97 protein-coding genes are annotated in these 114,464 nt (G+C 60.2%); 58 read left to right on the forward strand and 39 right to left on the reverse strand.

The genetic code is table 11. The annotated features are described in order from the left end of the window. Positions 1–255: phosphoribosylglycinamide formyltransferase (locus NZ740_04650; GenBank protein ID MCS6771296.1), on the forward strand; the 255-nt coding region annotated here is incomplete at its 5' end. Positions 256–334: 79 nt separating this feature from the next. On the opposite strand, the gene NZ740_04655 is transcribed toward NZ740_04650, so the two are convergent. The 7 genes from NZ740_04655 to NZ740_04685 all read right to left on the reverse strand — a co-directional run bounded on the left by NZ740_04655 (position 335) and on the right by NZ740_04685 (position 8,741). Then, a complete protein-coding gene (locus tag NZ740_04655; protein MCS6771297.1) occupies positions 335–1,822 on the reverse strand; it encodes a PLP-dependent transferase in 1,488 nt (495 codons plus the stop codon). Continuing rightward, positions 1,819–3,564, reverse strand: a complete 1,746-nt coding sequence (locus NZ740_04660) for a DNA topoisomerase VI subunit B (protein MCS6771298.1) — start codon at positions 3,562–3,564, stop codon at positions 1,819–1,821. Before NZ740_04660 ends, NZ740_04655 begins: the two co-directional genes overlap by 4 nt. Positions 3,565–3,598: 34 nt before the next feature. Further along, entirely contained in the window at positions 3,599–5,149 is a 1,551-nt protein-coding gene (locus NZ740_04665) for a flippase (GenBank protein MCS6771299.1), read from the reverse strand. Beyond that, positions 5,142–6,359, reverse strand: coding sequence for a glycosyltransferase family 4 protein (locus NZ740_04670; GenBank protein ID MCS6771300.1), 1,218 nt, complete (start codon positions 6,357–6,359; stop codon positions 5,142–5,144). The genes NZ740_04665 and NZ740_04670 overlap by 8 nt, the downstream gene beginning before the upstream one ends. 30 nt (positions 6,360–6,389) lie before the next feature. Continuing rightward, positions 6,390–7,097, reverse strand: a complete 708-nt coding sequence (locus NZ740_04675) for a glycosyltransferase family 2 protein (protein MCS6771301.1) — start codon at positions 7,095–7,097, stop codon at positions 6,390–6,392. A 212-nt stretch (positions 7,098–7,309) separates the two neighbouring features. Beyond that, positions 7,310–8,269 carry a PhoH family protein gene (locus NZ740_04680; protein MCS6771302.1) on the reverse strand — a complete coding sequence of 320 codons (960 nt, stop codon included), beginning with the start codon at positions 8,267–8,269 and terminating at the stop codon, positions 7,310–7,312. Continuing rightward, entirely contained in the window at positions 8,262–8,741 is a 480-nt protein-coding gene (locus NZ740_04685) for an HIT domain-containing protein (GenBank protein MCS6771303.1), read from the reverse strand. The genes NZ740_04680 and NZ740_04685 overlap by 8 nt, the downstream gene beginning before the upstream one ends. Positions 8,742–8,803: 62 nt before the next feature. Here NZ740_04685 and NZ740_04690 point away from each other — a divergent pair, with 62 nt between their 5' ends. Genes NZ740_04690 through kdsB form a run of 5 tightly spaced genes read left to right on the forward strand, consistent with a single transcriptional unit; the run spans position 8,804 to position 13,451 of the window. Beyond that, a complete protein-coding gene (locus tag NZ740_04690; protein MCS6771304.1) occupies positions 8,804–9,700 on the forward strand; it encodes a hypothetical protein in 897 nt (298 codons plus the stop codon). Then, positions 9,694–10,839, forward strand: a complete 1,146-nt coding sequence (holA, locus tag NZ740_04695; protein MCS6771305.1) for a DNA polymerase III subunit delta — start codon at positions 9,694–9,696, stop codon at positions 10,837–10,839. The genes NZ740_04690 and holA overlap by 7 nt, the downstream gene beginning before the upstream one ends. Beyond that, positions 10,836–11,699 (forward strand): DUF3108 domain-containing protein, encoded by an 864-nt coding sequence (locus NZ740_04700; protein ID MCS6771306.1) that lies wholly within the window; start codon positions 10,836–10,838, stop codon positions 11,697–11,699. Before holA ends, NZ740_04700 begins: the two co-directional genes overlap by 4 nt. Next, positions 11,689–12,696: a D-glycero-beta-D-manno-heptose-7-phosphate kinase gene (gene rfaE1, locus NZ740_04705; GenBank protein MCS6771307.1), complete on the forward strand. Its 1,008-nt coding sequence runs from the start codon at positions 11,689–11,691 to the stop codon at positions 12,694–12,696. The genes NZ740_04700 and rfaE1 overlap by 11 nt, the downstream gene beginning before the upstream one ends. A 5-nt stretch (positions 12,697–12,701) precedes the next feature. Continuing rightward, on the forward strand, positions 12,702–13,451 hold the full coding sequence (kdsB, locus tag NZ740_04710) for a 3-deoxy-manno-octulosonate cytidylyltransferase (GenBank protein MCS6771308.1): 750 nt from the start codon (positions 12,702–12,704) through the stop codon (positions 13,449–13,451). 65 nt (positions 13,452–13,516) lie between these two features. Here the strand turns inward: kdsB and NZ740_04715 are convergent, their stop codons facing one another. Beyond that, positions 13,517–15,196 (reverse strand): glycosyltransferase family 39 protein, encoded by a 1,680-nt coding sequence (locus tag NZ740_04715; GenBank protein MCS6771309.1) that lies wholly within the window; start codon positions 15,194–15,196, stop codon positions 13,517–13,519. Between the two features lie 100 nt (positions 15,197–15,296). On the opposite strand from NZ740_04715, the gene glpK reads away from it, so the two are divergent. From glpK to NZ740_04730, 3 genes are read left to right on the forward strand one after another with little or no spacing between them, the layout of a single operon-like run. After that, complete coding sequence (gene glpK, locus NZ740_04720; GenBank protein MCS6771310.1) at positions 15,297–16,805, forward strand: glycerol kinase GlpK; 1,509 nt, start codon at positions 15,297–15,299, stop codon at positions 16,803–16,805. Then, positions 16,742–18,367 (forward strand): glycerol-3-phosphate dehydrogenase/oxidase, encoded by a 1,626-nt coding sequence (locus NZ740_04725; protein MCS6771311.1) that lies wholly within the window; start codon positions 16,742–16,744, stop codon positions 18,365–18,367. The genes glpK and NZ740_04725 overlap by 64 nt, the downstream gene beginning before the upstream one ends. Before the next feature lie 35 nt (positions 18,368–18,402). Continuing rightward, complete coding sequence (locus NZ740_04730; protein ID MCS6771312.1) at positions 18,403–19,731, forward strand: phosphomannomutase/phosphoglucomutase; 1,329 nt, start codon at positions 18,403–18,405, stop codon at positions 19,729–19,731. Positions 19,732–19,867: 136 nt separating this feature from the next. Here the strand turns inward: NZ740_04730 and NZ740_04735 are convergent, their stop codons facing one another. Continuing rightward, positions 19,868–20,338 (reverse strand): CYTH domain-containing protein, encoded by a 471-nt coding sequence (locus tag NZ740_04735; GenBank protein MCS6771313.1) that lies wholly within the window; start codon positions 20,336–20,338, stop codon positions 19,868–19,870. Positions 20,339–20,427: 89 nt separating this feature from the next. Between NZ740_04735 and hisB the strand changes: the two genes are divergently transcribed. The 3 genes from hisB to hisA all read left to right on the forward strand — a co-directional run bounded on the left by hisB (position 20,428) and on the right by hisA (position 22,513). Beyond that, positions 20,428–21,018: an imidazoleglycerol-phosphate dehydratase HisB gene (gene hisB / locus NZ740_04740; GenBank protein MCS6771314.1), complete on the forward strand. Its 591-nt coding sequence runs from the start codon at positions 20,428–20,430 to the stop codon at positions 21,016–21,018. Between the two features lie 131 nt (positions 21,019–21,149). Continuing rightward, the gene (hisH, locus tag NZ740_04745; protein ID MCS6771315.1) at positions 21,150–21,779 is read left to right on the forward strand and encodes an imidazole glycerol phosphate synthase subunit HisH; all 630 of its coding nucleotides are present in this window, start codon (positions 21,150–21,152) and stop codon (positions 21,777–21,779) included. Beyond that, positions 21,776–22,513: a 1-(5-phosphoribosyl)-5-[(5-phosphoribosylamino)methylideneamino]imidazole-4-carboxamide isomerase gene (gene hisA, locus NZ740_04750; protein MCS6771316.1), complete on the forward strand. Its 738-nt coding sequence runs from the start codon at positions 21,776–21,778 to the stop codon at positions 22,511–22,513. Before hisH ends, hisA begins: the two co-directional genes overlap by 4 nt. A gap of 4 nt (positions 22,514–22,517) precedes the next feature. On the opposite strand, the gene sppA is transcribed toward hisA, so the two are convergent. Further along, on the reverse strand, positions 22,518–23,570 hold the full coding sequence (sppA, locus tag NZ740_04755) for a signal peptide peptidase SppA (GenBank protein MCS6771317.1): 1,053 nt from the start codon (positions 23,568–23,570) through the stop codon (positions 22,518–22,520). 133 nt (positions 23,571–23,703) lie between these two features. Between sppA and trpS the strand changes: the two genes are divergently transcribed. From trpS to NZ740_04835, 16 genes are all read left to right on the forward strand, one after another. Beyond that, a complete protein-coding gene (trpS, locus tag NZ740_04760) occupies positions 23,704–24,666 on the forward strand; it encodes a tryptophan--tRNA ligase (GenBank protein ID MCS6771318.1) in 963 nt (320 codons plus the stop codon). Between the two features lie 3 nt (positions 24,667–24,669). Beyond that, entirely contained in the window at positions 24,670–25,401 is a 732-nt protein-coding gene (locus tag NZ740_04765) for a segregation/condensation protein A (GenBank protein ID MCS6771319.1), read from the forward strand. A gap of 15 nt (positions 25,402–25,416) precedes the next feature. Continuing rightward, on the forward strand, positions 25,417–26,253 hold the full coding sequence (gene scpB / locus NZ740_04770; protein MCS6771320.1) for an SMC-Scp complex subunit ScpB: 837 nt from the start codon (positions 25,417–25,419) through the stop codon (positions 26,251–26,253). Continuing rightward, the gene (pheA, locus tag NZ740_04775; GenBank protein ID MCS6771321.1) at positions 26,250–26,894 is read left to right on the forward strand and encodes a chorismate mutase; all 645 of its coding nucleotides are present in this window, start codon (positions 26,250–26,252) and stop codon (positions 26,892–26,894) included. The genes scpB and pheA overlap by 4 nt, the downstream gene beginning before the upstream one ends. Further along, positions 26,891–28,000: a histidinol-phosphate transaminase gene (hisC, locus tag NZ740_04780; GenBank protein ID MCS6771322.1), complete on the forward strand. Its 1,110-nt coding sequence runs from the start codon at positions 26,891–26,893 to the stop codon at positions 27,998–28,000. The genes pheA and hisC overlap by 4 nt, the downstream gene beginning before the upstream one ends. Positions 28,001–28,038: 38 nt before the next feature. Continuing rightward, on the forward strand, positions 28,039–29,073 hold the full coding sequence (gene aroF, locus NZ740_04785) for a 3-deoxy-7-phosphoheptulonate synthase (GenBank protein ID MCS6771323.1): 1,035 nt from the start codon (positions 28,039–28,041) through the stop codon (positions 29,071–29,073). A 6-nt stretch (positions 29,074–29,079) separates the two neighbouring features. Continuing rightward, entirely contained in the window at positions 29,080–29,961 is an 882-nt protein-coding gene (locus tag NZ740_04790; GenBank protein ID MCS6771324.1) for a prephenate dehydrogenase/arogenate dehydrogenase family protein, read from the forward strand. Then, positions 29,958–31,283, forward strand: coding sequence for a 3-phosphoshikimate 1-carboxyvinyltransferase (gene aroA, locus NZ740_04795; GenBank protein MCS6771325.1), 1,326 nt, complete (start codon positions 29,958–29,960; stop codon positions 31,281–31,283). The genes NZ740_04790 and aroA overlap by 4 nt, the downstream gene beginning before the upstream one ends. Further along, the gene (gene cmk / locus NZ740_04800) at positions 31,273–31,959 is read left to right on the forward strand and encodes a (d)CMP kinase (GenBank protein ID MCS6771326.1); all 687 of its coding nucleotides are present in this window, start codon (positions 31,273–31,275) and stop codon (positions 31,957–31,959) included. The genes aroA and cmk overlap by 11 nt, the downstream gene beginning before the upstream one ends. Beyond that, positions 31,956–32,600, forward strand: a complete 645-nt coding sequence (locus tag NZ740_04805; protein MCS6771327.1) for a 1-acyl-sn-glycerol-3-phosphate acyltransferase — start codon at positions 31,956–31,958, stop codon at positions 32,598–32,600. The genes cmk and NZ740_04805 overlap by 4 nt, the downstream gene beginning before the upstream one ends. 125 nt (positions 32,601–32,725) lie before the next feature. Next, entirely contained in the window at positions 32,726–33,445 is a 720-nt protein-coding gene (locus tag NZ740_04810; protein MCS6771328.1) for a 2-C-methyl-D-erythritol 4-phosphate cytidylyltransferase, read from the forward strand. 308 nt (positions 33,446–33,753) lie between these two features. Beyond that, complete coding sequence (locus tag NZ740_04815; protein MCS6771329.1) at positions 33,754–34,284, forward strand: DUF2059 domain-containing protein; 531 nt, start codon at positions 33,754–33,756, stop codon at positions 34,282–34,284. 3 nt (positions 34,285–34,287) lie between these two features. After that, on the forward strand, positions 34,288–34,533 hold the full coding sequence (locus NZ740_04820; GenBank protein MCS6771330.1) for a zinc ribbon domain-containing protein: 246 nt from the start codon (positions 34,288–34,290) through the stop codon (positions 34,531–34,533). A gap of 910 nt (positions 34,534–35,443) precedes the next feature. Continuing rightward, a complete protein-coding gene (lipA, locus tag NZ740_04825) occupies positions 35,444–36,322 on the forward strand; it encodes a lipoyl synthase (protein MCS6771331.1) in 879 nt (292 codons plus the stop codon). 10 nt (positions 36,323–36,332) lie between these two features. Next, a complete protein-coding gene (locus NZ740_04830; protein ID MCS6771332.1) occupies positions 36,333–37,220 on the forward strand; it encodes a lysophospholipid acyltransferase family protein in 888 nt (295 codons plus the stop codon). Next, positions 37,217–37,909, forward strand: a complete 693-nt coding sequence (locus tag NZ740_04835; GenBank protein MCS6771333.1) for a glycosyltransferase family 2 protein — start codon at positions 37,217–37,219, stop codon at positions 37,907–37,909. The genes NZ740_04830 and NZ740_04835 overlap by 4 nt, the downstream gene beginning before the upstream one ends. Here the strand turns inward: NZ740_04835 and NZ740_04840 are convergent. From NZ740_04840 to NZ740_04855, 4 genes are all read right to left on the reverse strand, one after another. Then, positions 37,891–38,529, reverse strand: a complete 639-nt coding sequence (locus NZ740_04840; protein MCS6771334.1) for a response regulator transcription factor — start codon at positions 38,527–38,529, stop codon at positions 37,891–37,893. The two genes, NZ740_04835 and NZ740_04840, sit on opposite strands and share 19 nt — an antisense overlap. 423 nt (positions 38,530–38,952) lie before the next feature. Continuing rightward, a complete protein-coding gene (locus NZ740_04845; GenBank protein ID MCS6771335.1) occupies positions 38,953–39,321 on the reverse strand; it encodes a hypothetical protein in 369 nt (122 codons plus the stop codon). 40 nt (positions 39,322–39,361) lie between these two features. Next, complete coding sequence (locus NZ740_04850) at positions 39,362–40,450, reverse strand: LptF/LptG family permease (protein ID MCS6771336.1); 1,089 nt, start codon at positions 40,448–40,450, stop codon at positions 39,362–39,364. Between the two features lie 54 nt (positions 40,451–40,504). Next, positions 40,505–41,785, reverse strand: coding sequence for an OprO/OprP family phosphate-selective porin (locus NZ740_04855; protein MCS6771337.1), 1,281 nt, complete (start codon positions 41,783–41,785; stop codon positions 40,505–40,507). A gap of 150 nt (positions 41,786–41,935) precedes the next feature. Between NZ740_04855 and NZ740_04860 the strand changes: the two genes are divergently transcribed. Both NZ740_04860 and NZ740_04865 read left to right on the forward strand, forming a co-directional pair. Next, positions 41,936–42,988, forward strand: a complete 1,053-nt coding sequence (locus NZ740_04860) for a deoxyhypusine synthase family protein (protein ID MCS6771338.1) — start codon at positions 41,936–41,938, stop codon at positions 42,986–42,988. A gap of 99 nt (positions 42,989–43,087) precedes the next feature. Further along, positions 43,088–44,467, forward strand: coding sequence for an SGNH/GDSL hydrolase family protein (locus tag NZ740_04865; protein MCS6771339.1), 1,380 nt, complete (start codon positions 43,088–43,090; stop codon positions 44,465–44,467). A 108-nt stretch (positions 44,468–44,575) separates the two neighbouring features. On the opposite strand, the gene NZ740_04870 is transcribed toward NZ740_04865, so the two are convergent. Further along, positions 44,576–45,862: a TonB-dependent receptor gene (locus tag NZ740_04870; GenBank protein MCS6771340.1), complete on the reverse strand. Its 1,287-nt coding sequence runs from the start codon at positions 45,860–45,862 to the stop codon at positions 44,576–44,578. A gap of 436 nt (positions 45,863–46,298) precedes the next feature. Continuing rightward, positions 46,299–46,712 carry a transcriptional repressor gene (locus NZ740_04875; protein MCS6771341.1) on the reverse strand — a complete coding sequence of 138 codons (414 nt, stop codon included), beginning with the start codon at positions 46,710–46,712 and terminating at the stop codon, positions 46,299–46,301. Between the two features lie 339 nt (positions 46,713–47,051). On the opposite strand from NZ740_04875, the gene NZ740_04880 reads away from it, so the two are divergent. The 3 genes from NZ740_04880 to NZ740_04890 all read left to right on the forward strand — a co-directional run bounded on the left by NZ740_04880 (position 47,052) and on the right by NZ740_04890 (position 50,202). Continuing rightward, positions 47,052–48,053: a TRAP transporter substrate-binding protein gene (locus NZ740_04880; GenBank protein MCS6771342.1), complete on the forward strand. Its 1,002-nt coding sequence runs from the start codon at positions 47,052–47,054 to the stop codon at positions 48,051–48,053. Positions 48,054–48,316: 263 nt separating this feature from the next. Continuing rightward, positions 48,317–48,880, forward strand: a complete 564-nt coding sequence (locus NZ740_04885) for a TRAP transporter small permease subunit (protein ID MCS6771343.1) — start codon at positions 48,317–48,319, stop codon at positions 48,878–48,880. Beyond that, positions 48,877–50,202, forward strand: coding sequence for a TRAP transporter large permease subunit (locus tag NZ740_04890; protein MCS6771344.1), 1,326 nt, complete (start codon positions 48,877–48,879; stop codon positions 50,200–50,202). Before NZ740_04885 ends, NZ740_04890 begins: the two co-directional genes overlap by 4 nt. Positions 50,203–50,507: 305 nt before the next feature. Here the strand turns inward: NZ740_04890 and NZ740_04895 are convergent, their stop codons facing one another. The 4 genes from NZ740_04895 to NZ740_04910 are packed head-to-tail and all read right to left on the reverse strand — an operon-like array spanning position 50,508 to position 55,164. Continuing rightward, positions 50,508–51,872 carry a glutamine synthetase family protein gene (locus tag NZ740_04895; GenBank protein ID MCS6771345.1) on the reverse strand — a complete coding sequence of 455 codons (1,365 nt, stop codon included), beginning with the start codon at positions 51,870–51,872 and terminating at the stop codon, positions 50,508–50,510. Positions 51,873–51,882: 10 nt separating this feature from the next. After that, positions 51,883–53,319, reverse strand: a complete 1,437-nt coding sequence (locus NZ740_04900) for an aldehyde dehydrogenase family protein (GenBank protein MCS6771346.1) — start codon at positions 53,317–53,319, stop codon at positions 51,883–51,885. Next, positions 53,303–54,415, reverse strand: coding sequence for an iron-containing alcohol dehydrogenase (locus tag NZ740_04905; GenBank protein MCS6771347.1), 1,113 nt, complete (start codon positions 54,413–54,415; stop codon positions 53,303–53,305). The genes NZ740_04900 and NZ740_04905 overlap by 17 nt, the downstream gene beginning before the upstream one ends. Further along, positions 54,412–55,164: a gamma-glutamyl-gamma-aminobutyrate hydrolase family protein gene (locus NZ740_04910; protein ID MCS6771348.1), complete on the reverse strand. Its 753-nt coding sequence runs from the start codon at positions 55,162–55,164 to the stop codon at positions 54,412–54,414. Before NZ740_04910 ends, NZ740_04905 begins: the two co-directional genes overlap by 4 nt. Positions 55,165–55,390: 226 nt before the next feature. On the opposite strand from NZ740_04910, the gene NZ740_04915 reads away from it, so the two are divergent. Further along, positions 55,391–56,686 carry an L-serine ammonia-lyase gene (locus NZ740_04915; protein MCS6771349.1) on the forward strand — a complete coding sequence of 432 codons (1,296 nt, stop codon included), beginning with the start codon at positions 55,391–55,393 and terminating at the stop codon, positions 56,684–56,686. Positions 56,687–56,806: 120 nt separating this feature from the next. Here the strand turns inward: NZ740_04915 and NZ740_04920 are convergent, their stop codons facing one another. From NZ740_04920 to NZ740_04940, 5 genes are read right to left on the reverse strand one after another with little or no spacing between them, the layout of a single operon-like run. Then, entirely contained in the window at positions 56,807–59,353 is a 2,547-nt protein-coding gene (locus NZ740_04920) for a hypothetical protein (protein MCS6771350.1), read from the reverse strand. After that, on the reverse strand, positions 59,350–61,434 hold the full coding sequence (locus NZ740_04925) for a hypothetical protein (GenBank protein ID MCS6771351.1): 2,085 nt from the start codon (positions 61,432–61,434) through the stop codon (positions 59,350–59,352). Before NZ740_04925 ends, NZ740_04920 begins: the two co-directional genes overlap by 4 nt. Before the next feature lie 41 nt (positions 61,435–61,475). Next, the gene (locus NZ740_04930) at positions 61,476–63,434 is read right to left on the reverse strand and encodes an SdiA-regulated domain-containing protein (protein MCS6771352.1); all 1,959 of its coding nucleotides are present in this window, start codon (positions 63,432–63,434) and stop codon (positions 61,476–61,478) included. Positions 63,435–63,460: 26 nt separating this feature from the next. Beyond that, entirely contained in the window at positions 63,461–64,507 is a 1,047-nt protein-coding gene (locus NZ740_04935; protein MCS6771353.1) for an agmatine deiminase family protein, read from the reverse strand. Between the two features lie 4 nt (positions 64,508–64,511). Then, positions 64,512–65,390 (reverse strand): carbon-nitrogen hydrolase, encoded by an 879-nt coding sequence (locus tag NZ740_04940; protein MCS6771354.1) that lies wholly within the window; start codon positions 65,388–65,390, stop codon positions 64,512–64,514. A gap of 113 nt (positions 65,391–65,503) precedes the next feature. Here NZ740_04940 and NZ740_04945 point away from each other — a divergent pair, with 113 nt between their 5' ends. From NZ740_04945 to NZ740_04960, 4 genes are all read left to right on the forward strand, one after another. Next, positions 65,504–66,031, forward strand: a complete 528-nt coding sequence (locus NZ740_04945; GenBank protein MCS6771355.1) for a L,D-transpeptidase — start codon at positions 65,504–65,506, stop codon at positions 66,029–66,031. Between the two features lie 157 nt (positions 66,032–66,188). Then, positions 66,189–67,292 (forward strand): sn-glycerol-3-phosphate ABC transporter ATP-binding protein UgpC, encoded by a 1,104-nt coding sequence (gene ugpC / locus NZ740_04950; protein ID MCS6771356.1) that lies wholly within the window; start codon positions 66,189–66,191, stop codon positions 67,290–67,292. 21 nt (positions 67,293–67,313) lie between these two features. Then, a complete protein-coding gene (locus tag NZ740_04955; GenBank protein MCS6771357.1) occupies positions 67,314–68,501 on the forward strand; it encodes a diguanylate cyclase in 1,188 nt (395 codons plus the stop codon). Positions 68,502–68,535: 34 nt separating this feature from the next. Next, positions 68,536–69,267: a pyridoxine 5'-phosphate synthase gene (locus tag NZ740_04960; protein ID MCS6771358.1), complete on the forward strand. Its 732-nt coding sequence runs from the start codon at positions 68,536–68,538 to the stop codon at positions 69,265–69,267. A gap of 37 nt (positions 69,268–69,304) precedes the next feature. Here the strand turns inward: NZ740_04960 and NZ740_04965 are convergent, their stop codons facing one another. The 7 genes from NZ740_04965 to NZ740_04995 form a co-directional block, all read right to left on the reverse strand. Next, positions 69,305–71,608 (reverse strand): hypothetical protein, encoded by a 2,304-nt coding sequence (locus NZ740_04965; GenBank protein ID MCS6771359.1) that lies wholly within the window; start codon positions 71,606–71,608, stop codon positions 69,305–69,307. Then, entirely contained in the window at positions 71,556–73,430 is a 1,875-nt protein-coding gene (locus tag NZ740_04970; protein ID MCS6771360.1) for a DUF4340 domain-containing protein, read from the reverse strand. Before NZ740_04970 ends, NZ740_04965 begins: the two co-directional genes overlap by 53 nt. 16 nt (positions 73,431–73,446) lie before the next feature. Beyond that, on the reverse strand, positions 73,447–74,931 hold the full coding sequence (locus NZ740_04975) for a GldG family protein (GenBank protein ID MCS6771361.1): 1,485 nt from the start codon (positions 74,929–74,931) through the stop codon (positions 73,447–73,449). Then, positions 74,928–75,674 carry an ABC transporter permease gene (locus NZ740_04980; protein ID MCS6771362.1) on the reverse strand — a complete coding sequence of 249 codons (747 nt, stop codon included), beginning with the start codon at positions 75,672–75,674 and terminating at the stop codon, positions 74,928–74,930. The genes NZ740_04975 and NZ740_04980 overlap by 4 nt, the downstream gene beginning before the upstream one ends. Continuing rightward, positions 75,671–76,618, reverse strand: a complete 948-nt coding sequence (locus NZ740_04985) for an ATP-binding cassette domain-containing protein (protein ID MCS6771363.1) — start codon at positions 76,616–76,618, stop codon at positions 75,671–75,673. Before NZ740_04985 ends, NZ740_04980 begins: the two co-directional genes overlap by 4 nt. A gap of 3 nt (positions 76,619–76,621) precedes the next feature. Next, on the reverse strand, positions 76,622–77,989 hold the full coding sequence (locus NZ740_04990; GenBank protein MCS6771364.1) for a trypsin-like peptidase domain-containing protein: 1,368 nt from the start codon (positions 77,987–77,989) through the stop codon (positions 76,622–76,624). Positions 77,990–78,155: 166 nt separating this feature from the next. After that, the gene (locus NZ740_04995) at positions 78,156–79,202 is read right to left on the reverse strand and encodes a hypothetical protein (protein ID MCS6771365.1); all 1,047 of its coding nucleotides are present in this window, start codon (positions 79,200–79,202) and stop codon (positions 78,156–78,158) included. A gap of 288 nt (positions 79,203–79,490) precedes the next feature. Between NZ740_04995 and NZ740_05000 the strand changes: the two genes are divergently transcribed. Beyond that, positions 79,491–80,975: a DUF2851 family protein gene (locus NZ740_05000; protein ID MCS6771366.1), complete on the forward strand. Its 1,485-nt coding sequence runs from the start codon at positions 79,491–79,493 to the stop codon at positions 80,973–80,975. Between the two features lie 5 nt (positions 80,976–80,980). On the opposite strand, the gene NZ740_05005 is transcribed toward NZ740_05000, so the two are convergent. Then, positions 80,981–81,499, reverse strand: a complete 519-nt coding sequence (locus NZ740_05005) for a lipocalin family protein (GenBank protein MCS6771367.1) — start codon at positions 81,497–81,499, stop codon at positions 80,981–80,983. 111 nt (positions 81,500–81,610) lie between these two features. Here NZ740_05005 and lpxI point away from each other — a divergent pair, with 111 nt between their 5' ends. Genes lpxI through lpxB form a run of 3 tightly spaced genes read left to right on the forward strand, consistent with a single transcriptional unit; the run spans position 81,611 to position 84,551 of the window. After that, positions 81,611–82,447 (forward strand): UDP-2,3-diacylglucosamine diphosphatase LpxI, encoded by an 837-nt coding sequence (gene lpxI, locus NZ740_05010; GenBank protein MCS6771368.1) that lies wholly within the window; start codon positions 81,611–81,613, stop codon positions 82,445–82,447. After that, on the forward strand, positions 82,444–83,397 hold the full coding sequence (locus tag NZ740_05015) for a Gfo/Idh/MocA family oxidoreductase (protein ID MCS6771369.1): 954 nt from the start codon (positions 82,444–82,446) through the stop codon (positions 83,395–83,397). The genes lpxI and NZ740_05015 overlap by 4 nt, the downstream gene beginning before the upstream one ends. Further along, positions 83,394–84,551: a lipid-A-disaccharide synthase gene (gene lpxB, locus NZ740_05020; GenBank protein MCS6771370.1), complete on the forward strand. Its 1,158-nt coding sequence runs from the start codon at positions 83,394–83,396 to the stop codon at positions 84,549–84,551. The genes NZ740_05015 and lpxB overlap by 4 nt, the downstream gene beginning before the upstream one ends. Here the strand turns inward: lpxB and NZ740_05025 are convergent. Both NZ740_05025 and smc read right to left on the reverse strand, forming a co-directional pair. After that, a complete protein-coding gene (locus NZ740_05025; GenBank protein MCS6771371.1) occupies positions 84,545–85,894 on the reverse strand; it encodes an ATP cone domain-containing protein in 1,350 nt (449 codons plus the stop codon). The two genes, lpxB and NZ740_05025, sit on opposite strands and share 7 nt — an antisense overlap. A gap of 119 nt (positions 85,895–86,013) precedes the next feature. Beyond that, positions 86,014–89,580 (reverse strand): chromosome segregation protein SMC, encoded by a 3,567-nt coding sequence (gene smc, locus NZ740_05030; GenBank protein MCS6771372.1) that lies wholly within the window; start codon positions 89,578–89,580, stop codon positions 86,014–86,016. Between the two features lie 211 nt (positions 89,581–89,791). On the opposite strand from smc, the gene NZ740_05035 reads away from it, so the two are divergent. The 6 genes from NZ740_05035 (at position 89,792) to NZ740_05060 (ending at position 98,284) form a co-directional block, all read left to right on the forward strand. Continuing rightward, positions 89,792–90,976: a M20 family metallopeptidase gene (locus NZ740_05035; GenBank protein ID MCS6771373.1), complete on the forward strand. Its 1,185-nt coding sequence runs from the start codon at positions 89,792–89,794 to the stop codon at positions 90,974–90,976. Beyond that, positions 90,970–92,535 carry a hypothetical protein gene (locus NZ740_05040; GenBank protein MCS6771374.1) on the forward strand — a complete coding sequence of 522 codons (1,566 nt, stop codon included), beginning with the start codon at positions 90,970–90,972 and terminating at the stop codon, positions 92,533–92,535. The genes NZ740_05035 and NZ740_05040 overlap by 7 nt, the downstream gene beginning before the upstream one ends. Further along, positions 92,532–93,299 carry a glycosyltransferase family 2 protein gene (locus NZ740_05045; protein ID MCS6771375.1) on the forward strand — a complete coding sequence of 256 codons (768 nt, stop codon included), beginning with the start codon at positions 92,532–92,534 and terminating at the stop codon, positions 93,297–93,299. Before NZ740_05040 ends, NZ740_05045 begins: the two co-directional genes overlap by 4 nt. Positions 93,300–93,301: 2 nt before the next feature. Continuing rightward, positions 93,302–94,591 (forward strand): hypothetical protein, encoded by a 1,290-nt coding sequence (locus tag NZ740_05050; protein MCS6771376.1) that lies wholly within the window; start codon positions 93,302–93,304, stop codon positions 94,589–94,591. Positions 94,592–94,693: 102 nt separating this feature from the next. Beyond that, positions 94,694–96,616, forward strand: coding sequence for a UvrD-helicase domain-containing protein (locus NZ740_05055; protein MCS6771377.1), 1,923 nt, complete (start codon positions 94,694–94,696; stop codon positions 96,614–96,616). 132 nt (positions 96,617–96,748) lie between these two features. Next, positions 96,749–98,284: a YifB family Mg chelatase-like AAA ATPase gene (locus NZ740_05060; GenBank protein ID MCS6771378.1), complete on the forward strand. Its 1,536-nt coding sequence runs from the start codon at positions 96,749–96,751 to the stop codon at positions 98,282–98,284. Positions 98,285–98,432: 148 nt separating this feature from the next. Here the strand turns inward: NZ740_05060 and NZ740_05065 are convergent, their stop codons facing one another. Both NZ740_05065 and NZ740_05070 read right to left on the reverse strand, forming a co-directional pair. Next, a complete protein-coding gene (locus NZ740_05065; protein ID MCS6771379.1) occupies positions 98,433–99,764 on the reverse strand; it encodes a hypothetical protein in 1,332 nt (443 codons plus the stop codon). 192 nt (positions 99,765–99,956) lie between these two features. Beyond that, entirely contained in the window at positions 99,957–101,153 is a 1,197-nt protein-coding gene (locus NZ740_05070; protein ID MCS6771380.1) for a hypothetical protein, read from the reverse strand. Between the two features lie 372 nt (positions 101,154–101,525). Here NZ740_05070 and NZ740_05075 point away from each other — a divergent pair, with 372 nt between their 5' ends. From NZ740_05075 to NZ740_05110, 8 genes are all read left to right on the forward strand, one after another. Then, positions 101,526–101,861 (forward strand): outer membrane protein assembly factor BamE, encoded by a 336-nt coding sequence (locus tag NZ740_05075; protein MCS6771381.1) that lies wholly within the window; start codon positions 101,526–101,528, stop codon positions 101,859–101,861. A gap of 81 nt (positions 101,862–101,942) precedes the next feature. Then, a complete protein-coding gene (locus NZ740_05080) occupies positions 101,943–103,277 on the forward strand; it encodes a hypothetical protein (protein MCS6771382.1) in 1,335 nt (444 codons plus the stop codon). After that, entirely contained in the window at positions 103,261–104,436 is a 1,176-nt protein-coding gene (locus NZ740_05085; protein ID MCS6771383.1) for an SLBB domain-containing protein, read from the forward strand. Before NZ740_05080 ends, NZ740_05085 begins: the two co-directional genes overlap by 17 nt. Positions 104,437–104,439: 3 nt before the next feature. Next, positions 104,440–106,719: a polysaccharide biosynthesis tyrosine autokinase gene (locus NZ740_05090; GenBank protein ID MCS6771384.1), complete on the forward strand. Its 2,280-nt coding sequence runs from the start codon at positions 104,440–104,442 to the stop codon at positions 106,717–106,719. A 15-nt stretch (positions 106,720–106,734) separates the two neighbouring features. Then, entirely contained in the window at positions 106,735–108,210 is a 1,476-nt protein-coding gene (locus NZ740_05095) for a sugar transferase (GenBank protein ID MCS6771385.1), read from the forward strand. Continuing rightward, a complete protein-coding gene (locus NZ740_05100; protein MCS6771386.1) occupies positions 108,207–108,749 on the forward strand; it encodes a hypothetical protein in 543 nt (180 codons plus the stop codon). The genes NZ740_05095 and NZ740_05100 overlap by 4 nt, the downstream gene beginning before the upstream one ends. 4 nt (positions 108,750–108,753) lie before the next feature. After that, positions 108,754–109,518, forward strand: a complete 765-nt coding sequence (locus NZ740_05105; GenBank protein ID MCS6771387.1) for an FkbM family methyltransferase — start codon at positions 108,754–108,756, stop codon at positions 109,516–109,518. After that, positions 109,515–110,231 (forward strand): glycosyltransferase family 2 protein, encoded by a 717-nt coding sequence (locus tag NZ740_05110; GenBank protein MCS6771388.1) that lies wholly within the window; start codon positions 109,515–109,517, stop codon positions 110,229–110,231. Before NZ740_05105 ends, NZ740_05110 begins: the two co-directional genes overlap by 4 nt. On the opposite strand, the gene NZ740_05115 is transcribed toward NZ740_05110, so the two are convergent. Further along, positions 110,206–111,963, reverse strand: coding sequence for a glycosyltransferase family 39 protein (locus tag NZ740_05115; GenBank protein ID MCS6771389.1), 1,758 nt, complete (start codon positions 111,961–111,963; stop codon positions 110,206–110,208). The two genes, NZ740_05110 and NZ740_05115, sit on opposite strands and share 26 nt — an antisense overlap. Next, positions 111,960–113,099, reverse strand: coding sequence for a glycosyltransferase family 2 protein (locus NZ740_05120; protein ID MCS6771390.1), 1,140 nt, complete (start codon positions 113,097–113,099; stop codon positions 111,960–111,962). The genes NZ740_05115 and NZ740_05120 overlap by 4 nt, the downstream gene beginning before the upstream one ends. A 54-nt stretch (positions 113,100–113,153) precedes the next feature. Between NZ740_05120 and NZ740_05125 the strand changes: the two genes are divergently transcribed. Both NZ740_05125 and NZ740_05130 read left to right on the forward strand, forming a co-directional pair. Further along, positions 113,154–113,855 (forward strand): class I SAM-dependent methyltransferase, encoded by a 702-nt coding sequence (locus NZ740_05125; GenBank protein ID MCS6771391.1) that lies wholly within the window; start codon positions 113,154–113,156, stop codon positions 113,853–113,855. Positions 113,856–113,908: 53 nt separating this feature from the next. After that, positions 113,909–114,400 carry a hypothetical protein gene (locus NZ740_05130; protein ID MCS6771392.1) on the forward strand — a complete coding sequence of 164 codons (492 nt, stop codon included), beginning with the start codon at positions 113,909–113,911 and terminating at the stop codon, positions 114,398–114,400. The last annotated feature ends 64 nt before the right edge of the window (positions 114,401–114,464 follow it).

The following is a 114,464-nucleotide window of genomic DNA, read 5'->3' on the forward strand; positions in this document are numbered from 1 at the left end:
TACGGAGTCAGAGTAACTGGCTGCACCGTTCACTTTGTCGATGAAGGCATGGATACCGGCCCCATCATCCTGCAGAAGACGGTTCCAGTGTACGACGATGATACGCCCGAACGGCTACACGCCCGGATCCAGGAGTTGGAACGCGAAGCCTACCCGGAGGCGCTCTCCTGGTTAGCCGATGATCGGCTCCGTATCGAAGGCCGCCGCGTATTTGTTCGCCCGGCTGACGTCCAGAGCGAATCTCCAAATTCCTGAGACAACTTCCGATTTCTGTCGGCAGAAAAATTCTATCTAAGTAGGAAGGCGACTGCCGATGTCTGCTGTCCAATTCAGTTTAGCCGGTTGCCACGGCCAGAGCGCGGTCAAGCCGGTCGATGAGGTCGGCAGGCTCTTCCTGTCCGACGGAGATTCGCAGCAGCCATCGCGATACGCCGCAGGCTTCCGCCCAGTCCAGTTCGTCGTAGTGTGCGAGTAGCGTAAACGGGCAACACAAGGTGAATGTGGTTCCCAAATTCGGCCCTTTGCAGAGTTCGACGGCATTGTAAAAGCGGGCGCTCGTGCGCGCCGGATCGCGCAAAACGAATGAGAAGAGGCCGCCAAATCCTTCGTTCGGCCGGCGGAAGCGGTCAAACCGATCCCGATCTTGGAACGCCGGGTAATAGACCGTCTCGACCGCTGGGTGATTCCTCAGCCAATCGGCGAGGCGGAGAGCGGATTCGCTGGATTTCCGGATTCGCTGGTCGGCATCGCGGGAGAGGTCTTCGGCCACCACCACGGAGCCGCCCCAGATCACATCGTCGGCCTCTTCCTCAAGCAATTCGCGGAGAAGAGGCGCAAAAGCGCTCGCGGGGTTGATCACCAACGAACCGAGCATCACGTCGCCCCGGCCGGTGAACCACTTGGTGAGGCTGGTCACGAGCACATCTGCGGTCCGAAGCAGGTCGACATTCGTCCACATCGCGATGGTGTCATCGATGATGATGGGGAATCGATGTCGATCGGCGATGCGGCGAAGGGCTTCGAGGTCTGTGCTGATCAGGACGGGGTTCGAGGGAAACTCACAAAAGAGGGCCGCTGGCGCCTCGCCTTGACATTCCTCTGCCAGCTGCGCGACGTCAGTCGCGTCGGCTCGTGGGAGGAACAGATGGGGCGACCCAAAATCCTGGATGATTTTAAGCGTGTCGACGTAGGGAAATCCGAATTGCACGATACACCGCCCGGGGGCCATCCGCTGCACAACGCGGAAGAGCGTGTAGATAGCGGACATTCCGCAGGAGAACAGTCGAACATCGCTCTCTCGAACACCAAGGGCGCGGGCGATTCGCTCGCGGATGATTCTTTCCGCCGCATCGCTCGGCGGTTCGGATTCCCCCTCAAGAAGGGCCTGCGCCTGGCGGGATGAAAGGCCCTCTCCTGTATGGCGCCAATATTTGAGCGCCCACGTCGTGGCCTCGAGCGGAAACACCACAGCGAACACCCCGCGCCATGGTTTGACCTTTACTGCAGAACCGCTCCAGCGACCGACCTGATGGGCGCAGCGTAAAGCCGCCTGCTCTGCGCGGTACAGGTGGCAGTCTTCGCCCTCGGCGCAAACTTCCCTCTTCGCCTCGAGAAAAAGGGTACGGCAGGCTGGCGGAATGACGAAACGCGGATAGCCCGCCTTCAGTTTGTCAATCACCCGAGGCCTTTTCTCCTCGTAGTCGATGACATCCTGCCAGGTTGGCAGGCAGACGGAATTGGCGTGCGGCAGGTCGGGCATGGGGGCGCCCAGGTCTTCCGGGCGGCAAAGGGGAAATCGGAGCAAATCGCGTGGCGAATTCATCGCGTTTCGAGATGGGTCCGTTCCAACATTCGCTTCAACTCCGCCTCCACTCGCGCCTTTTCCGCATCAGACATCTTTAGAATTTCCTGAAGACCGAGCGCGAGATGGGGAATGTAGGTTTCGATATAGCTGCGTTTACGCGCGGCTTCGAGGTCCCTCTGGCGGCGCTTCAGAAAAACAGCCAGCCGGCGCCCGCACTCCTGAAGGGCCAAGGTCATTTCTGACAGGATTTCGTCGTAAGAGGCGATTGCGTCTTTGCTTTCGCTGGTGAAGGGGACCCAAACGCTCGCCATGTGGACGATGAGAACGACCGGGCCAAGCGGCAGCGCACCCTTGGGTTGGTTGAGGCCATAGGATTTCCAATTGACCCCGACCACCGCCTTTGTAATGGCACAAGCGCCAGGCTGATAGAGCAGCGGGACCCGGTTGGCAAACCTCAGGAGGCGAATCGGCTCCTCGTGCCCAAACTCGCCATGGGGATCCGATTCCCCGGGCCGCGCATAAGCCAGACCTGCCTCGATCTGGAATGGATTGCCCCGGTAGACGGCCGGTTCCCGTGTCACCGCTGTGTAAAAGTCCGCCTCGATTTCTTTCTGCAAACCGGCGAGGATCTGTGCCTCGCCGATGGGAGACAGGCAATCCGTTGGCGGCCGCATCAGTTTCGTCTCTTGGATCGCCTTGTATAAGGCCTGGACCTCGTGCGGCGGGATCCGCGCAGGGTTCGTCCGGGGATCGAGTCCTGCACGCTGGCAGATTTGCAACGCGGTTTGCTCACTGACGCGCGAGAAATCCGAGGCCAGCGCCGAGCGCAGCGTTCGGGCTTCCGTGTCTTTCAACATCTGCATCAAAAGGCCCAGTTCGACGCCGTGCGGGTGAGGCATGATTTCGCGCGGGATTTTCGGTAGCTCGTCAACCGCGCGCCGATACGTCAGCACGGTGCGCTGCGGGCTGGCGCCAGCGTCCGGCCGGGCGGGATCCGCTTTCGGCTTGAGCGTCAATCGATAGTGCAACGTCAGGTGTGGGTTGACGATCGCGCATTGCTTGAGAAATTCGTCGACCGATTGCTTGCCGCGCTGGTACTGGGCTTCCATTTCGATGGAGACTGACGTGCCATGCTCGTACACGCGCATTTCCCCGGCCGGGTTCCCTTCGGCGTCGACGTCTTGAAAGGCCGGCCTCCATTCGGTGGTCTCGTCGGACAGGATCACCGGCTTGTTGGCCCTTGTATCGATTTGCACCGCCATCCGATGGGCCAGTTTGCCCGACCGAATCTTGGAAAGAATCTGCACGGCGGATCCGGTGGTCAGTTGTCCATACATGCCTGCGGCGCTGATGCCGATACCCTGCTGGCCGCGCGACATGCGCAAGCGATGGAATTTGGACCCGTACAGCAACTTCGCGAAAATTTTCGGAATCTGCTGTTTGACGATGCCCGGACCATTGTCCGTCACTGTCACTCGAAACCGGTTGTCGGCGAGCTGATCGACCTCGACCAATATCTCGGGGAAAATCCCCGCCTCCTCACAAGCGTCCAGTGAGTTATCCACTGCTTCTTTTACGGCCGTCAGCAGAGCCCGGCGGGGAGAGTCAAAGCCGAGCAGATGGCGGTTTTTCAGAAAAAATTCGGAAACGGAAATGTCCCGCTGGCGAGCCGCCATCGATTCGGCCGTCTCGGGGGCCGGAGGATTCGCGGTACGCCTCGTCCGAGACGGCGACGAGCCTGACTGGTCCTCACGTTTCATCGGCTCGGAAACGTAGTGGGAAACGGGCGGGTTTTCACTTCAAAAGCGATCTATCGGCAGGACCTGCTTCCGGGCGATCCGGCTTCGGGCCGGGCCGGAACGGAAGTCGCTTCTGGATCACGCGGCGGTCGCTTTCGGTGAACACCAGGAACCAGAAACACGCGGAGAAGCCGAGCAGCAGGAGAAAGACGACCGCTAGTTTCATCCACAACGAGTCGGGTACGGTCACCAGTGCCAATGCTGCAAGGCACAACGCGGCCGCTGCGCCAATCCGACAGAATTCCCGCCCGCATCCGCGGGCGCGAGCGCCGGCGAGCCAGGCCGTCGCGCCGAATTCCGCGGCGGCTCGCAAAAGCCAGGTCGCAGCGGCCCCCTCGATCCCGAAACCGTGGATCAGCAGGCCGGCCAACGCCAGGTAGATCGGCAGTTCGACCGCGTGCAGCTTGGCTGTAAGGTCCGGGCGCCCGATGCCCTGCAGGAACGAGGCGGGCACAAACGCGAGGGAGTGCAGCAAAATGCCCGCTGCCAACCATCGCATAACCGGCGCGCTCCGCAGCCCATATTCCGGCCCCAGCCACAGCGCCAGTCCTTCGGGGGCGAAGGCAACCAGAATCAACGTGGCTGGAAACATTAGCGCCAGGAGCAGGCGGACGCTTTGAGCCATCAGCCCGCCTGTTCCGGCCGGATCCGAACGATATTCCGCCGCAAATGCCGGAAACAAGACCGAGACCCAAGCGCGGGGAAAAATTAAAAGTTTCACAACGATTTCCGCAGACGTCGCATAAAACGCCACGTCCGACACGGCGCGGATCGCTCCGATCAAAAAGCGATCGATGTGGACCATCAACGGCTGCACGATGTTTGACACCGTCATCCAGCCGCCGAAGGAAAGAAGCCGGGGGGCGCCCTGCCGATCAAACGCCCAGGCGGAACGGACGCCAGGCACGTACCGAAGACAGGCAGCGAAGTACAGGAGCCATTCCACGATTCGGCCGGCGAGGAGCACCCAGACGACGGCGAGCAGGTCCTGCCGGAAAGGCAACACGAGCAACGGCCCTGCAAACGTATATGCGCCCATCGGCATGCGAATCAGGTTGATGAGCGGAAATTTCCGGCAGGCTTCTAGCGCGCCGATCAGGCCGGTGACCGTGACCAACAGCGGAAGCGCCAGGGCCACCGAGCGAAACGATCGCAGCGATTCCGGTTGGAGGGGAGGGTCAATCGTGAGCACGTCCTCCACCAGCCAGGGCGACGCCGCGTAGACCAGCGCGCCTGCCGCCGCCCCGAGCCCCAGCATCATCATCATCGCGGTCCAGAAGGCCGCCGGCACCTCCGCGGGCGCGTGCTCGAGCTTCTCCGCGACAGTACGGGTCAGCGCTCGACCGAGGCCAAGATCGAAGATGCTGAAATAACCCACCACCATCCAAATCAGCGACAGCAGGCCGAATCGCTCGTTGCCAAGCCCCCGAATCAAAAGAGGGATAGCCACCAGGGCGATCAGCATCGGCGCGCACAGGCCGATCAAGTTCCATACGGTGTGTCGGGCCAACTGGCGGCGCCGCACCGATGTCGTCCCGTTATCCACGGTTGATTAGACTCCGAAAGGCCTCCTGATGCTGCCGTGCGATTTCCCGGATGGCGTAGCGGGCGCGAACAGATTCGGCCGCGGCCAGGCCCAGGCGACGCGAGGCTTCTGGCTGCAGGAGGGCGTCGGCCATCGCGGTGCGCCATGCCGCCTCATCATAGGGCGGCAGCAATCTGCCGTCCTTGCCGTCGGTAATGATATCGGGAATGCCGCCCACATTGGAGGCGAAGGCTGGTAGTCCGCAGGCCATGGCTTCAATCAGCGCGAGGGGGTGCGCTTCGCTCTCCGAGGGAAACACGAAGGCGTCGGAGGCTTTGAGGTAGTCCGCTACACGGTCGGTATACCCCGTGAAGGTGACGCGGGGTTCGAGTTTATGCTCTGCGGTGAAGCGGCGCAGTTCCTCCTCACAGGAGAGAAATTGGCTGCCGCCCGCACCGATCAGCAACAAATGAATTTGAGGATACTGCGCGGCCAGTTCGCCAAATACGCGCAGCAGCCGCTCGAGCCCTTTCCCGCGGTTCAGCTTTCCCGAATAGGCGAAGACAAACTTGTTCTCTACGCCAAGGGTTTTTCGGAGCGTCTCGCGCTCTTGCGGCGCAGGTGGCGTGAAATTCCGGAACTCAATTCCGTTCGGGATGCGAAGGATTTTCGCGGGCGGGATTCCCCCCTCGATATATTCCTGCTCGATCACCCTTGAGATGGCGAGAAACCGGTCGGCGCGCAAGTACAGGGCATTTCGCGCGCCGATCGCGAGTCGGGCGGGCCAGGGGAGTTTGCGCGGAACGGCAGCGCCGGCAAAGAGGAAGGCGCCGGACCATTCGCCGCAAGCCTCGGACCTCAGGATGACGCGCTTGCGCAACAGGAGTGCGGCGATCACGCCCGCAAGCCCGAGCACGCGAAGTCCGCAGACGTAAATCACATCGAAGTGGTTGCGTTCGCGAATCAGCGTGGCGATCGCGCCTGGCAGCATCAGGTATTTGCCCCACCTCGGCGCGCCTGAGGGCCCGATCCGCCGCACGCGCACGCCATCCACCTCATCGATTGCCGGCAGCGTCCGTTCGTGCCGCCGCGTCAACACCCAGACGGGCGTTCCCAGCGCGAGCAATTCACGGGCCAGGAGCCGGGCATGGGTTTCTCCCCCGCCGACGCGAGGAAAAAAACTGCCGGTCAAGAGGCAAACCGATGGCTCACGACCCTGCTGTCCATTCATTGTTTGCAGTGCGGCGGCCACTCGCCGCGATTATATTTCACGATCTACCGTCAACGGCGGAAGCCGCCGAGCCCGGTACCACATGAAACCGATCAAATCGAAGGTGGTGCGCGGCAGCCTCGACAAGTTCGTGTATTTCGACCGTCCCGCCGGCCGCGGGCGATGATCCACCGGGATTTCCTCAATTGAGCGGCCGTGAAGCCGGAAGTACGCCCCCATGAAGCGGTGGACGCCATTGACGGGCGGCAGGTCCTCGCGGCACTCGCGCTTGAAGGCTTTCAGGCTGCAGCCCGTATCGCGCAGCCCGTCCCGCGTCACGAGATTGCGGATGGCGTTCCCGATTCGCGAACCCACCCGCCGGGACCAGGTGTCGCGCCGTTTCGCCCGGTAACCGACGACGACGTCGACCGGCCCGACCCGCTCGACCAACCGCGGGATGTCTGCCGGATTGTTCTGGCGGTCCCCGTCGATCGTCACGAGGATTTCGCCTTTTGCGCGGGAAAGCCCCAGTAGCATGGCCGCCGATTGCCCGCGGTTTTGCTCCGAACGAATACCGCGGATGAAAGGATATTTTCGTGCCGCCTCAGTGATCCGGTCCCAGGTTCGATCGCGGCTTCCATCATCCACGAAGAGGACTTCGAATGGACCGGCGCGGTCGGCTAGCGCGGCGCACTCCTCGGCGAGCGGAAGCACATTGTCTTCCTCGTTAAATACGGGAATGACAATCGAGTAGCGCATGACTCGATCAAGGCAGAGTGGCAAGCAGGCGTCAAGGCGCGTCGTTCAGGCCTAAGCGGCCGGAGTCGGATGGTTTGCCGCCCCTAAAAGATGAGAAATCCATTCCGAGAAATTTCCATGGCATGGAAATCGCGGCGAACTTTTTTTCCATTCCATGGAAATTTGGGGCCGGCCGGGGTTGATCTAGGCTTCCGGCTTATCGGGGGTGCAGGTCAGCCTTTCGCTGCGCGGTCGGCCCGGTAGGCCTGGATGATCTTTTGCACAAGGGGATGGCGGACGACGTCCGCTTCGGTCAGTTCGATGATCGCGATGCCGTCGACGTTTCGGAGCGTCCGTTGCGCCTCAAGCAGGCCCGACGATTTGTGGGCGGGGAGGTCGACCTGCGTTAGATCGCCGGTGATCACGCATTTGGAATCGAAGCCGAGCCGGGTGAGGAACATCAGCATCTGCTCCTCCGTGGTGTTTTGCGCCTCGTCGAGAATCACGAACGCGTGGTTTAGCGTGCGGCCGCGCATATAAGCGAGCGGGGCGACCTCGATCACACCGCGTTCCGAATATCGTTCGATCCGATCGGGGCTCATCATGTCGTAGAGCGCATCGTACAGGGGTCTCAGATAAGGGAAGACCTTTTGTTGCAGATCCCCGGGGAGGAACCCGAGGCTTTCGCCGGCCTCGACCGCCGGGCGGGTCAGAATGATGCGGCTGACCTCGCCGCGGGTTAGGTCGGCCACCGCCATCGCCATGGCGAGATAGGTTTTGCCCGTGCCCGCGGGGCCGAGGCCGAACACAAAATCGTAGTTGCGGATTGCTTCGAGATAACGAAGCTGGCCGAAGGTGCGCGGGTAGATTGGCGGTTTGCCATCGGCGACCTCGATGCGCGCGGAGTAGAGCCGCTCGAGTTCAGCCTCGCGGCCATCGAGGAATGCCTGCACGGCATACGCGATGCCGGGCTCCCGCAAGGTGACACCCGACTGGCGCGCCACGCGCAGGATGTCGATCAGCCGGCAGACCCGTTCGACGGCCTCTTCGGGACCTTCGACCTTCAGCCACAGATCGCGCGAGGCAAGCCGCACACCGAATGCGGGCTCGAGTTTCCCAAGAAGTTCGCCACGGCGTCCGAGCAGCTCCTGGACTTCGCGGGCATTGTCGAAATGAAGAACGCGATCAGCCATCGAAATGCGGTTTGAGGCGCCTGTAGAGGTCGTCGAGGGCTTGCGGGATGACGGTGACATCCGCCAGAACCGGCATGATGTTGGTGTCGCCCACCCAGCGAGGGACCACGTGTTGGTGCAGGTGATCGCGGAGGCCGGCGCCGGCTGCCTTCCCAATGTTGAAGCCGATGTTGAAGCCATCCGGCTTCATGACCGCGCGAAGCACCTCAAGGCTCCTGGCCGTCAGGTCCATCAATTCGATACGCTCCTCGCGGGTAAGGTCCCCCAGTTCCGCGACATGCCGGATCGGGCAGATCATCAGGTGGCCGCCGGTGTACGGGTATCGGTTCATCACAATGGAGCACGTTCGACCCCGGAAGAGGAGATGGTTGCGCGCGTCTTCCGTCTCGGCGAATTTGCGGCACAGAAAACATTCCCCGTCTTTGGGGGCCAGGATGTATTCGATGCGCCAGGGCGCCCAAATATTGCTCATGGGCGCGGCTTCCCGATCCGGGCACATTTGACGGAATCGAGCATTCCCTGCAGTCTATCGACGTGGCTCCTGCAGTCAAGATGCCGGGCCGGTTGCCTGGACTTCGCGCGGTGTTCGTGGCCGCCGCCCTGCTGTCTGGTCTTGTGGGGACGCTTCTGCTCCGAGAGACCGCTGAAGAGCAGGGATGGGAGCCGGAGCTTTCCCCCTCGGCGCGGCGGATCCTCCTCGCGTCGGGCGCTTCTTTTGAAGCGGTGACCGGACGGGCGGCCGTAGCCCAGGCGCCTGAGCGCACGCTGGCCGCCCAGTTGGCGGATGCGGCCGACTTTGCGGCAGCCGAAGCGGTCCGGCGCCTGGGCCTGTCTTCCCTAACGGCTCCGTTGCGGGTGATCCTCGTCCCTTCCGCCGGGGCGTGGGAAGAGTGGAGCTTTGCAGAAGGGTTTCGAGGCGACAGCCTGGCGATCCACCTGAACGGGGAAATTCTTCTCAAGGGCGACGCATCTGATGCGGCTTGCATCGATCGGATTGCGCATGAAACCGTCCATTGGGCCATCAGCGCCGCATACGGCAACCGAGTGCCTCTGTGGCTAGATGAAGGACTTGCCGGTTATTGGGGCAAATTGATTGCGCGAAGCTATTTTACGGCCCGGGGGATCCGGGCGGCGGTAATGGTCCCTGCGCTTTCCGACGAGAAATGGGAGCCGCTCGATCTCCTGACCGCGCGGACGAACTTGCCGGCGGACAGTGAATCGGCAAAAGTCTTCTACCGCGCGTCGGTCGAACTGGTGCGGGCGATTGAAGATCGAATCGGGACACATCGAATGCCCGATTTCATCCGCGCGGTAGCAGGCGGTCGCGATTGGCGCCAGGCGCTCGAGGAATTTTCCCACGGGGCGCCGCCGCGGCCGGTCGATCTGGAACGCGAGGTCCGCCTCGCCCTTCAGCAGGCTCATACATGGTGAAAGGCAAAAAATCGCTGGCGGTCGCGCCTCCGAAACGGGCGGAGGAAAACGCCATCTGGTTGTTTTTTGGGAACGACGAGGAATGCGTTGCCCGTAGCGCCGTTCAGCTCGTCGATTCGTTGGTCCCTCGCGAACTGCGGGACACCGAGCTGGAGACGGTCGACGGCCGCGCGGAAAATGCAGAGGAAGCCGTTGCAGCGATTCGGCGCGTGCGCAGCGGGCTGGAGACGGTGGGGCTTTTCAGCACTTCGCGTCTGGTGTGGCTGCGCGATGCGACGTTCTTCCAGGACAACCGCGTGGGACGCTCATCGGCGGTCAAAGCGGAGGTCGCCGCGCTCGCTGATCTGATCAAATCGGGCTTTTGTCCGGGCAATCGCCTGCTGGTCACTGCGCTGTCGGTCGATCGGCGCTCAGCGTTTTTCAAGGCCTGCGAAGTGTATGGTGACGTGCGAGAGTTCGAGATCCCTGACAGGCCGCGCGAGCAGGAGGAATACGTCTGCGAGCGGATTCGGGAGATCGCAACTGGACTCGGCCTGGACCTCACCCACGCCGCGGTTGCGGCGCTGTATGGCAAGATTGGACCAGACACGCGGCGACTGGCCGTCGAACTCGAAAAGCTGCGCTGCTACAAAGGGGAGGAGCATCGGGTCACGGACGAGGACGTCCGGCGCATCATCTCCGCCGCGCGCGAAGCGGCCGCATGGGATCTGGCGGATGCAGTGGGCGACAGGAATTTGGAACGCTCCCTCGAGACGCTGCGCCAGTTGTTGTTCCAAGGCGAGGAGGAATTCCTGCTCATCATGGGCCTGCAATCGCGAATCAGTGAGCTCCTCATCATTCGCACGGCCCTTGATCAGGGGTGGATGGAGGTTGGCGGCAGCGACGCGTGGCCCCGGGCGGCATGGCGGGGGGCCGGCCCTGCGGAGGCTGTCTTCGGCGACCTGCCCGAGAAAATGCAGCCGGCGCAAATGAATCCCTTCCGCGCGGGCCGGCTGGCAATTCAGGCGCGGCGCTATAAGCGAGCAGAGCTGCTGGAGGCGCAACGTATCCTGCTCGAAACGCACGAGGCGATGGTCCGCACGCCCACGCCACCCGACTTGCTGTTGGAAATGGCTCTGGTCAAAATCATTTCCAAATGAGAGCGACCCTCTCCATCACGATAGCGATTTGGGCTCTGTCGTTTCTGCTGCCGGCCTCCGGGTTGGCCGAGACGGGACGTCCTCAGCTTTGGTTCGAGGTGGGCGAGGAACTGCATTATCGCATTTACTGGGGAGTTATCTATGTCGGCGATTCGCACGTGACCACGGAATGGATCGAGGAAGACGGAAGAACCTTGCTGCGCATTCGGTATCGGACCCGCAGCAATTCGTTTCTGGACCGCATCTATCCTGTGGATGACACGATCGAAGCGGTTATTGAGCCGCATTCCTTTCTTCCCGTGCGCTTCGAAAAACGGTTGAGCGAGGGGCGCTATCGGGCCGACGAGGTCACGGTTTTCGACCACGCTGCCGGCAAGGCGTATTGGACGAACCGTCGAAAGAACATCACGAAAGAATTTGATATCGAACCTGACACCAGGGATATCGTGACCTTCATGTATTTCATGCGCCAGCGCGAATTCCTGCCGGGCGAAGAGGCCAGTTTTCGGGTGATGGCGGATGAAAAAATTTACGACCTGTTCATCAAAGCCGGTCCCGTTGAGACCCTGTCCATGCCGAAATACGGGAAGGTCAAGAGCATTCGGATCGTGCCGGAGGCTGCATTCCAGGGGCTGTTCGTAAGGAAGGGCAGGATGACACTCTGGGTGTCGCAAGACGCGCGGCGAGTCGCGACGCGGATCCAGGCGTCGGTGCCGGTGGCGAACGTGCATGTCAACCTGTATCAGGTACGCGGCCCTGGCAACGACTTCTGGGTGCAGGGAGGATCGAAATGGGCCGAGGATGGGGCGGGGGGAGATGCGCGCCGCCCGGAGACTGAGGATCTGGCCCATGTCGATTAGCGTTTCTCGCGCACGCGCCATTACCGCTCGGTTCTCGCATCAGAAAGTCCTCGTGGTCGGCGACCTGATGTTGGACCACTACATTCATGGGCACGTCAGCCGTATTTCGCCGGAGGCGCCGGTGCCCGTGTTGCTGGTTGCCCGCGAGCACAGCGTGCCCGGCGGGGCCTGCAACGTCGCGGCGAACGTCCGCGCGCTCGGCGGCGCGGCCGCCGTTGCCGGCGTGATGGGGCGCGACGCGCACGGCGCTGCTCTGGAACGACTTCTGCAGAGCGCCGGAATCGAAACCCGAGCGGTGTTGCGGCTTCCGGGCCACCCCACGACCGTCAAGACGCGGGTGATTGCCGAACGGCAACAGGTTGTCCGCGTCGACTGGGAAAAACCGGCCCGTTTGAATGATCGGCAGCACCGGGAACTGGCCCGAAAAATCGAGCACGCCTTTGAAGGCGTGACGGCTGTGATTTTTGAAGATTACGGAAAGGGGGTTCTTACTCAACCCGTCGTGGATGCCGTCATGGCCGAGGCCCAACGGCGAGGCGTTCCGGTGGGCCTTGATCCCAAGGAAAACTATCAGCTCCGATTTGATGGACTTGCCCTCGCCAAGCCCAACCGGAAGGAAGCCTTCGCGCATGCCGGACTGCCGGATCCGGGCCCGAGGAATAATCCTACGGAAGATGTCGCGCTCCTGGAGGTGGCGAACAGGCTGATGGAAAAATGGAAACCAGCCCTGTTGCTGATCACGCTCGGCGCCCAGGGGTTACTGCTGGCCGAACGCGGCAAAAAGCCGTATCACGTCCCGACTCGAGCAAGAGAAGTCTTTGACTTGAGCGGCGCGGGCGACACGGTGATCGCCACATGCATGCTGGCCTTGGCGGCCGGCGCCGACGCGCGTGCCGCCGCGGAGCTCGCTAATTACGCCGCCGGCGTCGTCGTAGGGAAGCTCGGGACTGCGACATGTTCGCGCGAGGAGCTGCTCGAGTACCTCGCCCGCGGATAATCGCCATGCGGGTCGCCATCGTCATCCCCGCCCGATACGGCTCCTCGCGATTGCCTGGGAAACCCCTGATTCAGCTCTGCGGCAAACCCTTGATCCAATGGGTTTGGGAGCGCGCTCGCCAAAGCCGACATGGCGAAACGGTGCGGATCGCGACGGATGATCCTCGAATCGTCGAGACCGTCCGCGCGTTCGGGGGGGAATGCGTGATGACCCGTCCTGACCACCCATCCGGCACGGACCGCATTGCCGAAGCAGTCCGGCATCTCGATCTCGATATCGTGGTGAATATCCAGGGGGACGAGCCACTAATCGATCCGGGATTGATCGACAGCCTGGCCGACTCGCTCGCTCAAAATTCCGATTGGGATATGGCGACTGCGGCAACACCGATCCGGTCGGAAGGGGATCTTCGAAACCCTGCCGTCGTCAAGGTGGTCGTGGATGCTTGCGGTTGTGCCTTGTATTTCTCGCGAGAACCGATTCCCCATGTGCGCGATACGGTCGACCCGGCTCAGATCCTTTCGCGCGGGTTGCATCGCCGGCACCTTGGGGTATATGCCTACCGCCGCGATTTTCTCGAACGCTTGGTCGCGACCCCGCCGTGCGAGCTGGAACTGGCAGAGAAGCTCGAGCAACTGCGAGCTCTCTACATCGGTGGGCGCATAGGTGTCCTCGCGACCGAACATGTCGGACTGGGGGTCGACACGCCCGACGACATTCCGCGCGCCGAGGCGGCCCTCCGCGCTCAGGCCTGACGAACACGAGCGCCGAACACGCGCCGAGAGACGGGCTGCGGCAATGGCGCCGCAGTAATCAGCGTTTATTCGGCGGCGCTCAGACTTGCTTCCAATTCGGCAAGGAGCTTCGCGGCGGATTCGCTAAGGGGACGGCGGGCCGCTGCCGCGCGGAGCGTGTCACGAGCGGCCCGAACGTCGCCGGCCCGCGCCAAACTCAATGCGAAATTGTAGGCCGCAAGCGGGTGTGTCGGCTCGACCTCTAAAACGGCCGCGAACGACGCAGCGGCCTCGCGGTAGGCGCCCAGCCGGAACAGCGCCTCGCCGCGGGCATGGAGGAGTGGTGCGAAATTCGGGCGTATGGCCAGCCCGCGATCGGTCATGCGCAACGCCTCCTCCGCCCGGTTGGCCTGCATCAGATGGACGGCCGCATTCGCGTAGTCGGTCGGGCGTTGGTCAGGGATCTGAAATGGCCAGAAGACGATTCCCAGCGCGGCGAGCGCTAACACGATGGAAAGTCGGGGTCGCCCTGCGCGGAAATCGTCGGTAATGCGGCGAAGGCCGGCCGCGCCCAGCCCGAGGAAAAGAGGCGCAAGCGCGAGCCGATACCTGGCCGTGATGAACATGGCAACGAGGCTCAACACACCGGCGGCGGCCAGCGACCGGAGCGGCCCGGCTCCGCGGGCGCAAGCCAGGCCGACCAGTCCTGCCCAGCCGATCCAGGCGAAACTGGGCCACCAGCGGCTTTCGAACCAGCCCACCAGCAGTTGCGACAGTTCGACGAGTCGCAAGTCGTCTACATCCACGCCATGGAACACGAGGACAGCTTTGCGCAGCGCCAAACGCAGCGCGTCTGCCGGCCGTTCTCGCCAAAATTTCATCGCCTGTTCACTCCACCACGCGGAACTTTCCGCGCGAGACAGCTTGCGTCCGACAGCCTCCTCCGCAGCGCGGTGAGCGTCCTCGAGGAGGGCCCCAGCGGTCATTCGAAAGTTTCGGACCCGAACCGGGTGGCCGGTGGCTCGCTCGTGGTTCCCCATGTAGAAATTGAAGCCGCTATGCGTGGTGAGTCCGACGAACTGCCCTTCGATGCGCGCGTTGTGAACGGCAACAACCGCGATCGGGCCGGCGAATGCGAGAGCGAACGCCAGGAGATGGCGCAATGGAATGCTCCGCTCCCGCGCCGAGAGCGCCTCGGCCAGCGCCCACGCGGGCGCCATCAAAAGCCAGGCTGCCCAGCCGAGCGCGGATGTTCCCGCCAGCAGCCCGAGACCCAGCCAGCTCGCCGTGCGTTGGCGTTTGAAGCGGAGCGAGATCCAGGCGAAGAGGGCCGTGGCGAATGCGTTCAGCGTGTTGGGCATGGTCTGAACCGAGTACGCAATTGCGACGGGATACATGGCGTAAAGCAGGCTCGCGAGGGCGGCCACGGGCGGGATCGCACCGAGCCGCGCGGCCGTCAGCGCGATGAGCGCGGCGGTCGCCGCGTCACACGCGATGCCGAAATACGCGGCGTTTTCCGCTCGGGGTCCTGTCGCGAGATAAATAAGGCGCAGCGCCCACGGGTAGAGCGGCATGTGGTCGAAAGCGCGGTCCGGAAAAAAAGGTTCCTGCGCGGCCCTGTGATAGAGGGCTCGGTCATGGCCGCCGGCGCCAGGGTTGGCGAGAGAGGACTCAGCGAAGTCCGCAAAATATAAGCACCGCACGGCTGCAGCTAACACGGCGGACGCAACCGCGATCAATTTCACGGAACGACGAACGGTCGTCATGAAGGAATCGTCAATCGCAGGCCCCTCGATGGCAAGTCCGCGCAAAAGAGCATCGCGCGCCGGCCGCGCTTATGACAGACTCCGGCCAGGAGGATGAGCGATGAAGGCGGTTTTGGCGCTGGATCAAGGGACGACGAGTTCTCGAGCCATACTCTTCGACAAGTCGGGCCGAGTGATCGGCGCGTCGCAGCGCGAATTTCCCCAACACTACCCCCAGCCGGGCTGGGTCGAGCACGACGCCATGGACATTTGGGAATCGCAACTGGATTGCGCCAAAAGGGCGATTCGCGAGGCTGGACTGAACCCGCGAGATATTGCAGCGATCGGCGTCACCAACCAGCGCGAGACCGCGATCCTCTGGGACCGCTCTAGCGGGCGACCGGTTCATCGCGCCATCGTTTGGCAGGACCGGCGGACGGCCGAACTGTGTGAACGTCTCCGCCGTCGTGGGTTGGAGCCGTCCATTGCGCGGAAGACAGGCCTGAGACTTGACCCGTATTTCTCGGCCACCAAGGTCACATGGATGCTGGACCACTCGAAAAAATTGCGCCGCGACGCGGAAAATGGACGCGTGGCGTTTGGCACGGTCGATTCTTGGCTGGTTCACCAGTTGACCGAAGGCGGATTGCATGTGACTGACGCGTCGAACGCCAGCCGGACGCTGCTGTTCAACATCCGCACAGGTCGGTGGGATGCTGCGCTCTTGCGCCTTTTCGGCGTGCCGGCCCCGATGCTTCCTGCCGTGCGGGATTCGAGCGAGGTCGTGGGGGTCGTTTCCAAGCGGTGGTTTGGCGCCGAAATCCCGATTGCGGGCATCGCCGGCGACCAGCAGGCGGCGTTGTTCGGCCAGTTGGGGATTCGGCCGGGCCTCGTGAAAAACACGTATGGCACCGGCTTGTTCATGCTGATGAACACCGGGACCCGGCCCGTGTTTTCGCGCAACCGGCTGCTCACCACGGTCGCCTGGCGATTGAAGGGCGAGATGACCTACGCGCTCGAGGGCAGTGTGTTTATTGGGGGCGCCGCAGTCCAATGGTTGCGTGATGGTCTGCGGCTCATTCAGCGGTCAGCCGACATCGAGCCGCTGGCGGCGAGCGTGCCCGATTCGGGCGGCGTCGTCCTAGTGCCTGCATTTACCGGTCTGGGAGCGCCCTACTGGGATCCGTATGCGCGCGGGACGGTGGTGGGCATCACGAGAGGAACCTCGGCTGCGCATCTCGCGCGCGCGACGCTCGAAGCCATCGCGCACCAATCGGCAGATGTGCTGGATGCAATGCGGAGAGATGCGCGGTTGACCCTTCGCGAGGTGCGGGTGGATGGCGGTGCATCGGAGAACAACCTGCTGATGCAAATCCAGGCGGATCTGGCGCGGGTGCCCGTCGTTCGGCCGGCCGTTCGTGAAACGACGGCGCTCGGCGCGGCGATGCTGGCGGCGTTGGCAGTTGGATTTTGGCGCAATCTGCAGGAACTGGAACGGATCTGGGCGTTGGATCGCCGGTTCCGCCCCCTGCAGCCTGCCGCGGCATCTCGTAGGGCGCGGGAGCGATGGGCCGAGGCTGTTCGGCGTTCGCTGGGATGGGCGCGGGCAGGCGGCGGGGTCGGGCAGTGAATCGGGAGGAGGCGATTCGCCGGATTCGCGGCGAGCCGACGGAATGGGATGTCCTCGTAATTGGCGGCGGCGCCGCGGGGTTGGGCGCCGCGGTCGATGCTGCCGCCCGCGGCTATGCCACGGTTCTCGTGGAACAGCACGACTTTGCGAAGGGCACCTCGAGCCGGAGCACCAAACTCATTCACGGGGGCGTCCGCTACCTGCGCCAAGGCAACATTGCCCTTGTCAGGGAGGCGCTGCACGAGCGAGGCCTGCTGCGGCGTCTCGCGCCACATCTGGTGCGCGACCTCGGATTCGTCGTGCCGCTCTACGCATGGTGGGAGGGGCCCTTTTACGGGTTCGGTTTCAAACTCTATGATGCTCTGGCGGGCGATCTTGGCCTTGCGCCATCCCGCCGACTTTCGAAGCGCGAGACGCTGGCCCGCATTCCGACAGTTCGCGCAGAGGGTCTGCTCGGGGGCGTGGTTTACCACGACGCGCAATTTGACGACGCCCGCCTTGCAATTGTGCTGGCGCGGACGCTCCACGCCCTCGGCGGAGTGCCGCTAAATTATGCTCGCGCGATTCGTCTGCTCAAACGCCGCGGCCGCATTTGCGGCGCCGTGGTGCGAGATGAAGAGGATCCTGCCAAGCCAGTGTACGAAATCCGCGCCCGGGTCGTCATCAACGCGACGGGCGTTTTTGCGGACCGCATCCGCCGGTTGGACTGCCGCGGCGCGCAGCCGCTGGCGTCGCCCAGCCAGGGCGTGCACCTCGTTCTCGACCGGTCGTTCCTGCCCGGCGATGACGCGATCATGGTGCCACACACCGAGGACGGCCGGGTGCTTTTTGCCGTGCCGTGGAAAGGGCGTGCGTTGATTGGCACGACCGATACGCCGGTTCGCCGCGCCGTACTCGAGCCGGTCCCGCTGGACGAGGAGGTCGATTACCTCCTCCGCCACGCGGCGCGCTATCTCGCCCGCGCGCCGACCCGCGATGACGTGCTGAGCATGTTCGCCGGCCTCCGCCCGCTTTTCGGGTCGCGAAAAGGCGCGCCGACGGCCGCGCTGTCGCGGGAACATTACATCGAAGTCTCGCCGTCCGGGCTGGTGACGATCGTGGGAGGGAAATGGACCACCTACCGACGGATGGGCGAGGACGTCGTGACGCGGGCGGCCGAATCAGCCGGCCTGCCCAAGCGGGAGCCCGCCTCCGCCGATATTCCCCTTTTGGGCGCGCCAGCCATGGCGCCCGAACCAGGTCGGCTTGCGGACTACGGAACGGAGTCTTCGGAGATCGAAAAGTTGGAATCGGCCCAACAAAATCTCGCGGCGCCCATCCACCCGCGGCTGCCCTACTGTTTCTCACAGGTTTTGTGGGCGGTGCAGCGCGAAATGGCCCGCACGGTGGAGGATGTGCTGGCCCGTCGTACGCGGGCGCTGTTTCTGGATGCCCGGGCCGCCCTCGAGGCCGCGCCCGCCGTCGCGGAACAGCTCGCCGAAATGCTTACCAGACCGCGTTCCTGGGTGGATTCACAACTTGAAGAATTCAAAAAAATCGTTCAACGATACCTTCCATCCTAAAAGGCGGTCGACGCATCACCAAAAGGAGGTATCGGATGGCAAGCATTTTCAAAGCCTACGACATTCGCGGCATCTATGGGGAAACTCTGACCGATGAAATCGCGAGAAAGATCGGCCGGGCATTTGTAACCTTCCTGCGTTGCAAAACGGTGATCGTCGGGCGCGACATGCGGCCGCATTCGGAACCGCTGTTCCGCGCGCTGGCTGAGGGGTTGATGGAGCAGGGTGCGGATGTCATCGACCTCGGACTCGTCTCGACCCCGATGTCTTATTATGCCAATGGGAAGCTCGGAGCGGATGCGAGCATCATGATCACGGCCTCGCACAATCCTGGCGAGTGGAACGGCTTCAAGCTTTGCCGCGAAAAGGCGATTCCGATCAGCGGCGCGACGGGCATCAAGGAACTCGAAAAAATCGTCGCCTCGGGCCAGTTTCCGGCGCCTTCCCGCCGCGGCTCGCTCAGCACCTATGACATCATCCCGGCTTACGTCGAGCGCATCCGTTCCTTTGCTAATTTCAAGCGCCCGCTCCGCGTTGCAATCGATTACGCGAACGGCATGGGCATCCTCGAAGGCCGCGTGTTGCAGGGCCTGCCCAACCTCTCGATCGACCCGTTGTTTGACACACTGGACGGCACCTTCCCCAACCACGAGGCCAACCCGCTCCACGAGGAAACGTGGGAACCCTTGCGCCACAAGATTCAAACATCCCGCTATGACGTCGCCTTGTATTTTGACGGAGATGCCGATCGGGTCGGCTTCATGGACGAGACGGGCCGGGTCGTGTCCAGCGACATGATTACGGCGCTCATCGCGCAGGAGATGCTCCGGAATGCGCCAGGTTCTCCGATCTTTTACGACCTTCGCTCTAGTTGGGCGGTCAAAGAAGTGATCCAGGAACACGGTGGTCGCCCCATGATGTCTCGCGTAGGGCATGCATTTATCAAACAGCAGATGCGCGAGGTCGATGCCGTCTTTGCGGGGGAACTGTCGGGGCACTATTACTTCAAGGAAAACTTTTACACCGAGAGCTCGGCGCTGGCGGCGATCTACGTTTGCAACCTGATCTCCCACTCGGACCGGCCCCTCTCCGAACTGATCCGGCCGATTCGGCGGTATTATGCCAGCGGCGAAATCAATTCGAAAGTGAGCGACACGCAGGCCGTGCTGACTCGCCTCCGTGAAAAATACGGCGCGCACGGGCGCGTGATCGAACTGGACGGGCTTTCCGTCGAGTTCGACACGTGGTGGTTCAATGTTCGAGCATCAAACACGGAGCCTCTGGTGCGCCTGAATCTCGAGGCGAAGACACCGGACGAGATGCAACGGCGGAGGGACGAGGTCCTCGCGATCATCCGCGCCTGATCGGGCGGCGCGAGGCTCTAAGAAGTCCCGGCTTCGGCCGGCTCGGAAACGCAGGTGAGTCGCCGGAAGGTACCCTTTTGCCCGGCACAGCCGGCCCGCTGGGTGCGCCCGATGGCAAACACTTTCCCGTGGCGCGCTATTTCCAGGTCGAGTAGGGATGGCGCGCGAGGTAGGCGTTATAAAATCGTTCGTCGCCGGTCACCTCCTCGCCCAGCCACTCTGGCCGCTCGATCTCCGTTTCCGTTGCCGGCAGTTCCACTTCGGCGAGGATCAGACCGACATTCTCGCCGTGGAATTCATCGACCTCGAACAGGAGCCCGCCGCAGGGAACGACATGGCGAGTCTTTTCAATCCGGCCGGGCAAACAGATATGCTCGAGCAAGAAGCGGGCCTCCTCGACAGGGATCGGATATTCGAACTCCGCGCGCGCCGCGCCGTGGCTGCGTCCCTTGATCGTGATCCATGCCGAGGCTCCCGCCATCCGAACGCGGACCGTGCGATCCGGATCGCCGCACAAATACCCTTGGAGGATCCGGACGGCGGAAATCGCGGCGGCCCGCCACGACGGGCTGCGGACGAGGAATTTTCGCTCGATTTCTTGTTTCATGCCGGCAAGCGGGAGAAAAAAAGACGGAGGCTGAGGGAACGCCTCGTTGCGTCTTCCAATTTTTCCAGCTCCGCATACTATCAGCCGCTATGAAAAAACGCACGGCGCAAATCGCGCGCAAGACCCGGGAGACTGACATCCTCGTCGAGCTGGATTTGGACGGCGAGGGGCGCGCCAAGAACCAAACAGGCATTCCGTTCCTCGACCACATGCTGGACCTGCTGGCCAAGCATTCGTTGATCGACCTCCGCATCGAGGCGAAAGGCGACCTGGAGGTGGATTACCACCACACGGTCGAGGACGTCGGCCTTGCGCTTGGAGAGGCGCTCGACCGGGCTTTAGGCGATCGAGCCGGCATCAACCGCTACGGATGGAGTCTTGTGCCGATGGACGAATCGCTCTGCCAGGTCGCGATCGACCTCGGCGGACGGCCGTATCTGGTCTACTCGCTCGCCACGAAGAAGCGGAAAATTCGGGATTTTGACGTGGATCTAATGGAGGAATTTTTTCGGGCCTTTGCCACGCAGGGCCGGATGAACCTACATATTGCCCAGCTTTACGGTCAGGAGCCGCATCACGCGCTCGAGAGCGTCTTCAAAGGGGTGGCGAGAGCCCTCTTGCAGGCGGTGACCCTCAACCCACGTGTAAAAGGTGTTCCCTCGAGCAAGGGCCGGCTCTGAAGCGTGGCGAGAGGGAGGCGCGAGGTCGTTTTTTGTATGGGATGAAATTTCCATAGCATGGAAACTTCGAAAAAATTTTTTCCATACAATGGAAATTACTCCGTCGGAGCATGCGCGGGGAGGACCCAGCGGTGATTGGCATTCTGGACTACGAGGCTGGAAACCTCGGCAGCGTGACAAACGCCTTTCGGTTTCTCGAAATTCCCGCACGGGTTGTGGCGGAGCCCTCAGCGCTGCGAGGTATTTCGGCAATGGTCCTGCCAGGTGTCGGCGCATTCGGCGACTGTCTCGCCAAACTGCGCGCGCGGGGATTCGAGGGGCCAGTTCGGTCCTGGATTATGGAGGGCCGGCCATTTCTCGGCATTTGCGTGGGGCTTCAAGCGCTCTACGAGGGCAGCGAGGAGTCCCCGGGCGTTCCTGGTTTGGGCATTTTCCGAGGCGTGGTGCGGCGTTTTCCGGAGCGGCCGGACCTCAAGGTGCCTCAGATCGGCTGGAACAGTGTTCGGCAGGTAAAGCCGGATTGCCCCTTGTTCGCAGGGATTCCCGACGAATCGTATTTCTATTTTGTCCACTCCTACCGCGCGGAGGCCGGCGGGGACGAAGTGGCGGGAGTTGCGGACTATGGCGGGCCCTTCGCGGCGGCCGTGTGGCGGGACAATGTCCTCGCGATCCAATTTCACCCCGAAAAAAGCCAGAAGGTCGGTCTCGCGCTGTTGCAAAATTTTGCGGACTGGGCCTATGAGAGGACGGCGCCTCGATGAACGTATTCATCATTTATCCCGCGATTGACATTCGGGCAGGGCACTGCGTCCGGCTGATGCAGGGCCGCTCGGATCACGCGACGGTGTACAGCAACGACCCGGTCGGCATGGCGAAACATTGGGAGAGCGAAGGGGCCAAGGCGCTGCACGTGGTCGATCTGGATGGCGCGTTTGAGGGGCGCTCAGTCCAGCATGAGATCATTGCGCGGATTATCCGGGCGGTGACGATTCCGGTGCAGGTGGGCGGTGGGCTTCGGACCGATGAAGATGTCGCCCGGCTGCTCGACGCTGGCGCTTCCCGCGTAGTCATCGGGACCCGGGCTTGGGCCGCGCCGGACGAGGTGCGAAAACTGATCGAACGATATGGCAAAAAAATTGCCATCGGCATCGATGCCCGCGGCGGGCTGGTCCAGATCAAAGGATGGACGGAGACCACGAACGTCCGCGCCGTCGAGCTGGCCAGGCGGGCGGATGAACTGGGTGCTCAGACGATCATCACTACCGATACGGCGGTGGACGGCACGCTGCGGGGAACGAATACGCTGGCGGTGGATGAAATCTGCATGGCCGTAAAGGCGCGCGTCATTGCGTCCGGCGGCATCAGCTCCGTCGCGGATGTGTTGTCCCTCAAGGCACTGGGCCGCGCCAACCTTGTTGGCGCTATCGTTGGGAAGGCGCTTTACGAGGGCCGCGTGACGGTTGCAGCGCTCAATAAGGCGGCCTCGACCCGCTGACGAATCAGGGCGCCCAGAGGTAAAGGAATTTCGGACTTGCCATCAGCTCCCGAATCCATGCCGTTGGATGGATCGGTTTGCGGACGCTCATCAGCCAGCCCCACAGGTGAAGAGGCTCCTCATACCGGATGACCTTGATTTCGGGCACGCCAAGCAGTTCGGCGGTTTTAGCCATCACGTCTTCCCAGTATCCGATCTGGTCCACCAAGCCCAGCTCGAGTGCGCGGGGCGCCACAAATAGACGGCCATCCGCTAGAGTTCGGAGCTGGTCGGCGGGGATTCGGGACCGATTTTGCGCGACGATCCCGAGAAAGTGTTCGAACATGTCATCGATCATTTCCTGAACCAGCCGACGCTGGGCCGGGTCGACCTCCTCGAACGGATTGAGCAGGTCCTTGTTGGGCCCGGATTTGATGGTCACGTCCCGGATTCCGAGTTTTTCACTCAAGCCCTTGATGTTGACGGTCTGCATGATCACGCCGATGGATCCGAGGACAGTGGTCGGCTGTGCGATGAGCCAGTCGCCGGCCATGGAAATGTAGTAGCCGCCCGATGCGGCCAGGTCGCGCATGAAGATCACAACAACACGATTTGTTCCGCTTTCGCGGAAATCCACCAGGGCTCGGTAGATTTCGTCGCTCGCGGTGATGCCGCCTCCAGGGGAGTCCACCTCGAGGAGGATCGCTCTAACATCCGGATCCGCCTTGGCTGCGCGAATTTGCGCGAGGACCGAGTCGACCATATTCAACGTCGGTCCGAACAACCCGTCTTCCACTTCGCGGAGGATCAGCCCCTCGACCGCGATGCGTGCGACCTTTGTCTCGCCATTGCCGTAGGACCAGATCTCCTTCAGAGCGGGGAATTCGTCCACCGCCCGGTCGTGGATGGGATTGCGCAGTGCAATCTTCTGCTCCAGTGCGGAGGCCAAACTCAAAATGGCAATCAAGCCCGCCACGAGCAGCAGCAGCCCCAGGATTCCGGCGACCCAACAACCGATTCGAGATGACCTGCGATTCGTCGGGGGCGGATGTGGCAGGGGAGGGGGGTGCGCGTTCATGGGGTCAATCGTTAAGCGGGAACACCTGGAATTTCAAGCCACTGCTGGAGACGAAGGCGCGCGCAGCCCCGACAGTCCGGCTTGATTGGTTGCGCGGCACTGCGCTACAAGACGCGGATTTCAAAGTTTGCTTATGCGCATATTGTCCGGCATACAACCTTCCGGCCGGCTTCATCTCGGCAACTATTTCGGGATGATGCGGCCGGCGATCGAACTGCAGTCGCAGGGGGAGGCGTTTTATTTCATCGCCAATTACCACGCGCTGACGACGGTGAACAACGCCACGGCACTGCGGCAGGGTACGATGGACGTCGCGCTCGATTTTCTGGCCTGCGGCCTGGATCCCGAGCGGGCCACTTTCTATCGGCAGAGCGATGTCCCGGAGGTTACGGAGCTGGCATGGCTGTTGTCGGTGGTCACGCCGATGGGCCTGCTAGAGCGTTGCCATTCCTACAAGGACAAAATCGCCAAAGGGATTTCGCCCTCTCACGGATTGTTTGCCTATCCCGTCCTCATGGCTGCCGACATTTTGAGCGTGCAGGCGGATATTGTGCCGGTCGGTCGCGACCAGAAACAGCACGTCGAGGTGACCCGGGACATTGCGATAAAATTTAATAATGTCTTCGGGGATGTTTTCCGTATTCCGGATGCGCAGATCCGCGAGGAAGTGGCAGTGGTGCCCGGGATTGATGGGCAAAAAATGTCGAAATCCTATGGGAATACCATCGATATTTTCGGTGACCCTAAGGAGGTTCGAGCCCGCATCATGCGGATCGTGACCGACAGCAAGACCGTGGCGGATCCCAAGGATCCGGAGACCTGCAACGTATTCGCGCTCTTTAAGCTATTTGCCACGCCGGATGAGCGCGAAACGATGGCAGACCGATATCGCGCGGGCGGCCTGGGCTATGGCGAGGTCAAGAAGGCGCTTGTCGAGAAGTTTGAGGCGCACTTCGCGCCGCTGCGAGCCCGTCGAGCGGAGCTGGCGGCCAATTTGGATTATGTGGAGCAGGTGCTGCGTCGAGGCGCGGAACGCGCGCGCGCGGAAGCCCGGGCGACCCTCGCGAAGGCGCGCGCGGCGGCGGGACTTGATTAGCGCATGACCACCCGCGAGGAATACCACGTCCGGCTCGACGTCTTTGAAGGGCCGCTGGACCTGCTGCTCTACCTGATCAAGCGGGATGAGCTCGACATTTACAACATTCCGATCGAGCACATTACCCGCCAGTACATGCAATATCTTGAGGCGATGCAGATGCTCGACCTCAACATCGCGGGAGAGTTCCTCGTCATGGCCGCGACACTGATGCTGATCAAAAGCCGGATGCTGCTGCCCGTCGAGGAGCGTCCCGAACTCGAGGCGGATGAAGAAGACCCGCGGTGGGACTTGGTGCGGCAGCTTCTTGAGTACAAAAAATTCAAGGACGCTGCGCTCCATCTTGAGAAACTGGCGCTGCAGCGCGAGGATGTGTTCGCGCGGGAGGGGGAGCATGTCGAGCTCGGTCCGGCGCCGGACGTCGCGCTGCGGGATGTCAGCATTTTTGACCTGATCAGCGCATTCACGGAGGCGCTGAAAAAAGCCCCCAATGAAAACGTCGCGGAAATTTTCCAGGAGCAGTATACCGTAGCCGAAAAAATCGATGAGCTGAGCCGGTTGATGAAAGAGCGTCCTTCCCTCCAGCTCGGCGAATTGCTAGGGCGGATGCGGAGCCGGTATGAGATGATCTGCACGTTCCTGGCGGTTTTGGAGCTGATCCGCCTCAAGGTGATCCGCGCCCGCCAGGAACACGCCTTTGGCGAGATCGAACTGGTCGCGGCGGATGCAGCATGAGCAAGGAGATGTGACGTGACGGGCGCAACCGTGTTGCCAGAACTTCGACAGATTATCGGCGCGCTCCTCTTCGCGGCGAAAGGACCGATAGGAGCCGGTGAGATTCGCCGCTGCCTTCGTCAGGTCGCGGAAGAGCGAGGAGGGAGTTACCGGGATTTTGCCGAACTTTCAGAGGAGGACATCCTTCGGGTCATTATGGAGGTTCGCGAGCAGCTTCGCGAAGCGCGGCTCGGGATCGTCATCAACGAGATCGCCTCCGGCTTTCGGATGGAGAATGATCCGGCATGCGGCCCTTGGCTGCGCGCGCAGTTGCAAAAGGGCCGGCCGAACCGCCTTAGCCGTCCGGCGCTGGAAACACTGGCCGTTATCGCCTATCGCCAGCCGTGCACGCGGGCGGAGATTGAAGCGGTGCGGGGCGTCGCAGTGGACGCGATTCTTCGAAACCTGATGGACATGCAACTTGTCAGGATTACCGGCCGCAGCGAATTGCCGGGCCGACCCTGGCTTTTTGGGACGACTCAGAAATTCCTGGAGTACTTCGGGCTCAAGGACATCCGGGATCTGCCCGGGATTGATGAATTGCGGCGGATGGAGGCTGAACAAAAGGCCCGCGACGCCATTGAAGGGCCGGAGCAAGCGGCATCAGCCGGTGAATCGCCCGAGCTTGAATTGGAGCCGTCGGTAGCTGGCGCCTCAAACACGGCAGCCGATGCCCCTGAAATCTCCGTCGATACGATGGGCAGCAGCTCGGGGCACCATACGGACCCCGCAGACCTCAGCTATGGCGGTGACTCTGCCGGCGGCAGCGGTTCTACAGGGATCGAAAAGGAGGAAACCGATTCACCGCGATGAAGCGGCGACCGGTCAGAAAGTCGGCCCACAAGTCCTCCGCCGGCGGCGGCTCGGCGACCAGTGACAGCCGCATGGAGGCGTTGCGCCGGCGGATCGACGCCCTCGATGCTGAGATTGTCGCTTTACTCAACGAGCGGTGTAGGGTCGCCCGACAGATCGGCGAGATCAAGCGGGCCAACGGTGGGGCCCTTTATGTGCCGGAGCGAGAACAGGCCGTACTCGCGCGAATTCGGGAGCTGAACCGCGGGCCGATGGACGACCGCGCCCTTGAGGCGATTTATCGGGAAATCATGTCGGCGGCTCTTGCTGTCGAGGGGCCCTTGAAGATTGGCGTCGCCGGCGCACCTGGCAGCCCGGCGGCGGAGGCCGCGCGCAACCACTTCGGGGCCAGCGCCAAGCTCTGTTATGTCGACCAGCCGTCAAAAGCCGTGGAAGGTATTCGCCGGCGGCGATGGGACGCCCTCTGCATGACGGAACCGGATCTCCCTGCCGCCTGTGCCGATCTGCAGGCGGGACGGCTCCGAGTCTGCGCCCGGGTCGGCAAGGGCATATGCATCTTGGTTCGGAACGATGCGCCGCAACTGGGCGCCGAGCGCGGGCCGATTTCGGGTCGCGGCTCGGCGGATAAGGGGACAACGTGAAGCTCAGAGACATCGCCAAACCGTGGGTTGGCTCGCTCGAGACATACCAGCCGGGAAAACCGATCGAGGAGGTCGCTCGCGAGCTGGGCCTCGGCGATCCATTGTCCATCGTGAAGCTCGCCTCGAACGAAAATGCGCTTGGCCCATCCCCGCGCGCCCTGGAGGCCATGCGCCTCGCAGCCGAGCGAATGCACCTCTACCCGGACGGCGACTCGTATTACCTGCGGGAGGCGATCGCAAAGAAATTCGGCGTCTCACGGAACGAAGTATTTATTGGACATGGCAGCAATGAGATCCTCGCGCTCCTCGGCCACGCATTTCTCGAACCCGGCGTCAGCGCCGTGATGTCCGAGAAGGCCTTCATTATCTACAAGCTGGTGGCCGCGCTATACCAGGCGGAGGCCATTGAAACGCCGGCGCGAAACCTCGGGCATGACCTGGATGCCATGCTGGCTGCCATCCGGCCCGACACGCGCTTGGTTTTCATAGCCAACCCCAACAATCCCACCGGCACGTTTGTTGAGCCGGCCGCACTGGACCGATTTCTCGAGAGATTGCCGGCGCATGTGGCGGCGGTTGTGGACGAGGCTTACCTCGAGCTGCTCCCGCCGCGGCTTCAGCCGGACAGCATACGCCACGTGCGCACGGGCCGGAATGTGTTCGTGCTGAGGACATTTTCCAAAGCCCACGGGCTCGCGGGCCTCCGAATCGGTTACGCGATCGCGCCGCCTGACGGGATTGACCTTCTGAATCGCGTTCGGCAGCCGTTCAATGTGAATGCGATGGCACAGGCGGCGGCGCTGGCGGCGCTAGACGACGAGGATCACATCCGCCGGACCCGCGAGATGGTGCAGGAGGGCCTCGACCAATTGTGCCAGGGCCTCGCGGAGATGGGATTCGAATACGTGCCGTCAGCGGCGAATTTTCTGCTTGTGAAGGTCGGGAACGGGCGACGATATTTTGAAGCTCTGCTTCGGCAACGGGTAATTGTTCGCCCGGTGGACGGGTATGGCTTGCCGGACTACATCCGGGTGAGCGTTGGCACGCGCGATGAAAATGAGCGGTTTCTTGACGCTTTGGCGGCCGTTCGGAATCTGCCCGCCTGACCGCGTCCGGCCCGCTGCTGATAAGGGATGCAACGAATATGATCATCGTCTTGAAACCTGATGCGACGGCCGAACAAATCGCGGAAATCGAGCAAAACATCCGGGATTGGGGTCTTCGCCCGCAGACCAGCAAGGGGACCGAACGCACGGTGATCGGGGTCATCGGCGATGAATCCCTCATTGCAAACAAGCCGCTCGACGTCTTCCCGGGTGTGGAGTCAGTACTGCGAATTCAGAAGCCGTACAAGCTAGCGAGCCGGGAATTTCGGCCCGCGTCAACGAATATTGTGATCCCGTGGGGAAAACCTGGCGGCGAGCCGGTGGTGATCGGCGGAGATCAGGTGATCGTTGTCGGCGGTCCATGTTCGGTCGAAAAGCCGGAGGTCATGCTGGAGACCGCCCGTCACCTTATCGCTTGTGGCGCGCGTATGCTGCGAGCTGGCGCTTTCAAGCCGCGAACCTCGCCCTACGCGTTCCAGGGGCTGGGCGTTGAAGGGTTGCGCATTTTAGCGGAGATCCGACGGGAGACCGGTCTGCCGTTTGTCACGGAAGTCATGGACACGCGCGATGTCGAAATGGTGGCGGAGTTGGCGGATGTGGTTCAGATCGGCGCGCGGAACACCCAGAACTTTTCTCTGCTAAAGGCGGTGGGCCGCACCCGGACGCCTGTGTTGCTCAAGCGGGGCATCGCCGGCACCGTCGAGGAACTGCTGATGAGTGCGGAGTATATTTTGAGCCAGGGGAATGACCGGGTCATCCTGTGTGAGCGGGGCATTCGGACCTTTGAGAAGGCGACGAGGAACACACTGGATCTCAACGCGGTGCCGGTCCTCAAGAAGCTTTCGCATCTGCCGGTGGCGGTGGATCCAAGCCACGGCATAGGAATCGCGGAGTTTGTGGTTCCAATGGCCTTGGCGGGTGTTGCCTGCGGCGCCGACCTCCTGTTGGTGGAGATGCATCCAGAACCCCAAAAGGCGACTTCTGACGGCGCCCAGACGATCAATCCCGAGCAATTTCGCCGCCTGATGGAAGGCGCCCGCGGCGTTGCCGCAGCGATCGGGAGGACGGTGTAGCCGGCGATGCGGCGGGTCGCGATCATCGGGCTGGGTCTGATGGGCGGCTCGATCGGACTCGCCGCGAAGGCCCGCGGCCTGCCGTGGGAAATCGTGGGCTACACGCGAACCCCGGAACGCGCCCGCTTGGCGCTGCGCCGCGGCGCGGTTGACCGCCTCGCTTCCGGCCCGGCCGAAGCCGTTCAAGAGGCGGACTTATCGGTTTTTTGTGCTCCGGTAGAGACGATCATCCGGCTGGTCCGGGAGGCGCGGCCTGGTTTCCGGGCGGGATCCGTGGTGACGGACGTGGCAAGCACGCGGGAGCAGGTGGACCGGGAGGTGCCGAAGATCCTCCGCGGAACGGGCGCCCGATTTGTCGGGAGCCATCCGGTAGCCGGTTCCGAGCAGCAGGGGATCGAAGCGGCGCGGCCCGATCTCTATGAGGGAGCGGTTGTGCTTTTGACCGCCACGCGTCAATCAGCGGGTGCCGCCTTGTCCCGAGTTCGCTCGTTTTGGAGGGCTCTCGGTGCGAGCTGCCTGCGGATCGACAGCGCGTCGCATGATCGAGTCCTTGCGCGTACGAGCCATCTACCGCACATGGTTGCGTCGCTTCTGGCCGCCACGGTGGGACGAGCGGGTGGGCGGCGGGACCTCGGCGCCTTTTGCGGGCGGGGATTTGCAGACACGACGCGGGTGGCCGAAGGCTCTCCGGAGGTCTGGTTGGATATCGTTCGCACAAATCGTTCGAATTTGGCGGTAGAATTGCGGGCATTCGGAGAAGAATTGAACCACTTGATCGGCGCTCTGGAATCGGGTGATGATGGGGCTGTTTTGCAGGTTTTGGAACGAGGGCGCGAAGCGCGGCGCCGCCTCCTGGCCCGCCGGGCCCTTTCAAAGGAACGAGTATGAGTCAAATTTCCCAGAATGTGATCGTCGGACCTTCCAAGCCCCTGCAAGGGGAGATTGAGGTTGCCGGCGATAAAAGCATTTCGCACCGCGTCGCGATGCTCGCCTCGATTGCGAAAGGCGAGTCAGAAGTGCGCAACTTTTTGCAAAGCGAGGATTGCCTTAACACGCTGCGCGCCATGGAGGCGCTCGGCGCGCGCTCGTTCTTTGATCAAACAGGTGCGCTTCACATCCATGGCACGGGCGGAAAGCTGATTCAGCCCGCCGGCGTGTTGGACGTCGGCAATTCGGGAACCACGATCCGGCTGCTTGCCGGTCTGCTGGCAGGGCAGTCGGGGGTCTTCGAGCTCACGGGTGACGAATCCCTGCGTAACCGTCCGATGGCGCGAATCAAGGACCCCCTCGAAAAGATGGGCGCAAAGGTCGAGCTGACCGGCGAGCGGGGCACGGCGCCGATCCGGATTATGGGGGCCGAGCTGAAGGCCATTGATTACGTGCTTCCGGTGGCGTCCGCCCAGGTCAAGTCGTGCATCCTGCTGGCCGCCCTGTACGCGGAGGGCACCACATCCATTACGGAGCCCCTTCCCACGCGGGATCATACGGAGCGGTTGTTCAAGATGCTCGGTCTGCCGCTGACGGTTGTGGGAGACCACATGACGTTGACCGGGTTCGGCAAAAAGGGACCGGCCATTCAGGCGCGTTCCTTTGACGTGCCGGGCGATTTTTCATCGGCGGCGTTCTGGCTCGTGGCGGCTGCGGCACGAGAGGGTTCGCGGGTGGTGATCCGAAACGTGGGGCTTAATCCTCGGCGGACGGCCCTCTTGGATGTGCTCGCGCGGGCTGGCGCAAACGTACGCACCTATCCGGCATCAGGTTCAGACGCGGGCGAGCCCTATGGGGATATCGAAGTGACGGGCGGCTCGCTCCGAGCGGTTGAGGTGGGTGGCGCTGAAATTCCAAACTTAATCGACGAATTGCCCCTTGTCGCCGTTCTCGGTGCGCTTTCCGAGGGCGAGACCGTCATCCGCGACGCAGCCGAATTGCGTGTCAAAGAATCGGACCGCATTGCGACAATGGCGGCGAACCTCCGTCTGATGGGCGTGGAGGTTGAGGAAACGCCTGATGGAATGAGAGTCCGTGGTCCCGCCTTGCTCAAGCCTTCGGGCGCGCTCCGCAGCTATGGCGACCATCGCATCGCGATGGCGATGTCGATTTTGGCGGGATTCGCCGCGGAAAAAACGGTCATTTCAAACGTAGCGTGCGTGAGCACGTCATATCCAACCTTCTGGCAGGATTACCGGTCGCTGGGCGGGCATGTTGAGTGACCGGGTGATTGCCGTTGCGATTGACGGGCCGTCGGCGTCCGGGAAATCAACGGTCGCGCGGCTCTCCGCTCGGGAATTGGGGTTTCTGTATGTGGATTCCGGCTCCCTCTATCGTGGATTGACTTGGAAATGCCTTCGAGAAGGGGTGGATACGGGAAATCCGGAGGAGGTCGCCAAGCTGGCAAACCGCGTTCGATTCGACTTTTTCATCGAAGACGGCGCGGTCCGATTCACCTTGGATGGAGAAGATCCAGGTCCCCAGATCCGTTCACTCCCGGTGCAGGAACGAGTCAGCGACGTAGCGGCGATTCCCGAGGTGCGTGCGCGAATCGTAGACCTGCTCCGGCAAACGACACGATTTGGCCCCGTTGTGATGGAAGGACGGGATATCGGGAGCGTCGTCTTTCCGGACACGCCGCATAAATTTTATCTCGACGCCGACCCGGAAGAGCGCGCCCGCCGCCGTCATCTGGAGTTGGCAGGGCAATCCGCAGGGTCGACGGTTGACACCGTACGCGAATCGTTGGAGAGGAGGGATCGGAAAGATTCGACCCGCAAAACCGCGCCCCTTCAAATTGCGGCCGGCGCCCGGATCATCGATTCGACGCACATGAAGGCGGAAGAGGTGGCGCGCATCGTGGTTGACCAGGTGCGCAGTGTCCGCTCCGAAACATGACCGGTCCGGAATACAGCCCGCGCCTGTATCGGATTTGCCGGTTTCTTCTCACGGCCTTCTTCAAGCTTTACAACCGGTTTGAAGTCGCGGGCGCGTCCAACATTCCCTGCGAGGGCGGCGTTCTCCTCGCTGCAAATCACGCCAGTTTTCTTGACCCCCCAGCGCTCGGCTGCGCCGCTGCAGGACGGTTTGTACGATATCTCGCGCGCGATACGCTGTTTTCCAATCCCAAGGTCGGCTCTTTTCTTCTCCGACTAGCAGCGGTTCCTATCTCACGAGATAAAGGGGATGTCGCGGCGCTAAAAAAAGCGATCTCGCTGCTGAAGTCCGGCGAATGCGTCGGGCTTTTTCCGGAGGGCACACGCTCTCCTGATGGACGGTTGCAGCCCGCGAAACCCGGAGTGGGTTTTCTGGTCGCCAAAGCAGGCGTTCCGGTGGTGCCGGCCTATATCGATGGTACCTTTCGAGCGCTTTCCCGACACCACAAATGGATTCGGCCGGCCAAAATTCGGGTTGTCTTCGGTTCCCCGATTCAACCGGCTGAATGGGAATCGATGCCGGAAGCCAAGGACCGTTATGAACGGATCGGCGCCTTGGTCATGTCGCGAATCGCGGAGCTCGCGCCGAAGGATTCACGCTAATAATTCTATCTGTTTATCGGTCAACAACTTGCGTTTACTCGCTACGCGCGCTGCTGAAAGCTTGACCGATGCGGGCCAATTTATAACAGTATTCTAACATTTAGTAAGGATTGATTTTTCTTTCCATGAGTGCATCGAGGGACCGCAAAACGGGACCGGCGAACAAATCGGCCTGGGCGATTCTTCTGGCGGGCGGCGACCTGCCGGGATTCGGACCAGATATCGATCCGCTGTTCTTATCTTTGAAATCCCAACCCATCTTGTCGTACGCAATCTCGGCGGTCGAGCGGTGTCCGGAAATTGAGCATGTCCTGATTGTAGCATCGCCGCCGCGAGTTGAGCGAATACGGGCCATGATTGGCATGTTTGGCTCTTCGAAGTGCAAAGCCATCATTCCGGCCGCGGGATCACGCGATGCAATGGTCCGAGCGGCTCTCCAATCTTTGGGCGAATCCAAACCCGCTTTCCTTGCGATTGTGGATGGCGCGATGCCCTTCGTCACGGCCGACATGTTGTCGGAAACGGTTCGTTTGGCGAAGAAATACGGGGCAGCGTCCGCGGCGAATGAGATCACCGGGCCGATCGTCCGAACCGACCATGGTGCCAAGGTGACTGGCTGGTCGAACGGCTCTACCTGGTGGCGGACATCGGGTCCGCAGGCATTTCGCGTGGAAGTCCTGGAGAAGGCTTTGGAGTACGCGGCGAAGAAGAAACTGCAGGTGCCGGATGAAGCGTCTGCGGTCGTTGCGATGAAGCAGGATTTGCGGATTCTTCCGGTTCAGCAGCGGCTCATTCGGATCGAAACGCGCCCCGACCTCGCGCTGGCTGAGTTTCTTATGCGTTGACGCAGGCTGGCGATTCGGGGACCTCGTTATTTCCTCGATAAGAAGAAATTGAAAGGAAGCTGTTCCAAGGCGCTCGGAAAGAAAAGGTCGCCGGACGTAAGCACGCAAATAGATCGGTCGAAATAGGATAAGCCATCGTAGCGCCTGTAGCCTCCCGTTCAACATGCTCCACGAGCAGCATACAGTAGGCGCCCTGCGGCGGTTGTCCGTTGAGAAGTAATAATGCGCAGAGGAGATCAGTTACGAGGTCGACCCAGAATTTGATCTGGAGGAGTCACTGCTCTAAATAGTTATTGAGAGATCCTTTCATGAAACACGCAATTCCGGTTGTAACTGTTTTGCTTGTGGGTTGCCTGATCATGGGCGCGGCCGCGGGGCCGGCTCCCGATACCGCGCCATCCAAAACCGTTCTTGCCGAAGAATTGGTTGACCTGATGAATGTGGAAGAGTCCATCCGGAACGGCTTGGAGATGTCGCGAAAGGCGATGATGGCCCAGCTCGAGCAGGCTTCCGCGCGATTTGCTGGGAACATAAATTTTGAAAAAACTCGAGAGGTCCGCCAGCAGATTATGAGCCTGATCGAGCGCGAAATGGCCTGGGAAAAAATCAAAGGTGAGTTTGTGGCTCTCTATGCGAACCTTTTTTCGGAAGAGGAACTCACCGGCCTGATCGAGTTTTACAAGTCGCCGGTTGGGGAAGCGTTTGTGCGAAAACAGCGGGAACTTATGCAGCGAAGTCTGGCTCTACACCAAAGGTTGATGGCGAATCTTCAACCCCAGATTCAACAGATCATTCGCGAGGCGCAGAAAGTGGCTGCCTCGCCCGATAAGGAGGAATGACCTATGCCGCTGTATGAATTCCATTGCAACGAATGCGGTCAGGAAATCGAACTGCTGGTTCGGTCCGCCGATTGGCGGGGGACTGCTTGCCCGCTCTGCGGCTCATCTAGGCTGGTGAAGAAGCTTTCGGTTTTTGCAGCCGGATCGTCTTCTTCCAAGTCGATGGGTGATTTGGCGACAGACAGCCCATGCTGCGGCGCTTCAGGCGCCGATGGAGCATGTTGCGGAGGTTCTTGCTCCTGGAACTGACTGGCCTTTTCCGCATCTGTCCTTAACCAGGGTGAATAGTTCCCTCATCGGGCGGGGAGGGCTCCAATGGGCCGGAATTCCGATTCACCTGCCGCCGCGATCCTCTCGGTACGACCGCGGAATTTCCGAAGAGACCAGGCGAAAGAAGATGGGCGCCATCAACATGGTGACAACGCCCGTGATGACCGAGGTTGGGAAAAGGCGATGCCAATCAACCCTCAATCGGAGGGAATTTATCCACCATCGATTTCATGAAGTCTCGCGTGTTCTAAACAAAACCCTGATTGAGGGACTTCTCGCGGCCCAAGCGCGGCCGCCTACTACGACAAATTCCGTGAGGAATTCGAAAGCGACAGAAGCCGAAAAGTCACACCGATCGGCCAAATCGCTAGCATAGGGTCGACGCTGAATTCCGTCTTGGGCTCGGCGAAAAAATGGCGTCGAGGAGCCGTGGCTCCCGATACGGAAAGTTTGATCTTGAGGATAGCGGGTTTAGGCGACCATCTCGCGGCTGATCAGAAATCTCGCGGGAAAGTCGGCCATGACCACTTCGTATTCGGGCATGTCACTGAGCGCGCTGAACAGTTGTTCAGCATAAACTAATCTCGCTGAACACGGCGTTAGGCCGCTAACAGGATCCAATCAAACGAAGGGTACGGCGGAGATCCCGTGACTTTCAGTAAGTCGAGGATATCGATCAGCTTCATCTCGGGCCAATGAAAGGCCGATGAAGAAACCAGTCGTGCGGATGGAGGCGCTAGAGGATTCTTAAAACGGGGAATTCCCCAATCGCTAGATTTCATTTTGGGATAAAGGCGGGTCGTAGTACTGGTTATTCCAGAGATTGGCGCTCAATCTGTTCAATGGGGCGGAGGGTTGCAGTTCTCGGCCTGGGTGATAAAGTGCCTCCATGCCTCGAATTCCACCTTGGATACGTCTCCGCATGAATGCGGAGAGCGAGTTTGCCCATGTTCATAATCTGATGGGCGACCTGGGGCTTCATACCGTCTGCAAAAGTGCCAAGTGTCCGAACATTCACGAATGCTGGGGCCGAGGCACGGCCACGATGATGCTCCTGGGTAATCTCTGCACGCGGGCCTGTCGTTTTTGCGCGGTTCCGGCCGGACGGCCGCGTGGATTGGACCTGGATGAACCGCGGCGGGTTGCCGAGGCGGCCCGACGCATGAATTTGCGTCATGTGGTGCTGACGAGCGTCGCGCGCGACGACTTGCCGGATGGCGGGGCGGGCATTTTCGCGGAAACGATTCTGGCGATACGGCGCGAGCTTCCTGGCGCGACGATCGAGGTGTTGACGCCGGATTTCCAGGGCAATTTCGACAGTTTGAACCTTGTCCTCGATGCGAAGCCTGATGTCTTCAACCACAATCTGGAGACCGTCAAGCGACTGCAGGCGGCGATCCGTCCACAGGCCTCCTACGGCCGATCCCTCTCTGTGTTGCGGGCGGCGGCGCGTCGACCCGAACCCCCTGTGGTCAAATCGGGGCTGATGGTGGGTCTCGGAGAAACGGACGAGGAGATAACCGAGGCGATGCGCGATCTCTATGAGGCCGGTGTTCGTTTATTGACAGTGGGGCAATATCTGCAGCCCACGCGTGCTCATCGCCCCGTGGCGCGATATGTCGAGCCGGAGCGGTTTGCCGCGTATGAGCGAGAGGCCCGCGCCATGGGATTTCTGGGCGTCGCTTCTGGTCCGATGGTTCGATCATCCTACAAGGCCGAGGAGTTGTTGAAAGCGGCCCGGGAAGCCGCGAGTCTGGCCGCCCCCTGAGAGGAGGGAAATGGCCAGCTATCTTGCGTATCGCGTGGCGTCGATCCTGGCGCGCGCGATGCCGCGGGGATGCGCGTACTGGCTCGGTGTGCGGATTTCGGATCTGTATTACGCGCTGGATGCTCCCGCCCGGCGTGCGGTGGAGAGCAATTTGCAACGGGTGTTCAGCTATCGTGGCGTAGTTTTGTCACGAGACGCGAAGCGTGGATTGGCCCGGCAGACCTTTCGGTATTTTGGCAAATATATCGTCGATTTTTTTAGGGATGGCGGGCTCGGAATCGAAGAGGTGGAGCGGCGGGTCAGCATCGAGGGCCGCGAGCGCCTCGAATCGGCATATGCCAGTAAGCGTGGAGTTGTCCTAGTGACCGCTCATCTGGGCAACTGGGAACTCGGAGGGGCCGTTTTGAGCGCACTCGGCTATCCGATCCATGCTGTCGAGGCGCCCCAGAGAATGCCCCGCTTGGAAAAACTCTTGCGAAGACAGAGGGAACGCCGGGGAGTGCACATCGTCCACGTCGGAAAATCTGCGCGGGTTCTGCTCAAGCGGCTGCGTGAGGGCCATTGTGTCGCTTTGCTGGCCGACCGAGATTTTTCCGGCGAACACGAAGAAACGCTATTCTTCGGAATGGCCACCCACCTGCCTCGCGGCGCGGCGTGGTTGGCTCACCGGGCCGACTCGCCGATTTTGCCGGTCTTCCTCATCCGCATGGTCGATGACACGTATCTGCTCCGCATCAAGCCTGCAATCGACCCCCGTGAGTCGCCCTCCGAGCGAGCAACACATGAGCGCATCCGCGATGCGCTGGAAGAGGAAATCAGCGAAAATCCGCATCAGTGGTTTGTCTTCCGAGAATTCTGGAAAACCGACGTGCCTTTGGCGCCTTCGAGAAGGCCATGAAAACAGAGCGTTGTTGCGCCGTTGTTCCTGCTTTTTGCGAGGCCGCGACCATCGGGGGCGTGGTCTCGGGGCTTCGGCAGCTCGGGATTGACGTGATTGTCGTCGACGACGGCTCCAGCGACAGCACCGCGTCCGTCGCATCCGCGCACGGAGCCCACGTAGTTCGTCATGAGACCAATTCGGGCAAGGGAGCCGCCCTACAAACCGGTATTTCACTCGCCCTGGAGCGTGGTTACGACTGGATCGCCACGCTTGACGGTGACGGACAGCACGACCCTCAGGATCTTGCCACCCTGATGGAAGCCGCCGCCCGCATGGCCGCAGACATCATTTGTGGGAACCGGATGGCAAGTCCATCCGGCATGCCCTGGATTCGGAGATTGACCAATCGGACGATGAGCCGATGGATCAGCCGCGCGGCCGGCAGTGACATTCCCGATTCGCAATGCGGATTCCGCCTCTACCGTGCGGAACTTCTGCGCCATCTGAGATGCGGATCAACGCGATTCGAATGGGAAAGCGAAATCCTACTCCGCGCGGCCGCTTCGGGCGCACGAATCATTTCAGCTCCCGTCCGCTGCATTTATGGCGGCGAACGGAGCAAGATTCGGCCGATTCGGGACACGCTCCGTTTCTGGCGAATGTGGCGACAAGTCTTGCGCGAACTTCGTCACTCCCGAAACCGGTAGCCGACGCCCCGGACCGTTTCGATCCACGAAGCCGCTTCCCCCAGTTTTTTTCTGAGCCCGGCCACTTGGACGTCCACAGCGCGATCCGTAACGGGGTAATTTTCGCCGCGAACCCCGGCGACAATCTGGGTTCGGTTGAATACCCACCCGGGATGGCTCGCGAGGAAATGGAGGATTCCGAATTCCGTAAAGGTGAGTTTGGGCACCGCCCGGCCCTTGTAGAGCACTTCGTGGCGCCCGGGGTTGATGATGAAATCGTTGATCTTGAGGCAGGGCATGTTCGGCCTCGGCGAGGCCGGCGCCGCGCGCTTGACGGCCTGGACCGGAATTACACAGGAAGCTTCACTCTCGTTAGACGCTCCGATGGCGAGATTCACGGCGCCCGCGGGATCCAGCCATAAAAGGAGAGGACGCGAATTCGAGGTCTCCCGCAGGGCTTCCAACACGCGCAGCCCTTGGTCGTCCGGCAACGTGAAAATGATCTGAACGCGCCCGGATTTCAGGTCGACAGAAGTGCGGCCGTCGGTCAGTCCCTGTTGATTGAATGACGCGCGGGCCTCCGGCAGATTCTCTGCTCGATTCTTTGAGGCTTTCGGCCTGCGCTGGCGAACCATGATCATATTGAAACTCCTTTTTTCAAACTTGGAACTATTGCGATTTGAACTGTCGGGTTCACCCTTCGACCGGATCCACGTGCACCGAGAAAGGAGAACCATCAATTAGATTGATTCGCAGAAATCATGCCACGATGCCCGACCGCCGGGTTCGACAACTCAATGCGCTGCTGATGAACGAGTTAAGAAAAAACTATCGCAATTCGAAAATTTCCGGCGTGAACCATTTTGCTACCGAAAATGTAATTTGTTTCTGCCAAATCTACATCTTTGTAGTTCGGGACTGACGATATACGTTCGAGGACGGAAATGTTTGGAAAGCAGATTGGCGGAGCCGACCCGCCACGGGGATTCCGAAGCCGGGTCAATCGTTTTGCAAGTCAGGGGTGTGATCTCGTTCAGTCGGGATCAAATTGCCCGAGGTCGGAATCAGAAATTCTCGCAGTAGGGGCAGAGCAAATGATGGCCTTTGGAAACGCAGTGAAGACGTTCCCGAATGTCATGGGGCAGATCAAGAAATTGAATCCAGACGCGATAGCGGTTGATGCGGGGATCGAAACGACAGCCGACGACGGTGCCCGTACAAACAAGGTTCCCCATTTCGCCAGTCGGATGAGGATATTCGATAGAGGTCTCAAGAATAGTGAAAAGTTCGATGGGAGAATCGAGTTCGACCTGCAGGCCGAGAGGACAAATCCGCACTTGGTCGGTTTGGGTGACGGCGGCCGCGGATGAAGCCGATACCGTCACCCTAGGTTGTTCCCGGGAATACTCTGTCGCCGACATCCCAGTATTCATGTGATGAATCTACTGGTGAAACCGCTTGTGTCAAATGGCGTTATCGCATGCGGGCCACGAGAATTACTCCGATGACTAGGAACAGAACATTCGGCAGCCATGCCCCGAGAGCTGCTGGAATTACCATATTTTTCGCCATGGATAAGGCCACCTTGACAAGGACGAAATAGCTGAAGACGAGCCCGATCGAGAGGGTGACGCCGAGCAATGCGCCCTTGCGACCGGTTTGAGCGCCGAACGGGATGCCCAGGAGCGTAACGATAAGGCAGGTCCACGGTTCGGCGATCTTGAAGTGCATGTCGGCTCGGATCCGTGCCAAAGCGGCCGGGTCGCGGCGGCTGTTGACCTGCAAATATTCGTAGAGCTCGCGGCTCGTGAGAAATTCGGGCTCCTTGACCTCGTTTAGGAAGAAGTCCGGTGTTTCGGTCAATTGAGGCATCTCGCGCGTCAGGTAAAAGCGCGGAGCGCCGATGGGATTGCTGTCTGCGTCGTAGTCGCGCCACTCCAGCTCGCGAAGCCACCACCGTCCGTCCAACCAGCGCGCCTCCTTTGCCCGTGCTCGCCATTCATCGGACATGTCTTCCCGCTGCTGGGTAATCTCAACGTTTCGCATCAGGTAGGTTCTCACGTCGAATTCGCCGATGAGCCACGCTCTCCGCGCGGCCTGATTTTTGACAGCGACCTGGCGTTTGACATACACCAAATTCGGGTCCGCACGCTTTTGCTCCCGGACAAAATTTTTGCACCAGTAGGCCGCCTTTGGCCCAATGGTTTCGTGGATGGCCGCGACAACCAGGCTGGCCAAAAGACCGACTGAGATGTAAGGCAGCATCAAGCGGGTTATGCTGATCCCGCAGGCCCGCATCGCCGTCAGTTCATTGTTCTTGGTCAGACTGGACAGCGAGTAGAGGACGGCCAGAAAAAGGGAGATCGGAACGATTTGGACAAGCACAGACGGTAGAAGGACGGCGTAGTATTTCAGAATGAGCAGAGGCGGCGTGTTGCCGTCCAGAAAATCGGATAGGTTGTCGAAAAGATCAAATACGACGTACAGCAGGCAAAACGCCAGTAACACATATACAAAAGGCGTCAGGAACGTGCCCAGAAGATACCGGTCAATTAATTTCATGCGCCACTTCAACCTATCCGGATTCGGACGGTGGCTCAAGGCGTGGCATCGCCTTCAGAAGGCGAGCTGAAAGCGAATCAACAGCAGGTCGGCCTCGCCGAGGTCCTCCACGCGAGCGCGAATCCAATTGATGGACGCACGAACAAGTGCATTGACATACCAATTGACAGCGGCGCCGATGTTTCGGATGGCCCCGCCGAGAGGCGGCGCGCCGTCAAACTCGAGGTTCGACAACCGAATCGCCACTTCCCAGGCGCCGATCCCTCCTGAATCAAACGTGGTCGTTGGCTGAATCCCCCCTACAGTACCGCTCCTCGCGAGGTAGGGCCTGGTTTCCCCAGTCAGGGCGTAAGCCGCCTGGATATAACCGCCCTGATGGGCTTGCTCATCGCCGTCTGTGCTAGCTGTCGAAAGGACCCACTCGGCCTGTGCTGACAAAGAGCCGATGGTGGCGGCCGATTCGAGGCCGACGAGGATTATGTGGTCCGCGGGGAGGTTCGTTGCAGACAAAAATGGAGGGACCCATCGGTTTTCCGGCCGCGCGCGGAGATCGAGGACGCCTTCCGGCGGTTCGCGAAGGCTCACTGCGGCGCCGATGTGGAACCAGCCCGAGGACGGAACATTGGTCAGCAGCAGAGTGGTCGCCCGCGCGGTGAGGCCGTAGCCGTCATCAGAGATGATCCGCCCGGTTTCATCTGTATCACGAAAGATGCCATAGGAGAGCGTCGCGCGTTCTCCGGCGAGTGTTCGGATCGTTCGGATGCCTGCATGGTAACCCGGATAAAATGCGCTCAACGCCCGTTCGGCGAAAACGATCGACGTGTTGGCGTTGAGCTCATCGAGTCCGAAGGGTTCCTGCTGGTGTCCGACCCGAACTGTTCCGAGAACAGGGATGTCCGAGAGGCCCGCATACAGGTTGCGTATTGCCGTACGGCCACCCGACAGATCCACATGGGCAGCAAAATGTGTGCGGCTTGAAAGATCCCCATCGGCTTCCAACCAGAACCGTCTGAAATCAACCGTATTTCTGAAGGGGCCCTTCGACTCTTCAAGCGATTTGTCTGACGAGACAGGATACGACCAGTCGTTTTGAAAGCGGAGACCGAGCCGCAAGCGCAACCCCGATTCGGGTCGTCGGATTTCCAGCCGGTTATTCCAGACCACCGCGGCCCGGCCGGTCGTCGGCGGCATGGCGAGATCCTGCAATGGTCCGGTGGAGGAAGACATTTCCGGAGCGCTCGCCCCATTCGGGTCCAAGGCCAGGGCGCCGAAGCGACAGCCGATCATAATGAGGAGAACAAAGGAGAGAGACGTCCACCTGGGGATTTGGGCCATGACCATACCCTTGTCAACGGTTTGGTTCCGAAGAGCAAGCGTGGAGTGATTTCCGGCTCCTTGCCCGCTGGCGCTTTCTGCGGCCGCAAAGTCTCTTGCGTTGCACAGCGGAGCGGGTCATGGTGTAACCACTAAGGAGTTTTGTGAGCCATGAGCGAAACGCCGATCCTCGATTTCATTTTGGCGAATTACAAAAACTTCAACGCGCGCGCGACCCGCGATGCGATGCTCGCCTACTGGCGTCATATCGAGAGGGGCGGGACCATGCTTTGGGCCGTTGCAGGGGCGATGTCATCGGCTCAACTGGGCATTACCTTGGCGCCGGCCATCCGGGAGGGGCTGATCCATGCACTTTCCGTGACCGGAGCCAACCTGGAGGAGTCGCTTTTCCGGCTCGTTGCCCACACGCATTACCGGGACTTCCCGGAATATCGGTATTTTCGCAAAGAGGACGACGCCAAAATTCTTGCGCAGCGAATGCGCCGCGTGACCGACACGAGCATCCCGGAAGACGAGGCATTCCGGGCCGTCGAAAAAATCATCGTGCCCATGTGGAAGGATGCGACGAAAAGAGGCGAACGAAGATTTTGGCACGAATATTTTTATGATTTGGTCCTTCGCCTGAAACGCAGCCAGTGCGACGGCAAACCCGAGGAATGCTGGTTGTTGGCGGCAGCGAAGGTTCGACTTCCGTTGTTGGTGCCCGGTTACGAGGATTCCACCTTCGGAAATATATTTGCATCGTATGTAAAAACGGGGGAGTGCAGCGCGTCGATCGTAAAGTCGGGGATCGAATACATGGCGGAATTTTATGACCGGTACGAAGAACTGTCCCGCGGGGCGGGATGCGGATTTTTCCAGATTGGCGGGGGAATTGCCGGAGACTTTCCAATCTGCGTGGTTCCGTCGATCAAATACGACCTCCAAAAACCGGTCCGGCCCTGGGCCTATTTTTGCCAGATCTCCGACTCGACCACCTCCTATGGGTCGTATTCGGGGGCGACGCCGAACGAAAAAATCACATGGGACAAGCTCACGCCAGACACCCCTATGTTCGTTATCGAATCGGACGCGACGATCGTCGCGCCGCTCATTTTGCGCGCCCTCCTCGAGTGCAAAGCCTACCCGGCCGCTGCCCGGAAACGAATTGCTGCATTTGAGCGCGGGCAAAAATCTGCGCGAGCCGCGCATGCGGCGCGCTGAAAGCCCTTCCGCCCGCGCGTCCTTGAAGTAACGGGGCGGTTGTCTGCGGGGCAGTACGTTGCTTGCAGATGAATGACTGATGAAAGTCGGACTTCGTCCATGAATGAAATGATTCACGTGACTCGGACGGATGGACCGGAGAAAACCCGACCCGTTCACCCGGTTTTTTCAGCAGTGGCGTGGCTGTGGAACACCGGCCGAGGCGTGCCAGGGTGGCTCGCCGTAGCCGGGTTTGTTGGATTGTCGGGGATCTTTTTCCTGCTGTTCGTGTTGATGGCCATCTACGGCATTCCCTGGGCAAAAATCATCTATGCCGAGGCGCCGTATCAGAACTTTTTTCTGGGCTTGGCGTCGCTGTTCGCAGCATGGGTTGTTCACTCCGGCTGGCGCAGTCCTTGGACGACGTGGCGCAGGGTCAGCGGCAAATTCATTTTGTTTACATTGAGCCTTGCATTTTCATTCGCGCTTGGCGAAGTGGCCCTGCGGGCGATGCTCATCGTCAATCAGCAGCGGAATTCGCTCGACCGCCTGAAACAACTGCGGGAGATGGGGAAGAAATTGCCTGTGCGCAGTACCCATCCCATGGCGATCATCATCGAACCGAGCTACAACGCCCGACTGGTTTACGAACTGAAACCAAACCTCGACATGCTTTTTGGACACCGGACTTTGAGGACCAACTCGGACGGCATGCGGGATGACCGGGATTACTCGACCGAAAAGCCCCAAGGCGTGATTCGGATTTTTGGGATAGGGGATTCCGGGATGTTCGGGTGGGGCGTCCATCAGAATCAGGAATACATGGCCGTCCTGAGGTCCAATCTGCAGGCCCGCGCGGACGGCCATCGGTATGAAGTCATGCACGCGGCCGTTCCCGGCTACAATACGCAACTCGAAGTGGAATCGCTCCGCGCCAAGGGACTCAAATACAAGCCGGACATCGTCATTGTCGGATGGTGCGACAACGATTTCTCGCTGCCATTCTTCATGCTGCAGAAGGAGAATTATTACCGTCGGGACGTGTCATTTTTGCATCTACTTCTGTTTCACCGCGAGCAGTTGATAACGATGATCGCGGGAGCACACTTTCGGGATATGAGGAATTTTGATCGAAACCAAGTGGTCGACGAGTTGCTTGCCGGCTCTGATATTCAGGGGGTCGAAAACGCCTTTCGTGAGCTCAAAGGTCTCGCCGAGACCAATCATTTCAAGGTGCTTGTCTTTGGGTCCATGCGGAAAGAGGCCGAAGAAATATGTTCGCGGGTCGGACTGCCGTACTTCAACCTCCGCACGCAAATTCCTGCAGACCGTCATCCTCCTGAATGGGCCGTGCACTTCATGCACCCGCGACCGGAGGGCCATGCTGTTCTGGCGCGCTATTTGGAGCAGGAGCTTATTCGGCTCGGCTGGTTACCTGCAGCACCCGCTGGTGTCGAGAATACAAACCGCGACTCCGCCGGCATGGCCTCCGGATCCTGAATCGAGCCCCGCATCGAGTGACGCCCTATCTCGTCTGATCAAAGCGGGGACTTCCATCCCTTTCAGGACAGCCCGCCCCCGGATACCTAGTGCTCAGACCGCGCCGGATCAATGCGTCCCTAGCGAGCCATCGATCCCCACCCAGACGGTATGAGCGCTATCTGGTGGGGCATCGCTCTCGTCATAATTGTATTGAAGTCGAATTCGCACGTGCTCTGAGGGCCGGAATGCGACAAGAGGCGAAATTCGCCAGCGGTCGGCACGGAGCGGATCATCGTCGCGTTCAATCACGCCGGCATCATTTCCCGATGCATATTCGATCCGAAGCCCCGTCTCCCACCTCGGCAAGAATGACAAGGCAATTTGGCTATAGATGCCCCAATCGCGAATTGTTTCAGACGGAAAAGTCAAGTATTCGGATGCCAGCGGGATGGCCAATTCGCCGCACCTAAATTCGCGGCTCATAATCTCCGTTTGCCACCGTAGCCAACGCTCAGGCATTTGAGGGCCGGGCCGGTACAGATCCAACGAGATGTCTGCGCCGTGAATTTGTGTTTCCCCGTCTTCGCTGGATGAATTGGGTCCCCACAAGGCTGAAATGCCGATTTTCAGCCCGGTCGTCTCTGAGTCGATCACTTTCTGTTCAAACCGGCCGGAAAATAACAACTCGTCCACGGATTCGGGGTCGCGGATGATGGATGGGCGCCCGCCAACTGTCCCGCCGGCCATTGAGATGAGGTGGATCTCGCCATCGTCTTCGCCTGTATGATCGTGATGGTTCGACTCGGGAACAGCATGGTGGAATTCATGGTCCGCTCCTAGAAAACTGATGGCTGAGGAGTGATCGGCATTTTGAGCGCCGAAGATGAGCAAAGGGGTTCCCGGCAATTGTGTTTGCCAAGCTACCCGCGCACCCGCCGACCGCAACCCTTCCGGGCCGAGCAAACGGGTGGCGATGAACGGCTGGTCAATCCAATCCCACGAATGAGGGTGCGTCGAATTGATCAGGCCAAATTCGGTGAGGTACTGTCCAACCTTCAATTCGAGCGCATCGGACCCAAGGGCCGATGTCAAATACGCTTCCTCCAGCTCAACGTGATCCGCGTCGGCCACCACGTGAGCGGCGGCGAAAAATGGATCGACCCTTCCTGAAAGGGAAATTTCAGCGCCTTGCAGGGTGAATCCGTTTTGTTTTGGGTCGTGTTTTCCGCTTTGAAACAGTTCGAGGTCAGCCGGATCGGCGGTCGAACCGCCGCCTGCAGCAAGAAGGTTCAAGGATAAATTGATCAGCGGTGATGAGGACGTGTCGGCTTGATGAGCCCGGCTGGGCATCTGAATCGCCAGCGCCCAGACGACTAAAGCAACGAGAATGTATTGATGAAGATGTCGAGTCATCTCAAAAACTCCGATAGGTGAGGGGTGAGTTTACTTCAAACCAACGTAGGCACCCGGCGAGAAAAGCCGGGCCCTATTCCAACGTAGATGGTTTGAATGCATCCGGGAGGCGCCCTCGGCCCCAAAGCGCAAAAGAAGCGACGCCGCGGAATGCTAAATTCGGGAAGGATCGGCGGAATTGAAATTTCAGAACGTCGGAAGCAAACAGGGTGCGCAGGGTCGTGTGCGAACAAAGCCGTCGCGAAAGCGAGAGCTTGGATGCAGAGCAAGCAGCATGTCTGGACGCACGGGGAGAAGGTGACTGGTACCACAAGAGGATCGCGGCCGCACTCCGAACCGCAGACATGAGTGTGCCCGAGGTGCGGATGGCTCCAAGGAATCAAGACAACAGCCCAGAACGAGAGGGCCACTATCGATCCGACCACGCGTTTGCCCATCATCGCGAAAGCTTCCTTGATCTGTTCCGCCGGCTTCTTCTCGGGCTGGAGCAATCCAGGCACAGACCAACAAGCGTCAGTTCGTGCGATTCTACGGTGAAGCCTGGCGGCGCATAGGCAGCCAAGTCACCGGGACATCCCAGAATGTCCATCATCCGATCGCACGATCGGCAAAGAAAATGATGGTGATGCGTAAGGCCAGCAACTTCGTAGCGCGGGGGCGCTCCGGGAACCTCCACAGCCGTCAGTTTCTGGTCGGAGAGCAAATCTTTGATAGCTCTGTAAACTGTCGCGATTCCAATTTCAGGGATTTTGCGCCGGGCCAACTCGTGAATTTCCCGGGGTGCCAGGGGGCGGCCGGCCTCGCGAATCGCCTCGACGATGGCCGCCCTTTGCTGAGTACGACGTTGCATATTTATTGATATCCTATTGTCATTAATTTTTCAGGGCAAGCCTTTTGTGGCTTCGATGGATTTTGCAGAGGGGGAAATCCGAGCAACGGCTCAGCGCAGGGAAGCGCGAGGGAGTTAAACGTTTTGATTTTATAGCAAGTGAAACTGCCGCCTTGACAAATAATACTGATTTAACTAGCCATTACACAGTCCCCGCGGAGGGGCGCAACTGGTGCGCCCCTCTACCGGGCGGTAAAACGTGTGCAGGAGGAGAATAAGATGCAACTAACCCGGCGTGAAATGATCAAGGGCGGTGTGTCAACGCTGGCCGGAACCATCGCCGCTAGCGCGCTCGCAACCATGGGCCTTCCAGCCCACGCGCAGGAAAAGAAGGCGGACAAGAAACCGAAGATCAAGTGGCGCATGCAGACCTATGCCGGAGCAGCGCTCGGTGAACATGTGATCAAGCCGTCGATCGACGCATTCAACATCGCGGCGAACGGCGAAATGGTGATCGAGCTGTATTATGCGGACCAGATTGCGCCGCAGGGCGAGTTGGTCCGCGCCCTCCAACGAGGTATCCTCGATGCTGTACAGACCGATGAGGACTCCGCCCAGTCGCCGGTGGACATCTCGATCTTTGGGGCCTATTTCCCCTTCGCATCCCAGTTCTCGCTTGATGTGCCGACGCTGTGGAATTGGTACGGGCTCAATAAGATCTGGGAGGAGGCCTATGCGAAGGTCGACAACGTCACCTTCCTCAGCATGGGCTCATGGGATCCCTGCAATTTCGCGACCACCAAGCCGATACGCTCCTTGGAGGATTTCAAGGGCCTGCGGGTGTACATGTTCCCGACCGGTGGCCAGTTCATGAAACGCTTCGGTGTCGTCCCCGTCTCGTTGCCGTATGAAGACGTGCAGATGGCGATTCAAACGAAAGAATTGGACGGCGTTTGCTGGTCGGGCATTACGGAGGTTTACACGGTGGGTTGGGCGGACGTCACGAAGTACTATCTGACCAATCCCATTTCCGGCGCTTGGGCGGGAGCTTATCTGGTCAACACCAAGAGCTGGGAATCCCTTCCCGAGCACCTCCGCATGCTATTCAAGCTCTGCATCGATTACTCGCACTACTATCGTCTGCACTGGTACTGGTGGGGCGAAGCGCACTATCGCGTGAAGGGCGGCAAATTGGAATTGACCTCGCTGCCGGAATCCGAGTGGAGCAAGGTCCGGCAGGCGGCGTACGAGTTCTGGGATGAAGCGGCCCAAAAGAGCCCTACGACGGCGAAGGTGGTTGAGATCATCAAAGAGTACAACCAGATCATGGAGAAGGCCGGACCGCCGTATCGATGCGCCTGATCTTGTACGGGCAGACCGGGATCAACTCAAGGGTCGGGGGCTCCGAAGTCCGTTCAGCCGCGACAAACTTGCTGTCCGCAAGGTCGACGATTCAGTTCGGGTCCTTCGCCCTTGATGAGCCAACCGGCAGAGCCCGATGGGAATTAACTCCGGGCTGCGGATCCTATCGGATTCGCAGCCCGGCCTTTTTGTTCGCCGTGCGCGGTACGACGCAAATCGACTTGTGCGTCGGATCTGCTGATTGAGAGCCTGAGAATCGACATATGAGCATGACCTATCCCGAGCATCCGCCATCCCCTAAGGGTGTGAAGCGCATGCCGGCCGTGATCTGTTGGTACGTCCGAATCGTAGACGCCTTGGGGAAGGGTGCCGGAGTTGTTGCGATGTTCCTAACCTTCGTCCTGTTAGGGATCCTGGTGGAGTCTTCGATTGCGAGACTGCTTTTTGGAGTCTCGCACATCTGGAGCGTGGAAATGGCGATGTTTACGATGACGGCCTATTACCTCCTCGGTGGCGCTCTTTCTGAACAGGACAACTACCACGTTCGGATGGACTTGTTTTACAATCGGCTCTCGCCCCGTGGGAAGGCGATCATTGATAGCATCACCGGACTTTGCGTGATCTTTTATCTATTCTTTCTGTTTACGGGCGCGGTCAGCAATACGCACTGGGCCTGGACGCACAAGCAGGTGAATTTTTCCGCGTGGGCGCCGCCCATGACGCCGATCAAGGTCATCATGTCTGTGGGCATCGGGCTGATGCTGCTTCAGGTCATCGCAACGTTCTTTCGCGATCTGGCCCGCGCGCTCGGGAGGTCGATCGAATGAGCTACGAACAAATTGCCCTCTTCATGTTCACCACGATGCTCGCCCTTCTGGCGACCGGCCAGCGCTTTTTTGGCGTCATCGGATTTGTGGGCATCGCCTCGGCGTTGCTGCTCTGGGGCCCTCAAACCGCGTCCATGCCCTTTGATGCGGCGATCACCACATTGAACTGGTACCCCCTTCTCACGCTGCCCATGTTCATTTTCATGGGGTACATGTTCGCCGAAACGGGGATCGCCAGCGACCTATACCGCATGTTTTACGTCTGGTCCGGCCGCTTGCCCGGCGGCTTGGCAATCGGGACCATCGCAATGATGGTCCTGATCTCCGCTATCAATGGCTTGAGTGTGGCAGGTTTGGCGATTGGCGCGACCATCGCACTTCCGGAGATGTTGCGCCACGGCTATGACAAGCGGATGGTCACCGGAGTCATTCAGGCGGGCAGCACGCTAGGGATTATTGTTCCGCCGAGCGTCGTGCTGGTGTTGTACGGGATGATCGCCCGCGTTCCTGTCGGGCACCTGTGGTTTGCCGGCGTGTTGCCGGGGCTGCTCATGGCATTTCTCTTTATTCTCTACATTGTGATCCGTTGCTGGATCAATCCCAAGATGGGCCCGCCCATGTCGCGCGAGGAGCTCGCTGCCATCCCATGGGTAGAGCGGATCAAGCTCCTCCGCGCCGGCATCATCCCGATGCTCATTTTCGCGGTCATGGTTCTGCTCTTTCTGGGCGGCGTCACCAGCCTGGTCGAGTCTTCCGGGATCGGGATGCTCTCCACGATCCTCGCCGCCTGGGCACGAGGAAAACTCAAGTGGAAGACGCTCGTTGAGGTCACCCGGAAATCGTTGGGTGTCAGTTGCGTCTTTATGTGGATCATCCAATCGGCCCTGTTGTTTTCAACCGTGTTTGACGGATTGGGCGCCGGCAAGGCCCTGGAGAATCTGTTTGTCGGGCAATGGCACCTGCACCCGCTTGCAATAGTGGCGTTGATGCAGGCTAGTTTCCTTTTGATGGGAATTTTCCTCGATGATACGGCCATGCTGGTGATTGTGGCGCCGCTTTATGTGCCTTTGATTCGCAAGCTCGGATTCGACCCGGTCTGGTATGGCATCTTGTACACGATCACCTGTCAGGTCGCCTATCTGACGCCGCCGTTCGGCTACAACCTTTTCTTGATGCGCAGCATGGCGCCGCCGGAAATCACGCTGCGGGACATCTATATGTCCATCATACCGTTTGTTCTGGTGATGATTCTGGCCCTGATCATTATCCTGTTCGTGCCCGAAATCGCGACGGCGCTTCCGAAGTGGTATTTCAGCCGATGACCGGATCATCGGAGGTCTGATCGCAGGTCGTAGCCGCCGACCGCAGTCGAAAGAGATCGTCTGCCGTTAGCCTTGTGGAGGGGGCTCCGCACCCGACGGAACTAGACTTTGATTCGCCGACGTGGTCGGCCAGCCCGCTGCTGTTCGCGAGTCATGAGTCATGATCAGAGGACCCTGCTGGTTTATTCCTCAGCGGCTAATCAAATTTGAGCGGGTAAACCCGCCTACGACAGTATATGCGCCGCCTGCAGATGGGCGGCACACTTCGACAATGAACGTTCGATAGATTAAAACGCTTTGAGCGCCTAAATTTGCTCGAAATATCGAGCGCGTTCCCAATCGGTCACGGCGCTTTCGTAGGCGTCCATTTCGCTGTGGGCGGTATGAACGTAAAAATCAACCACAGCATCCCCGAGGACCGACCTGGCCAGTCGACTCTTGTCGAGGAGGTCGGCAGCTTCGCGAAGGGTTTTGGGAAGGGCTTTGAGATTCTTGTCGGTGTACGCGTTGCCCTGATACACCTCTCCACAATCGAGGTCTTCTTCGACGCCCGCCATTCCGGCAATGATCATCGCGGCAAAGGCAAGATACGGGTTTGCGTCGGCGCCGGGCATCCGGTTTTCGATTCGATAGGATGACCCGTGGCCGACCACACGGAACCCGGCCGTTCGATTGTCCATCGCCCAGACCATCTTCGTCGGCGCCCAGCTCATTGGCTGATAGCGTTTGTAGGCGTTGACAGTCGGCGCCATGAAATAGGACAGCTCCGGCGTGTACTTCAGCAAGCCTCCGAGGAACTGTCTGAAAAACTTTGAGCCTTCGTTTCGCTTGGAATCCCAGAAGAGGTTTTTTCCGTCCTTCCAGATGCTGATGTGGATGTGACAACTGCTGCCGGCCTCTTTGCTGTTGTATTTCGGCATAAAGGTGACGCACTTTCCATGCCGGGCCGCGATTTCCTTAACGCAGAGCTTGAGGATGATGTGTTTGTCGGCCATCGGCAGGGGATCATCATACAAAATATTCAATTCGTGTTGGCCGCATCCCCATTCGCCCTTAGTTGTTTCCACGGCGATTCCGGCCGATTCCAACATGAGGCGCATTTCGCGAAAAATCTCTTCGTCGCGCCCCGGCTGCAAAATGTGGTAGTCGATTCGGTATTCGCTAGAGGGGGCCAGCGCGGCGTATCCGCCCGCCTTGGCGCTTTGGTAAGTTTGGTTGAAGAGGAAAAATTCGAGTTCGCTCGCGGCCTTGCAGGATAGCGAATGGGACGCGAGCCGTTCGATTTGCCGGCGCAAAACCGAGCGCGGGGCTTCTTCAACCAATTTCCCGTCGTGATGGTAGAGGTCGCAGAGTACGAGGGCGGTTCCCGTCTGCCAGGGTAGCGGCCGCGCAGAAGCGGGGTCAGGAACCATCGAGAAATCACCGAAGCCCTTGTCCCAATTCGCCAACTTGAAACCATCGACAGGGTCCATTTCCATGTTGACGACCAGCAGGTAATTGCAGCCGTGGGTGCCGCCATCGAGGATGTGTTCGAGGAAGTAATGACCCGTGGCGCGCTTGCCCATCAAACGCCCCAGCACGTCAGGGAAGGCAACGGCGACGGTGTCGATTTCGCCGCTCTCGATCTTTTTTTTCAGCCAGCCGATGGGATCAGATGCGGATTTCTTCATGACTTCAGTATCAAAGTGAAATATAGACGTTTTTCAGTTCCGTATACCCCTCCATGGCGGCCATGCCGAGGTCGCGGCCGATGCCGCTTCGTTTGAACCCGCCGAATGGGGCCTCCACGTGAACACTTGAGTGACAGTTCACGCTCAAGACGCCGCTTTCAACGCGTTTCGCGACGCGGATGGCGCGTTTGAGATCATTCGTCCAAAGCGAGCCGCTGAGTCCATAATAGGACTCATTGACCTCGCGGAGCATCGTTTCCTCGTCATCGAACGGCCTTACGCAGACCACGGGGCCAAACACCTCCTCTCGCCAGATTTCATCCGTGGTCTCGCAACCCAGTACGAGCGCAGGACTCAAGTAATATCCCTTTTCGTAAGGGCGATCTCCGCCGCAGGCAATCGATCGGCCAGCGGACCGCGCACGCTTTAGGAAGCCCTCAACGGATTCTCGCTGGTTCGCCGAGACCATCGGTCCCACCTGGGTTTCGGGTTTCGATGGATCGCCTACGGCAATACGCCGCGTGGCCGCTATGAATTTATGGACAAACTCATCAAAGACTTTTCGTTCGACGAAAATTCGGCTTCGTGCGCAGCAATCCTGTCCGCAATTGGCAAAAACGCTCATCGGCGAGGTCGAGGCCGCCTGATCCAGGTCCGCATCCGCAAAAATGATGTTCGGAGATTTGCCCCCCAGCTCGAGCGACACGCGCTTGATGTCCGGGGCAGACATCTGCAGGATTCGCGCCCCCACCTCCGTGGAGCCGGTGAACGAAATCTTCCGCACCAGCGGATGCTGAACCAATGCTTCGCCCAGCCTCGCGCCGGGACCGGCGATGACCTGCAAAACGCCCGGAGGCAAGCCTGCCTCAAGGGCCAGCGCGCCGAGCCGGAGCGCGGTAACCGGTGAAAGGGTGGCCGGCTTGAGTACAACCGCATTCCCTGCCGCGAGGGCGGGAGCGACCTTCCACGCGGTGATGGGGAATGGGAAGTTCCAAGGAACGATGGCCGCCACGACGCCCATCGGCTGGCGCAGGGTGAAGTCAAAACCGCCTCGGGCCACCGGAATGGTCTGGCCATAGAAGAGAGCGATCGCGCCAGCGTAATACTCGAAAATTCTCGCGCCCAGAAGGACCTCGTCACGAGAGTCGGAGATGGGCTTTCCAATATTCCGAGTCTCGAGTTGCGCCAACTCTTCCGCGTTCTCCCGGATCAATCGGGCGATGCGGAAGAGAATTTCAGCCCGTTTGCCGGGCGCGAGGTCTCGCCACCCCGCCTCAAACGCACGCTGGGCTCCGCGGACCGCGCGATCTACATCGGAAACCTCCGCAGCGGCGATCTCGCACCAGGTTTCCTCGGTTGCGGGATTCGTGAGCGGTGTAACTGCCCCTTTTTCGCCATCGACGAACTGGCCGTCGATGATCAATCGTGTTTCACATGGCTTGCTCATAGAGTTTGCGAAGATCCTCTCGAGTTACCGGTACTGGATTGGTCAGGTGGCATGAATCGGCAAAAGCCTGGTCCGCGAGCTCGTCCAATTGGCTCTCCTGCACGCCCTGTGCGCGCAACCCGCCGCCGAGCCCAATGTCCTCCAGCAAGCCCCGGATGCGGTCAATCACCGCGGAGTCGGACGGTTGGGGCAAATCCAGCGCGATCCCGACTCGGCGGTACAGGCCGGGTTTGCGCCGGGCGTTGAAGGCCATCACGTGGGGCAGGCAAAGGGCGTTGGCGGTGCCGTGGTGCAGCCCGCAAAGGCTCGAGAGAGGATGCGCCAGGGCATGGGTCGCGCCCAGATCCTTCTGGAAGGCAATCCCGCCCATCATCGCCGCCACCAACATTTCGCCTCGCGCCTCGATATCGGCGCCATTCTTCACCGCGCGGGGAAGAGCGTTGTGGATGATTCGAATCCCTTCCAGCGCGATGCCATCGCAGAGGGGGTGATACACCGGAGATGTGAATGATTCGATGCAATGCGTTAGAGCATCCGCGCCTGTCGCTGCCGTAAGCCGCGGCGGCAGACCGACAGTCAGTTCCGGGTCCAGGATGGCCAGACTGGCCAGCAGCGAAGGATGGAAGATGACTACCTTTTTGCCGTTAAGGATGATCACAGAACTCCGGCCGACCTCGCTGCCTGTACCTGCCGTAGTCGGAATGGTCACGCACGGCGGAAGCCCGCTCCAATCCGCATTAAAATCGAATTCGGAGAGAGTTTTGTCGGGACGCTTAATTCGCAATCGTATCACCTTCCCAACATCGAGCGCACTTCCGCCTCCGAGCGCAATCACTCCGTCACAGCGATGGTCCCGATACGCGGCAAAAGCGGCCTCCACATCGGATTCGGCGGGATTCGGTTGAACGCCGCTGAACACGGGATAGCGGCCCCGATTAATTTCGTCGAATCTTCGATAGGCCTCCGTTCGAATCAAGCCTGCGTCAGTAACCACAAGAGGCTGGCGCATCCCGAGGCGCTCCAGGCGCGCCGGAAGCTCCAGTAGGGCGCCAGGTCCGAAGAGAATCGATGTGGGAAAAGAAAACGATGCTTTCATGAAGAGAATTTCCTACACAGATTGGCGAAATTTTTCAGGATTTTCGGTCCTTCTGGGGTGGGCCGAAGCTCGGACAGCCGTTCATCGATGTCGAAGTCGCATCGATCCCGCCACGTCTGCCGACGGGGCTCCCAGATGAAGCGGAGGATATCTGGGTCATGCTCGGGATGGAATTGAACTCCTCGCAGAACATCGCCGTAACGGAAAGCCTGAATGGGAGTTTGGCGTCCGCTCGCAAGAAGCGTTGCGCCCGCGGGCATTGTTTGAACCGAGTCTTGATGGCTCTCCATGGCTTCAAATGAGAGGGGGACGCCCTCGAATAATGGATCGAGCCGCCCCTCGGGTGTCAATTCGATGGTGGTGTTTCCGAGTTCGACGCCGGCCGGATCGCGCCCGACCTTTGCTCCGAGGGCGACGCCGAGCAGTTGGTGACCATAGCAGACCCCCAAGAATGGAATTCGAGCCTGTTCGCAACGCAAAATCACGTCCACCAAGCGCTCGTTGAAGCGGTCGCGCGCCCAAGCGTCTCGTGGCGAGCCGCTGATAATGACGCCCGCCGTGCTCGGTCTGAATACGGCCTCGGCCACATCCTCTCCGGCGGGCACGACGACCGGCTCGAGTTCCGGCAGGCCGCGCAAAAACCGTGCAAACCATTCTCCAACATTGCGCAACGGATGAGGGTTCGGGTAAGCAGGTGACCATTCGACAGCATCAATAATGATGATGGTGCGTCGAGTCGGTGACGGCATAGGGCGCGGACTGTATCAAAATTTTTTCCCGTCGCAAGAATCTGAAAGTGACAAGCGGTTCCGACACACCGCGTCGTAAACTAAATAGAGCAAGAATATGTGCTCACCTCGGCTCAGGTGCCGCCATCATGTAGGAACCTAGATTTTGACCATGAGAAAGCATCAACGCTGGCTAATCGGCCACCTCGGCGTTGATGGCCGTTTAGATACGGGGTAGATTTTTCTTGTGATCGTTGAAACCAGCGTCTTCGACATCTTCAAAATCGGGATTGGGCCATCGTCGTCCCATACGATGGGACCCATGCGCTGCGCTCAGCTTTTCCTCGAGGCGCTTTCGAAAAATGGCGCGCCGTCCAGAATCCGCGTTCGCCTGCACGGTTCACTAGGCGCGACAGGCCGAGGGCATGCCACCGACCGTGCGCTTGCCCGCGTGTTACCGGCGGATGTGTTTCAGCCGGATCGGGATATTGAATGGTTGCCGGATACTCCGAATCTGCCTCATCCGAATACGTTGGACCTCATCGCTCAAGACGCTGAAGGGCGTACCCTTCTGGAACAGCGCTATGTCTCCGTCGGCGGTGGGCTGGTTGAACAGGTGATGCCGGATGGATCGCGTGTCCGAGATTATCCGTTTGTGCCAGCGAGGCCAGTGTTCCGCGTGAGTTCCGCCGCGGAAATTTTGCAGATTTGCGCCGAAAAGGGATTGAAATGGTCGGACATTCAACTCGCGAATGAGGCGCTTTCTCGTGAAGAGGTTTTCGCGAAACTCGAGACTATCTGGAAAACCATGCGGGAGTGCATTCAGCGAGGCATTTCGACCGAGGGGCTCCTGCCGGGCCCGCTCAATGTGCGGCGGCGCGCGCCCGCCGCCTACCGGCGGTTACTTGAGCAGGCCGGGTCCTCGGTCCCGCTTCGTGATCCCATGGAATTGCGCGTGCACGCCTACGCGCTCGCCGTGAATGAAGAGAATGCGGCAGGCGGTACAGTCGTTACGGCGCCCACCAATGGCGCAGCGGGTGTTGTGCCCGCTTCCTTTGCGGCCTGCCAGGATGCCTATGGGTTCACCAGTGAACAAATCGCCCGGGGTCTCTTGACGGCGGCGCTGATCGCTGGGTTGATCAAACTCCACGCTTCGCTGTCCGGCGCCGAGATGGGTTGCCAGGGCGAGGTAGGCTCGGCCTCGGCCATGGCGGCAGGCGGCTTGACGGAAATGTTCGGCGGAACCCCGGCTCAGGTGGAAATGGCCGCCGAGATCGCGCTCGAACACCACCTCGGGATGACCTGCGACCCTGTAGGGGGCCTCGTCCAGATTCCGTGTATCGAACGAAATGTGATGGGCGCCGTAAAGGCCCTCCATGCGGCGACTTTGTCGCTGAATAGCGATGGCACTCACCGTATCTCGCTCGACCAGGCGATCGCGGCGATGCGCGAGATCGGCCTGAACATGCACGCGCGGTACAAGGAGACGGCTCAGGGCGGCCTTGCCAAGGTCCTCGTTGACGAGTCGCATGTGAAGTGCTGAAGCCGATCCGAGCATTCCTAGCTCGAACAAAACCGCGACCTTTCGCGGGCAGGCGATCGTGATTTCACGATGGCCGGGCATGAAGCCGGAACAAAATCCCGCCCCAAGAACGCTCGCTGTTTATTCCAGCCTCGTTAGCCGAATTTGGCGGAGCGCCACTCGGCCTTCCCCGCGATAATCAAACGCCAGCAGGAAGGGCTGATTTGATGGAACGCGGACCGTGAAGGATGTGGTCGGATCCTGACGCATTTCGGCTCGCCCGATTTCCTGCCCTTCCGGACAGGCTGCGATCCAGATGCCCCCGATTCCCGAGAGATTCGAGTCCGTCTCAGACTCGATTCGCACCTCGTAATGCCCCGGCGCCAGGGGCAGCTTCGGTCCGTAAAAGACGATGCCGCGCCGGTCGCGCTCCGGAATAAAGACCACGCTGCCAGACTGCACGTCAATGTGTCCGGCGTGAAAGAAGATGGGCGCGGGAAGGGTAAGCGATTCGCCGGGTTCGAGCAGCTTCCACGAGCCGGCGGTGAGGAGCAGCGTATCGACGTCGACTCTCCCCTCGGCTGCGTCGAGAGAGGCGGAAATGAGGGCCGCGCCTTCAAACTGTCCCGCGTCCACTTCGATCCACCTCCACGCTGGCCAGTCGACGGAGGCGTCCACGCTCCCGATAGACGAGCCCCCGATCAGGCGGTCGATTCGCAAAATGCCGTGGCCACGGCATCGGATCAGCCATCTCATCTCGGGAAGATGGCGAGTTGAGATTGGCGAAATGTCGATGCGGTGATCTGCCTCCAGGATCGCGAATGCTTTGTTTGACGCATCGGGATCATTTTCGGTCGGGGCTGTCGACGGCTGTTGACGCTCGGCTTCGATCCGACGCGCCGGGAAATGGATCGACCAATCAGGGAGGGTGATGGATCGAACTTCTGCTGTAGGCAGAATACGAAATGCCCAAACTGGACCATCCTGCTCAAGCAATTCCAGCCGGGGATGGGTCAACAGGGCTTGGAGGGCCGTTGTCACCGGGAAGGGCGCCACTTTTTCCGGATACATGTCTTCATGCAGAAGGATGTAACCAATTCCTCGGCTGATCAGGTGATCCAACTGCTCGTCCGTCGCGTGTCCGAGGTTGAGGGAGCGGTATCGCTCAAAAACGTCTCGGACATAATCCTGCGGCACAAACGGGCGATACCCGTTGATCATGCGTATTCGATATAACGACGCATAATATTGGTATACGGAGGCGTAATGCGAATCGCCCGGCCATATGGGCAAAATGATCGCGCGAGGTTTTCGAGCGCGGCTCTCTGCATCCGCCGCAACGGACGCATAGGCCCCGTTCCGATGGTCAACCAGGCTCAATAGCGGCTTGGTCTGGAAGTAATATTCAATTGCAAGCCCGGCCGCGATGGCCGCGATGACCCAACGAAATTTTTGCCTAAATGAATCCCAGCCGAGCTGAAGTACAGCCGCGATGCCGACCGCCATCAACGAAGGCAGCAGCAGGTAAATCTTCGCCGGCTGGCGGATCATCTTGTAACCCGGGATGAATTTCCGTGCCGCGGTGAAGAAGCGGCCCTCCCACGGGCTGAAAGGTCCGAGGGCCAGCAAAATGATGCCCGTGATACCAAGTGCGATGAGAACCATGAGGACCGCTCTTCGAATTGATTCCGCATCGCGCTTACGAAACGCGGTCCAAATGGCCACACCGACGCCAAGGGCGAGAACCGCTGTCGCTAGATAGCCAAAATAAATGTGGCTTGAGACGACCAAATCCTGCCACGACCAAAGTCCTTCGGCCTTAGGCGAGAACAGAGCGACCTCCTGGATTCGTCGGCCTCCCGCCGCTTGCGTTTGCTGAATGTGCCGCGTTCCCAGTTTGGTCTGCGCGAGCGCGACGAGAGCCAGCAATGCAACGGGAACCAGCGCCAGAACAAGCTTCCGCCACTCCGGAAAACTCCGCCATGCGAAACCGGGCCGTTGCGTAAACGCGACCAAGCACCAACAGGGAGTGATCCACACGCTGAAGAAAATGGCGTGGGTGTCCGTGGTTCCTGCGAACAAAATGGCGAGCCCCGCCAGCCAGCCTCCGACCGATCGGCTTTCCCGTACGGCGATGTCCAATCCGTACAGCAGCATCGGGATAAAGCTCATGCCCAACCCGGCGGGGCTGCCCCCAAACAGTTGAATCCACATGTAGGGCAGTAGGAGTGGCATAAGCGCGGCCGTCAGCGCGATTCCGTCGGAAGCCGTATACCGGCGGGCGAGCCGCCACGTGAAAAAGCAAGCCACCCACAGGGCGAGAAAGCAGGTAGCATTCCAAGCGACGGCGCGATTTCCGAGTCCGTAGAAAATCGAAAAGGCCAGCGAGTAGGGCACATAATATGAGCCCGGTCTCCACCGCTGCGCGTCATCCCCCGTGTTGAACTCGTAGACATTGTAAAAAAAGGGCGTCTGCCCGGCGAGGAAATCGCTGAACAACCACATGTAGTAAAGGAATTGCAGGTGATCGCCGGGAAACATGTGGACGATCTGATGATCCAGATTGTGCCGCTTCATCGCGCCCGCCGGAATCGCGTCGCCGAAGTATTCGGGTAGCGGCCACGAGATGGCGGCCCACACGAGAGCGGTGAGCAGCAAAGACGCGAAAAGGGTTTTCAAGGTGTTCATTGATCGATCCAATCAGTAATAATTCCGTCGCCCTCTGCCGGTCTCACGTATACTTCGATTTCAGCAACCGTCCAATTTCGATTGGTTTGCGGCTCCGCGATTTCGATGCGGATTCCCGTGGCGCGTACGCGATGTAAAGGAATCGACTGCACGGCGCGTCCATACCGGGGCCGGCCCCAAACCAATTCGAACTTGTCAAGCCGGGCGGGCACGATGGTCTCGTTTCCCTCCCGCGAATCGGGCGCTAGGCAAAGGATGCGATATGCAAATGGGATATCATTCCTATGGCGTCCTTGAACTAAGACAAGTCGACTGAGCTCAAAAGGCCGGCCCCATTCGACAGCCAGGCACTCGTCTCCCTTCATCAGATGGGGCGTGGTCCACTCTGTTGAGAGGTCACCATCAACCAGCTCAAAAGCGGACTCTGAGCTCGCGCTAGCGTGGACCCGTATTCGGCGCGAATTGATTTTCCGTTCGGCCGGGTCATATCCGCCGCCGTGGAAATCATAATAAATTCGAAATTCCCCTGCCGTTGCGATTTGAGAAGTGACTCCATGCAGATTTAGATGTCGTTCAAACACTTCCGGTTTCAAAAATCGGATCCGATCGGTCAACACATAGGCCAGCGGCTGGCCATCCCAGACCTGCTCCACATAAGGAATTGGCCAGTTGGGAAAACGTTCATTCTGAGGTTGGGCGCACGGGATCTCGCCGCCGGACTGCCAGTGGATTCGATACGCGGCTCCAAAGGAGGCAACAGCGCGTCGAATGCCGAGTTCGCGCAAGGTGTTGAGCGCGGGGACGAGGTCAGGGATGGAAGCGCGTTCAGCGGGAAATGTCGGATGCTGCCAGATCCGATTAAGGCGAATGGCCCCTGCTGCATTCGATGTGGTTAGCGCTAGAGCAGCTAATACAACTATTAGCCGCATGCGACGCGTCCGAGCGACGACCTCGCCGACCAGATAAGGGAACATCGTCGCCGCCGGTAACAGATAACGGAAACTGCTGCTCGTTGCCCGTTCAGACGCCGCAAATATAGCGAGATTTGCCGCGAACACGAGCCACGGCAAGTCGCGGGCGCTCAGCCCTTCTCTTCCGGCGCCATGCGTTCGAAGCGCAGAGCGGATCCGCAATGCCGGGAAAAGCAGTAGGAGTAACGCGAGGGCTGGCCCATGGGTGCGCGCAAGCCAATCGTGGCCTCCGGAGAGGACCGGCTGGTCTGGGAACGGGCACAGGCGCCATCCGAGCGCCGCAGGTAGCGTGTGGGACAAAGTCGGTTCCCAGATCCATTTCAGGGCGCTGGACCAGGAACGCTTCTGTTCAACCGCTTGGTGCGCGCCCGGCTGCGTCCATTTGGCGGCTGCATAAGGGATCAGTCCTACGCACAAACCCAGTACAAAAGCGCAAATGGCGCCGGCCAGTCGACGGAGCGGTACGCGGAGAAAGGCCACTACGGCGGACGGAGCCACATAGACCGCAAACAATTGATGAGCCGAAAAGCCGATCCCGCCAAGAAGTCCCATCATGGCGCACCCCAGCCTGGGCATCCGCTCCGCGAGCAGCCCGAGCGCGATCACGCTGAAGCCGGCTGCCATTAGAAAGGCATAGCCAGGCATGCAATACATGCTTTGCACCATCAGCACGTAGGGGGAGGGCACCAGAATCAGCAGCAAGGCGGCGGCGCGAGAATGCAGGTCGGGCAAGAGTCGGACAGCGAGCCACACGCTCACCGCGAGACCCACAGTTTGAAGGGCGAGCAGGGGAATTCGGGCGCCTTGGGCGTCGGGCGTCAGCAAATGCGCGAACGGGGCGATGAGATAGGATTCCACCGGGAAAAGATAGGGCTGCGCATGGAACAACAGCGGTCGCGCACCCTCCCGGATCTCACGCGCCATTAATGCGGAGATGCTTTCATCAGAACTCGGTTGGAGCACGCGAAGACTGATCGACGCGTTGACAAAACGCAAGTAGCCGCCTGCCCCTGCCGCGAGAAGAAGCAGGGCGGCATAGGCGGCAAACGTCTTGCGCGGGCAGCTCCATATCGCGCGGAGTCCCCTATGATGGAAGTAATCGAAGGCCACCGCGTTTGCAGTTTACGCTCCGCGATCGCCTTGCACAATTTTCAAAGCCTTTGTTCGGCAGACGTCGGCTCGGCGGGCGTCCCGCTGATTTGTATCCAGGAGATCGGTTGCCGGCCGGGCAACGAAATGACCCAATTTTCCGATCCGGACTCGGATCGGGTGGTCACCAGCCGATACTGCTCCAGAGAGCCGTTCACGTGAGTTACGAGCATGTAACTGTCATCCGGGTTGTTTGGATCGAGAGCGATCGACAGATCCGGCGAGCGGCCAAGCCCGGTGAAATGGATGACCGCGTGGCCGCGCGGTCCCGGTTGCGCGTGGTAGGCAAACGGAACCGGGACATCGAAAACCCCGTGATTCTTAAACTGGCCCACCCACAAATTTCCACTGAGCACGACGGTTCGCGAGATCTGGGTTTTGTAAATTTGACCCGACTGAGTCCTCAATAGAACCGCGCTGAGAGCGAATTCATAGCCGGGTTCGTCAAATCGCAGGCTGTTCGGGTCGAGCGCGACAAACCGGACGTGCATGATCGGGTCGACCACGTCGTCGCGGCTGTGGATCAAGATCGCGCGCGAATCGGCAGCAAGCATGGGCACGCGCCGTGTCAGCTCATCAAACGCCAGGGCGTCGTCCAAGTGGGCGTCTGAGAAGCCGCCTAAATCCAATAGCGGCCTTAGAAAGTCGGGCGCTGCAGGCGGCACTTTGCGAATCGCCCCCTCGGATTGGCAAACCGCGCGCTGCATCCGGTCCAAGTGGGTGGGGAAGGCCGCGTCCGGAATGAATTGCAGCACCTTGCCTTGGCCGTCTGACGTAACCACGAGTCGTCCTCCCGCTCCATCCCATGCCACCGACTCAATTGGGCCGAGTTTCTCGGCAATGACATCAACACGGTCAGCCTCGGGGTCGACCAGACTCAGACGGCCTTTTTCCTCCGCCACGACAATCCGTCCATCCGGGAGCACGCAGACGCCTTCCGGAGATTGAAAGGTCATCCGACTGGCTCCTTCGCGGAGATGACGGGCCCGCAAATCGATCCATCCGAGGGTCCCGTTGACCTCGTCTGTGTAAATGGCGAATGATCCATCTTTTGAGAACGCGATTGAGGAAAAACCCGCCATTGGCCGCATGACGGGCACCCACCAGCGACCTTGAAGGTCACGATAAACCAACGCTCCGCTGAAAAACCCGCCAGATCCGGCCGACTCTGCGGATGAGCCTGCCAGCAAGAGCTCCCCGGTATCTCGCACGGCGATGGATTCCCATTGGATGTTGGTGTTATTTCCGGGTACGGAAATGATTTCCACCGCCCCCGGTTTCCCTTGTTCGTCCATTTGGATCGCGATCACCCGTCCACCGGGCCTGTCCTCGACAACGTACAGGCGGCCCTGGCCGTCCATGGCCAAGCCCTCCGGATTGCGGATCGCCGCGATCCTTCGGGGGGAGCCACGGGAGGAATCAACCAGTCGAGTGGTCGTTTCGATGACCGTCCTCACTCGCCCGCGTCGATTGATCATCACGATTCGATTGGCCGCCTCGTCCGCGACGTATAGTGCGCCCGTACGCGGGTCGATTGCTACTCCATCCGGGCTCTTCAGTCCCTCGGCGGTCACCAGGGTACGGAATGTGGGCACGGGCAGCGCCGGACGCGGTGGAGGGGCCACAGAAGCCCGCGTGACAATCCCCGTCACCACTTGCACCTCGGCGTCACGGGCAACGGCCTCCATTTCAGCGGCCATTTCCTCAACAGCCTGTTCAAGCTCCTTCGACTTAATGCTGGCCAATCTCGGCAAAACTTCTGGCGCAAGGGCGTCGGGAATCACGACCCGGGCTGGCGTGCGCGGACGTCCACCGCGAGCTATTTTGTTGTATTCCTCGGACAGTTGAGGACCCGCAATGACGAACAGCAACCCCACCACAGCCAGCGGCAGCGCAAAAAGCCCCGCGGTCGACCAGAAATCCGGATCCCGCAGGAATTCGAATCGTTTCTTCCCAGCCATAGTGCCCTATTTAACTTAAGCAGGCTCTATGCCAGCGTCGGCTGCTCGCGAGTTAGACAATGGATTGCGCCGAGCCCCCACACCAAATCCACGGCGTGGATGCCAATTACCGGTCGGTCGGGGATGAGCTCGGCAAGGATGCCCAGCGCGATCCGGTCGTTGGCATCGTTGAAGGTCGGAACCAATACCGCGGAATTGCAAATGTAAAAATTGGCGTAGCTGGCCGGCAGACGTTGTCCGCGGAACCGAAGGGGATCGGGCATGGGCAGGGCAACCGCCTCCAGCCGGGACCCATCCTCCAGCCGCATATCCCGCACGCGCTCCCAGTTCTCCTCGAGGGAGCGGTAGTTCTCATCGGCGGGATTTTTTTCGCGAACGAGAACGACCGTTTTGGGGTTGACGAACCGACAGAGGTCGTCGACGTGCCCGTGCGTGTCGTCTCCGGCGATGCCCCGCCCGAACCACAAGACATTTTTCGCACCAAAATAGCGCTCAAAGACGGCGGCCCAATCCCTCTTCGAAAACCCTGGGTTTCGGCACTGGACCTCCTGGTCCATCAGGCATTCCTCCGTAGTGATCAGCGTGCCCCGCCCGTTGACATCCAAAGCGCCACCCTCCAGGACGACCCGCCGCCCGCGATGGACGACGTCAATGCGCGGGAGTTTCATCGCCCGCGCGGCTCGAGCGGCAACCGCGTTGTCCAGCTCCCAATCCGGATATTTCGCCCACGCGTTGAACGTATAGTCCAATATAGCCAAACGCGCCCTTTTCGATCCCGACCGGACAAAAAGCGGACCCAGATCGCGCGTCCATCCGCGGTTGGTCGGCCAGCGGAAATATCGGACCGCCTCCTCGGCAACACCAGTGTCGCGCAGCACGCGGCGCGCCGCCGCCTCATGCCGCGCATCCTGCACGATGATGTGAAGTCGCTCTCCTGCCGCGATATGCCGCGCCATCTCCGCAAACGCCCAGGGGATCGGTCCGAATTTTCCGGGCCAGTCGGCGCTGTTGTGCGGCCAACCGATCCAGGTGGCTTCATGCCTCTCCCACTCGGCCGGGTAGTGCAGACGCATGGGTTCAATCCCGATACCGCTTTAAAATTTCCCCGAAAGCGTCGATTCGCCGGTCGCGCAGAAACGGCCAGTTCCGGCGGACCTCTTCGATCCGCGCCGTGTCGATCTCAGCCAGCAGAACCGCCTCCTGATCAATCGGCGCTTCAGCCAACATCACGCCGAACGGGTCACAAACGAACGACGAGCCCCAGAATTCGAGGCCGGCCGCCTGCGGGTTGGGCTTCTCGTGTCCAATCCGGTTGACCGCGGCCACGAACACGCCGTTCGCAATCGCATGGGCGCGCTGGATGGTCTGCCACGCGTCGCGCTGCGCCGCACCGTATTTCTCCTTCTCATGCGGGTGCCAGCCGATGGCGGTCGGGTAAAACAGAATCTCCGCTCCGCTCAGTGCCGTCAGGCGCGCGGCCTCGGGATACCATTGGTCCCAGCAGATGAGCACCCCGATCCGTCCCGCCGGCGTGTCGTGTGCCAAGAAGCCGAGATCGCCGGGCGCAAAATAATACTTCTCATAGAAGCAGGGGTCGTCCGGGATGTGCATCTTCCGATACAGGCCCGGCGCGCCGCCGTCCGGCCGGATCACCAGCGCACTATTGTGGAAGAGACCGGGCGCGCGCCGCTCAAAGATTGGCGCGATGACGGTCACACCGGCCTTTCGCGCCACCTCACCGAGCGCGGCGGCCGACGGACCGTCCACCGGCTCCGCGAGGTCAAACAGCGACGCATCTTCAACCTGGCAGAAGTAAGGTGTCCTGTACAGTTCCGGCAGGCACACGATGTGCGCACCCCGCGCCCCGGCTTCGGCGACGAATTCCGCCGCCCGCCGGACATTCTCCTCCGGCTTTGTCGAACACCGCATTTGAACGAGGGCAATCGTCCGTTTCATACAGTCCCGAGTCTGCCTGATCGGCACCAAATTTCCATCTTATGATTTCCATCCCATGGAAAAATTTTTTTGAAAATTTCCATTGTATGGAAAAACGATCGGCATCGGTTTCCATGCCATGGAATTTACAGACCATGGAAAAAATGCACCGGCCGGGCTCGGCCCTGCTGCGCGTGAGCGTGCGCCGGCAGCGCCTGGAACTCTGGCTAGGTGGGCGCCGCGTGAAGACTTACCGCATATCCACCGCGGCCAACGGCGTCGGCGGTCGGGAAAACAGCTTCCAGACGCCGCCGGGCCTGCACCGCGTGGTCCGGTGGATCGGCGCGGGACGCCCCGCGGGGGCTGTATTCAAGTCGAGGCGGTTCACCGGCGAGGTGGTTCCGCCGACGAAATGGCGGGATCCGGCCGGTCCCGAGCGAATCTTGACGCGGATTCTGCGTCTGCGGGGGTGCGAGCCGGGCGTCAATGCCGGTCCGGGGTGCGACAGCTATTCGCGATACATTTACATTCACGGGACGAACCGCGAACAGGATCTTGGGCGCCCCGCGTCCCGCGGGTGCATCCGGATGGGGAACCGGGACGTGATCGACCTTTTCAACCGGACGCGGGGCCGGCCCACGTGGTGTGTGATCGAGTCATAGGCGCGCGCGAGGAGGCATGAGGCGTGGCCGGCCCGCCAACTGATCCGGAACACGCGCATCGCCTTGTACAATTCGCAGGAATTCGGTAATCGTTCAGGACTGTCGCTTAAGTGCCGGGCAGGGTGCCCGCCAGCAGTGTCGGCAGGAGGACAACTAGATGGCCAAGGTCGTTTTGGAACATGTTTGGAAGATTTACCCGGGCGGCGTCGTAGCCGTGAATGACGCGAACCTGGTCATCGAAGATCGGGAGTTTGTCGTCCTCGTCGGGCCCTCCGGCTGCGGGAAATCCACCACGCTGCGCATGGTGGCTGGGCTGGAGGAGATTTCGAAAGGCAGCATCTACATCGACGGCAAGAAGGTCAATGACGTGCCGCCAAAGAACCGCGACATCGCGATGGTGTTCCAGAACTACGCGTTGTACCCGCACATGACGGTCTACAAAAATATGGCATTTGGCCTGAAGCTGCGGGGCTACCCCAAGGCAGAAATTGACGCGCGCGTGCGCGAGGCAGCCGAAATCCTCGGCATCCAGAATCTCCTCGACCGAAAACCGAAAGAGCTTTCCGGCGGACAACGGCAGCGCGTCGCGGTCGGCCGCGCAATCGTGCGAAAGCCTAAGGCGTTTTTGTTCGACGAACCGCTGTCCAACCTCGACGCGAAGATGCGCGTGCAGATGCGGACCGAGATCAGCAAATTGCACAACCGGCTTGCTTCGACCATGATCTACGTGACGCACGATCAGGTCGAGGCGATGACGATGGGCGACAAGATCGTGGTGATGAAGGATGGCTTCATTCAGCAGGTGGCGCCGCCGCTCGAGTTGTACAACAACCCGGCCAATCAATTTGTGGCCGGATTTATTGGCAGTCCACCGATGAATTTCTTCAAGGGCCGCATCGAGCAGAAGGCGGGCGGCCTTTGGTTCAATGAGGGCCGGTTTTCCGTCCGCGTGGATGATTTGCACGCCGCGCGCGTCGCGCCGTTTGCGGGCCGAGAGATCGTGTTTGGAATTCGCCCAGAGGATGTCGCGGACGCGCGCCACGCGCCATCGCCCAATCCGGACCACGTCGTGAAAGCCCGGGTCGAGGTGGTCGAGCCGATGGGCGCGGAGACCTACATCTATTTGAACACGGGTTCGCACTCGTTTATCGCACGGGTGGGCGGTTCCGATCAGGTTCAAGTCGACCAGGACCTGCAGGTCGCCTTTACCATGCGAAAAGGGCATTTCTTCCACCCGGAAACGGGCGTGACGGTGGCCTGAAGCCGCGGCTCGGATGACGGCATGCCGGATTGGTTGACCATCCTCGGCCAGACGATCCTTGTCGCCGGGGCCAGCTTCATCGTGATCACACTCGTTGCGAGCCATCTGCGCTACGAATTTCTGGTGAGCCGTACGGGAGAGACCCGTTCGGCATCGCCTGCTCCGCCGTCGGCCTTTGAGATCCAGGTGGCCCAGCGGCTCAGCCGGGCGCGACGCGAGAAGCGGCCCCTGATGGTGGTCCGGTTCGCGTTTCGAAATACGGACGCGGTGGCGTCGCAAAGCGAGGCGCGCGGGAACGGCGAGGTGATAGCCCGCCTTGCCGATCGCCTCAAGCGGTTGGTCCGGTCCGGCGACTTGGTCATGCCGATTGATAGCGGTGAAATTGGCGCAGTACTCTTTGCGGGCCGAGCGGGTGCCGGGGCCGCGTTGGGGAGGATTCTGCGGGAAATGTCGCGCGAGCCATTGACGCTGAATGACGGCACGGAGGTTCACATCGAAGTCGCGGCTGGCGCGGCCTTCTATCCGGAGGACGGGGACCGGGCTGCGGATTTGTGCGATCGCGCGCGGCAGGGCCTGTCCGCGTCGCAGGCGGGTGGCGGCGGGTGGAGCGGCGCGGCGGGCGCCGATGGATCGGGCCCTGAGTCAAGCGGGGGTGGAAAGAACGAGGAAAGGCCCTCCGCAATGCTGGATTCTCTGACAGGGGTGATTGCGGACGCGCGAAAGGAGAGCGTTCTGCAGAAATTTGTGGCGATGCGCCGACGGGCGGGCGGGTCGGCCTCGATCCTCGTTGCGGACGTGGATATGCTGCGCCGTTATAACGCGCAGTATGGCCGGGAAGCCGGCGATGAGCTATTGCGCGAATTCGCGCGTTTTTTGCAGCGAAACACGCGAGAGACCGACCTTATTGCGCGGGGCCGCGAGGATCAGTTTATCGTCGCCCTCGATTGCCCGCCCGATGTGGCTATCGAGGTCGCGCGGCGTTTGTGGAATGCGGCTCGGCGAGAATCCTTTGGCGCACGGGGATTGCGCCTGACGGTGACGATCGGCGTTGCGGGATGGCCGGGGCATAGCGGAAATGCTCGGGCGCTGCTGGAGGAAGCGCAGACTGCGCTGCTAGTGGGCAAAAGTCGGGGGAGGAACCAGTGCGTGCTTTTCGAGGAGCCGATGCGGAAATTGCATGTTGCGTCCGCTCCGGCGGATGTTTTCTGAGCGTCTGCTGCATCCGTTTTCTGGAGGGCACTCCATGATCCAACTGGGCGTCAACATCGATCACGTCGCGACCCTTCGACAGGTTCGGAAAACACCGTATCCTGATCCGGTGGAGGCTGCGCGGCTTTGTAGGGATGCGGGGGCGCACGGGATCACGGTTCACCTAAGAGAGGACCGGCGCCATATTCAGGACAACGACGTCGAGCGCCTGGCGCGCGAGCGGGTTCTGCCGCTCAACCTGGAAATGGCGAATTCGCCTGATGTGCTCGCGGTTGCGCTCAAGGTAAGGCCGGACGAGGCGTGCCTCGTTCCGGAGCGGCGTCAGGAGTTAACCACAGAAGGAGGATTGGACGCCCGCGGCCTCAAAGACCAGCTCGCGCCGACCATCGGCGCGCTGAAAGAGGCCGGCGTCAAGGTCAGCTTGTTCATCGCTGCGGATCCTGCTCAGATCGAGGCTGCCGCAGCGCTCGGCGCACCGGTGATCGAATTGCACACCGGCGAATATTGCGATGCAGTCACGGCCGGCGATCAGGCGGCCGCCGAACGGGAACTGGAACGTCTTATCAAGGCAGCCGATTTTGCCCATAAGGCCGGGCTGCAGGTCAATGCAGGGCACGGAATCAATTTGCAAAATGTGGCGGGGATTCTGCGCATTCCCCATCTGCACATGCTCAACATCGGGCACAGCATTGTCTCGCGCGCCGTGTTTGTCGGCCTGCACGAGGCAGTTGCGGAAATGATCCGCGCCATTCGGGCAGCGGCGTGACGGATGCGCCTTTCCCTCGGCGAGAAGCAGGGCTGCCCTAATCAAACAGGAGGAACAGCTCCTTCGGGAGGTTGAGGGGTCGCCATTGCGGATTTTCGAGGGTTCCGGAAAGGCGAAATTCGAACAGCTTCGTCACGGGGAATGTCAGCAGGCGCAAAAAGGCGGCGAGGGGTCCGCGACGCATGAGAACCACTTGGACATCCATGCGAATCCGGCCGTCGAATTCTATATCGCCTCGAGCCCGCATGCTGATAACGTCGCCTGAGAGTTGCAGATCATCCGTGCGAAGTCCGCCGTCCCCGATGAGGAAGGTGCATTCGAGGTCGGTCTGGGAAACAAATCCCAGACCCGGCACCAGTCGGGAGAGCAGTTCGGACAGTCCCCCAAAAAGGGGGGTTCGCAACAGTTCGCCCTGTTCGATGACGAGCCAACCATCTCCCCGAGTCGCCGGGCCAAGAACATCGGATATCAATCCCGTTGCGGTTACGGCTAAATGTAGCCGGCCCGTCGTGGTCTCACCGGCCCAGGACCGTCCGCGCGCGATGGCGGCGAAATCGGCATTGGTCAAACTGATTGTCGCGATGAAGCGAGGTTCGGGGCCGGCGTACGCCGGCTCTACCCAGACGTTCCCCTGAAGTTGCCCGCCGAAGGCGCGGCCCGCGAAATTCGTGACGACGTACCGACCCTTCCATGCGTGCAGCGTGAAAGATGCTGAGTCCGCGAGCCAGTCGCCGCGGCCCATCCGCTCTCCGCGCGCCTCCAGTGTGAGGTCTGTGCGGTCGTGACGAGCCGAAGTGTCGACCACACCGGCCGCGCGCATCTCTGTAGGGCCATCGAAGCTCCATTGCGATACCGCCTTTCTAAGCTGATCGCCGATTAGTCCGGCAACGTCCACCGGATGCATCGTGCTGTATAAATTGGCGATAACCTGCCGGCCGTCGAGGTCGATGTCCATCCGACCTGAGGTAAAGCCCCTGCCTCGAGTGAATCGCCAGTTGTCGAGAATCAGCCAGTGATTGGTGTACGTGAGCGTGACCTCCATGTCGTCGACGGGAACACCCCGGTATTCAAAGCGGCTGGCGGTCAGATGGCCGTGGATAAAGAGGTTGGTTGGTCGAGCAGTGCGAAGGAAAACGCCGGCAAATCGAGGCATGGAATTTGAAAAGGCAAACCTGCGGGCGATCTTGATCTGGTTGCTGGTCAGGAGCGGCGCAAGGTCGTTGGGGTCGAAATTGAGGTCGAAAGAACCAGAGAGCGTATTCCGATCCGGTTGCCAGACCACGTCAAACAGAGCGGTTCCCCTCTGGCCCGTCGCGCCTAACCGCACCTCGCATCGACTCGCGAGCATGGAGCCATCATCCAGAAGTTCGATCTGGCCAGATCCCTGGGCAAACTCCGCCCCCTGATAAGTCAGTCGGTCAAACGCAAAAAAACCGCGAATGACGGCCCCGTCATCCGAGGGATCCGAGCGGGAAGCCTGAATGTGGAATCCACCCGGCCCCCGAATATCGAGCGATGTGAGCGCCAGCCGGCGGTTTTTACGCACGAGCCGGGCCTCCGCGCGATCGACCGGAAATCCGCCAACGGTGCGCGGGGTGGAAATCAACTGCACAAAAAATTCGGGTTCTTGAAAGGTTCCGGTGATTTCGATTTGGGCCTCGGTAGTGCCGGTTAGCAGGATGTCTTCCAGCACTCGGCGAGGACCTTCCCCCAACTTTGGAGTCTGAGACGTCAGTTGAGCAAAGGAGGCCAGCCATGAGCGTGGCCCTACCGTTGGCTCGGCTGTCTCGGCGCGGAGGGCTCCAGACACGCGGAGGCTCATGGAGCCGATCGACGCGGCGGCGAGGATTTGCCAGTCTCCGGTCCGGCGGGCCAGGGAGATCCGGATGTTGTTAACCTCGATGCGGCCAAGCCGGCTTTCGGTCGACGCCTGAAATGGCGGCAGGAAGAGGGCCCCGCCCTCGGCGCGGAGGGAACGAAGGTGGAAGCGACCGGACGCGAGGGATCGATAGTCCGGGGAAAACGAAATTTCATCGAACCGCAGGAAAGGCTGGTCGAAGGAGCCTTCCGGGTAGACCAGGAGACGCTCTAAACGTAGTTCGCCCCGAGGCGTCAGTCGGAGGCCGTCGGCGGCGAGGGTGGCGCCCGTTTCCAGGCGCTGCAACGCGGCGTTTAGAACGACAGAGGGGACGCCCACAATCCACAAAAAGAGAAAGGCGGCCAACAGCAGAACGGCCAGAGACCACAGTCCATGTAGAACGGCATGGATGAAGCCGAGGATTCTCCGACTAGTCGTCGTTTGAGAATGGGGCTTGGTCTTTTTCGGGCGGATTTGGAGCAACCGGGGAGTCCTTGTACAACACAGATCCTTTATACAATGGTTTCAGCAACTTGTCCCGCACATCGGCAGGGATGACAAATATGGCATCACCGCCACGAAGCGCAGCGAAGACTCCGTCCTCCGAATCGCGGCCGATCAGAAGCGCTCGCACGGGGGCCAGTTCCCCCTCGAAGCCAATCGTAAGGGTCGCGCGCGGCGGGTCCAGTCCATACACCGTAAGGTCGGACATCGGGCCCACAAACCGAGTCGCGCGAAGGGATGCGAGCGTTGAAAGCGCGGTTCGTACTTGTTCGGGGTCCGGCGCCGCACCCTGAGTTGCTGAACGGAATTCGTTGGTCGGCGCATCTCGGAGAACTGATTGTTCCAGATGGGCGACGGCCAAGGACAGAATTCGAACGGTGGTCGTGTCGAAGGACAACACAACGGGGTGCCGGTAAATGAACGGATCGAACGGCAGCGCCTCGGCCGCTGAAGCCTGGATGCGGATGAGCGATTGCTCATGGGCCAGAAGGGCTGTAATCAGGCCGTTCGACGGGGCATGGGTAGACAGCAGAACGACCTGATCGTCTTCGCTAGATACGCGGGGCGACGCCGACTCCGCCGGCGAGCTGCGGCGGCTGAACACCAGACGGCGGGCCGGCGGAGCAAGCCCCCAGGCGCTGTAATTAGTATCGGCGCCGTCGATGAACGCTTCGATGCGAAGCCCGGTCCATTCCGCGAGGGCGTTCTGGATGCGGTTCTCATCGGCCCGCGCCCTCACCGGCTCGCGAAGTTCCCACGCTCCCGAGGACTCATCGCGCGCGAGCAGAATCGCTCGTTCGCCCTCCTCGATGCGGATCGACGAAATTTCGTAGGAGGTAAAAGTTAGCGCGCGCCGGTCGCGCAGCGATTCCGCGCGAACCTGCAGGGCATCGAGCAGCGAGCGGGGCACGGTGAAAACGCGCGGCTCGCCGGCTCGAGTGGCGTACACCACATTCGAGTCGCCCGGCGGGGATTTCCCGAGTAGGAGCGTCTGCTCGCCGTAACGGCGGTGGCCGGTGACGGATGCCTGTGCCGAGGGCTCGTCTAGTCCGTAGAGGGGTGCCGCATCGAAAGATTCTGCGATGAATTCGACAATTCGGGCCGTGAACAACTGGTCGAGGAGGTCGCGGACCGAGGCTGGCGCGGCGCGACCGCTCCACGGCTGCTGCATCCGCCAGGTTCCGGCGTCGGTTTTGGTAAGGCTCAACATGCCCTCTCGCCGGCGAAGGTCGAGGCGGGTAACATCGCCGGGGAAGCCGAGGAAGACACGTTTATCGCGAAGGCTGTCCACGGTGGACGGCAGGTCGGCGAGCAAATTGGTCGAGACGACGAAAATAGATGTATCGTTTTCATCCTTGATGAACATCGTGCCGCCGACCGGCGTGTCGCGGCCGACTAGCAACGTCCATGATTTTTCCGCGCTGCGGAGTTCGATGCGCGCCCGCGGGTCGTCCAGCCCGAAGTCGGCGAGAGTCATGCCCTTGTTCCGCCACTCCCGCCCCCGAATCACGTCGCCGCGCTCAAGCAATTCGATCGTATCGAGCAGTCGGGTCACCGCGCCCGCGTCTGCGCGCGACTCCACGGGGCTCACGAGGCGCCACTCGTCGTCGCGGCGTTCGAGTGTCACCTGAAGATCCGGCCGCGTGACGCGGATGATCGTGATGCGTGCGGGGTTCATGCGCAGCACCCGGCGTGCAATCTCCCGTTTTCGGTCGGTCGGGTCGCGGTGTTGTTCAAAAAAGCGGATGTACAAGCCCAGGGCGATGACGAGCGCCAGAAGAATGAGCGTGCTGAGTCGCATGGCCGTAGGTTTGTCCTCAGGTGCGCCGTTGCCACCAGACCCCGGCGCCGGCCGCAGCAATCAGGCCGGGCAGGATCACTGTCGTAAACCAGAAGACACGCGAGACCTGCTCCCGCGTCATGACCAGGCGGATTTCCTCGATGGGTTTTGGGGAGATTGCCATCAGCGCCTCCCGTTCCAGCAGCCAGTTCAGCGCGCTCAGGAAGAAATCCGCATTCCCGCTGCTTTGCGCGCCGTTTGAGAGAAAATCCGTGTCCCCGAAGACGACCAGTCGAGATGGACGCAGGCTCATCTCCAAGTGGGGAGCTGCGCCGCGCTCGGCGGCCACGGCAATTGAAATGGGGCCTCGCCGATCCCGAGCGGCATCGAAACGCATCGGCCGCTGTTCGAGATCGCTCTCCGCCCAACTGTCCGGCGACGTGCGCGCGAGGACGGTGACTCGGGGGCGGTCGACGGGCTGGGGCGTGTCTCCGGATAGCGCCTCAGGCTCCACCGCGCGGGGGAGGTAGAAAACTGTGGCAATATCGCGTAGCCCCTTGGTGATCGGATGAATGCCGTAGTCACTCACGAAGATGTCGAGTCCCGTAAGCGAGCGCAAGGGGTCGACTGCGGCGCCATCCTGAAGCCGGATGCCCCATTCTTCGATTAGCGGCCGCAATCCGGCGGTCGGCCCGTTATCGAGCAGAATCATCAGCCGGCCGCTGTTGTTGAGCCAGGCGCGGATGAGGTCGATCTCGGCTTCGGCGAGATTTTTTGTGGGGCCGGGGATGACAAGCGCGCTGGCATCGGCCGGGATCTGTCGCGTTTCGCTGAGCAGGAGGTCGCGCACCTCAATGTTATCGCGCCGGGCGTGCTGGGCGATCGCGGAGTATCCCGTGTAAGGATCGCGGTCGTTGATGTCTCGCTCCCCGTGCCCGCGCAGGAAGTAGACCACAGGGGGACGCTCCTGGGTGAGGCTATGAATCGCGGAGGTGAAGAGTTGCTCGCCGCGGAAGGAGGACGGGCGGGGCGATTCGCCGGCAAGGACATCGGAAAAATCCATTTCTACGAGATCCTCTCCATTCACGACCTTCGTGCGGCCGAGGGATGAAAAAATCACGAGGTTGATCGCATTTATGTCATATTGGCGGACAAGCGCTTCGGTGCGACCGATATCCCGATGCGGGTCGACTCGATCGACGCGAATATGCGGCGAAATGTGCTGATATTCCTTCAGGAGATTGATGACGTCCTCGAGCGAGGGGTGGTCCGGTTGGAAAAAAACGACCACATCCACGGCAGAGGTCAGCGAAGCAAGCAAACTACGGGTCTTGTCGGACAAGGTGTAAAACTGGCTCCGGCTGATGTCGCTTCGAACATAGTGACGATGCGACAGATAGTTGACCATCACGACAAGGGCGGCTGCGAGGGCGACGGCGGCGCCAGCGTTCAAACCCAGGGCAATTCGGCGCCCGACACCGCCGCGCTGGTCAGCGGACAAATTCTCCCTTTCGCGCTTCATTTCCACGTACGTGACTCGACCACCTTAACCGTTGCGAACAGGACAAGGGCGGTGCTGCTCAGATAAAATACAATCGGACGGGAGTCGATAACCCCGCGAGAAAATTCGAGCATGTGGACGTATGAGGAGATGTAACTGCTGACAGCCCGGACGGCGGAGTCACGCGCGATTTGTTCAACGAGTCCAGCCAAGAAGAGAATGAGCAGCACGGCAAATGAACAGACTGCGGCAATAATTTGATTGCTCGTTAGGGCGGAGCACAGTAGGCCGATGGACAGGTAGAGCATTCCGACGAGCAAGGCGCCCAAATACCCACCGGCAACCGCACCGAGGTCGAGCGGGGCCATATCGACGCTGAAGTAGCGCAGAATAAGGAGGAAAAGTCCGGTCGGCAGCCAGAGGAAGGCGTAGAAGCATATCGCGCCGAGGAATTTGGCGAGTACAACCTGTGCGTCCGTGATCGGCGCGGTGAGAAGGGTTTCGATCGTGCCGGATTTCTTTTCTTCCGCCAACAGCCTCATCGTTAGAACGGGCGCGAGGACGAGCATGGACATCCAGTAGAATGGGCTGCCGAACAGGAGATTCATGATCGAAATGCCCGCGGGTCCTTCGGCAAGGATCGAGACGAGCAGCGAAAAGATCAGGCCGATCGAGGCGAGGAAGAAAACCGCTACTACATAGGCGATCGGCGAAAAAAAGTAGCCGGTAAGTTCCTTTTTCCAGAGGACGGCGAATGCCTTCATGCCCGAACCTCCGTTCTTTCCGATCGGGTCAGCGCGACAAAGACGTCCTCCAGCGTGGCTGCTTCGAGGTGAAGTTCCCGCAGCGGCCAGCCGCGGGCAGCGGAGAGGGCGCCGATTTCCGGCCTCGGATCTTCATTCTTGGCTGCGCGGACCGACATCTTCAGCCAGTCGCCCGCATCGGCTACCTGGACCTCGAGGACACCAGGGAGCGAGCGCAGGGCTGCCTCGGCCTCTTCGCGGGGCGCCTTCCATTCGATCGCGATGGCCGATTCGCCGGCCAGACGGTTGCGCAGTCGGTCGGTGCTGTCCGAGGCGACAAGACGGCCACGGTGGATGATCAGCACGCGACGGCAAAGCATTTCCACCTCGTGGAGGATGTGGGATGACAGGAGAATCGTATGGCGATCCGCGAGGCTCGCGATCAGCTCGCGTACTGACCGAATCTGATTGGGGTCGAGGCCAATGGTTGGTTCGTCAAGGATCAGCAAATCGGGGTCGTGGACTAGGGCCTCCGCGAGGCCGACCCGCTGGCGGTAGCCCTTGGAAAGCTGACCGATGATCCGATTCCCCGAATCGGCGATGCCGCAGCGCTCTTTGACTTCTTGGAGGCGCTGCTTGAGGCGGTTGCGAGGGACCCCCTTCAATCGAGCCCGGAACCGCAGATATTCATCCACTCGCATGTCGAGGTAGAGCGGACAATTTTCCGGCAAATATCCGATACGCCGTCGAACCTCGACCGGGTGATCGGCGACGTCGAGATCCGCGACGCGAACGCTGCCTGATGTTGGAGGCAGGTAGCCGGCAAGAATTCGCATGGTCGTCGTTTTTCCCGCTCCGTTCGGTCCCAGGAAGCCGACAATCTCACCGGGACTGACCGTAAACGACACGTCGTCCACCGCGACGCGGCCGGGATACCGTTTGGTCAAGTGCGAAACTTCGATCATGGTTCAGCGGGCCTGAATATCCCAATACGAAACTTCGGCGAGAATAAAATCCGTGCGTTCGTCGAGACGCACCAACCGCAGTTTAACGAACTCCCCGGGCCGCACGGACTCGAGGGCGGCGGCCACGTCCTCACTTTCTCGGATTTCGACATTGTTAATGCGGGTCAGCAGCAGTCCCGGCCGCATGCCCGAAGCCGCAGCCGCGCCACCGGCGAGCACCCCTTCGATCCCGAGGCCGTGGGTAAAACCGGCCCGGCGCGCCTGTTCGGGCGTCGACGCCGACAGGACAAGCCCGAGACGCTCTCGCGCCAATTGATCGCCAGATCGGCGCGGAACCGGTACCATCGTAAGTTCGACCGCTCGCACCGATGAACCGTCGTCAATGTCTACTCGGACGCGTTCGCCCAGCGCCAGCCGGATCAGCTTCCGGTGGAATGTTACGGCGTCGGGCACCGCTTCGCCTCCAAGAGAGACGACTCGCATGCCGGCTGCCAGGCCGGCTTGGTGAGCTTCGCTGCCGGGTTCGACATGCGAAATGGCGGGCGGCACCTCTGTCGCTGCGATTTCAAACCCGAGCCAGCCATGCCGGATGACTCGAGGGGACATCCATTCGCCGAGCAGCGTACGAACTCGTTTGACGGGGATTGCGAACCCGATGTTCTGGGCCTGCTGGAGAATCTGCACATTCAAACCGATCATTTCGCCATCCAGATTGACCAGCGGGCCGCCGGAACTGCCATAGTTGACCGCCGCGTCGGTTTGCAGAATGTCCCGGTACACGACATTGTCTCGATAGCGAGCTTCGCGATTGATCCCGGATAGGACGCCGACGGTCACTGTTTGCGAGAATCCAAAGGGATTGCCCAACGCGATGACGGTTTCCCCCAGCAGCAGATCGTCGTCCCGCGCGAACGCGATGGCTGGAAGGGGTTGGCTGCTCTGAATTTTCAACAGCGCGAGATCGTTCAACGGGTCGCCGGCCAGAAGGCGCGCGTCATAAACGGTGCCGTCCCCGAGAGCAATGCGTATGGCACTGGCCTGCTCGATGACATGGTAATTCGTCAGGATGTAACCGTGCTCATCGACAATCACGCCGGAGCCGAGGGAGTGCCGACGTTGTTCCTGAATCAAGGGCGGCGGAAGGAAATCTGGAGGGATAAGTCCTCCTTGCGCGAGGCTCCGCAAGTTGTAGAAAGGGTCGCGATACACCACTTTTACGATTCGCTCAGTTCCAATATTCACGACCGATGGCAGCACCCGCGAGACGGCCTCGACCACTGGTGTCCGGCGCACCGGGCTGGCGGCGGTGGAGAGCGCCAAGGCGAAGCTGCAGAGAATCGACCCTGTACGGATGGCTCGAGTGTGGAACATATTAGCCTTCGCGGATCACGCGAGTATCTCGCAACGATCGCACGAGTCAAGAGACCTGAGCCCGATCCGAACCGCGTCCGGATGAGACAGGACGGACCCTGAATCGCGGGGATGTGCGCTGGGGCGGGCGTTCAAGACATAGCGCGCTGAGGGGTTGACCGACTGTTCATCGGTGGTCCGATCCGTTGAACCAATCTCCGAAAATGAGATCGAACTTTGCGCGCACGATGTAGGTTGGCTTGAAACTGTGTTCCCGCTCCCAATCAATGCCCGGCTCCACCTCAAAAAAAAGCCAGTCGCGATGAACGCGTCGCTTGAATGAGATTCGGGCGCTGTAAGTTTCGACATGTGCTTCCGGCTCCAAAGGTCCATTTGCGCCGAAGGACACGCCCAGCGCTCGACTTCCGCCCAAATATCGGAACATTTGCAGCGTGGATCCGCCTTGGACGCCATCGCTCGACTCCGACCATAACACGCTGGTGCTCAATCGGCGCAGGAAAACCCCTTTCCGACATTGCTCGAGGGCTAAAGTAGTCCGTTCGCCGAACCCTTCGTCGCCTTCCCAAAAGAATTTTTGCGTGAGCTTCAGCTCGAACTCACCCTCCGTGCGGGACAGCCGCCCCCGCAGGCCGAAGCGCGGCTGGGGCTCCGGCTTGAATTTTAGGCCCGTTTCGCCTGCCATCTTGAATTTCCAGATGGGCGGCAGATCGACTTCTAGGTTTGCGGTCGGTTGCTCGTCGCCGCGGAGTCCAACATCGCGCTGGCGCACGATTTCAGGGGTCAAATCGGTTTCGTCATAATCCGAATCGAAAATTAGTTTGATCCGCTTCGAGACTCGCGGGAGCTCGATTCTGGCCCGGAGTTTGAGACCGACCGACAGGCCTTGGGAATCTTGTGCCTCAATCGTGGGGGTAAGGATGATCCGGGACCCTCGGATGTCGAACTCCTCCCGTCCCGTTCGCAACAGAGGCGGCTGCTGGGGACTGCTTTGTTCTGGCTGATCCGCCGGTTTGAGGCGGTCGCTCAGCCAGCTGTCCAGATTGTCGCCCCATTCAATCACATATCGACTAGCGGCTCCGTGTAGCACATCGATATGTCGTGTGAGCGTTGCGTGATCCCGAGCAGGTAAGTGGGCCGGCCGTTCATAGGACCATGACGGCTGCGAAGACGTCACTACTAGTCCCGCTGCCACGATTGCTCGCAGACGTTTCACGGCCGGCATCTTCGGGGATCGATTTCGCGATTCAAGCTCTGAGGATTGAGTTTCGGACCAAATCTATTAGGCTGGCGAAATGCGTTTAGGGGCCCAAAGTGCGATCCTGCCGGCTTACTGCATCGGAGCCGGAGCCCTTCTTTGGGAGATGAACGAGCGGGCGCGGGCGACGATATGTTTTCAAGAGATTGTCGATAAATTCAATCGGCGCGGAATCGTGCAGAACTTCCTTGCTCTTCTACGCGCAGCCGAAGATCACCTTCGATCCCTCGGGAATATCCGAGTGCCATGAGCGAGCCTTTCGACCTCCCGCTTGCCTCTTGGTATCGGGGGGAAATGCCTTCCAAGTTAGCAGTGCGGGAGCCGCGGCCTCGCGCCCGCGCATTCCCGTATACGGAGCGGCATTTGCAGTGCGTCTGGTATGACCCCTCGCTTCGCCCGGTGGCGCTGATGACCCACGAGGGCGAGGCCGTGGAGGTTGAATTCCCGGGAGAATGGAATCTCGAAGCGGGCCCGGATTTTCTCGGAGCGGCGCTGCGTGTCGGCCCCGGTCGGCGGCGGATCGTTGGTGATGTCGAAGTCCACATTCACGCCCGCGATTGGGTGGCACATCACCATCATGATGACCCTCGCTATCGTTCTGTCGTGGCTCACGTGACCTATTTTCCCGGGACGCTGCCGGCCTCGGAACTTCCGCCGGGTGCGATTCAGGTGGCATTGCGACCCGCGCTGGCCGCTCGATGTGATTTTTCATTCGAGGCAATTGACCTCGCGGCATATCCTTACGCCTCACGCTCGCCGGAACCTCCGTGTCGAGTGGAACTCCGGTCCTGGAATCCGGATCAGAAGCAACTGGTGTTAGAGGCCGCCGGCCAGGAGCGTTTTCGTCAAAAAGCGCATCGGCTTGCATGTCGGATCGAGGAGGCCGGCCTCGACCAGACCCTCTACGAAGAAACGCTGGCCGCTTTCGGATATAAGCACAACAAGGCGCCCTTTCGGGCCCTTGCAGCCCGCGTGCCGCTGGCGGAACTTCGCGAGCGCTGTGGGGGCGACCCGCTCGCGGCGCAAGCGATCCTCATGGGGGTTGCCGGGTTGCTGCCCGAGAAAATTTCGGGCGGATGGGATGACGAAACAAGGCGTTATGTCCGCCAATTGTGGGACATCTGGTTTCGTCACCGGGATCGTTGGGCAAATGATACCGATGTGAAATTGGCGTGGCGAACCGCCGGAATTCGGCCGGCAAACCACCCGGTTCGCCGAATCGCAGCGGCCGCGTCGCTCTTCGGATCGCGGAATCAGTCATGGATCCAATCGCTCGCTCAATCGGAAAAAGATCCGGACCACGCTGCGGAGGCAGCGTCACGTTGGCTTAAGTCCGCATCGGATCCTTATTGGGATCGACGGATGGGGTGGGGGCGTCCTCCGCTTATGCGGCCTTGCGCTTTGGTGGGACCGGACCGGATTAAGCTTTTCGTGGCGAATGTTTGGGTGCCCCTGCTCCTTGCGCGCGGCTCAACGGATGTCGCCAAAGCGCTGCTCGAGGGGCTGGAGCCGGAACAGGACCATCAGATCATCCGTCAAACGGCCCATTACCTGTTTGGCCCGAATCACCCGAGGTCCTGGTATTCCACGGCCTGCCGGCGTCAGGGCCTGATTCAGGTCTTTCAAGATTTTTGCCTGAACGATCGCTCGCGTTGCGAAGCATGCGCGTTTCCTTCGCTGCTGCGAGTTTGGCGGGAACAGGTTCAATCGGCTCAATCTCGCGACGGTTGATTCGCTCAGCGTGTGTGGGGGACCCGGACAAACTGAGACGGTTCAAATCCGAGTTCACGGAGTCGCTCTTTAAGGCGCGCCTCGAGAGTTGGCGTCAGTTCGGGACTCCGCGCCAAAATCCACACGTATTTTCGGTCGCGCGTCGTTACGGCCGCTGCCTGATACTCTTCATCGAGGAACACAATGTAGGTCGCGAATACGAAGGGCCAGAAAAACCGGACCCGCCACTCGGCCTGAGTTTGGCGGTTGTGCACAAAAGCGATCGATCGATAAACTTTCCTAGGTCCATCGGGCGCACCTTTGTTGAACGAATACACGGTTGGAATACGGCCCTTCTCATCAAGTCGATAGCTTTCCACGGCGTTATGGGCGCCCTTCTCAAACGGCGTGAACCGACCCTCAAGGACATACCAATCCCCCATGAAACGGGGCAGATCTACATAGGACACAGTAGGAGGCGGATCTAGGGTTGAGCATCCGCAGAGCGTCAGCGCGAGAAAGGCGATGGTCCACCGAACCGGCACGTCATAAGGATACGCTGCGATGATGAGCCTTCAAGTTTCTAGCGGCAGCCCGCCGCCTGCTGGCAAGCATGCGGGCTTTTCTTTCCGACAAGGAGGTGGCATAACCGCGACGTGCTCGACGATGCCGACACATCGCTGGCGATCATCGCGGGAAAAGGCGTTTATCCGCTTGAACTCGCGCGATCGGCGCGCGCGCAGGGCGTGCGCCGGATTTTCGTCGCCGCCTTCAAAGGCGAGACCGACCGGGCCATCCATCGACTGGCCGATGAGGTGAAGTGGCTTCATGTCGGCCAGCTCGGCGCCCTGTTGGAGACACTAAAAGGCAGCGGCATCCGCCGCGCCGTCATGGTGGGGCAGATTACGCCCACACTCTTGTTCCGTGCCCGACCGGACGGTGCCATGCTCAACCTGCTCGGCCGGCTTCGGCAGCGAAATGCGGAAACCATCTTCGGAGCGGTGGCCGAGGAGTTGAAGGCGATCGGGATCGACCTGCTTCCGGCAAGCCGATATATGGAAGCCGCCATGCCCAAACCGGGCATGATTGGCACGCGCCCCCTGACAGCCCGTGAAGAGTCTGACATTGCCCTTGGCTTTAGAGTGGCCAAGACGATCAGCGGCCTCGATATCGGCCAAACGGTGGTGGTGAAGGAGGGGACCATCCTCGCGGTGGAGGCATTCGAGGGCACGGATGCAGCGATTCGACGGGCGGGCAAGCTCGGCGGACCGGGATCCGTCGTGGTGAAAGTCGCCAAGCGGGGTCATGACATGAGGTTTGATCTGCCCGTGATCGGCACGAAGACCTTCAAATCCCTCCGGCGCGCCCGGGCTAGCGCTCTGGCGGTCGAAGCGGGCCGCGCGATTCTGCTCGAGCGCGATCGCCTCGTGGAGGAGGCCGATCGGCTCGGGATCGCCTTCGTTGCCGTGGCGGGGGAGGACCAGGGCTCATGACCAGTGCTCGCCCCATCCGAGTCGGTGTGGTCGGGGTAGGCAGCCTCGGGCAGCACCATGCGCGGATTTACGCCTCGATGGAGGGCGTGTCGCTGGTCGGCGTCTACGATGCGAATCCGGAGCGGTCAAAGGAGGTGGCCGACCGTTGCGGCACGCGTTTTTTCGGCACGCTCGAGGAACTGGCCGCGTCGGTCGAGGCCGCCAGCGTGGCTGTGCCCACGCACCTGCATCATGCCGTGGCCTCCACTCTCCTCAACGCGGGCGTGCACCTGCTTGTGGAGAAACCCATCGCGGCCACAACCGAGGAGGCTGAGGATCTCGTCCGCCTCGCCCAGGAGAAGAAGGTGATTTTGCAGGTGGGGCATGTCGAGCGGTTCAACCCGGTGTTCGCCTTCCTCGAGCAACGGGCCCGTATGCCACGCTTCATCGAAGCCCATCGGCTTGCGCCGTTCCCGCCGCCGCGAGAGGGGGCCCAGCCCCGCGGAACCGAGGTGAACGTGGTACTGGACCTCATGATTCACGATTTGGAAATCATTTTGCACCTGGTCGGATCGCCGGTTCGCGAAATTCGTGCGGTCGGCGTTCCGGTCCTGAGTGACAGCGAGGACATCGCAAATGTGCGCCTCCAGTTCGAGAATTCCTGTATCGCGAATGTCACAGCGAGCCGGATCAGTCCTGAGAGGATGCGCAAGATCCGCGTATTTACCCAGGACGCCTATTTTTCCCTAGATTATCAGAATCAGGCGGGTGAGCTGTTTCGAAAGGTCGGAAACCGAATTGAACGCGAGGAAGTGCCGATTGAGAAGGGGGAGCCGCTCGCGCTCGAGCTTCGCGCCTTCATGGACTGTGTTCGCCGTCGGGATCGGCCAATCGTCAGCGGAGAACATGCCGCGGAGGCCCTGAAATTGGCCGTCCAGATCACGCGGACCATGCGGCAAGGTCCCTCTTGAGCCCAATCCCCTCCAATCCTCCATCCCTGCTCCTCGTGGCCGGCGAACCTTCCGGCGATCTCCACGCCTCGCGCCTTGTCTCGGCCCTGTTACGCCGGCGTCCCGACCTCCGGATTTGGGGCATCGGCGGCGACGCTCTTCGCGCCACCGGCATGGAGATTCTTGTCGATGCCCGCGAAATGGCGGTTTTGGGCCTTTGGGAAGTGCTGAAGCGCTATCCCTTTTTCAGGCGCGTCTTCCGCCAGGTTCGTGAGGCGGCAGCGGCGCGCAGGCCCAATCTGGCGATCTTGGTTGATTATCCCGGCTTCAACCTTCGACTGGCTGAGGCGCTCAAGGCGATGGACATCCGCATCGTCTACTATATCTGTCCCCAGGTATGGGCCTGGCATCGGTCACGGATACATCGGCTGGCCCACCTTGTCGACCGGCTGCTGGTCATCTTTCCTTTTGAGGTCGACGAATTTTCAGGAACAGGTCTTCGGGTCGACTATGTGGGTCATCCCTTGGTCGACGAGGCAGCGCAGGCGTGGACCGATCCGGGCGAACCCATCCCTTGGCCGGGTTCGCCCCGCATCGCCCTGTTGCCAGGCAGCCGGATTCAGGAGATCGAACGCATCCTGCCCGTGATGTGGCGCGCGGCCGGAATCTTGCAGCGGGATTATCCGGAAGCCGGTTTTGTGCTGGCCGCGCCGACGATCGAATTGGCCGAGCGCGCGCACGCCATCGCGAGCGCAGCGGGCGGCGGTCCTCTGCGCTACGCGGTAGTCCACGGGCGGACACGACGGGCTCTGGCGGAGGCGACAGCGGCCTGGGTGAAATCCGGCACTGCCACCGTCGAAGCCGCTTTGATGAATTGTCCGATGTGCATCGTGTACAAGACCTCGCCTCTGACCTACGCTGCGGGGCGGCTTTTGATTCGGGTGCCCCACCTTGGCATGGTCAATCTCATCCTGGGTCGAGAAGCCTTTCCGGAGTTCATTCAGGGCGCGGCGCGGCCCGAGTGGCTTGCGCGGGGACTCGCCCCGTTGTTGTCGGACACTCCGGAACGAAGAGCCGCCCTCGCTGCGTTGGAGGAGGTGCGAAACGCCCTGGGACCTGGCGGCGCGGCGGATCGTGCGGCGGAGGCCGTCCTTGAAGAGCTTGCGCGTCAGTAGCGGTACACGCTGCCGCCGATAAATTCACGCAGCAGCGAATCCCGCGGTACAACCGAATCGTCCTCCACTGCGACGATCCCGCTGAGCAACTCATAAATTCGTTTGGCTCGGATGTAGGCGTCCTGTCGTTTGGGCTCGTCCCGGAATTTTTCCATGGCCAGCGGGAAATAATGGAACAGCTTCGCCTTGAGAATCGGGATTTCGTAGGGGAGGGCGCTGTTGACGAGATAGTCCACCGTGCCGATGAACGGGATGATGTGCTTGAGTTCGCTGCGTCGCACGTAATGCCAGTGGGCGATGGTCTCCAGCGGCTGTAGATTCCGGTGCCAACTGTCGCGAATCATTCGGCGCATGAGCCGGTTGTCGGCCCAGCGCATAAAATTGCCCTGCATGTCGCGGAGTTGGCCGAGCGTTTCGATGTACATTCGGAATTTTTTGTGCGCGGGGATGGAGGCTGTCATCGCGTCATACAGGCCGTGCAGGCTGTCGATCAGCAGGAGCTGATTGGGTTTGAGCGACATTTCGTGCACGTCCAGCGTGCGCTTGCCGGTCTTGAAGTCGTAGTGGGGCGTTCGGATGGTCCGCCCCTCCAACAGGGCGAACAGATGCTGATTGATCAGCGACAGGTCCAGCGCCTGCGGCGTTTCATAGTCGTAATCCCCGAATTCGTCGCGGGGATGCATCTCCAGGTCGAAAAAGTAGTTGTCGATGTTAATCGCGACGAGTTCGATCCCGGCCGCGCTGAGCGCCTCGCTCAGTTTGATCGTGGTGGTCGTTTTTCCGGACGAAGAGGGCCCCGCGATGATGACAATCCGGACGTCGGGCAGGTGCTCGAGGATCAGCTTCGCGCCGGCAGCGACTTCGTCGCGATACCGCGCATCGCAATCGCGAATCAGCTCCGGAAATTTTCCTCCCGCGATGATTTCATTGAGGCCATCCACGGTCTCGCAACCGTGGTCCATGTTCCAGCGAAGCACCTCATAAATTTTTTTGTAGGGGATGTTGTCAGTCGCCTCGATCCGATTTTCGCGGCCCGCTCGGAGCTGCGCCCGCTGATGCCGATAGAGGATATACGCTTTTGCCGTCTTGACGTGGCCGTTACGGATCAGCACCTCCTCGACGATATCCTGGATTTCTTCAACCGTCGGCATGGAGTGGGCTCCGTACACCTCGACCAGCCGACGTTCCACATCGAGGGCCAGCTCCTCCGCGAGCCGGCGGTCAGTCCCGCCGACTGCCGCAGCGGCCTTGAAGATGGCCGTAGCAATTCGGTCCCGATCATAGGCGACGATGTTGCCGTCGCGTTTGACGATTCGCTCGATAGGGCATTTCGGCTCTGTCATGTCGGCGCCTTCAGGTTGTGCGCAAGACTATTGCATGATTCGCGCCGAAGCAATCGGACGAAGGGGGATCGGAACGGGAAAAAGAGGAAGCCCTCCGGAGCGAGGGCGTCCCGGCGAGTTTATACGGGGCTCTCCTTCTGGCCCTGAGCCTCGGACAGCCGAACCGAAACAATTTTTGAGACGCCCTGCTGCTCCATCGTTACACCGTACAAAGTCCCAGCGGCGGCAATCGTCTGACGGTTGTGCGTGATGACAATGAACTGGGAGCGGTCGAGAAAGCCCTGCAGGGTTTTGACAAAGCGCCCGATGTTGGCGTCGTCGAGAGCGGCGTCCAATTCGTCGAGCACGCAAAATGGGCTTGGCTTCACGAGATACAGCGCGAAGAGAAGCGCAACGGCCGTCATTGTCCGTTCGCCGCCAGAGAGCAACGAAACGGATTGTAATTTCTTCCCCGGCGGGCGGGCGATGATTTCGATCCCAGATTCGAGGATGTCGCCCTCGTCGACCAGCACCAGCTTGGCGGACCCCCCGCCGAAGAGTTGGACGAACATTCGCTGGAAATTTTCGTTCACCTTCGCAAAGGTCTCGGAAAACAGCTCGGTGGTGGTCTTGTTGATCTGCCGGATCATGTCCATGAGCTGGTTCTTTGACGCGGTGAGATCCGCGTGCTGGGCGGTCAAAAAGCCGTAGCGCTCTTCAAGCTCCCGGTGCTCCTCGATTGCGACGAGGTTGACCGGCCCCATGGCCTCGAGCTTGGCTTTCAGCTCGGCGACTCGATTTTCCAAGGTTTCTCGATCGGGCCGCTGGTCGTCTTCCCATGCCGGCTCCGGTGCTGAGAGGACCTCCGCCTCGGTAACCCGATAGTCGGCGATCGCGCGTTCGAGCAGGTTCTGGCGCCGCATCCGCTGCTGCGCCAGTTCCACCTCGCACCCGGCGCGACGGGTTCGAATTTCGTCGAGGAGCGACCGTTTCTCGCGGAGGGCGGCCTCGACCCGAGCGATCTCGCTTAGGAGCCCCTCTCGTTCGTCTCGGGCCATTTCCGCTTCGGCAGCAAGTCGGTCCGCCTCCTCTTCCAGGGCGGGAATCCTCGATTCCGTGGCGCTTCGAGAGCGGGCGAGCTCTTCGAGACGAGCCTGGGTCGTCACCAGCCCTCGCGAGCGCTCTTCGATGAGGGCGTCCAATTCGCGAACACGCGCGACGGCCTGCGCGCACGCATCGGCAAGGCTTTGCGCCAACTGGCGTGCTTCGGCGAAGCGGATTCGTCGCTCGGCCGCCTCCGCCGTGCAGGCGGCTCGGTTATGTTCGGCCGCCCGAACCTCTTCCGCCTGTGCTGCGATTGCGGCGCGGAGCTCCTCCTGCCTCGCTCGGATCCGCTCCAGCTCCGCAACCAGAGCCGACCGCCGTTCGTCACCCGCGCGGGTTTGTTCTTCCATTGCCTGTAGTTCCCACGCAACGGTGTCGGCGCGATCGCGGGCCTGGCAGAATTCCCGCTCGATCACATGAAGTTCGCCCTCGGCCGTATTCAGGATCCGGCGCCGCTCGTCCAGGTCTCTCCGCGCATCGCGCAGGGCCTCGTCCAGTCGGCCGGATTCGCCTTCAAGAGCCCGCGCGGCGGCCTCGTGGGCTTGAATGTCGGCGCGCAACTGATCGAGCTCCGTGCGCCGTTGCTGGATGAGCTGCCTTCGGGTCAGGGGATTCGAGCCCGCATCGTCCCGGCGCCATAATTCGGACGTCCCGTTCGGATTGATGAGCGCACCTGAGGGCGTCACCCACGCCAGCCCGGCCGGGCGGTCCGGCGGGATGTCGGCAAGCGAAGGGACCACGCAGACGTGGCCCAAAATGCATTCCAGCGCAGGACGCAGATAATCCGGACAGCGGATTCGATCCAGCAGCCGCACTCGGCCCTCGGGGGGTGGGTACGCGGGCCGGGCCGAGGTCGAGAGCAGGCGGGCGGCGCCAGCGGACCGACTCTCAAGCGCCTTCAGAATCTCGATGGCCGCCAAATCTCCGTCCACGAGGATGGCATCAAGCCAGGGACGCAGTGCGGCCTCGAGCGCGTGCTGCCATTCTGCGTCGATTTGGATGAGCTCGGCCAGCGCCCCAAGAACTCGGGTGCGATCGACACCCAGGCTCTCATCCCCGGTTAGGAGCCGTCGGCCGCCCGATGCGAAACCCTCGTGCTGGCGCTCACTTGCCTCCATCAACTCGATTTGTGCCTCCCTCGCGGCGGCCTGCGAGCGGAGGGCCGACAGCTTCGCCTCGAGATTCGCGGCAGCTTCCGACCGGTTTCGCTGCTGCTCCTCCAGGATCGCTAGATGTTCACCAGCGCGGTCGACATCGGCTCGAAGTTCGGCAATCTTCGATTGGATGTCTTTCCGGCGTTGCTCGAACATCTCCACTGCGCGCAGGGCTTCGGCCTGTTCGGCGGCAAGCCGCTCCCGACGGAGCACATTAGCCCGCTCGGCATGTTCGAGGCGGGTCAGTTCGTTTTGCGAATGAGCTGCACGGGACTCGAGGTCGAGCTGTTCCGACCGGAGGCGGTCCAGCGCTCGGGATAAATCTCCGGCGCGGCGTTCAGCTTCCGCGACCCGCGCCGCCTGTTCGGCCATTTCGCGTTCGGCCGCATCGCGCTCGGCCTCTGCGCGCTCAAGGCGGGCTTTTAGCTCCTCGAGCGACTGTGCATGCTGTGCCCTGCGGGCGCGAGCCTCATCGGCGTCACGGGTATCCCGCTCGGATAACTCGAGCAACTCGGCCCGGCGTTCGTCGAAGTGCTGAATGAGCGCCCGCGCGCGGTCCAGCTCGGCCCTAACGGCCATGGCCGACTCGGTCGTTTCGTTCAACCCGCGTTCGATGTCCTCGCAGCGGCCACGCAGTGAGTCCAGATCCGACTCTGCGCGCGAAATGTCGGTCCGCACCGCCTCTTCCTGTTCAGACATGGAGGCGAGCCGTGATTCCAAGGTTCGAATTTGCTCATCGAGTGTGGCGAGCCGCTCCCTCGTGACAAAGAGGTCCAGGGTGCGCAGTTGCGCCTGGAGCTCCTGGTAGCGTTGCGCCTTGCCCGCCTGACGCTGGAGGGAGATGATTTGTCGTTTGACCTCCCGGATAACGTCATCCAGCCGGAGAAGGTTGGCCTCGGTCTGCTCCAGTTTGCGCAGCGCCTCTTTCTTGTCCGCCTTGAATTTTGTGATGCCGCTGGCCTCTTCAAACACGGCCCGACGGTCTTCCGGATGCGAGCTGAGGACGCGGTCAATTTTGCCCTGCTCCATGAGGGAGTAGGAGTTGGTGCCGATACCGGTGTCCATGAAGAGCCGCTGAATATCCTTCAGGCGGCAGGGCGTTTTGTTGATGAAATATTGTCCCTCGCCGTTGCGGAATACGCGGCGAGTGATCGTGATTTCATGGTACTCCGTGCCGAGGATCTTCTCGCAATCAGCGAGCGTCAGGCTTACTTCCGCCATGCCGAGTGGCTTGTGGGAGTCCGTGCCGTTGAAAATCACATCCTCCATCTTGGAGCCGCGCAGCGCCTTGGCGCTCTGCTCACCGAGTACCCAACGAATAGCATCTGCAACGTTGCTTTTCCCGCACCCGTTGGGTCCGACGATCGCGGTGATGCCGGGTTCGAATTCGAGCTTCGTTTTTTCCGCAAAACTTTTGAAGCCAATCAGTTCAAGCGATTTCAGGTACACAACCGACAAACCTCCAAACCGCCGTCTGCCGCGGCAGATTGAGTTGGCGCGTCAACCGGCCTGATTTGATCTGTTCATTGACAACAATCTATATCAAGTGGCGGACACCGAATTCAACTACCATATTTGGTGGTCCGGACCTGAAAGTTTTCACCTACGGGTCGAGTTTGATCGTTGGCAATCTTGGATTTATCCCGCTATCCTTCCGGCCGTGTCTCAGGCAGATCCAGGTTTGGTCGAGCTGCTGCAACGGCTGATTCGAATCCCGAGTGTCAATCCGGCGTTTGCCGATGACGCCCGGATCGGCGGGGAACGACTTCTGGCGGAGTTTGTTTCGGACCTGCTTGCGAAAGCGGGATTTCGAGTCGAATGGGTTGAGGAGATTTCAGGCCGGCCGAATGTAATCGCTCGCCATGGTCCGGATAGCCCTTCGCGCACGATTCTGCTGGAGGCACACCTCGACACCCAAGGGGTTCACGGCATGGTTGTGCCCCCCTTTGAAGGACTTATTCGGGAGGGTCGGGTTTATGGGCGGGGCGCATGTGACACCAAGGGACCCCTCGCAGCGGCACTGTGGTCGCTTACGTCCTCTCGGCTCGCGGCCGCGGCGGAACAGGGCGTACAAGTCATTTTTGTCGGCGCCATCGGGGAGGAAAAGGGCAACCTCGGCGCGGAGCAGTTGGTCGAGCGAGGCCTGGGCGCCGATGAGGCCCTGATTCTGGAGCCGACGGAATGCGCCGTTGTGCGGGCTCACAAGGGGACGCTCTGGTATGAATTGGAGGTGATCGGCCGGGCCGCTCACGGTTCTGCGCCGGAGCGGGGGGTCAGCGCGATCGGTGGGATGATTCATGCGCTAAAGGAAATCGAGACGGAAGCCAGACAGGCCGCAGCGGCGAGGCCGAACGGGGTGCTTGGGTCGCCCACGTTGAATATCGGCGTGATCCGCGGGGGGACTGCGATCAACATCGTACCCGAGCGGTGCGTGGTTGAAATCGACCGGCGCACGGTTCCCGGCGAGTCGACGTCGGCCATTTTGGAATCGGTCCGAGAAGGCTTGGCGCGGCTCAAGCGACAGGGCCTCCTCGTGGATTGGATCCTGACGACCATCAAGGACGGTCCGCCCTTCGAGACATCGGCCGAAAGTCGGCTGATTCGTCGCTTGTGCGCTGCCGCTGAATCCGAGGGCTTGCCTCCCAGGGTTGAGGGTGCGCCATGGTTCAGCGATGCCGGCCCTTTTTCCCGCACCTGTCGGGAAGTTGCCGTTTTTGGCCCGGGGAGCATTCGGCAGGCGCACACCGCCGATGAACATATTGAAATCGCTGAGTTGGCGCGGGGCAGCCGGATTTTGGGGGAGTTTTTCGACCAGCTCGCGCAGGAGATGGCGACGCGGTGTTGAGTCGTCGTGCCGCCATCATCCTCTTTTTGGCCGCCGTGGCCTGTTGGTTTGGGCTTGCGTCCGCGAATTTGTTGTTCGGAGAGCTCAATCAGGATGAGGGGTGGTATCTTTACGCCGCGCGATCCGTTTACGAAGGCCGTTGGCCGTACCGCGATTTTGCATTCACGCAAGGGCCGATGCTCCCCCTGGTGTACGGAGCGGCAGCGCCATTTTGGTTGCCCTTTGGCGTGGGCGGGGGCCGGGCATTTACCGCACTGCTTGGCCTAGCGTCGATCGTTGTTGCGGCAGTGTGGGCGGGTCGACTCGCTCCGAGGGGCCGGCGGGCGTTCGCGGCTTTTCTTGCTTTCGCAGCGATCGCGGTCAATGTGTACCACAGCTATTTCACGACGGTCGTCAAAACGTATTCGCTCGCGGCGCTGCTCCTCGTGCTCGCCTTCGCGCTTCTCACGCCGTCGGGCCAGCCGGTCGTTGCCCCGTTTAGGTTGTTTCTTTCCGGATTTCTGCTGGCGGCCGCGGCGGCGACCCGGATTACTCTCGGCCTTGCGCTCGCTGCAACAGGCTTGGTGGCGATCATCCATCGACGCGAATTCGGACGGCTGGGGTGGGTATGGTTTGCAGCGGGCGGGACGGTCGGCTTGCTTTTGCTTTTAGGGGTATTCTACCGGATGTCGCCGGAGGTTTTTCGTTTTTTTATGTTCGAATACCATGCCATGCGGGACTCGGGGGGCGCCTTGAAGGCGCTCGCCTTCAAAGTCGGGTTTTTGTCCCGATTGTCGCAGGGCTATTTCGTCCCCATAGCTGCCGGTGTGGGACTGGCGGCGGTCAGCTGGTTGGGCTTTCGTTCGGGCGCGCCTCGGCAGTCCGCTGTCGAGCGGGCGGCCTGGCTGACGGTGGCGCTCGTTACCGTAGCCCATGTGGCGGCGCCTTTCCCTTATGATGATTATCAGGTGCCGATTTTCCCGCTGTTTGCGGCGCTGGTGGCAGCGGGCTGGGCGCGGACGCCTTTTTTCCAGACGCCCTTTTCGGCGTTGGCATCTTGCGGGTTCGCCCTTGCCGTGAATGTCATGGCATCGGTGTCGTCGCCGATCAACCAGTCGTGGCTGATTGTGGGTCGCGACCGAATCTGGTGGAGGATGCGTGAACAGCCCTCGTTGCTGCAACTTCGCGAGGTTGCGCGGCGGGTGCGCAATGCAGCGGGCGAGGAGGGCGAAGTGTTGACGCAGGACACCTATCTGGCCGTGGAGGCGGGGCTCCGCGTGCCCGCGGGATGGGAAATGGGGGTCTTCAGTTACTACCCCGACTGGTCCCTCGAGCGCGCGGAGGCGTTCCATGTGGTGAATCGTGAACGGGTCCTCGAACAGGTAGATCGTTCGCCAGCCCGGGTGGCTGCGCTTAGCGATTACGCCTTCAGCATCGCTGCGCCGGCGATCGCGCCGCTGCCGGAAGACGAGCGGCGCGCGCTGATCCAACGGATCGAACGCCGCTTCCCCTTGGCGGAGACCGTGCCGCATTTTGGCCAGGGCAACACCACGCTTCGGTTGTTCGTTCGCCCGCAGTGAAACTGTCGATCGTCATTCCGGCCTACAACGAGGAGCAGCGGCTTCCGCCGACGCTGCGCGCCTACCTCGAATATTTCGAACCCCGTTATGGAAACGAGTTCGAATTGATTGTGGTGGTCAACGGATCGCGAGACGGCACCGAACGCGTGGTCCGCGAGCAGATGCCCATGCACCCCGCTCTGCGCGTGATCGTTGAACCGCGGGCGATCGGGAAAGGCGGCGCCATTATCCTTGGTTTCCGCGAGGCGAAGGGTGACCGCGTCGGATTCGTGGACGCTGACGGCGCGACGCCCCCGGAGGCGTTTGACGACCTCGTGCAGCATCTCGATGACGCCGGCGCGATCATTGCCTCGCGTTGGTTCAAGGAGTCCCGGGTCTACCCGCCTCAGCCGTTGCGCCGGCGGATCGCCTCTCGTGTGTTCAACTTTTTAGTGCGGCTCTTGTTTCGGGTGCCGATCCGTGACACTCAGTGCGGCGCGAAGGTCCTCAGCCGCCAGGCCCTCGAGGCCGTCTTGCCCGAACTTGGCATCACGCGGTGGGCGTTTGACGTGGATCTCGTTTTCAAGCTCCGCAGAGCAGGTTTTCGGATCATTGAGCGCCCGACCGTTTGGCATGACATCGGCGGTTCCCAGCTCAAGATTGGCCGCGCCTCATTGGAAATGTTTGTTGCGATTGTTCGGCTTCGGTTGTTGTATTCGCCGCTGCGCTGGGTGGTCACGCTCTATGACCGGACTCTGGGCCGCGTGGTGCATCTGAGTCGATAGCCATGGACGATTCGGTTTCCAAATACGAGGGGAAGCTTGTGGCGCACGGCTTGTTGCTCGTGGCGCTGACCGGGATTGCGAATGTGGCGAATGTGGTTTTCCACATGATCATGGGCCGGAAATTGACCGGGGATGAGTATAGCATTCTCGCCGCCCTATTGAATCTAATGCTCGTCCTTTCGACGCCAATGGACGCCCTGCGCAGCGCGATGGCTCATTTTTCGGCGCGTGCCCACCGCGCGGAGAGTCCCTCCGTCGCGCGAGCGATCGCGCGCCGTTGGAGCTTTCGAATCGGTGCCCTGGCGGTTCCAGCGGGCGTTGCGATGTGGGCGGCGCGCGCGGAGTTGGCTCGTTTCTTTCATCTTGCCGACAGCGCTGCCATCGCCGTGGTAGCCGCAACGCTACCCGCGTTTATGCTCCTGCCCGTCCTGGCGGGCGTCCTGCAGGGCATGCAGGCTTTCTGGTGGTTCGGAGCCGCCGTCCACGGCGTGAATGTGGCGAGGCTTGCGCTGGGATGGGCATTTGTCATGCTCTTTGCCGCGACGGCTTTTTACGCTGTGCTTGCCCAAGGGATCGCAATGGCCGCCGGCGTGCTCGTTGCGGTGGCGGCCGTTTGGTGGATCACGCGCGCGGATCGCTCCCGGGCCGAGGCCCCGAGCGGGATCGGGCCGTATTTTCTGAAATCGATGCTCCTGCTGGCGGGCTACGGCGTACTGATGAACAGCGACGTCATGCTCGTCCGGCATTTCCATCCCGCCGCCGCGGGGGAATATGCCTGGGCGGCGACTATTGGGCGCTCCATCGTGTTTTTGCCCATGCCGATCGCGATGGCGATGTTTCCAAAAGTGATTAGCGCGGGCGCGATCTCCCGCTCCTCACGGCTCACGTTGCTCAAGGCGCTGGGCATGGTGCTCGGCATGATCGGCCTCGGCGTTTCGGTCTCTCTGATCTGGCCCTGGCTGCCGCTTTGGATCCTCTACGGGATTCGGGATCCGTCGCCGGAACTGGAACAACTGGTGCGCGCGGTGATGCTGGCGATGTGTCCGCTCGGCGTGGCGTATCTGCTGTTGAATTTTGAAATGGCTCAGCATCGATTTCGCACGGTCCCGTGGCTGCTCACGCTCGCAGGGGCGTATGTCGGAGGCGTCTGGGTCTGGCATGAGACGGTGATGTCGGTGATTCTCGTGCTAGGGCTTGTGTCGCTGGCATCAGCCATGCTGTATCTCTTCGAGCTTTTTCGTCGCAAACCCGAGTCTGCATCCGGGGCGGCCCACGTCTCGCCCAATGCATGAACTCGAATTTCGAAAATTGGGACGCACCGAGCTTAGGCCGCGCTTCGCCTGCAGATCGCTAATGTGCGGGAGAATGCTCGTCCCAATCCGGTAATCTCAGACATGGCCATCGAATATGAGAAGGATCTCAACCCGGAGCAATTGGCTGCCGTAATGGCGCCGGACGGGCCCGTTCTGGTCATCGCCGCGGCCGGAACGGGAAAAACGCGCACGCTCACCTATCGAGTTGCGAGGTTGGTCGAAAGGGGCGTTGAGCCGTCGCGCATCCTGCTTTTGACCTTCACGAACAAAGCGGCGCGGGAGATGCTCGAGCGGGCCCGCCATCTCGCTGGTGACGAAGTGGGCGGGTTGTGGGGCGGCACCTTCCACCACATGGCCAATCGGATTCTTCGCCGGCATGCGGAGGAAATCGGATATCGATCGGATTACTCGATTCTCGACCAGGATGACGCTCGAACCTTGCTGAAGGCGGCCTTGGATGAACTAGACCTCACTGGGAAGCATTTTCCAAAACCGGACGTTCTGCTGTCTCTGTTCAGTCTGGCCGACAGCCGGCAGGAGCCATTGGAAAGCCACGCCATTGCCCGTTTTGGCGACCACTCCATCGACGTGGGGGACATCGTGCGCGTCCGCGAGCTCTACCAATCCAAAAAGCGCGCGGCCAATGCGATGGATTTCGACGACCTCCTGGTGAACGGCCTCCGGCTTTTTCGCGAACACCCCGATATCCTCAACCGGTATCAGGAGCGATTTGTTTACATTCTGGTCGACGAATACCAGGACACTAATGCGATCCAGTCCGCGTGGGTTGACCTGCTGGCAGAAAAACGACGAAATCTTTTGGTGGTCGGCGACGATTTTCAATCCATCTATTCCTGGCGCGGAGCAGATTTCCGGAACATCCTCTCATTCCCCAAGCGGTATCCAGAAACCTCGATATTCAAGCTACAAACCAACTATCGCAGCGTGCCCGGCATACTCGGCGTTGCGAACGCCTGTATCGCCGGGAATCCGGACCAGTTCCAGAAAACGCTTCGGGCGGTGCGTCCGCCGTCGATTCGCCTCCCCGTTCTCGTGCGACTCCGCGATGGTGATCAGCAGGCGCTGTATGTCGTCGACCGGATTCGACGTCTGCGGGCGGCCGGCCGTTCGCTTCGTGACATTGCCGTTCTTTACCGGGCCCATTATCACGCGCTCGAGCTGCAACTGTTGCTGACGCGAGAGCGGATCCCGTTCGTGATCACGTCTGGCGTTCGGTTTTTCGAGCAGGCGCACATCAAGGATGTCTGCGCGCCGCTACGCTTGGCCGCAAACCCATCGGATGAGCTTGCCTTCCAGCGGCTTTTGCAATTGTTTCCCAAAACGGGCCAGAAAACCGCTCGAAAGATTTGGGACGCGCTCGGTCGGCGCTTCCATCCTCTTGATGCGAGGGCGCGCGCGACTGTGGGCGAAATGCTGCCTGCGGCGGCCCGCGAAGCGTGGAGTCGCCTGGAGGATACACTGGCCGCGGCGTCGGGTGAGCCGGCGCCGTTTCTTGAGAAATTCGTCGATGCCTTCTACGACCAGTATGCGATTGAAACCTTTGACAATTATGCTCGGCGACGGGAGGACCTCGACGAGCTGATTGTGTTTACCGCGCAGTTTGCCGACATCTCCGAATTCATTCAGGAGATGGCGCTCCTGACCAATCTGGACGCTGAACCCGATGATCCGCATGCTGGACGCGCGGATGCCGTGTGCCTCAGCACGATTCACCAAGCCAAAGGTCTCGAATGGTCGACCGTCTTTGTGCTCTGGCTCTCGGAGGGCATGTTTCCCTCGCACCGATCGATGGGCGACGCCGAGAGCTACGCGGAGGAGCGGCGTCTGTTCTATGTGGCCGTCACGCGGGCGAAAGATGACCTGTTTCTCTGTGTCCCTGCCGTTCATCGGAGCCGGGACGGGGGCGAAAACTACTATCTCCCCTCGCGCTTCGTCACCGAGATTCCCCCTCACCTCGTGATCCGCGAAAATTACTACGACTGAAGGCTCTGATGCGCTTCGGCGCAAAGGGCGGCCGAATCGCGCTCCAGGTCTATCCGCCCAGGATTCGCTGGTCAGTCGCGGGAGCCTCCGCTACAACATGTGCGCCGTTCGTTCTGCGGAGAGAGACCTGCTGTGCTGGCAAAAGTCAATTCAGGCGCTGTCTACGGGGTGGAAGCCTTTCCGGTGGAAATCGAGGTTAACGCCGGCTTAGGTGAATGCAAAGTGGTGATTGTCGGACTTCCCGACACGGCAGTGAAAGAAAGCGTTGATCGCGTTTGGACGGCGCTCATCAATTCGGGATTTGCGCCCCCGATCGGCCGGACGACCATCAATCTGGCGCCGGCGGATATCCGCAAAGAAGGGCCGTGCTTCGACCTGCCCATCGCATTGGGCATGCTCGCCGCCACGGATGCGATTCCAATCGACGGTCTTGATCGCTGGGTCGCGGTGGGTGAGCTCGCCCTCAGCGGGGAGGTCCGGCGTGTCCGCGGAGTGTTGCCGATTGCCATGATGGCGCGCAAACAGGGTTGTGCGGGGTTGCTAGTTCCCCCAGACAATGCGGAAGAGGCGGCCGTGGTCGAAGGACTCGCCGTTTACCCTGTGCGATCCTTGCGCGAGGCTGCCGATTTCGTTTCCGGCAAAATTTCCTGCCAGCCGGTCCGAGTCGATGCGACGCGGGAATTCGAATCGCTCAGCGCCTATGAAGAAGATTACGCCGATGTCAAAGGACAGGAATTCGCCAAACGAGCGGTTGAGGTCGCGATTGCTGGAGGACACAATCTGCTTCTGATCGGACCACCGGGCACCGGTAAATCGATGCTGGCCAAACGCGTGCCGAGCGTCTTGCCACCCATGACGATGGAGGAGGCGCTGGAGACGACCAAGATTCACAGCATTGCGGGGATTTTGCCGCCGCACCAGGCACTGGTGGCGAAACGGCCCTTTCGCGCTCCGCACCACACGATCTCGGACGCCGGGCTGCTCGGCGGGGGGACTCATCCGATGCCTGGCGAAGTCAGCCTCGCGCACAACGGCGTGTTGTTTCTCGACGAGCTGCCGGAGTTTCATCGAAACGTGCTGGAAGTGATGCGCCAGCCCCTGGAAGACGGATTTGTGACGATTTCCCGAGCTTCGGCCAGCGTAACGTTTCCGTGCCGCTTCATGCTGGTTGCGGCGATGAATCCCTGCCCCTGCGGCTATTATGGCGATCCGAAGCGCGCCTGCCGTTGCACGCCGATCCAGATCCATCGCTACCGTTCAAAGATTTCCGGGCCGCTGCTGGACCGCATAGACCTTCACGTCGAAGTTCCCGCCGTCCAGTACCGTGAGCTGGCGTCCGAGGCGAGGGGTGAGCCGTCAGCCGCCATCCGTGAGCGCGTGATCCGCGCACGGGCTGTCCAGCATCGGCGTTTTCAGGGCAACCCGCGCGTGACCTGCAACGCGGCCATGCGAGCGAAGGAAACCCAGCTTTATGCAAGGCCCGGACCCGCGGCGCAGGAAACGCTGAAGATGGCGATCCAGGAGCTGCATTTCAGCGCAAGGGCCTACGATCGAATTTTGAAAGTGGCCCGAACGATCGCTGACCTCGAGGGCAGCGAGACGATCGAGGAGCGCCACGTCTCTGAAGCATTGCAATATCGGGCCCTCGACCGGCAGTGGTCCCCTTAATTGGCGCCCGCGTCGTCTGGGCTGCCAGATGCCGGCGATAGGCTCCGGACTGTGCCATTTTTCATGCTATGGAATTTCCAGTCGATGGAAGACCTACGGATTCAAGTTTCCATACGATGGAAATCCGGACAGGCGGTTCGCGCGCGTTTCACCGCGGCTCGGCAAGCCAAATTTGATAGCGGCCATCGCGTTCGACGCTCCAAATGACGCGGCCGCCTGCGGTTCGAGGCTCACGATCTTCTTCGTTGTTGTCCGTCAATCGAACAATCGGGCCCTTCAAATCCCAGGCGTAAATTTCGGCGTCCCAATTCCCTTCGAAGCCGGTCCAGACCACGAGGTTGTCGCGGATTTCGGGATGCGTATCGTCAAACGAATTGGCCGTGACCTTGATGGTTCGCGAGCCATCGAACAGGTAGATTTCGTAGTCGTCGCCATCGAACCCTTGCCAAACCACCTGGCCGCTCCAAATTCTTGGATTGACGTCGTCTTCGATATTGTCGCTGATTTTGATGGTTTGACCTCCGCGATGGAGGAAAATGTCGGACTCCACGGCGGGGTAGCCCTCCCACGCGATCTGGCCGTCCCAAAGTACGGGAGAAACATCGTCGTAAAGGTTGCTGGTGATCTGCGTGGTAGCGTCGCGGTCGGCGTCGTAGAGAAAGATTTCGTAGTCGGACCCGTCCCAGCCGTACCATACGACCTGGCGCCGGTGAACCTTGGGAGCCATGTCGTAGAAGAAATTCGTGGTGAGTTGTTTGTTTGCGCCATCGTCCCAGACCATGATTTCCCAACCGAACGGAAATCCTTTCTCTTTCTGATAGGCGATCAGCCTGCCCGAGAACGAGGGCATGAAATCATGGCGCGCATCGCGAGTAACCCTGAGAATTTCACCGGTGCCGGGCCAGAAATTAATTTCGACGACGCCGCTGGGCAAACGGCGATACTGTTGTTCTGGTGGCAGTTGAACGAATCGCTCGACCACCTCGCCGAGTTCGTTGGTAACGCGGACGATGATAGATGTTGGCGGGGCTACCGGCTCAAAGACCTGCTCATCGCCCTGCATTGTAACCCTATAAAGAGCAGGGAGTTCCGTTGCGCCAACGTCGCGATCGGGAACTTCTCGTAGTACCCACGAATGGGGTTCGCTGACATCCGAGTAGTTTGCAATCCAGACCACGGCGTCGCCATCGACAAAGGGCTTGTTGTTTCCGGTGAATTCGCCAGCGTGGTCGCGCGTTAGATTCTGCCTGGCTCCGTTCCGCCAGAGCACAATGTCCGACTGCGTGCCCTCAGCGACATTTGTGTCGAATGCGACCCAGGCTGCGAGCCCGGATTCTGAAATGACGGGTTCTCGATTGATCAGGGAGTCGTCTGCAATTTGGCTGGTGTTGAAATCCAAAGCGCGGGAAGTACTGGCGGCGAATAGGGCAAGAGCAAGGATTTTCGCAAGCCGATCGCCTTTATGCGAGACGCAACTCATCGTGCGCTTGAATTGATGAATCTGGCTTTGCTTTCGCCCCGTGCTGCGTAACGTTTTCCAATAGAAAACGTCTGTGTTCTAATCCATGATGAGAGAAAAGGCAATCCATCAAGATTCGCGGAACACCGTGCTGCGGGGATGTAGTTTGATTAAAACGTTTTAGGAAAAACACGATATCGGCATAACGCCGATTTACGCACTCGGCGAAACCGGCGGAGCTATTTGCTCGTCTGGAGATTCCTCCGGCATCGATTTCACCCGGTTCGGATCGGGGATCGGCCAGTCCGGCCCCCACCGATGGGCGTCGCTCCAGTAGTTCAAAGGCTTTTCCGACTTCATCCGTTGATCTACGAGGCGCGGGTCCATCTTCTCGTCGATTGTGCCCCGCATGCGCGCCATGTCTCGCCCCAACCGTTCGATGGACTTCAATGTCGCGTTTACCATAACGCGTTCGAAATTCATGCGCATCAGGACAAGGTTCAGGCTTTTTTCAATCGTAGAGCGCTGGAGGTTTCGAGCCATCTCGTCCGCCCACCAGACGGGAATCCGCGTTCCCAACTCGGATTGGACAGCAGTTCCTCCGAATCGGGTTTGAAGGGCCAAGATTGCAGCCAGCCGGAGGTCGAAGAGCAGAGAGGCGGTGTATGCCGCGGAATCAGAGCTGGCCGATAGCAAAATGATCTCGGAGGAGCCCTGAAGAGGGGCGAGCTGGCCGCGAACAATGATCGATTGAATATGTGACCGGAGCTGGGTAGGGACGATTCGGCGGGGATCCGGAAATACCGCGGCGTAATACAGCGGCCGTTCAGTAATGAATTCCACCAAGGGGATGATTTCGCCTGACCGAATGGAATCCAAGATCGTATACTGGGCATTCGCGACCTCTTCATCGGCAAAAACTATGATATCTCGCCCTAAAATGGACAGCATGCTGTTTCCTGTGGTCCAAAGCTGCTGGTCGAGTTGGGCGCGGAAGTAACCGTCCCGGTTGAAGCCCGGCTTGCGCCGGGCGAGGGGAAAGCCTCCGATAATATGTGCGGCGACGTCGGAAATTTGGTTCTCGCTATTTTTCCGATAAGTCACAAGGATCGCCGCAACTTCGCCGAGGTTGATATTCGGATTTTCTTGCAGACCCTTGGAAATAACGTTTCGCAAACGCGCCAACAATTCGGGCTCAGAGCCGAAAATGGCATCCAAGAAAGCCGCACCGAAAGCCTCGGAGGCAGGGATCTCTCCGATGGTTTCTCCAGTTTCGAGCAAGTAACGGATTTGGTCTCGGAAATCAAAAGCGAGCTTGGTGAGCCGGTGGCCGCGGAAGCCGATGACCAAACCGGCGATCCCCACCACTGCGAGCAGAAAAACGGCGATTACGATTTTGCGCCGCTTCATACTGTAGAAATTACCCATCGGGGGGCAGGATGGCAAGGCCGATTTGGTCGGGGGCAATCGAATCCCTTTGGGCACGTTGAACCGTTTTTCAACCGATGCTGCGGATATGACGTCATTTGAGAAGGATCAAGATTTTTGAACCGTTTGCGTCCAAATGAAAGGCGGTTCGGGGATGGCGTCGAGATCCCGCTCGAGACGCCGTTTGCAAGGATGGAGCGCGAAGCAGGTTATCCGGTATTTTACTGATTGATGGTCAGTCGGTCGCCTGTTGAGAATCTTTTGGGATTGTCACGGAATCGACCAGACTGGTAGCGTTTGGTCTTGTCTGGTTGAATCGGTTTTGCATAAATGGAATGTGAAAGGAGATTTGCAGTGAAAGCGGGGGCCATCATCTGCATTGCTTGGATCACCATCTTTCTAACCGGTTGTGAAACACCATCTTCCAAAATTGGCCGATTGCGCCTGGGCATGACACCCGAAGAGGTTCGTGACCAACTGGGTGAGCCCACGGCTATTAGGGCCGCCAAGGTGTTCGAAGGTGGGGAAACTCAGATGGTATGGGAATACCTCTCGGGTTTTTCCTTTCGGCCGAAAGATTACTGGGTGTTTTTCGAGAACGACCGGGTGGTGCAATGGGGGGAACCGGGCGACTTTCTAAGCCGGCAAAACGTGATCGAGGATTATCGGCCCGTCAAGACGGCTCGCTAGTAGGCGTAAGCCCGATATCGGCCGGAAAAGCGCTTTTTGTTTATCGGCGTGCGATGCGGGCATCGATGAGCGTACGATGTCGTGATTTGGCTGCGGGATAATTTTAGGCGCTGGCCAACGCCGCTCCGGTGGCTCGTCGTCCTGTTTATCTCATCGTGGCTGATATCTCCCGATTCACTTCGAGCGCAAATTCTTCGCATTGGCCCGTTTGATTTGTTTGCAGTGGGGCGCCTTGACGCCGTGTACACCACCAATGTGGAACGGCAGCGCGAGAGCGAGGCCACGGCCGAGATGGAGGACTACTACCTCATTGCCGGCCTAGAGATGAATTCAGAGGCTTATGTGTCGTATTCAACGACCTTGACGCTGGAAACCGGTGTGGCATGGGAAAAACATTTTGTTCGCGAAGACCTCGATAATTCCACAGCGCCATTCGGCAGATTGTCCCTCGAATCGAAGACCGACCTGCGGACACTGGACATCAACGCATTTTTCCGGTGGGAGCATATGTCGGAATCGGCGGAAACGGTCTACATCCCTGGCGGCCGTAGCTCAAAAACGCGAAATCCCAATACGCTCATGAGTTACGGCGGGGGAGTGGCGTGGGAGAACGATCCGTTTCGCTTGTTCGCGGATTATGAGTTTACGTCGCGTCGATATGAAAAGGAGGAGTTTCAGGAGGGCGACGAGGATCAGACCACGTTCAGGTGGGGCGGCAATTGGCAAATTCGAGAAAATCTTGGAGCTCGATACGAAAACGAGCGGCGGTTGACCGAACGGGTCAACAGCCCGGATGCCGAAGAAGACTGGGAGACCACGGAACGCATAATGCTGGATTGGCGCCTGCGCCTGATTCGCCGGCCTGAATTCACGTATTCGGTGGGTTTGCAGAAGGAAGACACCGACGAAGAGGAGGGCGCATGGGAATTTCGCCACGAATTTGCCATTCGAGACCAGATCGATATTACACCCCGCTTGAAGCTAGCCGGTCAGGCCATGTATTCCATTGAAGACAACGAGGAAGCCGATGACATCAATTTCACCTATGGCGCCACTCTCGACCACGAAATCAGCTACACGGCGCGCCAGTCGCTTTCCTTGACGCGGGAGCCCCGGGCTACGTTCGGCTCGACAAAAGACACGGATACGACGTCGATTCGGTACAATTTTTCGAAAATCGATTTATTTATCGCTGATTTGAGCCTAAATTTAGGAATAGGTTACGAAATCAACCGGCCGGCGGACGGACCGGAAGAGCGAATGTGGACCTACAACGCGAAGCTGGAACACGAGCGGGCGCTTTCCAGGCGCCTGCTGCGGAAACTTTCATATGATTATTCGCGAGAGACCTCAAATCTCGATGAGGAGCCGCTTGTAGAGCACCGCGTGACGTGGTCGTATGAGTACCAGTTTTAGATTGGGGTTTGCTTCAGTTGCCCTTCTCTTCACGATTTTGCTTCGGGGCCTTCTCGCGGCTGTCGCGGACACAGCGATCCCCGCGTCGCCTCGCACAATCATGTCAGGCGATCGTCTCAGGATTGTCGTCGTCGAGGACGACCAGTTGTCCAAGACCTATCCCGTCGCGGGCGATGGAACCATCGATTTCGGCTTCATTGGGCGGATTCCCGTGGATGGCCTGACCACGGAGCAGGCGGCTGCAAAGCTAAAGAGCGTTCTGGAAAAGACTTACTACAAAAGGGCGACGGTTTCCGTCGAAGTCGACGAGTTTGTCGAAGGGTCGGTCATGATCGTCGGTGCGGTCGCTCGCCCGGGCCCCATCGGCTATCAGGGCGACCAGATCCTTACGCTGATGGAAGCCATCGCGCTGGCAGGAGGACTGAACGCCAACGCGGATGCCAGCAACATCCGGATCCTGCGGTGGCGGCCCGGCGCCGGGCTCCAGCGTCAGATCATACAAGTCGACGTCAAGTCCATGTATGAAACGCTTGACTTCAGCAAGGACCAGTTTCTTCGGCCTCGGGACATGGTCGTGGTGCCGACGTTGGGCCGCGGGGAAAAGATGGCAGAATTCCTTGCCCTCGGCGAATTTGCGCGTCCCGGATTCCACCCGCATTCGCCGGGAATGAACATCATTCGGGCGGTGGCTTTGGCGGGAGGCATCAATCGCGAGGCCCGGATGGATGCAGTCCGACTCCTGCGGCCGGACTCGGCGAACGGAACGTACCAGGCCATCCCAGTCGATCTCTCCCGCCTTTTTGGCGCGGCGGACATGACTATGAATATTCCCGTGTTGCCGGGCGACATCCTGTTCGCACCTTCGGCAGCGCAGTCCTCAAGCGGGAGAATCTATCTGCTGGGGGAGGTATCATCGCCCGGGATTTACCCGCTTCCTTTGCAGGGGGAGGCGACGTTGGCGCGTACGCTTTTGACCCACGGCGGATTCAGCAAGTTTGCCAACACCTCCCGCGTTCGTATCCAGCGCACCGCCCCCGGAGGTCAGAAGCAGGTTCTCGAAGTGGATGTTGGCCGAATTCTCAAAACGGGATCGTTTGAAGAGGATGTGCCGCTCCGAGACGAGGATGTAATCATCGTTCCCGAGCGGATTATCTTTTAGCGCATGAGAAAAATTATCGAACCGCCGGCGGTTCCCAGAACGATTGGTCCCAACTTGCCGGCACAGGATTCGTCGGCGCGGGCGCAAGCTGATGTCACGCCGCAGCCAGCGCCCACGAAGTCATTCGATCTTGTCGACCTCAAGCATTACTTTCACATCGTCGTCAAGCGAATCTGGCTGGTTGCACTGTGTTTCTTCATTTCGCTGAGCGTGACAATCGTCAACATGGTCAACCAGGTGCCCGTGTATCGCGCCTCGGCCTCGGTCGTACTAAGCCGGGGACTGAACCTGCCGGAACGCCTGAAGGACCGCGATCTCGAAAATGTCTTCGGCGACATCATCGATACGCAGATGCGGATTCTCCAGTCCGGGACGTTGATCGCTCGCGCCCGCGAGCGGTTGAACCGACCGCCCGAGGAAATTTCCGCTAAGCTCCAACGGATTTCCGTGTATCCGCTCGGGCGCGCGTCAATTCTCGTCGTTTCCGTCGACGCCCTCGATCCTCAGTTCGCGGCTGATTTTGCCAACGCGATGATCGACGCCTACATGGACTACAAGGCGGAAGAGCGGATGGAAACATCCCAGGCAACGGTCATCAGCCTGACCCAGCAGGCCAACCGGCTCCGCGAGGAGCTCAAACGCGCGGAAGAGCGGGTGCTGGCCTTCAAGCGGGAAAACAGCGTCATCGCCATCGAAGAGCGGGGAAATGTTGCCGCCAAGATGCTGGCCAATCTTTCCAGCCGCGCTGCGGAATGTCGCGCGGAGCGGATGATCCTGCAGGCGCAGCAACCGCTGCTCAACGAAGCTTCAGACGAGGTCATTCTCCAGATGCTCGGTTCTCCGGCCCCATCTCTGGCGCAGTTGCCCATTGCCAGCGTTGTGGATCGCGGGACCAACTTCGCCATGTCCTCTGGCGCCGAAGGCCTGCTCGAGCGGGGTGTGCTCAACCGGCCTCGCTGGTCCGAGCTGAGACAGGAGAAATTGAACCTTGAAGGTCGACTCGCGATGATGCGGGAGAAGTTCAACGACAACCACCCCCAAATTCAGATCACGCTGGCCCGGATTCGCGAAGTGCAGGCCGAGATCGATCGGGAGGTTCAGTTCGCTCTGCAGCAGTTTTACTCCCAGCTTGAATCCCTCCAGTTACAGGAGAAGGCAATCAACCGCGCCGAGCGGGAATGGGAGGCGGAAGCCCTCGATGTCTCCCGCAAGGCCGATGAATATGCCGCGCTCCTCAGGGACGTGGCGCGACTTCGCGGCCTGTACGATCTGATATTCAACCGATTGAAGGAAATCGACATTACCATCGGAATCGAACCTGAAACCATTCGGCCGCTGGAGCGGGCGCGCCCTTCGTCCACGCCGATCACCCCTCGGCGCCTGCAAAGCCTGTTTCTGGCTGCGGTCATCGGCTTGGGGATCGGAATCGGGCTGGTCTTTGCGTTGGAATTTCTCGACGATTCCATCCGCTATCCCGAGGATGTCCAGAAGGCGCTCCGCGTTGAATTCCTGGGCATAATTCCCGCCGCGAGTTGGGACCCGGAGGATCTGAAGTCTAGGCTGCTCTCGAATATCGATCCCAAGAGCGGCCTGGTCGAAGCCTATCGGAATGTGCGGTCCGCGTTGTTGACCCTATGCAGGGAGAGGGATGTCCGATCCCTGGCGATCACATCGGCCGTTCCCAAAGAGGGCAAAACAACGACCGCCATCAACCTGGCCATCAGCCTCGCGCAGGCAGGAATGCGTGTGCTGCTCATTGACGCTGACCTGCGGCGGGGCGAATTGCACAAATTTTTTGGCCTTGAAGGCGGCCGCGGATTTTCAGACGTGCTGAGCGGACAGGCCAAACCGGAATCGGTCATCCAGCGTACGACGGTTGCCAATCTCGATCTGGTTGCGACCGGCCCATTTCCGCCAAATCCGGCGGAGCTGGTCTTGAGACCTGAGTTTGGCGCGTTCATGGACTACGCGCGCCGCGCTTACGACCGGATCCTCTTCGACTGCCCGCCGGTTATGGCGGTTTCGGAATCGGCCATGATGGCATCGCAGGTGGAAGGCACGGTGTTCGTGATTTGGGCGGGCCAGACCTCCCGGCGGCTTGTTCAACTTTCGCTTCAACTGGTCCGCCAGCGCGGCGGGTCCGTTCTCGGGTGCGTGCTGAACAACTTGGAGTTTGGCAGAGTGGGGTACTACTACTACTCGACCTATTACGGATATTATGGGTATGACTACGGGTACGAACCTTCGCCGTCCGCGGTGTCAACGTCACGTCGAACAGGGTAGGAGCGAACCCTAACCATGTTGCTTCACCGCGGACAACGGATTTCACTTCGCCGTGTCGCTCTGATCGCCAGCGACATTGTGGGAATCGTTGCGGCCATCTGGTTGTCCGCCTTGTTGCGCCTTGGCCCCGAACAGGGTGCGGATTTCATGGAACAAAACATCGGCTCGATTTTGGCGTCGGTTCTGATCAGTCTGGTCGTGTTTTATGCCGTTGGCATGTACGAGCGCGAAGCCCTCATCAAGCGCCATGCCTCCTATTCGCTTCCCTTTCTCGGCGCGGCGCTCGCCCTGGTCGTGATAATCCTCATTTTTTATGCTCGGTTTCAATCTCAGGTCGGCCGCGGGATTCTGCTGTTGAGCGGGGTCTTTATCTTCTTCTTCGCTTGGGCGTCCCGCGCGGCCTATCGCGCCATCATCCGCAGCGGCATGTTATCCAAAAATGCTATGGTCATCGGAGACGGCCAGGAGGCGGTTGAAGCAGTTCGGCTGATTCGTTCTGCTCCTGACGCGGGCCTTCGCATCCGAGGCATTGTTGCCGCGCATCGAATTCAGCCGGGAACCCTCATCGCAGGGGTCCCCGTCGTCGGGCAAATCGAGAGAATCCGGGAACTTGCGGATGCTTTCGAAGTGGAAACGCTGATCGTCGCCACATCCCTATCCCGCGAACCTGCCGTGCTGAGGATGCTGCGCCCATTGCGGTGTTCGGGGATCGAAATGATCGATTACGTCTCTCTTCATGAGCAATTGGCCCAGGAAATCCCGATCGATCACATCAACGACGAATGGCTGATGAGCGCCGCGATGAACAGTTCCGTTATCCACATTCGGAAAATCAAACGGATTCTGGATTTTTCGGTCGCCCTGGTCGGTCTGCTTGTGGGAGCTCCAATCATGGCGTTGACAGCGCTCCTGATCCGGCTCGATTCGAAAGGCCCGATCCTGTACCGACAGCAGCGCGCGGGATTGAGCGGCCGGATCATCACGGTCCTCAAATTCCGGTCGATGCGAACGGATGCCGAGGCGCAAACCGGCGCCGTGTGGTCGGGTCTCGTCGACCCGCGGGTGACCCGAGTGGGGCGTTTCATCCGCAAATGGCGCATCGACGAACTGCCTCAGCTCATCAATGTTCTCCGCGGGGAGATGAGTCTTGTCGGGCCGCGCCCTGAGCGGCCTGAATTCATCGAGATGCTGGCTTCGGCGATTCCATTTTACCGCGAACGGCTGATGGTGCCTCCCGGGATTACCGGCTGGGCTCAGGTCAAATATCCTTATGCGGCAAGCATTGAAGCGGCGCGCCGGAAGCTGCAGTACGACCTTTATTACATCAAGCACATGAGTTTATTTCTCGACCTTCTAATTCTCCTGCGGACGTTCAAGACGATTATCATGGGTCTCCGACACAGCGAGGAAGAGGTCATCGAAACCGGGCCTCGGGGCGAATTGAGTGTCCTCCCGCAGCCCGTGCAGGGAAAAGCGGTCGAAACGGCATGAACAGCCGTTCCGTTTCCGCGGCCTGCCCGGTCGACTTCGAGGTGTTGCCCGATCCCGTGCGATGGGTTGTGGTCCATACGCGCCCGCGGCGCGAGAAAAAACTCGCCGATGCGGCAATGCGCGCCGGTATCCATGTTTACCTTCCGCTTCGGGCGCGCACGCATCAATACGGCAATCGGAAGCGAACCTTTGAGTCGCCACTTTTTTCCGGTTACGTCTTCTGCCGCGGCGACATGGCCCAACGCCGATGGCTTCGCCAGAACCAAAATGTCGCCAACCTTCTCGACGTTGTCGCCCAACAGGAGCTTGCTCGGCAGCTCGAGCAAATTCATTTGGCGCTCGAGTCCAACCTTCTGGTCGATGTGATGCCCTTTTTGGAGGCCGGGCGGCGCGTCAAGATTACGGCCGGCCCCTTGAAGGGTTGCGAAGGGATTGTGATTCGGATGAGCGGCCGCGCGCGAGTTGTTCTCAACGTCGATGTTATCCGCCAGGCGGCAGTGCTCGAAGTCGACAGTTCCGTCTTGGCGCCCCTGTCGTAGATACATGTGGATTCAGCTTCGAAATTGGGCCGCTGGCGCGATGCCGCCGGCAGTCCGTCAAATGGCGCGAGAATGGTATTATCCGCGAAAAATCGCCCGTTATTCGGCGGCTGACTGGCTCCCCGCAGATGGCGTCCACCGGCTCGTCTCCGCTGGCTCGGTCGTCGTCGATGCCGGTGCGAATGTCGGATACATCACGGCCACGCTCGCCCGCTGGGTGGGTCCGGAGGGCCGTGTTCACAGCTTCGAACCCGTGCCATCCACATTTGCCGTCCTGCGGCGGACCGTGGAACACCTGCGCCTAGGGAACGTTATTCTGCACCCCTGCGCACTCTCGGATTCCGCCGGCGAGGCGAAGGTCCATATTCCATCGTTTGCTGACGGTCGCGAAAACTTTTATGAAGCATCGCTGCACGTTCATCCGTGGAACACGTATTCCGGTCGGTCGTTCTCCGTCCGGACCGCCACGTTGGACGACGAACTGGGGTCCGATGCGGAACGCGTGCATTTCATGAAAATCGATGTCGAAGGCCATGAAGAACCCCTGCTGCTTGGGTCGCGCCTCGTCCTACAAAGGGCTCGTCCAGCGTTGTTGATTGAAATTGATGGTTCATTGGACGATGAGTCAGTTTCAGCCGGTCGCGTGGCGCGGTTCCTTGAATCTTTCGGATATCGTCCGTATTTCTGGCGGAATGACTGGTGTCCCCGACAGCGGGGTGAATCGGCGGTGGACTACTTTTTTTTGATGCCTCATCATGTCTCCGCATGAACGCAAAGTCCCCTTTTTCAACGCTATCCATCGTCATCCCCGTCTACAACGAGGCGCGAACGGTCGAAACCATCCTAAATAGGGTCCGTTCGGTCGACGTGGGTTTGCGCAAAGAGATCATCCTGGTTAACGATTGCTCGACGGACGGCACGCGCGAGGTTCTCGAGCGTCTCGCGAAGGAGGACCCGACCCTTGTGGTCTTGCACCACGAACGCAATCGCGGCAAGGGCGCCGCTCTCCGAACGGGATTCGCTCGGGCCACTGGCGATATTGTTCTCATCCAAGACGCCGACCTCGAATACGATCCCCGCGAATATCCGCAGTTACTGCAGCCGATTCTGGACGGCCATGCGGATGTCGTTTATGGGTCGCGTTTTATTGGCGGCGGGCCGCACCGGGTTCTTTTCTTCTGGCACATGGTGGGAAACAAGTTCCTCACGCTTCTCTCCAACATGATGACGAACCTTAACCTCACGGACATGGAGGTCTGCTACAAGGTCTTTCGCCGCGAGGTGTTGCAAGGGATCGTGATCAAAGAGGAGCGTTTCGGATTCGAAGTCGAGATCACCGCCAAGGTCGCCCGAAAACGCTGCCGAATTTACGAAGTTCCCGTCAGCTATCACGGCCGCACCTACGAAGAAGGCAAAAAAATCAATTGGAAAGACGGTGTTCGCGCCCTCTGGTGCATCATTCGCTACCGGCTGGCGGACTGACCTCAACAGGGACAAACCGGCCATTGCACCAATCGTTTGGATCCGCAACGTAGCGGTAGAATCTCCGGTCGGCAAATGCCCGAACTAGGCACGGTACAAGATCGAGATATTCCCCACGGGCGTAAATGACCCGGCCGGTCAGAGCGGGGTCATTGAACAGAAATCCGGAGGAGTAGCGGAACCGGATTTCTGGCGCTCCTGAGTCGATCAGGACAAGGCTCGAAGGCGGCAGTTCCCGCAGGGCGCGTTCGTGCAGGCACCGGTTCGCTTGCTCGTAGTCCGGACCATAGTTTCGAAAAACAACCTGGGGCCAATAGGCGCCGACGGCATGGGCGAAGCTGGCAACCACGACCGCAAGAACAACGAACCGCCTCGCAGGAGAAGCCCCTGCCCATTCTCTGAGTCCGAAGGCCAACAGGACGAGCATAACCGGGGCGAGATTGTAATAATACCGGGCCTCGTATTCATGGCCCAGATAGTCGTAAAAAAAGTAGACGCCGACATGGACAGCCGTGGCGATGACCAAAAAACGTACTCTTCGGTCCATAACGCGAAGGAACGCAAAACCGAGCAAGGGCAGGGTCAGCGGCCATCCGAGCAACGCTTGGTCGAAGCGGATGAGGCGATGAAGAGATAGTTGCGCGGCATCTGCGAGCTTGAAATGTTCGCCAACTCCGAAGCGGGATTGGAACATTGGAAACAGGCTCTGATCCGTTGTAAAGCCGTACCCAATCGCTGCCCAATGACCATACGCTTTTTGGTTCCACAGCAAGATCGCCACGAATGCGGGCAAAAAGCCCATCAGCAGATGCCGGCTCGATCGCAGGATTTCCAAAACTGCGCGGGGGGCTGAGAGTAGCAGGCCGGTCGCAACCGCGGCAGCCGAAATCAAAAATTCGTGCGGCCGTATAAGGAAGCTCAATCCGTACGCGAAGCCGGCCAAGACGTTGAGAAAAGGCGCTCGAGGCATGTGTAGCGCCGAGACCAAAGCCCAAGAGCCGGTTAAGAATGATGCAAGAAAGGTCGTATGGGACATCATGGATCCGGCTAAGAGAATTGCCAGCGGCGATACGGCGAATGCGGCAGCGGTGGCGCGCGCTACCGATTCGGTAAAAAATGAGCGCGCCAGAAAGTACGATGCCACTAGCACGAGGAGGTGAGCGAGGAGGAGAGCAGCATTCGAGTATCCAAGGAGTTGGCCGATTGCCAAGAGCAGTGCGTGGCCGGGGGGGTATTTCGTGAACCATTTCCCATCGTTTGTGATCAGGACGTGATGCTGAAAAAAAGCCAGCGGGCAGGGGGGAGCAGCGGCTACGAGTTCGCCGCCGGCGAAGATTTTCGCCTGAAAGAAGTGGCTGATCGCATCGGTTACATGCGGGATGCTGTCGAACAAAACGTGAAAGGAAATGGCCGCGCTCAAGGCGCCACCAAGCATGAGCAGGGCAAGAAACGCGGGCGCGGACACGCGCGGCGCGCCCATCATTGTCCGCGGCGAAACGATTCCGCGCCGAAATAAAGCCGTCAGTCCGGTTGCGACCAGCGCGAGAGCAGCCCAAACCTGCCCGGTCGCCATTCTCGCCACCGTTTCAGCGCTCAACTCATGGTCGGCCGACAATAATCGACCTGCCAACGCGAGCGGATAGATGCCGACCTGCCACAAGATAAGAAGAATCACCCCCGATGCGATGATGGCCACGGGAAGAGGCGCCGTTTGCGATGTCGGGAACGTCATGTTCGGGTAATCACGACGTCCTTCAGGAGGGTATCCTTGTCCAGCTTCGTCGCATGCCAAGCGTCCATTTGGCGCAGGATGAAACGCCCCGCGGCCAGCATAAAGCTCAATCCGCTGGCGTAAAGGGTCGCTTCCCGGATGAGCGAGTCGGGGTTCAGCAGGAAGCATCCGGCAGAAAGGAGGACGAATCCGCCAACCACCAGGGTCTCGATTCGGAAGAACCGACTCAATCCCTTTTGAAGTCTCGAAGTGGGCCAGTCGGGAAGAATCTTTTTGGAAAAGAAGTGAAAAAGCAGTCCAGTAGCGGCCATCAGTTCGGCGCTCAGCACCAGCGGCAGTCGCATAGCGGCAGGGGACAGCGCCGCAGCCAGCAGGAGCGCAAGCGCGCATGTCCAAAACATACGGAGGGGCGTATAGAAAAGTGCGGTCACGAGAATGACGTGCAGAAACATGAAGCCGTCTCGCAGAACCCTCAATTTGCTCGTTCCCTGCCGTTCATGATAGGGCATCGGAATCTCTCCGATATGGATGCGGGGATCGAGAAGACAACGTGCGCTCATGGCCGGCGTGAAGGACAGCCCGCTGGGGAGGGGCAGGATCAACGGCAATAGCGAGCGCTTCAGGATCCGCATTCCGGAGGCCGTGTCGCGGACAATCCGGCCTGAAATCGCGGACAGAAGTATCGCATACAAGGTGTTGCCGACTCGCCGGATCAGAGGCATTCGGCTGTTCGAATGCAGCCTTGAACCGAGCACAATATCCGCGCCGGTTTTTTGCATCTCGTTCCACAGGTCAAAAAGAAACGCGGGATCGCACGTCCCGTCCGCGTCCATAAACGCCAAAATATCACCGGAGGCCACGGCGAATCCGGTCTCGATGGCCTTCCCATATCCGCGATTTTTCCCATATTCGACGACTGTGACTCCCGGCAGACTGCGCGCCAGTTCGGCCGTCCGATCCCGGCTCCCGTCGCTCACGACGATGATTTCGACTCGCGCGATGTCCTTCGGAAAGGAGGCGGGATTCTCGGCGACAGCCAGTGCCCGCCGCAACGTGTTTAGAATCGCGTCCTCCTCGTTATAGGCGGGGATCACGAGAGAGATGATTTGGCCGGACAACGCGCTCGGAGGGAACATGTTTTTTTGTTTATACTCGATGGATCGCCTTTGATAAAGTATGAGTACGTTGGCATGGCCAAGGATCATCCCGGTTCGGCGCCGTCCTTTGACGGATTCGCTCGCCAGTACGATGAGGCCCTGCATCGCGGCTTGGTGCTATCCGGTGAAACCAAGGAGTTCTTTGCGCGCGAGCGGATACGCATACTCCGGAATGTTATGCAAGAGCGGGCGTTTTCGCCGCGCCGGATTCTGGACTTCGGTTGCGGTACGGGAGGATCCATTCGATACTTGTTGGAAATTCCCGGAGTGCAAAGCGTGACGGGGGTTGATGTTTCAGAGGCCTCCTTGTCAGTTGCGGCGGCGGTTCATCCGCATGTGCGTTTTTGCCCGCCGCATTCCCTGGCCGACGATGAGCAGTTCGACCTCATCTTCGCCAACGGAGTTTTCCACCACATCCAGCCCGGCGACCGGCCTTCAACCCTTGCATGGATCCGCAGACGACTGGCGCCGGGCGGCTGGTTCGTTCTTTGGGAAAATAATCCTTGGAACATCGGGACTCGATGGGTCATGAAACGGATCCCGTTCGACCGCGATGCGATTCCGCTCTATCCCCGGGCAACGCGTCGGATGTTGCGAGCCAACGGATTTCAGGTTGTCGATCAGTCGTTCTGGTTTATTTTTCCGGCTTGGCTGAAGTTTTTTCGCCCTTTGGAGCCTTGCCTCAGCCGCTGCGCTATGGGCGCCCAGTACCAAACAGTTTCCGTGGCGGCATAGATCGACGGTTTCTCCGTTGACAGTATTCATTACGTTTAGTACGTTCTAAACAAATGAATCGCGGCGCAGGAGCCCCTCAGGCGGTAATGGAGCTCGTCGAGGCGGGCGGACGGACGGCTCAGGCGTTCGGTTTTCCGAGGCTCATGGGCCAGTTATATATGTTGTTGTATCTTTCGCCGGAGCCGCGTTCGCTCGAGGATATTGCGAAAGCGCTGGGTGTGAGCAAGGCGAGTGTGAGCATCGCGGCACGCAATCTGGCCTTGTGGGGTGCCGTGCGCCGCGTATGGATAAAAGGCGATCGGCGCGACTTTTATGAGGCGGTCGTCGATGTCCGCGCCATTTTGAACGGCGGCGTCCTGCCTGCTGTGACGAAAAAATTGGAATCGGCTCGACTCCAAATCCAAAGATGTCTCGAATTGGTAGAGACGGACGGCGGCGATCCGAACACAAAACGGTTCCTGCGTGACCGCCTGAATTTGGCCGAGCAACGGCGTCGGCGGGTAGCTAGCCTCATCGACCACCCTCTGCTTCGGCAGATCCTCTGAGGGACGGCAGCCCCTTATGGGGCGAACCATAGTTCAGTTGATGGCTTCGATTCCCGTGTTGGGA

This window comes from Kiritimatiellia bacterium (genome assembly GCA_025054615.1).
In the GTDB taxonomy this organism is placed as follows: Bacteria; Verrucomicrobiota; Kiritimatiellia; order CAIVKH01; family CAIVKH01; genus JANWZO01.

Excerpts from the sequence above, each read along its gene's own strand:
- NZ740_04655 (MCS6771297.1), bottom strand. The coding sequence starts at position 1,822 with ATGAATTCGCCACGCGATTTGCTCCGATTTCCCCTTTGCCGCCCGGAA.
- NZ740_04660 (MCS6771298.1), bottom strand. The coding sequence starts at position 3,564 with ATGAAACGTGAGGACCAGTCAGGCTCGTCGCCGTCTCGGACGAGGCGT.
- NZ740_04670 (MCS6771300.1), bottom strand. The coding sequence starts at position 6,359 with ATGAATGGACAGCAGGGTCGTGAGCCATCGGTTTGCCTCTTGACCGGC.
- NZ740_04675 (MCS6771301.1), bottom strand. The coding sequence starts at position 7,097 with ATGCGCTACTCGATTGTCATTCCCGTATTTAACGAGGAAGACAATGTG.
- NZ740_04680 (MCS6771302.1), bottom strand. The coding sequence starts at position 8,269 with ATGGCTGATCGCGTTCTTCATTTCGACAATGCCCGCGAAGTCCAGGAG.
- NZ740_04685 (MCS6771303.1), bottom strand. The coding sequence starts at position 8,741 with ATGAGCAATATTTGGGCGCCCTGGCGCATCGAATACATCCTGGCCCCC.
- holA (MCS6771305.1), top strand. The coding sequence starts at position 9,694 with ATGGTGAAAGGCAAAAAATCGCTGGCGGTCGCGCCTCCGAAACGGGCG.
- NZ740_04700 (MCS6771306.1), top strand. The coding sequence starts at position 10,836 with ATGAGAGCGACCCTCTCCATCACGATAGCGATTTGGGCTCTGTCGTTT.
- rfaE1 (MCS6771307.1), top strand. The coding sequence starts at position 11,689 with ATGTCGATTAGCGTTTCTCGCGCACGCGCCATTACCGCTCGGTTCTCG.
- kdsB (MCS6771308.1), top strand. The coding sequence starts at position 12,702 with ATGCGGGTCGCCATCGTCATCCCCGCCCGATACGGCTCCTCGCGATTG.
- NZ740_04715 (MCS6771309.1), bottom strand. The coding sequence starts at position 15,196 with ATGACGACCGTTCGTCGTTCCGTGAAATTGATCGCGGTTGCGTCCGCC.
- glpK (MCS6771310.1), top strand. The coding sequence starts at position 15,297 with ATGAAGGCGGTTTTGGCGCTGGATCAAGGGACGACGAGTTCTCGAGCC.
- NZ740_04725 (MCS6771311.1), top strand. The coding sequence starts at position 16,742 with ATGGGCCGAGGCTGTTCGGCGTTCGCTGGGATGGGCGCGGGCAGGCGG.
- NZ740_04730 (MCS6771312.1), top strand. The coding sequence starts at position 18,403 with ATGGCAAGCATTTTCAAAGCCTACGACATTCGCGGCATCTATGGGGAA.
- NZ740_04735 (MCS6771313.1), bottom strand. The coding sequence starts at position 20,338 with ATGAAACAAGAAATCGAGCGAAAATTCCTCGTCCGCAGCCCGTCGTGG.
- hisB (MCS6771314.1), top strand. The coding sequence starts at position 20,428 with ATGAAAAAACGCACGGCGCAAATCGCGCGCAAGACCCGGGAGACTGAC.
- hisA (MCS6771316.1), top strand. The coding sequence starts at position 21,776 with ATGAACGTATTCATCATTTATCCCGCGATTGACATTCGGGCAGGGCAC.
- sppA (MCS6771317.1), bottom strand. The coding sequence starts at position 23,570 with ATGAACGCGCACCCCCCTCCCCTGCCACATCCGCCCCCGACGAATCGC.
- trpS (MCS6771318.1), top strand. The coding sequence starts at position 23,704 with ATGCGCATATTGTCCGGCATACAACCTTCCGGCCGGCTTCATCTCGGC.
- NZ740_04765 (MCS6771319.1), top strand. The coding sequence starts at position 24,670 with ATGACCACCCGCGAGGAATACCACGTCCGGCTCGACGTCTTTGAAGGG.
- pheA (MCS6771321.1), top strand. The coding sequence starts at position 26,250 with ATGAAGCGGCGACCGGTCAGAAAGTCGGCCCACAAGTCCTCCGCCGGC.
- aroF (MCS6771323.1), top strand. The coding sequence starts at position 28,039 with ATGATCATCGTCTTGAAACCTGATGCGACGGCCGAACAAATCGCGGAA.
- NZ740_04790 (MCS6771324.1), top strand. The coding sequence starts at position 29,080 with ATGCGGCGGGTCGCGATCATCGGGCTGGGTCTGATGGGCGGCTCGATC.
- aroA (MCS6771325.1), top strand. The coding sequence starts at position 29,958 with ATGAGTCAAATTTCCCAGAATGTGATCGTCGGACCTTCCAAGCCCCTG.
- cmk (MCS6771326.1), top strand. The coding sequence starts at position 31,273 with ATGTTGAGTGACCGGGTGATTGCCGTTGCGATTGACGGGCCGTCGGCG.
- NZ740_04805 (MCS6771327.1), top strand. The coding sequence starts at position 31,956 with ATGACCGGTCCGGAATACAGCCCGCGCCTGTATCGGATTTGCCGGTTT.
- NZ740_04810 (MCS6771328.1), top strand. The coding sequence starts at position 32,726 with ATGAGTGCATCGAGGGACCGCAAAACGGGACCGGCGAACAAATCGGCC.
- NZ740_04815 (MCS6771329.1), top strand. The coding sequence starts at position 33,754 with ATGAAACACGCAATTCCGGTTGTAACTGTTTTGCTTGTGGGTTGCCTG.
- NZ740_04820 (MCS6771330.1), top strand. The coding sequence starts at position 34,288 with ATGCCGCTGTATGAATTCCATTGCAACGAATGCGGTCAGGAAATCGAA.
- lipA (MCS6771331.1), top strand. The coding sequence starts at position 35,444 with ATGCCTCGAATTCCACCTTGGATACGTCTCCGCATGAATGCGGAGAGC.
- NZ740_04830 (MCS6771332.1), top strand. The coding sequence starts at position 36,333 with ATGGCCAGCTATCTTGCGTATCGCGTGGCGTCGATCCTGGCGCGCGCG.
- NZ740_04835 (MCS6771333.1), top strand. The coding sequence starts at position 37,217 with ATGAAAACAGAGCGTTGTTGCGCCGTTGTTCCTGCTTTTTGCGAGGCC.
- NZ740_04840 (MCS6771334.1), bottom strand. The coding sequence starts at position 38,529 with ATGATCATGGTTCGCCAGCGCAGGCCGAAAGCCTCAAAGAATCGAGCA.
- NZ740_04845 (MCS6771335.1), bottom strand. The coding sequence starts at position 39,321 with ATGAATACTGGGATGTCGGCGACAGAGTATTCCCGGGAACAACCTAGG.
- NZ740_04850 (MCS6771336.1), bottom strand. The coding sequence starts at position 40,450 with ATGAAATTAATTGACCGGTATCTTCTGGGCACGTTCCTGACGCCTTTT.
- NZ740_04855 (MCS6771337.1), bottom strand. The coding sequence starts at position 41,785 with ATGGCCCAAATCCCCAGGTGGACGTCTCTCTCCTTTGTTCTCCTCATT.
- NZ740_04860 (MCS6771338.1), top strand. The coding sequence starts at position 41,936 with ATGAGCGAAACGCCGATCCTCGATTTCATTTTGGCGAATTACAAAAAC.
- NZ740_04865 (MCS6771339.1), top strand. The coding sequence starts at position 43,088 with ATGAATGAAATGATTCACGTGACTCGGACGGATGGACCGGAGAAAACC.
- NZ740_04870 (MCS6771340.1), bottom strand. The coding sequence starts at position 45,862 with ATGACTCGACATCTTCATCAATACATTCTCGTTGCTTTAGTCGTCTGG.
- NZ740_04875 (MCS6771341.1), bottom strand. The coding sequence starts at position 46,712 with ATGCAACGTCGTACTCAGCAAAGGGCGGCCATCGTCGAGGCGATTCGC.
- NZ740_04880 (MCS6771342.1), top strand. The coding sequence starts at position 47,052 with ATGGGCCTTCCAGCCCACGCGCAGGAAAAGAAGGCGGACAAGAAACCG.
- NZ740_04885 (MCS6771343.1), top strand. The coding sequence starts at position 48,317 with ATGAGCATGACCTATCCCGAGCATCCGCCATCCCCTAAGGGTGTGAAG.
- NZ740_04890 (MCS6771344.1), top strand. The coding sequence starts at position 48,877 with ATGAGCTACGAACAAATTGCCCTCTTCATGTTCACCACGATGCTCGCC.
- NZ740_04895 (MCS6771345.1), bottom strand. The coding sequence starts at position 51,872 with ATGAAGAAATCCGCATCTGATCCCATCGGCTGGCTGAAAAAAAAGATC.
- NZ740_04900 (MCS6771346.1), bottom strand. The coding sequence starts at position 53,319 with ATGAGCAAGCCATGTGAAACACGATTGATCATCGACGGCCAGTTCGTC.
- NZ740_04905 (MCS6771347.1), bottom strand. The coding sequence starts at position 54,415 with ATGAAAGCATCGTTTTCTTTTCCCACATCGATTCTCTTCGGACCTGGC.
- NZ740_04910 (MCS6771348.1), bottom strand. The coding sequence starts at position 55,164 with ATGCCGTCACCGACTCGACGCACCATCATCATTATTGATGCTGTCGAA.
- NZ740_04920 (MCS6771350.1), bottom strand. The coding sequence starts at position 59,353 with ATGAACACCTTGAAAACCCTTTTCGCGTCTTTGCTGCTCACCGCTCTC.
- NZ740_04930 (MCS6771352.1), bottom strand. The coding sequence starts at position 63,434 with ATGGCTGGGAAGAAACGATTCGAATTCCTGCGGGATCCGGATTTCTGG.
- NZ740_04935 (MCS6771353.1), bottom strand. The coding sequence starts at position 64,507 with ATGCGTCTGCACTACCCGGCCGAGTGGGAGAGGCATGAAGCCACCTGG.
- NZ740_04940 (MCS6771354.1), bottom strand. The coding sequence starts at position 65,390 with ATGAAACGGACGATTGCCCTCGTTCAAATGCGGTGTTCGACAAAGCCG.
- NZ740_04945 (MCS6771355.1), top strand. The coding sequence starts at position 65,504 with ATGCCATGGAATTTACAGACCATGGAAAAAATGCACCGGCCGGGCTCG.
- ugpC (MCS6771356.1), top strand. The coding sequence starts at position 66,189 with ATGGCCAAGGTCGTTTTGGAACATGTTTGGAAGATTTACCCGGGCGGC.
- NZ740_04955 (MCS6771357.1), top strand. The coding sequence starts at position 67,314 with ATGCCGGATTGGTTGACCATCCTCGGCCAGACGATCCTTGTCGCCGGG.
- NZ740_04960 (MCS6771358.1), top strand. The coding sequence starts at position 68,536 with ATGATCCAACTGGGCGTCAACATCGATCACGTCGCGACCCTTCGACAG.
- NZ740_04970 (MCS6771360.1), bottom strand. The coding sequence starts at position 73,430 with ATGCGACTCAGCACGCTCATTCTTCTGGCGCTCGTCATCGCCCTGGGC.
- NZ740_04975 (MCS6771361.1), bottom strand. The coding sequence starts at position 74,931 with ATGAAGCGCGAAAGGGAGAATTTGTCCGCTGACCAGCGCGGCGGTGTC.
- NZ740_04980 (MCS6771362.1), bottom strand. The coding sequence starts at position 75,674 with ATGAAGGCATTCGCCGTCCTCTGGAAAAAGGAACTTACCGGCTACTTT.
- NZ740_04985 (MCS6771363.1), bottom strand. The coding sequence starts at position 76,618 with ATGATCGAAGTTTCGCACTTGACCAAACGGTATCCCGGCCGCGTCGCG.
- NZ740_04990 (MCS6771364.1), bottom strand. The coding sequence starts at position 77,989 with ATGTTCCACACTCGAGCCATCCGTACAGGGTCGATTCTCTGCAGCTTC.
- NZ740_05000 (MCS6771366.1), top strand. The coding sequence starts at position 79,491 with ATGAGCGAGCCTTTCGACCTCCCGCTTGCCTCTTGGTATCGGGGGGAA.
- NZ740_05015 (MCS6771369.1), top strand. The coding sequence starts at position 82,444 with ATGACCAGTGCTCGCCCCATCCGAGTCGGTGTGGTCGGGGTAGGCAGC.
- NZ740_05025 (MCS6771371.1), bottom strand. The coding sequence starts at position 85,894 with ATGACAGAGCCGAAATGCCCTATCGAGCGAATCGTCAAACGCGACGGC.
- NZ740_05050 (MCS6771376.1), top strand. The coding sequence starts at position 93,302 with ATGGACGATTCGGTTTCCAAATACGAGGGGAAGCTTGTGGCGCACGGC.
- NZ740_05055 (MCS6771377.1), top strand. The coding sequence starts at position 94,694 with ATGGCCATCGAATATGAGAAGGATCTCAACCCGGAGCAATTGGCTGCC.
- NZ740_05065 (MCS6771379.1), bottom strand. The coding sequence starts at position 99,764 with ATGAGTTGCGTCTCGCATAAAGGCGATCGGCTTGCGAAAATCCTTGCT.
- NZ740_05070 (MCS6771380.1), bottom strand. The coding sequence starts at position 101,153 with ATGAAGCGGCGCAAAATCGTAATCGCCGTTTTTCTGCTCGCAGTGGTG.
- NZ740_05085 (MCS6771383.1), top strand. The coding sequence starts at position 103,261 with ATGAGTACCAGTTTTAGATTGGGGTTTGCTTCAGTTGCCCTTCTCTTC.
- NZ740_05090 (MCS6771384.1), top strand. The coding sequence starts at position 104,440 with ATGAGAAAAATTATCGAACCGCCGGCGGTTCCCAGAACGATTGGTCCC.
- NZ740_05095 (MCS6771385.1), top strand. The coding sequence starts at position 106,735 with ATGTTGCTTCACCGCGGACAACGGATTTCACTTCGCCGTGTCGCTCTG.
- NZ740_05100 (MCS6771386.1), top strand. The coding sequence starts at position 108,207 with ATGAACAGCCGTTCCGTTTCCGCGGCCTGCCCGGTCGACTTCGAGGTG.
- NZ740_05105 (MCS6771387.1), top strand. The coding sequence starts at position 108,754 with ATGTGGATTCAGCTTCGAAATTGGGCCGCTGGCGCGATGCCGCCGGCA.
- NZ740_05110 (MCS6771388.1), top strand. The coding sequence starts at position 109,515 with ATGAACGCAAAGTCCCCTTTTTCAACGCTATCCATCGTCATCCCCGTC.
- NZ740_05115 (MCS6771389.1), bottom strand. The coding sequence starts at position 111,963 with ATGACGTTCCCGACATCGCAAACGGCGCCTCTTCCCGTGGCCATCATC.
- NZ740_05120 (MCS6771390.1), bottom strand. The coding sequence starts at position 113,099 with ATGTTCCCTCCGAGCGCGTTGTCCGGCCAAATCATCTCTCTCGTGATC.
- NZ740_05125 (MCS6771391.1), top strand. The coding sequence starts at position 113,154 with ATGGCCAAGGATCATCCCGGTTCGGCGCCGTCCTTTGACGGATTCGCT.
- NZ740_05130 (MCS6771392.1), top strand. The coding sequence starts at position 113,909 with ATGAATCGCGGCGCAGGAGCCCCTCAGGCGGTAATGGAGCTCGTCGAG.